Source organism: Dictyobacter halimunensis (genome assembly GCF_036245075.1).
In genome coordinates, this window is record NZ_BSRI01000001.1 from 749,322 (window position 1) to 864,664 (window position 115,343).

The window sequence follows — 115,343 nt, forward strand, 5'->3', positions numbered from 1 at the left end:
TACCTGCAGCATTCGAACGCGTATCTGCGTAGAATGGGAACAAACATCGTCTATATCATCGATCCCAATTCTACTTTGTCGCCTTCGGTAGCCCAGGCCTATAGTCAGATGAATTTGAATGGCGTGTTCCTTAACAACTACAATCAGAGCACTCTGACGATTGCCAATGGCAACCTGCCGGTATCAACCGAGTTGAACACCGGTACTGCGGCAGATATTGTGAACTCGATCAAGCAAGAAACGGCCAACTGGGATGGGAAATCGCCGCTGTTCATCAGCGTCCTGCTGATCGCCTGGAACAGCAACCCATCTGATGCCGTCTACATTTCCCAGCATCTCGATTCCAACTATTCCATAGTGCGTGGCGACCAATTCTTCCAGCTTGCCCGTGAAGCCAACAAGCTTCCCCCGCAGAATTAATGAACATGGGCAAGTAAACTTAAGGCCCCCTTCCAGCCGGATATCCGGCTGGAAGGGGGCCTTAAGTTTACTTCACCCGGCGCGATATATAGCAGTACATATAAAATCAATCAAATTGAAAAGCACATCCTCACACTTGCTTTTCGAGTGGTGGTAAATTATAATGAGACAATAATAGCAAAAAGGTATTTGCTCCATTATTACTGGCTTTATTATTGAAAACTAGAAAGGAGGTATACATATGGCACAGATGAATTTCAGATACACATGGAGAAGCCGATGCATCCCCTTTCAGATGGAGAATAAGGACAGAACGGTTTAAAGATTAATTCATGGTTGATGATTCTCTTTAAGAAACAAATTCTCCGTTCCTCTTCTCGACACTGGATGCATAACCTCTCCTCAATACGGATCTATCACTCATTTTTCGAAATATCCAGAAGGTAAAAACTTTTGGGCTGTCTTGAAACATCACAAGCGTTGGAGCAGAGGCGAGGGAAAGGCGACGAACTTCCATATCCAGACCTCCTTCAATGTATGACGGCCGAGGAGCTGACGAGTTGTTCGAGCTTTCTGGCCGTTTCCGCGCTGGCAGGCAAATAAACGACCATTTTGAGTCCTGGTGAGTCTTCGATCTGAAAGGTGTTGTGGTCGAAAATCAGAGAACCTACCTGAGGATGAAGAAATTCTTTGCGGCCCTCATGTCTCTCCTGCACTTCATGCCGTGACCACCAGCGCGCGAATTCTGGACTGCGCTGCCGCATATCTGCGATCAATGCGCTCAGTTGTGCGTCATTGCGATACAGGCTGCTGCTGACACGCAGTTGTGCCAGTACACGCTGTGCTACAGCTTCCCAATCGACGCAACGACGACGATATTCCTCGTTGGTAAAGATGAGGCGTACAATGTTGCGCTCTTCTTCCGGCATGGCATCAAAGTCCGTGAGCACCTGGCAAGCCACCCTATTCCAGGCCAGTACGTCCCATCTGCGCCCGGTGATGTACGCGGGGTTGCTTCTTCCTACCTGCTCCAGAAAGCGGTGGAGAAAGGGACTGACCTGCTCATTCTGAGGGACTGGATGAGCGGGAGATGCCTGGCCCGCCAGCAGATAGAGATGCGTCTTTTCAGCAGGCATGAGCCTGAAGGTCTGAGCCAGACTATCGAGTACCTGGGTAGAGACGTTGATGTCGCGTCCCTGTTCCAGCCAGGTATACCAGGTAACGCCAACGCCAGCCAGCTGAGCAACTTCCTCGCGTCGTAGTCCCGCCGTTTTACGGCGCGCTGTGCGTGGCAATCCTACATCAGCGGGGGACAGTTGACTCCTACGAGTACGCAAGAAGCTGGCCAGTTCGGAGCGCTGCTCAACAGATACCATGCTACTAGCTTCCTTTCCCTGGTAGTGCCAATACCAGTATTAATACGCTCTGGAATGGCTTCAGAGCTTATGGCAAGATAATACCATAAATGGAAAAGTATTGGAAAGGAAGCATAAACATGAAAGCCGCTATACTCAAAGAGAAAAAACTACCACTGACCATCGAACAACTTCCAGATCCAACACCAGGAGCTGGTGAAGTGGTCGTTCAAGTGCTCGCGGTTCCAATTCTGGCCTATACCCACGAGGTATTTTCTGGTGAAAGGGATTACCCTCTGTTACTTCCACTTGCTCCAGGGGTTAGCGCCATCGGACTGATAGAGAAAACGGGTCCCGATGCCACACGCCTGGCGCCCGGTCAACTCGTTTTCTGTGATCCAACCGTGCGCTCACGCGATGATGTCCTTTCACCTGACATCATGCTGCAAGGGTGGATCGCCCCCACTGAGGGTGCTCAAAAGCTGCAATCACACTTCCGCCATGGCTCGTTTGCCGAGCGCATGCTGCTACCGATGGAGAACGCCTATTCACTTGAACAACTCCGTTCTTTCAATCCTACCAAGCTGGTGTGGATAAATACAATGCTGGTTCCCTATGGTGGCCTGCTGGCTGCCGATTTACAGCCTGGACAGACCATACTGGTGAATGGAGCAACAGGCCACTTTGGTAGCGCGGGGATAGCCGTCGCTCTGGCGATGGGAGCCGCCCGCGTGATCGCACCGGGACGCAATGAACAGATGCTCAACACACTGGTGCGTACCTTTGGTCCACGCGTTCGCCCCGTTCTGATCTCAGAACAAGAGGAAGACCTCAACAAGCGCCTCCGAGAGGCGGCCGATGGCCCAATTGACTGCCTGCTCGATATCTTAGGACCCATGCGCAGCACGACTTTGACGCGCAGCGGTATCATGGCTTTACGTCCCGGAGGAACAGCGGTCCTGATGGGAGGAATCGATATGCCAGTCGAACTTCCTTATAAATACATGATGCGCAACAACCTGGTGGTTCGTGGACAATATGTGTGTCCCAGGCATGCCCCCTTGCTGCTGGCGGCACTGATAGGTAGTGGACAGATCAACCTTGAGCCGTTTGCAGTACAGACCTTTCCCCTTGAACAGGTCAACCAGGCCGTGGAATACGCACGCGACCATGGTGGTCCCTTCCAATTAACGGTGCTTACCCCTACTCAAAGGTAAGAAGGAAAAAGTATCCTAAGTTAAGTCACAAATTAGCATATAAATAGAACTTAAGCACTTAATCACCAGGATTGTGCACAATCCTGGTGATTAAGTGCTTAAGTTCTTCTCTTTCTCGGTTTAATTACGTATATTTATATAGCACTACAATTAGAACAGAAATTAAGATAATAAAAAACATTTCTATTTAATAGCAGGAAGGATCCTATGAAAAATTCACTATATACCAACGATAGAACACGTGTGACGCGCTGGCTCTATGCTGCCATGTTTATTTTTCTATTTACTCCCATGGTTGTTTCTGGGGTGGCAGCATTATTGCATAGGCCATCACCCTTCCCAGTCTGGCTAAATTACATAATCCAATCTATTGGCTGGTTCTGCTGGGGCATAGCTTCTTTAGTCGTAGTCATCGCACGCCATCATCATGAACCGCGCGCCACCATCCATACACAACCACGGTTCTGGCTTGGCCTGATTGGCTTTACATTCATTCCTAACGGGATTACGCTAGGCATGGAAGACAGCCATATGCTCTCTGAGGGATTTGTATCAACTATAATCCTATTAATTTCAGTCATTGCTACCCTGATTTGCCTTATAGCAGCGCTATATTTCTGGATACGAAGCCAAAGACAAGGAACCCGTAATATATAATTTGACTTTTTATTCGGCTTTATGTATATTGCATAGGTAAAATAGGATTCTTCAAGAAGGGGAGCTATATGCCTGACCATTGCTAACAATTTCCGGTAAATGTATATGACTGAAGAGCGACCTTGTTGCATGAAACCAATTATGGCAACAGATGGTTTGTTTTGTCTGGCAACACACGGAAAATGTTAGCAACACCACCATCCAGGTCAGCAATGCTTCAAATTAAGCGCTATTCCCTCCGTTTTTGACCTCGTGTCCGGTTTGCTTCGCATTATGGTACTTATGCAATAAGTGTGCGCTCTTCTCTATGCTTCCGGAATTTCATCTATGTTCTCATGTTGAATCTATAAATAGAATGATCTGAACACGAGAAAAAGTGAAGCAATGGAAAGAAACGATGCCAATTTGCCCCTTCTATGGCTGTGGATGTGGAACTTTTCTCGTGCAGATCTCAAAGAGGAAGGTTCTTTATGGTTGCGACACAAATCCAGACCAGTCCGCGCATCAATTCATTACAACGCGCGCTCGAAGCCGGCGATCCAATGGCACTAGAGGTATTCTGGCAAGAAATTATGGAGAGCGGTACCCCGCTTATAGAGACCATTGAGGGTGATGACAGGCATGCCCTGGTTACGTTTCTCTGGCGGGATAAAGAGGAGACACAAAATGTTGTAATCTGGGGCGGACCGGCTGGCCTGGAACATCCACAGGACCACCAGATGACCCACTTGCCAGATACAGATCTCTGGTACAAGACGTACTGGCTCCAGAGAGATCTACGTGGGGTCTACACCCTCTCCATCAATGATTCTCTGACAGATCAGGAAAGCGGAGGTTTCGGCACCCGTTTCATTCCTGATCCGCTCAATCCGAAGCGCTTTGTGGCTCATAAAGATGAGGAGAAGCCTGATTCACAGGAGGTAGTCTTCTCTATTCTTGAACTGCCAGATGCCCCCGTTCAGACCTGGATCGTGCCACATATGGACGGTGCGAAGGGCAAGCTCCATGCCCATCGCCTGCGCAGTCAGATCCTCAACAATGAACGACGCATCTGGGTCTATACGCCTGCCGACTATACAGAGAGAAATGAGCCGTACCGTCTCTTGCTCCTATTCGATGGCTGGGAGTACATCGATCTTATTCCAACGCCGACCATTCTGGATAATCTGGTAAGAGAAGGGAAGATTCCACCGCTGGTCACAGTCTTGATTGATAACCCGGATGGCGAGACACGCAATCGCGAGTTGACCTGTCATCAGCCGTTTGTCGATTTCCTCACACAGGAACTGATGCCGTGGATTCAGGAGCACTATCATGTCACTACTGATCCCGCACGGACGATCGTTGGTGGCTGTAGCTTTGGTGGCTTGGCGGCCGCCTTCGCCGGGTTACGCGCTCCCGACACCTTTGGCAACGTGCTTGCTCAATCAGGTTCGTCCTGGTGGGATAAAGACCCCGAGGAGGATATTCAGCAGGAGTGGATTATCCAGCAATTCATCGCCAGTCCGCCCTTACCCCTGCGCTTCTATCTGGAAGTCGGTCTGAAGGAGGATATGGGGTGGATCTACATGGTCGGCTGCAATCGGCATCTGCGCGATGTATTAAAGCTCAAAGGTTATGAGGTGCACTATGCCGAGTTCAATGGCTATCACCATTATGTTTCCCATCGCGGCTCCCTGGCAGATGGGCTGCTAGCATTGATAGGCAAGCAAGCAATAGGTTAGTCTGAACCGTCTATGCGAGGCGAAGAATTCTCGCTTCACATAGACGGGCTTGGATCGTTAATCGCCAGAACACATATTACAGCACTGGCCAGTGGTCCGCTACGGGAATCCATTCCTGCTCTCCCGGCCAGGGTGGCATTGTGACGATAACACAGTTCAGGGGCGTTGAGCCGGTGTTGCGCACCTGGAAGTGCGTGCCAACCGGGATGCTAAAGGAGAGAGCAGGCTGAATCTTTTCTTCGTACTGCACACCGTTTTGCTGTAGCCATACCTCACCCTGTCCCTGCAGAACATACCATATTTCTTCAACCGTTCGATGCACGCCCGCACGTGACACCTGGTTCGGTAAAAGGGTGCAATGGACCATACTTCCCCTGCCCGTATTCGCGAGCAAGCGAATCTCCGTCATATCAGGGGCCTGTACATCCATATCTATGGGCAGGCGCTTGATCTGGATCTGAATGTCACTCTCCATACCTTGTACCTTATTACAGTACTATATGAATTCACGAAGGCCCCGGGTTCTTTTTTGCGAAGTGCCTCATGAAAAACATACTTCTACTATCACCAAGACATCGGCTATTCTATATGTTTGCTCCAGAGGATTTTGCCATTGTTCAACTGCAGCACAGATATCGTGTGGTTGTCTTGAGACAATAGATCTAGCAGTCCTCCATTAATTGAAGTCAGATGGCTCTGTATAACTTGCGACCAGAGTACGGTTCCGTCTCTTTTGTTAATCGCCTGTATCAGGCCCATCTCAGCTGAAGAGGAATGTAGAGAGGAGATGTACAGGCCACCCTGTATGGTCCAGACAGCCTGATTTGCGGTAAGAGCCTTTTTCCACATTACGCCCGTATCAACATTGATAGATTGCAATTCATCTCCCTCGGTCTGAATATAGACCACATTATCCTGAATATTGATGAAATTTGCGATGCCTGTTTCAAGGAGCCGAGTGTGCTCTTTCTTCCCCGTTTGCAGGTCGAAGACCTCCAGGCTATCAACTCCCCGCGTATATGCATAGAGATGATGGACATCTGCATTCAGGTCAACGGTATCATTAAATTGATGGGACCACACAACATGACCCTGCGGTTGAATTGCTAACACCTTGTTATTGTCTGTTTGTAGATAGAACGTCTTATGTTCTACTGCAAATGGCAACACGGGGTTCGATGCAAATGGTTGTGTGGAGGATGATTCATTGTTGTATGCCCAGAGACGAGTACCACTCAGCTCATCTATCGCATAATAGTATCGTTGCCTACTATCACAGGCATAGATAATGCCATCATTAATTGCTAATGTCGTGCCAATATCGGCACTATGCCAGAACAGGCGACCATCTTTGACCGCATAAATGGTTTGATCGGCGTCGGGAAGCAGAAGCATCCCATCCTGCTCAACAGCTGTAGATTTAGTGGGAAGCGAGGGGAGCTTATAGCTCCAGAGAATCTTCCCAGAACGAGGGGCAAGCAGAGAAATCTGTCCATCAGCATGTATGGCATAGATATTGAACGCCTCGCCATAAAGATTAACTGTCACTCCATAGCTCATACTGGAGGTTGGAGATTGGGAGGTACGCCAGAGCAGGGTGCCGGTCCGCGTGTCATAAGCAGTGACATTGGTATTCTTCTGCGTCAGGCTCGATACCTGGTCGTCAGTTGGTGGCCGTTCCAGTACAAATGTCACGTTATCACTGCCAGTCATGGCAGTATATAAGGGTTGACCGGCTGGCGCGGTTGGCGTTGGAGCCACAGATGTCATCAGTAATGATGCTTCCGGGAAGAGGAGAACAGCGATCACCACACATGCCGCGATAATCGCCAGCGTAAACCAGAGACGAGCACGGCGCGCCAGAGCAGCAAACAGTGGCTCCAACTTCGATGGCCTGGCAGGATGATTACCTGCCTTGCCCGTCTCTTCAGCATCAATATCGGTAATCTCTAATTCGCTATACGTATAATCATCTTGATTTCCATCGGGTCTAGCATCCATTCCGTCTCTCCATAACGTTGCAAAACATCATTGCAGGTCATCAACCTTTGTCATCAATACATTGTCTATTCTATATGTTTGCTCCACAGGGTTTTGCCATCGCTTAAACGTAGCACGGAAAGAGTATAGTTATCCGAGGAATACAGGTCTAACACGCTGGCATTGATCGTCGTTATGTCGCCCTTCATAGCCCCTGACCAGAGTACAGCACCATCTCGTTCGCTAATTGCCTGCACAGAATTTGTATTGCTTAAGATGGGGACATAGATGACCCCATTATCGACCCGGGTTGCTGGACTTACAACGAGGGCCTTTTGCCAGACGACATTCCCTGTATCCGCATTAATAGCTTTCAGTCCTGCATCAGTCTGGATGTATAACAGGCTTCCCTGAATATCTTTGATACTTACGATGCCTGCCGCATGGATAGGTGTGCGCTCTTGTTTGCCCGTTTGTAGATTCAAAACCTCCAGTGTCTCAGTCGACTGATCGACGGCATAAAGGTGATGAGCATCTGCTTTGAGGCTAAAGGGGGTATGAAATTGACGGGACCACAAAACGTGGCCCTGTGGCTGAATAGCCACGACCCTGTTATCGCTTGCCTGCAAATAGAAAGTTTTGTTTTCTATTGCCAGCGATAGAGAATGAGAATCAGGAGCAGACGCTTGCGTCGGAGATGGCACTGTGTATGACCAGAGACGGGCGCCACTTTCTTCATCTACAGCCAGGAAATGTTGTCGCGTAGTATCACAGCCATATACAACGCCATCCTCAATCCCTAATATGATGCCCATCCCGCCAGTACGCCAGAGCATCCGACCATCTTTGACCGCGTAAACGTTCTGATCAGCATCTGAAAAATAAAGCACCCCATCTTGCTCAATAGCCATGGGCTCGGGCATAGCAGAGGGCAAATGATAACTCCAGAGGGTTTTACCACTACGAGGTTCGAGCAGAGAAATCAGGCCATCCGCACGGAGAGCATAGATATGCTCTCCCTGATCCTTGAGGTTGGTCGCCAATCCATACGTGATCCTGGATGATTGGTGCTGCGGCGTGTGCCAGAGAAGCACGCCACTATGCGTGTCATAAGCAGTTATGCCGATATTATCCAGCGGGCCCGATGACTGGTCCCCATGTTCGATCTGCCCCAGGACAAATGTGACAGTGTCATTGCCAGAAACCGTCACAAACGAATAAGGCGGGGCCATGGGCGTAATCGCCGGTGGCACAGAGGTCGCGGGATGGATAAAGGATGCGGCATCGGGAAAGAGCAAGATAGCAAATACGAGACAGCCTGCCACAATCGCTAGCATAAACAAGCCACGCGCATGGCGCACAGCAAAAGCGAACAATGGCTCAAGCCTTGATGATTTGCCAGATCGGCCATTCATCTCGCCAGAATCATCAGCATCTATATCAGTAATCTCTAATTTAAAGTCTGGTTGATCACGCTGATGTGGATCGGGTCCAGAGTCCATCCTATTTCTTCTCCCATAAACAGCACACAGTAGATCAGCTACTCTGGCTGATCTGAACCATAAAGCATACTCATTATACACTGTTAGCGCTGGTTTATGGTGATTCAACAGCGATACGACATCGTACAGCCGCTCCGTAGAAAAAAGTGCATCACACAGAGGGAATGCGGCAGGCGGCTTCGTTGTTTCGAAGCCGCCTGCCTCATTCCCTCTATTTAAAAACTGATAGATCCATGTCTGGCCGGATGTTAAGCGGTTGGTGAGATGCGGAAGACAAAGGCATGTTCACACGGCTTCTGCTCCGGCAGATTGATGACCAGGCCCGCGGCCTCGCGCCTCCACTGCAGCTCCTCGGGATAGCCCAGTAGCTCGACTTTCCCGATCTGATGTTGGAACAACGCGGCGTCGCTGGCCAGGGATTTAATGGTAACGGTGCCGTCAGTTGGCCACGCCAGGGCGGTCGCGTACAGCGTTTCGCCCTGGGTGGTAAAGCGAATGTCCTGGCTGGTAAAGGCCGCACGCTTCGTGTCGTTAAAGCTGCCGCCAACAACCTGCGTGGGACCCTCGCCAAAGGTCTTCCATGGCCGCGTCCCATAGATCGCTTCACCATTGACCTTGAGCCAGCGGCCGATATTTAACAGCAATTCCACCTCTGGCTCAGGAATGGTGCCATCGGGCCTGGGACCGATATTGAGCAGGAGCGCCCCGTTTTTGCTGACGATATCTACCAGGTCTCCGACCAGTTCGGTCGCGGTCTTGTACTCCTGGTTTGCCGTATAGCCCCAGGAATTCTTGGCGACCGCCGTATCCGTCTGCCAGAATGGATAGCGAATATCGGTGAGCTGGCCGCGCTCGATGTCGAAGACGGCGCTCCCGGCGGGGAAGGCGTCATGCTTGTAGTTGATGGCCACCCCGCGCGTCCACTGCGCGCCACGATTATAATAGTAGGCGGCGAAGCGCTGTAGGTAATTACGAAAGGCCGGCTCCTCAATCCACCAATCAAACCAGAGCAGCTGCGGCTGATATTTATCCACCAGTTCACAGGTACGCGCCAGCCAGTCGTCGAGAAACACCTCGTTGGGCTGCATCGTCTTGGGCTGAGCGGGTCCATAGAGACCAATATAGCGAGGATCCTGCACATCTGAATCAAACGCCATACCGCCTTCGTAAAACCACCAGTGCTCGGCCCGGTGACTGGAAAGGCCAAAGACCAGCCATTGCTTGCGCACGGCCTCCGCCAGCTCACCAATCAGATCACGTTTGGGACCCATTTTGGCGGCGGTCCAATCCGAAAAGGCACTATCGTACATTGCGAAGCCATCATGGTGCTCGGCGACAGGAACGACAAACTGGGCGCCCGCCTGGCGAAAAATATTGGCCCAGGCATCGGCATCAAACTTTTCAGCCTTGAACAGGGGGATAAAGTCCTTATAACCAAATTGCGCCTGCGAACCATAGGTCTCCACGTGGTGCTTGAACTCGCGACTATCCTGCAGATACATATTACGTGGATACCATTCATTACCGAAGCCAGGAACCGAATAGACTCCCCAGTGAATAAAGATGCCGAACTTGGCATCCTCGTACCAGGCGGGTACCGTGTATCCTTTGAGCGATTCCCAATCAGCCTCAAATGGTCCAGCGGCAATCGTCTGTCGAATGCGCTGCGTCTCTTCTATCATACTCATGTCTAAACCTCTCTATGAACAATCACTAAAAGTGTTTCCCGGCCATGGTAAAGGTGTCAGCTGAACGTAAATAGATTCAGGGTCCCGGCAGGTTGTCCTGGTTGTTCACAAAATCTGAGAAAACGCTTTCTCAGAATACAATTTTATTAGCATAAAAAGTGCGTATCTGTCAAGGAACGTACAAAGTCAACGGAAACGTCTCAAGGTGAGTTTGCCGACCACACGAAGACTACCCCTCAGACGATACGTTCTGGAGCTGCTCGTCTCGCGCTTCCTCTTTGCGGCTGTTTCTAGACTGGTGTACAGGGATCTGCTGGGAACTGTCAGGAGTAGAAATACGTGGACGGGAAGAGTCGCGCACCACGAGCTGATGCTGGAGGATAATTTCTTGCCGGGGGGCATCAGGTTTTTGTAAGCGTTGAATCAGCCTGCTGGCAGCGGTGCTCCCGATGTCATAAGCCGACTGAATCACGGTGGTGATCGAGACCAGTTCGGGCACCGACCAGTAAAGCTCATCAAATCCGACCAGCCCGATATCATCGGGAATGTGCTTTTGCCGGGCATGTATGGCGCGCAACGCGCCCATTGTCAGGCGGTTGTTGGCGGTAAAAATAGCATCGACCGGGGGGTCCAGGTCCAGCAACTTGTTTGTCAGGCGGATACCCGCATCGGGCGCGATCATCGATCCACGCTGCTCCAGGGCGGCTTCCCGTGGGATGCCCGCTTCCTGCAGAGCCTGGCGATAGCCCAGCACGCGTTCATTGGCATTCGTCACGGATTTGGGGCCACCAATCATGCCGATTCTACGATAGCCATTCGCGATCAGGTGGGCAACCGCCTCTCGCGCGGCGGCGGCGTTGTCGATTAACACACAATCAGTGGAGCGATCATCGAGCTGGCGATCCACGGCTACAACCGGGATATTGCGCTCTTTCAGGTCGTCTAAGACCGCGATGCGGCCCTGGGTAGGGGCAATAATCACACCAGCCACAGGTTCGGCCGCCAGCACTTCGAGGTATTGAGCCTCCTTCTGCGCATCTTCAAAGGTATTACAAACAACCAGTAAATAGCCTTGCTGCTGCAGCACCTCCTCCACACCCCGAATCAGATCGAGAAAAAAAGGATTCTGCATGTCCGTGACCAGCAAACCAACCAGCACAGAACTTCTCCCAGCCAGGATGCGCGCGGCCCGGCTCGGCTGGTACTTCAGGTGGATGGCCGCCGCATGAACACGTTCCGCCAATGCTGGATCGACGGTCGCGGCGCCATTCAAGACTCGAGAAACGGTGGCAATCGATACACCGGCTTTTTTCGCCACGTCATGAATGGTAATTGCCCTTGGCTCATGGGACTCTTCCGCCCTCCTACGATCTGTCATACTAGCCTCGTATATCTACTGAAAATACTGAAAATTTTTTTCTCGCCCGGCCGGCTTTCAACTAAAATGAAAAAGCCTACTTCTCAAAAAGAATCGATACCATCCGAGAAAAACAGTTTTCAACTTCTTGACAAGCATTATAAGCTGATTTTTGGGTGATAGCAAGAGCTTTTTCGCGTACTGCGTGGAGCATTCCTTCAAGCAAGCTCTCATATCTTTGATTGACAAAAAACTAATGGTAAGCGCTTTCTCAAAAGTGTTATTTATATCATAACATACTGATTCAGTAGCAGAAGTTGATCAACCAGTAGCCAGGGTTGACTGAAGATGGCGCATGCTATCCACTACACGCGAGACACAATCACATCTCAACAGGCCGGTCGCGGATGCCGGGGCAACCACGGCGCACTAGTGCTCAAAACAGAGATAGAGGCATGGCACAGAATATGATTATACCGTCCTGGGAATGGCACAGGACACGGGCAAAGTGGTACGCTGGCTCACCCCCTGCTCAGAGGTCCAGAAGGGGGAGGCCGTCGCATCGACGGGGCACGAGGTGCCCATTTCTCTCAACTCTTGCCGACCTGATCGAAGAACCATTCAGCCTTTTAAGCTGGGGCAAGCCCATCATCTACGAGTAAGCAAGCTCAGCACCTATGAGTAAGCAAAGATGATAAAATAAAGCAAAAACAAAGGAAAAGCAGGTGGTTTTATGGAAAATTTTGATGAACTAGACAACCAGGTGCTGGCTAAGCTAATGAAAATAAAGAAGAAGCGTGACGCCAATCTGCGTTTCCGGGCAGAACAAAAAGAGCGGCTCGAAAAGACGCTCAGTGATCCCCTGCTCTCACCGATTGCTAAAAATAATATTGAAAGGCAACTGCGCGAACTAATTACACCAAACGATTAGACAAACGCTCCACTTCATTATCATCCAGGTTATTCGGTGGCATTTTCTCTTTGGGATGGGCTGGTCAGAGAATCCTGAGACTCGAGCCAGCTCATTAATCGATATATACTATAATAGCTGCCTCGATTAGCAACACGGTATTTCAAAATCGCTTATATTTAAAGAATATATTAGTCCTGCAAAAAATAGTCTTTTAACAACTGTATCAGAATCTGCTATACATAAATGTATTGTAAAATAGGAAGGATATAGGTATAATACCCCTACCATATTTTGCAGCCTATCCTTCAGTCAACACAGCACAGGTACATAGATACTTTTGGTTAGCGCTCTGTTGTGCACTGAAAATCAGAACTCATTGACGAGTAGAGCGGTGTACTATGCCTCAACAGCGAGAAACAACAACCAACAATCTAGCAGATATAATTCAGCTCATTCAGATTGCACACCGAAGTGGTACACTAACGGTCGAACGCGGTGAAGGGGCAGCATTTGAAGAGGGCACAATTATATTTATAAATGGGCAAATTATGGGTGCACAGATCGGCCCCTACACAGGTACTCCAGCACTGAGCAGATTTGCCACCTGGACTGTTTGCCGTTTTGCTTTTCTGGTCTCAAGCAATCCATCTATGCCATCCTACCCATCATCTTCCAACGGTCATTCAAGCGGATCACTCCCACCAGTGCATCCTAACGGCATGAGCCAACCATCTTCTTCGATCACCAACCCGGGAATGCAGAGATTACCTCAGACCACTAGCCCACAGGCACCCATCGCTTTACAAAAACCCTATCGCATTCCCACAAGTGGAAATGTGCTGGGATATATGGAACAATTAGGGCTGACGCGTGAACATCGACGTTTGTATATGCTCATCGATGGTCAGCGTACCACGCATGAACTGTTCGCGCTGATGGGTAAAAATCCGGAAAAGATACTGGAGCTCTTGAGGGATCTGGAACGATCAGGGCTGATTATGATGCACGGTTAACACACACAGAGCCATTGGAGATGGCTCTGTGTGTGTTAACCGTGCATCAACGCCAGGTTTGCCGAAAAATACGCAGCCAGTTTTCGGAAGCGATCAGGCGCAGGGAGGGCTCATCGTAACCACGCGCTGCCAGCGCGGCATAGAATCTGGGTAAGCAGGAGATATCACGCAGGTCACCGGGCATGGTCGCGCCATCGTAATCGGTGCCGATCGCGACTCCTTCAATCCCGACATGCTCTACCAGGTAGTCGATATGGCGAATAAGATCCTCGATAGGTGTATCGACGTTGCCTTTTCCGTCCGTACGCACATCATAGACATTAAAATTAATGCCGACCAGGCCATGGGATGCCTTGATCGCATCCAGTTGCCTGTCGGTGAGGTTGCGCGCCGAGGGACAAAGGGCATAGGCATTGGAGTGCGTCGCGACCAGCGGTGCCTGTGAGAGACGAGCGACATCCCAGAAACCCTGCTCATTGAGATGAGAGAGATCCAGCATGATACCCAGCCGGTTGCAGGCTTTTACCAGGGCTTTACCGGCATCGGTCAGACCGGGACCCGTATCGGGAGACTGACCAACGACCAGCGGCACACCATAGCCAAAGATATTGGGACGGCTCCAGACCGGTCCCAGAGAGCGCAGACCAGCCCGATAGAGTACATCCAATGTGGCCAGTTGCGGATCAATCATCTCGGCGCCCTCAATGTGCATAATGGCTGCCATGATCCCTTGCTGCAGACAGGTCTCAAGGTCTGAGACGGTGCGCACAATCTTTAAGCGACCCTGCGAACCGGCCTCCAGGCGTGAGAGCAAGGAGATGATCTGCCAGCTTGCCTGCTGGGCATACTCATAGTTAATGGCCGGTCTGATATAGCTCTCATACCAGTGCTCCGGCGGCGCATTGGTCGCCGCCGCTGGTTGTTCACCATTGGCTGCTTTAGGAGTGGGCACATAGACAGCAAAAAAGGCTCCGGCCATGCCCCCCTCCTGCGCGCGCGGATAGTCGATATGGCCATCCTGGCCGCGCGAAAAAAAGGTCTGCACAAAGGGAAGCTCACTGGCTGGCATGGTCAACGCTGGCTGCTGCAGCGGTTCCAGCTCATAAAAACGTAGCAGCGTATCCATATGCCCGATCAGGGTTGGATGAATAGATGTATCATCTGCCATGCTAATTTCCTTCTACTTCAGGAGTTGAAGCGGAGTTAAGGCACACGAATCGTCTCTATCTCTTGCCACAGCTCATCAGGAATAGCGGTCTGGGCCAGCTTTACGGTCTCATCCAGGCGCTCGGGACGCGTCATGCCGATCACAGTTGAATGGATACGCTGATCGCGCAGGGAGAACTGCAACGCTACCGCAGCCAGTGGAATGTTGTAGCGCTGACAGGCATCTTCGAACTTTGCAGCCTTCTCTACGTACTCTTTGGGAGCCTCACCGTATTCATAGCGCGCATAGGCACGTGGTCCCTTCGCCAGCATACCGCTCCCATAAGGAGCCGCGTTCACCGCCCCGACACCGTGCTGCTGGCAGACGTCCCAGAACGGATCGGCCTCGGTATTGAGCAGGGTATAGCGATTATGTGAGATGGCCGCCTCAAAAATGTCAGTTTCAACGAAGCGCGTCATCAGATCAATCGGGCCACCGGCCACGCCCAGATGCTCAATCAACCCCTCTTCTTTACAGCGCTGCAGCACCTCGACGGGTCCGTTGGGCGCCATAGCGGCCTCGAACGTTGTATGCTCAGGATCGTGCAGATAGAGCAGCGGCAAGCGATCCAGACCCAGCAGGCGCAGACTACGCTCGACACTTCTGCGCATCTGATCACCACTAAACTCGCCCGTCTTAAGATCACGATCAGCCTTGGAGGCCAGCACGTATCCAGCTGGCACGCCGCCCAATTCTTTTAGCACCAATCCGATCCGGCGCTCGCTCTCGCCATCACCATAGGATGCCGCCGTATCCACAAACGTAATCGGGCTCTTAAAAATGGAGCGAATCGTCGCGAGAGCGCGCTCTTCCGGCACCGAATACGCGAACGTATCGGGCATATCGCCCAGGGGAGCGCACCCTACACACAATGCTGGCACCTGCAAACCTGTCTTCCCCAAAGTACGAACAGGCAGGATAGGGTTCGGCTGAGAATATGACATAAAGCACTCCTTCTTCACATGCAACGTTCTGTCTCAGAGATATTTAAGATATCATTATTCATAACAAAAACTTCTCTGTAACAGTATCGCACATATCCAATCAAGCATGCAGATCAACGTATGCCCGCCTATCACCGTGCCAGACACGAAACGCCTCCGGAATGCGCCCTCTATGACCAGGATCAATCTCTGCCGGCAATGCGTGCTCGGGGAACCATTGGATATCCAGCACCTCATGCGCGAACGTGGGCGGTGATACAGCGGGAACATCCAGTAGAGGGCGACACAAGATGTTCATTTGATAGAGTTGAAGCGGATAGACGGTGCCGCAGAAACGCGAGTCATGGATGCCAACCAATGCCACAGGTTCGCTACTAACGCCGGTCTCTTCCAGGGCTTCGCGCACCGCCGCCTGAGCCGGGGTCTCACCGATATCGATACCACCTCCCGGCATCGCCCATAAACCATTATCAGCCCGCCGAATCAGGAGTATGCGGCCATCATCGTCAATCACTGCGGCATCGGCGGAAGGGATAGGAGAGGCACGTGTAAAAAGAACACTTTTCAGAGGATCGATACCCTCCAGTGTCTGCCCGGTCGCACAGGCAAACATTTCTTGCGCCACATCCAGAATTTTTTGATAACGCTCTTTCTCATATATATTCGCGGCATAATGCAGGCCATGAACCGCCTGGCCGCGTAAGATGTCAGCCCATTGTGCCAGCTTCTGCTCTAGAGGAACTTCTTTTTCATGTGTATCCATACAATCAAATCACTTTCAATTGTGCTGTCTCTAAACAACGATATTTATATATTATGCCTTTATATGTAATATGGATAATATACCATTAAACGCATGAATAGATCGCTACAATGGTATGCTATTACGCATAGCGAGCGCTTTTTCAAACGTCTGTGGACCATTGTACATAAGGATGGAGCGGTCGATGGCAATAGAACATCCTCAACAAATGACGGTTCAGGAATATTTTCAACTGGAAGAGAATGATCTGACCACATGCTATGAATACCTGCTGCTCGACGGGAAATCGCCCAGAATAGAAATCTATCATAAAGAGCAGGGAAAAGGGATTTATGGTGCATTTGAAAAGCAGCAGGAAATACCGCTCTTTAGTCTAGGCGTGTATTTCCCGCTGCTTGATGCGTATCTAGATGTCGAAGTTGAACCTGGCGTGTAACTAGCGTAGCATCCTGGCAATCTGGCGCAGATTGGGCTTCTGACCATACATCAAGATGCCGATGCGGTAGATGCGCGAGGAGGCCCAGGCGCAGATCGCGATAGACACCAACAGAATAACAATGCTCAGCATAATCTCCCAGCCGCTGACAGCGTTGGTGGCGATGCGCATCATCATCATAGTCGGAGTCCAGAAGGGGACAAACGACATGATCTTGAACCAGGTCGCGCCCGCTCCAATTGAGCCGCCGATAAAGCTGGCCATGTAGCCAACCATAAAGATGGTCGTCAATGGTCCCACGGTATTCTGCACCTCGTCCTGGCGCTTCACCAGGGCGCCCAGCGCCGCAAACAGGGTGGAATACAGCAGGAAGCCCAGCACAAAGTAGACCAGCAACAGCAACAGGAGCGTCGTTGAAGCATGGATGTAGCTCAGGTTGAGCGGCAGACCATTGGTTTGCAGAGCCGCGCTCAGGGGCCCTTGCAACAACAGACCAATCAGGCCAGCAGCTACCAGACAGACCATCTGGGTTAAGCCAGCGGCACCAATCCCCAGAATCTTACCCCACAAGAGCTGGAAAGGGGTCGCGGCATTCACCAGGATCTCCATAATGCGACTCCCTTTCTCATCGGCCACGCCATTGGCTACCCACATACCATAAAGATAGACAGCCATAAAAATCAGCACGGTTCCAATGACGCCCAGGAAGTAGCCGCCCGCCAACGACATCAGCGAGTCATTGCCACCACCCCTCTGGGTGTAGACAACGTTAAAAGCAGGGGGAGCCAGCAAATGCTGGGTTTGCGCGGACGTCAGACCCAGGCGGGACGATTTGTCCTGTACGTTCAATTGTCCGGCTACAGCCTGTATCTGGGCGAGATCGGTATCACTGAGACTGGCGGTCGCAGTATAGTAGGTGAAGCTCACATCCTTATTAGCGTTGCGATTCAGTACCAGCAGCACATCCAGCTTGCCGTCCTTCACATCATTTTGTAATTGAGCGGCTGTGCCAGGCGCGCCGCTACTCAAGGCAAAGTGGGGCTTTCCTTTCTGCGAGGTCGATCCCTGATCTATACCCTGAACGTCGGCGTTCGCGGCTGTATTGAGACTGCGGTCAAAGTATTGCAGCAGACTATCACCGCTCAGTCCCGCCGTGGTCCCGGCATCATTGACGATGGTGACATGAGACTGCGAATTGGAGCGGTCCGCAAAAAACTGGATCACGGTTGGAACACAGGAACCAATCAGGGCGAATAAGACGAACAACGCCGTTGTAATGATATAGCTACGCTGGGTAACGCGATTTTTATATTCACGACGAGCGATCAAGCCAATGTTGCGCCATGTGTTGCTGCGCGAATCGCGGCCCGAGCGCACAACCTCAGTATTATGAGTCGCAGGAGCAGCCTCATCAACAGGAGGCATCACAGTCTTGTTTGACATATATCCTCTTCTATCTATTGCATGCAGTGATAATGAATAGTTAAGCCACCGTCGTGGGAGCATCAGGAAGGGCGATATTACCGACGCGTTCAATGAAGATATCGGTCAATGAAGGCTCGGCCAATTCAAAACGATTAATCTGACCAGAATGCTGCAGAGCCGCCTCAAGAATCACGTTGGGATTCAGGTCTGCGCGGATCTGCATCTCAATATAATCCTGACGTCGCTTGGTTATCTGCACCCCATCCATATCATCCAGCCACAGCGCCTGGGGATCATTTTCTAGTTTTAAGCGCACAATATTGCGTCCATGCTGACGGCGTACCTCCTGCACGCTTCCCTTCACCACCGCTTCCCCCTTGTTCATGATCACGATATCCTCGCACATCTCTTCCACCTGATCCAGCTGGTGCGTCGAAAAGATGATCGTCTTGCCGCGCCGATGCATCTCTAAAAAGGCATCCTTCAACACAATGGCATTCACCGGATCAAGGCCGCTAAATGGCTCATCCATGATGAGAATAGAGGGATTATGTAAGATCGTCGCCAGGAATTGTATCTTTTGTTGATTCCCTTTAGAGAGATCTTCAATCTTCTTTTTACGATTCGCGTTAATCTGGAAACGCTCCAGCCACTCATCCATGGCGCTCTTCGCGTCTCTTTTTGATAAGCCATTCAGTTGAGCCAGGAAAAGCAGCTGCTCCTCGACACTCATCTTTGAATACAGGCCGCGCTCTTCGGGCAAATACCCCAGTTCGCGACGTGGAATTTCGCGTACGTCTTTTCCATTCCAGGTAATCTGTCCACGATCAGGGCGGAAAATATCCAGTACCATGCGCATCGTGGTTGTCTTCCCCGCACCATTGGCACCCAGCAAGCCAAACAAAGCCCCCTCTTTAACCTCCATAGACAGATCCTTGACTGCCTGAAACTGTCCAAAGGACTTACTGATAGTATCTACAACGAGTCCCATTCATAACTCCTCATCGTATATCATTAGTGGTTGATATATTATCTAGACATAGCAATATGTTATAACTGTAGAAAAAAGGTCATCCAATAAGTATAGACGTTATCTATACAAAAAATAAAATCATAAGCTTATCGACCTGGAGCATTGAAGATAGTTCAGGTAGAGAGGATAAAGCCCGGCATGGCACAGTTTGCGCCATGCCGGGCTTTATCCTCTCTACCTGAACTATTTCTGTTAGACGCTACCGGCACCCTCTTTTTCTTGCAGGCGCCACTGGCGTGCGTAGTAAAAAAGCTCCTTGAAGGCGCGCAGGATAACGCGGGAGTGGGCGCCGGTGGCCTGTCCAGTACGCCTGGGCAGGTGGTGAACACCGATCTCTGTAAAGGTGTAGCCGGCGCGCTTTAACTTATACAGCATCTCGGCATTGATCATGGCGCCACGTGTCTCAAACTGGCTTTGATGAATAAAAGCGGTTCGATACAATTTAAAGGCACAATCAACGTCGCATACATGCACACCCAGGACCACGCCGATCAGTTGCTTCCATCCCCAGGCGTTTAATTTACGCATCCAGGTATCCTGGCGATCGATGCGATATCCCAGCACCGCGTCATACTGGTCGATGAAAGGAAAAAATAGGCTGATCTCCCGAATATCAAACTGCCCATCAGAATCCATAAAGAACGTCAGCTCTTTACCGGCCGCCTTAAATCCGCTAACCAACGCCGCCCCATAGCCCTGATTCACGGGATGGGTAATGACACGCACGCGCTGATCTTGTTCCGCCAGAGCCTGAAGAATCTCACCTGTGCGGTCCCTACTACCATCATCGACCACCACAACTTCAAATTCGTCAGCCCATGGACTCAACGTTTCCAGAATATAGGTTACAGTCGTTGCGATTACCTGCTCTTCATTATGAGCAGGTAGAATGATAGAGAGACTGTGCGCTAGTTTTGGCACTGAGCCGTCCCTGGCCGCCTTATCACTAAAGGATGGTGTCGAATGCATCACACTAAACCTTCCATTATAACTGCCTCTATTATAATTGCTTTATGGCTATTCGGGTATCCCTTCTTCAAGATCGCTTGCATTGAGAGCAGTATAAATGAAAGATATCTGGAAATATGCGCAAAAATGTAAATTTTTTGCTAACTTTTATCGGCAGATAGAATACATATGTTTAAGCGTTGGTGCAACACAACAGGTAGGGGCAGCTGCCCCTACCTGTTGTGTTGCACCAACGCTTAAACATATGCTAATATAAACCCATGAATCAGTCATCTATGTATATCCTGTCCCTGGATGGCATCCATACCCGGGGATGGCTTATACACCGCAACAGGAATCGCAACACAAGCACCCCGGCCACGTAAGCCCGGCACCGGTTTACGTGGCCTGTGAAGGTGCTGGTTGGCGTTTTAAATGACATGCGTGCATGCCATTTATATAAAGATGCCGTATTGGCCAGCGACACCTTCATCCTCCCACATGCTTTTTCTTGACATCATCATGCTGTTCTTCGCCGGGCATATGTCTGTGATCTTGCAATCCAGCTACACCTCCCGGCAAACAGGTCTGATATATGGCTTAGAGTTGTCATGACCGACGCTCTATGTAATGTTTTCAGAACTGCTTATCAGAACAGAAGTGCATGCTATCGAGCTGCAAGACCTTTCATACTGCCTACGCGCAAACGCATGAGTTGAACCAACACCGTTTTTCAGTGCTTTTTTTATAGCAGTACGAAAGGTCCCACCATGTCTACCGAAACACCACAAACAGAGGCACCAAAGGCTTCAAAGAAGCCGCGTTCGCTCTGGCGCAATCGCGATTATCTCCTACTCTGGGGTGGCCAGACCATTTCTGATATCGGCGGTGGAGTATCGCAATTCGCCTTTCCACTCCTTGTACTCTACATAACAAATTCGCCGCTGGCGGCGGCTACCGCGGGCACCATTCGCATGCTGCCAAATATGCTTTTCTTCTTGCTCGCAGGGGCATGGGTAGACCGCTACAATCGCAAACATGTCATGATACTATGCGATCTTGGTCGCGCCTGCAGCCTGCTCAGCATCCCCATCGCACTGGCATTCCACGGTCTGACGATCTGGCAGCTCTACATCACCGCCTTTATCGAAGGGACCTTGCTGGTCTTCTTTGGCGTCGCCCAGGCATCCGGACTCAGTCAGGTAGTAGCGCCCGAGCAGATCTCCAATGCCATGGCTCAGCAAGAGGTGGTGGAAGGCACCACCATTCTGCTAGGACCTGCCATCGCCGGTCCACTCTTTGCGCTAGGACCGCTCTTCCCCTTCCTGGCAGATGCCATATCATATCTGATTTCAATTGTGACGCTGGGAGCAATTCGCACGCCTTTCCAGACGCCACGCAACAAGCCACGGCGCCACCTGTTACACGAAATCAGGGAAGGCATTATCTGGGCCTGGAGGCAGCCCGTCATCAGAATCGTCAATAGCTTGAATACCCTGGCAGCCCTGGTGAACCCGAGTAGCGCGTTAATCGTTATTGTACTGGCCCGGCAACAACACGCCTCCAGCACCGTGATCAGCACCATCTTTGTCATTGGTGGGCTGGGCGCGATCACAGGCTCGCTGCTGGCGCCGCTGGCACGGAGATTTCTGACAATGGGGCAGACTATTATCGTGGTACGCTGGCTCTTCGTACTGCTCTGGCCCTGCTACATGCTGGCTGGCAATCCATTCATCCTGGGCGTTATCGAGGCCTGCTTCAACTTCATCGATCCATTTGAGGATGTCGTGTATTTCAGCTACCGCCTGGCAGTTATTCCTGATGATCTTCGAGGCAGGGTCATCAGTGCCTGCCGCATGTTTACCGCCATCAGCAATCCATTGGGACAATTCTTGATGGGCTGGCTGCTCGACAAATATGGACCACGACCAGCTATCATAGCAGGCTGGCTGGCCCTCATGCTGGTTGCCGCACTGTTTACCCTCTCACCACACATTAGAGCCGTCAGGCATCCGGAGACGTTATCGACGGATCAGTCGCCTACTTAAAAGTTCCCTGTGGGAGTGCCTGATATGGTAAAGGGTTCCCCAGGTGGACCGCCAGCAAAAAATTAATTATAGTTGATAGTAACGGACACAGTCTGCAAGCGTTTCGCGCATGGTTGCTCACCAAAATAGTCGAAAGGGCCAACAAAAGGATTAGAATTTCAAAAAAAACCGCCCAGGACATTTACAGCAGCCATGAATTGTACAATAATAGGGAGAAGGGTTCATTCTTCCCTAATTTGTTAATCTTGAAAGGATTATTCACTATGGCCTACGTAATCACCCAGCCTTGTATCGGCACCAAAGATGCCTCCTGTGTGGATGTTTGTCCGGTTGATTGCATCCATCCAGGACCCGGCGAAGACGGCTACGATGAGCATGAGCAGCTCTACATTAACCCGGACGAATGCATCGACTGCGGCGCATGTGAGCCTGCCTGTCCCGTCACCGCCATTTTCGAGGAATCTGCGGTACCAGCTGAGTGGAAGCAATGGATCAAAATCAACGCCGATTTTTTCCAGGAAGCTTAAGACTCTATTTGCAATCTCAACGAAAAGTTGAGGATTAACAAAAAATAGGGTAATAACATATAGTGATATCTTTTGCAAGGCCTCTCTCGGAAAACAAGATTGTCAGCCGGGATGCAAAGGATATCACTTTTTGTTCTGCCTTACAGGAAACGATGTGCATCGACGCCAGATACGATGCTCTCTGCTTTAAAGGTATTTACGCGACTTTATATTCGGGATAGCTCCCGTTGCGATCGCTTCTTTCTCCTCCCACTTACGTCCATTGAGCCAGTAGGCCTCGATCTGCTCCAGGCTTTTATTCCTGGTCTCAGGGACAAAGAGGACGCAGAAGATCAGCGCCAGGATACTCATACCGGCATAGACCCAGAAGGTAAAGCTCTTGCCAATCAGGTTGATCAGTGATAAGAACGTCAGGCTGACGAGCAGATTGGCACTCCAGTTGGCGAAGGTGGCAATACTGGCACCGGTAGCGCGCAGATGGGTGGGGAAGATCTCGGCACACATCAGCCAGAATACTGGACCCAGGCTGATAGCAAACGCAATCACATATCCCAGCAGTGCCATCAAGATGAGATAACCCGATTGGCGGGGTCCAATGGCGAAGATCACACCCAGGACAACTAACGTAATGGTCATGCTGATAGTGCCGCCGATGAGCAGCGCCCGCCTTCCCACACGATCGATTAGAACACCAGCAATAATAGTGATTAAGACGTTGACCACCCCAACAATACTGGTGGCAAGAATAGCACTGGTAGCAGAAGTAAAACCGGCATATTCAAAGATCGTCGGCGCATAATAGATCACGGTATTGATACCTACAACCTGCTGAAAAATGGCCAGGCCGATACCGGTCAGCAGAGCCACACGCAGCCCGGGCCGTAGCAGTTCACGCAGCGCACCACGAGTAGTTCTCCCGGCGAAAGATGAGCGGATTGTTTGCCATTCCTGCGTCGCCTCTTCAAAGGTGCAAAGCCGTTCCAGTACCAGCGCGGATTCAGACCAGCGTCCCTTGCTGGCCAGCCAGCGCGGCGACTCAAGGGTAAAAAGCATCCCAATCAGCAACGCCAGACCCGGAAAAGCAGTGACCGCGTACATGGGAGGCCAGCCCATATGCGCACCCGCGAACGCCAGATCGACCCAGTAGGCCAGGGCAATCCCGATCGTCAATGCCAGTTGATTAAACGTTACCAGCACGCCCCGCAAGCGGAAAGGCGCGATCTCTGAGATATAGACCGGCACGATACTGGCGGTCGCCCCAATGCTCAATCCAACAATGAAGCGTAACATAAGGAACATCGGCCAGTTAATTGAGAGTGCCGTACACAGCGTACCCAGCGTAAACACACCAGCGGTCAGCCGCAGCGTCGTGCGCCTTCCCAGCATATCACTCAGTTTGCCGCCACCCAGCGATCCAATGGCCGCCCCCAGTAGCGCGATGCTCACCGTAACTTCCTGCATCCATGCATTCAAAGCAAAGCTCACGCGCAAAAACAGCATCGCCCCTGAAATAACCGCCGTATCATAACCAAACAAGAGGCCACCCAGGGCCGCGATGATAACAACTACATACAACAACAGGCGCTGACGCCAACCACTTTGCTGACGTACCCTTAACGGGCTCTGCTCCAACAATGGTGGTCCCAGAAACAAACCATCATCCTCATCCCTACCACTACTGTTCCGGTTATTCATTACATCCCTCCTCCACTTCTCCGCAGTTGAAAACACAGTCCCTGTACTTTTGACAACATCAACGTATATCATTACTAAGGCACAAAAACTGTTTTCATACACATATTATATATATTGATCAAAAAAGTAATTGCTTTAAAGAGAATGTAAAAGAATAGTAAAAAAATCTATTACCAGCATCCGAGCGGCAGGAAGGCCAGCGAGCGCTGCAGCGCTCGCTGGCCTTCCTGCCGCCTGCAAATGGGTTTATGACTGTTATTGATATCAAAAAGGAAAGTACCGAAACCATAATTTGGGCCCTCCCGTACTACCCATATGTTAAATTGATTGGCTACTCAGCAATAAAGAGGAAGAGTATGGCTTCAATTCAATCTCCTAGAAAAGTTAGATTAACGACAGTAAACAATCTGGACCAAATAACAAGTTCATCTACAAATATAGGGAAAACCGAGCGCTGGATCTCTGCTATTAGTGGCGGAGCGCTTGCCAGTTATGGAATTGTGCGGCGTGACTGGCTGGGAGCCGGATTAGCGGTGATTGGTGGTGGACTGCTCTTGCGAGGAGCAAATGGGCGTAGCGTGCTCTATAAAGCCCTGAATATCAATACTGGAGGACAACAGCTATCGGCCAATGTCACGACTATCCCAGGCAATAAAGGCATTCGGGTCAGCCGCTCACGAACCATCAACAAAAGTGCGCAGGATCTCTATGCATTCTGGCATAATTTTGAGATGGCCCCCCTCTATATGCCTGGCATCAAAGTCGTCAATGCAACCGGTGAAAGAACCACGCACTGGGTCGCCAGTGGCGGCAATGAGTGGAATGCGGAACTTTTGGCAGATAAGTCGGGGCAATTGATTGCTTGGCACGCACATGGCAAGCCAACAACCGCCAACGCGGGCAAAGTGATCTTTCAACCCGCAGGCGAAGGACGAGGGACGGTTGTTACACTTGAACTCGATTTCTTCCAGGCCGATCCACTGCATAAGATAGTAAGTCACTTCACCAGTTTCGGCGCCGAATATGAGGTCGCCGAAATACTCAGGCGCTTCAAAGATTTAATGGAAGCAGGCGAGATTCCCACTATAAAAGGCCAACCAACAGGACAGGGTAGAAAGTAAGCGAGGAAAAAACATGAAAGCAGTATGCTGGTATGGTATCCATGATGTACGTGTTGAATCGGTGCCCGATCCAGAAATACTCAATCCACGCGACGCGATTATAAAGATTTCAACCTCGGCCATCTGCGGCTCCGATCTTCACCTCTACGATGGCTATATTCCAAGCATGGAAAAAGGGGACATCCTGGGGCATGAATTTATGGGCGAGGTTGTTGAGGTCGGTACAGGCGTGACCAATCTCCAAAAAGGTGATCGCGTGGTTGTCCCTTTCACCATCGCCTGTGGAAACTGCTTCTTCTGTGAGCGCCAGATGTGGTCTCTCTGCGATAATTCAAATCCCAATGCCGCGATGGCGGAAGCCTTCTATGGTCAATCAGGCTCCGGACTCTATGGGTATTCCCATCTCTATGGTGGTTACGCGGGAGGACAGGCACAGTACGTTCGCGTCCCATTTGCCGATGTAGGCCCAATTAAGGTTCCCGATAGCCTCAGCGATGAACAGGCCCTTTTCTTGTCCGACATCTTCCCCACCGGCTATATGGCCGCCGAAAACTGCCAGATCCAGTCGGGGGATACCGTGGCGGTATGGGGGTGTGGTCCCGTAGGCCAGTTCGCCATTCAGAGCGCCTATCTACTCGGCGCGGAACGCGTCATCGCCATCGATCGCTATCCCGATCGCTTGCAGATGGCAAAAGAACAAAGTAAGGCCGAAGTGATCAATTATGAAGGCCAGGATGTCGTGGAGCTACTCAAACAGGCCACCGGTGGACGAGGTCCCGATGCCTGTATCGATGCCGTAGGGCTGGAAGCACATGGCACCAGCGTTGGCGCGATCGTGGATAAGGTAAAACAGCAGGTGCGTCTTGCTACAGACCGGCCCCATGTGCTCCGCCAGGCCATCCAGGCCTGCCGCAAAGGCGGCACCCTCTCCTTGCCAGGCGTTTACGGAGGCTTCCTGGATAAGGTGCCCTTTGGAGCCGCATTTGCAAAAGGCCTGACCTTTAAGATGGGCCAGACGCATGTCCATAGGTACATGCGTCCGCTCCTCAATCGCATTCAAGAGGGCAAGATTGATCCATCGTTTGTCATCACCCATCGAATAGGGATTGATGATGTCCCTCACGCGTACGACATCTTCAAACATAAAGAGGATCACTGCATCAAAGTCATCCTCAAACCCAACGATTAATATACTGCTTGACGCGCCGATACAGGCTATGCACTTTTCGCATAACCTGCATCGACGCATCTACAATATCATTATTTTTAAGTATTTACATCTTTCAAAACAAAGGATACAGTATCTACAGCGAAACGGACGCGGGGCAACATGTAAATTTTCTGCTTGGCAAGTAAGTAAATTCAGTTAAAGCTCGTTCGAAACCCGCCCTTGTCCGTTTCCACTCTTTACTTATATCTGTGGCTTCCATATTCATCCCCCAGGCTCCATAGCAAAAAATTGTAATTCCCAACGCGCTGAGGTACACTACTAACAATTTGATATCCCTATCCCATCACCACAGAGAAGGCCATCTCAATGTTCGTCACGCAAGAAACCATGGGGGAATATGATCATTGATAATCTGCCATTCTTAAAGTTACTTCAGCTCGCCGATAGCGCTGTGCCTATCGGTTCGGCGGCCCATTCCTTCGGGCTGGAAACCCTCACCATCGAGAATGATCTGGATGTGAACCAATTAGAAAATTTTTTGCGCCACTACCTGGCGGAAACAGGTGTATTAGAGAGCGCCTTCTGTCGCCTCGGACATCGCCTGGCGCCAGAGCAAGGTGCAGCACTGTCCGCAGATACCTGGCCAACGCTCAACCAGCGCTTGAGCGCACTCAAAACCGCCCGTGAAAGCCGCATGGCGAGCGCGACGCTGGGACGGCGCTTTTTACAGCTAGTAATCGCCCTGGAAGAGGCTCCGTGTCTGCGCCAGGCATTCGCCATCTCTCGCCAGCAGCCATGTGATATTCACTTCAGCACCGCATTTGGTCTGGTTGGAGCCGTACTGGGCGTCGATGAGACCACGACGGTCCTGGCCTATCTTCAGCAATCATTGGCTACCCTTATTTCTGCCAGCCAGCGCTTGCTTCCATTGGGACAAAATCAGGCCAGCACCATACAATGGCGCCTAAAATCAACGCTACTAGAAATAGCTGAATGGAGCCGTGAACAGGCAGAGCAGCCGGCAGAACTACAGGTATTTACCCCTTTGGTAGACGTTGGCAGTATGCGGCATCCGCACCTTCAAACGCGGCTCTTTATCAGCTAAAATAGAAGTATGGCATCGCAAGACTCAACGAGTGAGCCCTGTTTGCTATCTGGAACGATCACACGCACCCGTTATTCATCCCGCCGGTCTTTGTACACGCACCGCCGCGTCAACAGTCTCCACAGAACGATCTGGACCACAACGAGAAAGTCGAGTGGATTATCATTCAAACACCATTGATACCGAAACGGACAGTAGAGGGAAAGTTACGTCTTGACTTCTCCTGTGATGAGGCTACACAGCGCACACAGCTTCAACGCAGCGAGCAGCGTGCGCCGCTCAAAGTCATTCGGTCCTTCCCCTTACCAGCAGGAGGGGCGCTCATCCACATGCATAATATCTCCGGCGGGGTACTGGGAGGAGACCAGCTGGCAATCGAGGTCAATGTTGGCCCCGGTGCCTATGCACAGCTAACATCAACCAGCGCGACCCGGCTCTATCGCAGCCTGCCAGAGGCTCCCCCCGCCCGTCAGATTACACAGATACAGGTAGCCGCCAACGGCCTGCTAGAGTATATCCCAGATGCTCTGATTCCGTTTGCCGGTGCTCGCTATCGGCAGCAGACGCGCATTCAGCTCGCGCCTGGGGCTGGTTTATTCTATTGGGAAACCGTTGCTCCCGGTCGTATAGCTCGTGGTGAACTCTTTGCATATGATTTACTGCAACTACAGACTGAAATTATAGCCATAGATAAACCCATAGCCATTGAGCACACCAAACTGGCACCACAGCGGCACAGGCTATCATCGCTGGCCCGGCTCGGTCCCTATCATTATTTCTGTAGCTTCTACATTTGCAAGGTCGGTCTGGACGCCGCGCGCTGGCTGCCGCTAGAAGAGGAGCTTGGTACATTAGCTAATCAGCTGACACAGCCAGGTGAGATATGCTGGGGCGTCAGTACCCTGACCGCCCATGGACTGGTAATCCGCGCGCTCAGCAAGCAACACACCTACCTGCCAGCGGGACTGCTACGCTTCTGGGACACTGCCACACAGAGGCTCTACAGTAGAGAGTCTCATCCACCCCGCAAAATCAATTAATCACGCATTTTAAACTATAAGAAATTCACTGGGCAATACAATAAAGAAGGAGGCTTGATACATGTTACTGACTCAACGCGAACAAGAGAAACTGCTTATTTTTGTTGCAGCCGAACTGGCCCGCAAGCGCCAGGCGCGCGGGCTCACGCTCAACTATCCCGAAGCAATCGCCATCATCACGGCTGAGATTATGGAGGCGGCCCGCGATGGCAAAACGGTCGAGGAGATTATGAACTTTGGGGCGACGATCCTTACCCGTGTTGACGTCATGGATGGGATTGCTGAAATGATCCATGAGGTTCAGGTTGAGGCAACATTTCCAGACGGCACCAAACTGGTCACCATTCACGATCCGATCAGATAGCTGTCCCGAATAGACAGGAGGATAACCATGCAACCAGGCGAATATCTACTCGCTGAGGCAGGTGGAGACATAGAGATCAATGCTGGCAGGAAAACAACACGACTGCTGGTAAAAAATCTAGGGGATCGGCCCGTACAGGTTGGGAGCCATTATCATTTCTACGAAATAAACAAGGTGCTGGAATTTGAACGCCAGCAAGCCTATGGCATGCGCCTGAATATCGCCTCAGGCACTGCTGTGCGCTTTGAACCTGGCGAAGAGAAGGAAGTGATCCTGGTAGAATTTGGAGGCGCACGCATCGTCTATGGGCATCAAGGGCAGGTCAATGGACCACTTGATCTTGGCAAGAAGAGCTAATCTGTATTATGGGTGAACGTACACGGTACGCGCATGTTCACCCATAATACAGATCGCCTTGCTAGTAAGACGACGCACATTATTAGCTAACTGTCAGGGCCACATCATCAACATAGAAGTTAGAGGTCAACGAGGAATCGGTGGTACCGGCGAAGTACACCTGCACCTGCTGGCCCTTATAACTTGAAAGCGTTGATGTCACATTGAATGTGTACTGCGTCCAACCTTTGGCATTGGCATTACACAGCTTCTGTGGCGTTGAGATGATCGTGCCGCTACTGGTTCGCAGCCTTGCGTAGAAGTAGTCGTAACATGTGCTACCACTCTCACTCGTGCTGATGTAGACCCAGTAACTCAACGTTATATTTGTCGCGGTCGACGGAACACTGACGGTTTGATAGATGGTGTCAGTACATGAGTTGTAGCCACAAAGATAGGCGCTATTGCTCCCACTATGAGGATTGCTAGAGTCAACAATCTCGTAGCCACCGGAGGAACTCTCGGTCCAGGAACTGGAACCGCTCTCAAAACCACCGTTCTTTACGACATTGCCACCTGGCGAAGGCGTTGGAGTCGGCGTTGGTGTGGTGGTGGGAGTCGGTGTCGGCGTCGTAGTTGGCGTCGGTGTCGGTGTGGGAGTACCACCACCGCTGCCTGCCGCCAGATCGCGTGCGATATTCCAGGCATCAGGTGAACCAATACCGGTGGCATTGTCATAGCCTGTGGTGGCCGAGTAGTATAGATTATTACCGCTCGTGACATCGTGATACGCGCTATAGGTCTGCGCGGTATTATACAACTTATACAGATCGGCACTAGCGCTCCCCAGTGTGGCTTTGCCCTGCGCTGTCAGATACTCGTTAGTGTCGCCAGCGATACCAGCCCACAGGGGTGCGGCGGCACTGGTGCCACCTACGCTGATCCAACCAGAGCTGGAACATCCAGCAGCCGTGACGGTACAATAAACAGAATAGCCAGTACTGGGATTGGCATCTGCCGATACATCAGGGACTTCGCGCTTGGAGTTGGTGAGATTGGGACCGCTCTGATAGCTGGGACGGTTAAAGTAGGTGCTGATGCCGCCGCCGCCACCCTCGCTGCCACTACCCCAGGCCGACTCACTGCTATAGGTACCACCACTGCCGACGTTGAGCGTTGTACCACCAACGCCGACCACATAGGGATCATCCGCCGGTGAATCAACGGCTAGTGTCGTGCTGCCGTTACCACAATCATATGCGCCCGAATCACCGGAGGCCGCGAAGAAGGCCTGACCCTGGGCCGCACCCTGAGCGAAGATAGCATCCAGCGCGGCCAGTTCAGAGTTACCGGAACTGGACTCGCATTCGCCCCAGCTGATACTGGTCACTTTCGCCTGGTTATCGGTCACAATCTTGTTGTAGGTATCGTTGACACCGGTTGTCGAGTTCGGTCCAATGTAAATTTTCTGCGTCGCGCCAGGAGAGATAGCGGAAACCACTTCCATATCCAGTTCAACCTCGATCGCGCCAGCGCCAGCGGTATTGGTCGCGCCATCGACCAGCACATTTGAATATTTGCCCGCGCCCAGGCCGTAATTGCTCAGATATGCGTTCACATCGGAGGCTTTATAGCCATCCAGCTCAAAGATAGCCGTGGTCTGACCCGTGCCATCACCGCCAGCGCTGATCAACGAATTCACATCGTACGCGGTACGCAGTTCGGATGGTGTATAGCCGCCTCCGGGTCCGGTCTGAGGCTTATTTGAGATCTGGGTCGCGGCATGCTTATACTGGGCAACATTATCCAGACCCGCGATATTCAATATGACATCACCCAGATTAGCGGGCACCGTCGGATCGGTACTGGGAGCATGCACCGTTCGACCATTGATATTGTAGTCATTCAATGTGACACCAAAGGCCTTCTCGATATTCGAGACGGAACCACTGGCATCCACCAGGGTACGGTTAGGAGATACAGAGGAGACCTGCATACCCTGACTACGTAAATAAGCGATGACGTCATCAACTGATTGCTGAGTTGGACTAAACTGATCAACGAACTCCTGAGGAGTCAAATAATGCTGATACGACTGAGAAAGTGGATTACGCTGATTCGCGATCAACGTATCCAGCGCATCCCGGTTGCGTAGATTCAGGTTGATCGAAAGTTGCAGCTGATTGTTTGCTCCAGTCGTATGCTGGGGCTTATATTTTTTCAGCACCGGAGCCAGGTGACCAGGTAGAGTATGACGTCCTCCTTGCGGCACCAGAGTCTTCGCAAACGTCAACTCACTTCCCTGAAACATTACAAATGATACGAGTGCTAGCAACATGGCACACACCATCGCTGACAGGCGTGTTAGCCACTTTTGAGGTAAAGTCCTTTTCACAAACCCTCCAAAGTGATAACCCACAGCTACAAGAACAAGCTGGAAGAGTCAATGATGGGCTACTGTTGTTGATGAAGATAAATAGTATCGTGCACCAGCAGCAATAACAATCACTCCAACTTATCTGGTAATAGATAATAAAATTATAAATATATATCCTTACTTTTCCCTTACCTAAAAAATCTTGCTTGTTGCGATTAAATAAAGATTCACAAGCATATTTTTTAGATCCTTTATGCATAGCTATGCCTATTTATATGAGAAAAATTACAGAAGACTTCATAAGACAGATAACAGTACAAACGAGAAAGTGTATGGGAAGCATAGCTGTGTGGTACGTTATTAGCCTTCAAAGGTCGCTACCCATCGCCAAACCATCCTTTGGGCCATGGGCAAAACACGTGAAAGTTGGGGCCAGGGCAACAAGAAATCGGCCGCCGTATTATCATGCAAGAAGAAATCCGCAACAGATTTAAGGGTTTTGCTCACTTTGGAAAGAACATGAATTTTAGTGGAGTCAACCTCAGCGGGGCCGACCTGCGTTTCGACGATTTGCACGAGGCAAACCTGTTTGTGTTTTCTAGCCCTCCCTCTTCATGTTCTTGCCAGTACTGATCGCCTGCAATTGCTCATCAGTCACTCTGGCGTTCCGCAGATCAGCATTATCGAGCAGTGCGTAGGTGAGGGTAGCGTCAGTGAGATCGGCACCCTGCAAATTTGCTCCGATGAAAGTCACCTCGGTGAGGGTAGCGTCAGTGAGATCGGCACCCTGCAAATTTGCTCCGCTGAAAGTCGCTTTCGTGAGATCAGCGCTCCGCAAGTTGGCGCCACTGAGATCAGCGCCTATGAGACTGGCTCCTCGTAACTTCGCATGAGTGAGTATGGCATGTGTCAGGTTTGCGTTATGAGGAGTTTCCTCCTGGTCTGCAAGCAGAGCAGATCCGCTGAGATCAGCTTCAGTGAGATTGGCGCCCTGTAAATCTATCCCTCTCATGTCAGAGGCTTTCATGCTCGCCCGGCGTAAATTAGCCCCGGAGAGGTTAGCACGATACAACGCCGCGCCACTGAGATTGGCATCGCTGAGATTGGCATCGCTGAGATTCACAGAACTCAGATCCGTATCGTTCAGTTGCACGCTCGGCAGTTCCATCTTCTGCAGATCCGCTCCTACAAGAGCTTTGCTCCCTTGCAACGCATCGCCTATAAATGTAACAGAGAGGCCATTGTGGCTGAAAAAACGCAACATACTTAGCTGCTGCTCGGCATCTAAAGATTTCAAGACCTGACCCAATCGTTGCTGTGCAATCTGCGATACCTCCGGCTTCTCGGTGAGAAGCGTGAGGAAGTAGGTTTGGAAGACCATCTCCTGAAGCATCGTCATCCATTGCTTATCGGTCTTTGCCTGCTCAGATGCCTGCCATGCTGTGAGCCCAAGACTGAACATAATAGCAAAAACGAGCGAGGTCCATATATTATTAGATGCGTTTCCTCCGCTCACAAGGTTGATAAGGAAGCCTATGACTGCACCGAACAAGCCTGCGACAATAGCCAGCGTCGAAGGGTGAAATACGACTTTGCTAAAGTTAAAAGAATGTTCCTTCATCGCAATTCCTTACCAATTATAAATGTGATGTGGAGTGCCTCATGTTGCTCTTGTTTGCGGACACTCACATAGCCAATTTTCATAAACGTATCCTTTTGCCTCAAGCATCCTATCGAATACTCAACCTTTTGAGATTTAGATTATGAGGTGAGTTATGCAATTCGTCAAGGGGACGTTCTGTGCTTGCAGGGCTGATGCGCCATGCGGCCAAAAAAGCAGAGCCATCTGTAGCGGAAAACGACTATTTTCTGACACTTCCAGACGTCATTCGACCTCCTTACATCTGGACTCTTTATTATGTATAAAACAGCCATACGATGTTACATATCATATGCCAGGTATTCCGTTTTCACGGTATACTACAATGGTACCAACAAAGGAGGCGGGCATGCCATCAGAGACATCCGCTATCACAGTTGTTTGTGATAACAGGAACATCCACCCTTGTAGATAGTGATGAGAGGGCAACACGTATGAGCCTACGCATCCCTCGCCAGATGTACGCTGATCTCTATGGTCCTACGACCGGCGATCGCGTGCGCCTGGCTGATACCGAGTTATTGATTGAGATTGAGAAAGATTATACCGTTTACGGCGATGAGATCACCTTCGGTGGGGGCAAAGTTATTCGCGATGGCATGGGCCAGAGCAGCCGCGCCACCCGTGAGGGAACACCTGGCACTCTGGATCTAGTGATCACCAACGCGATCATCATCGATCACTGGGGCATCGTCAAGGGAGATATTGGCATTCGCGATGGCCGCATCGTCCAAGTTGGCAAGGCTGGTAATCCCGATACAATGGATGGCGTTGATCCTGAACTGGTGGTCGGCTCGGGGACCGAGGTAATCGCTGGAGAGAATATGATCGTGACGGCCGGTGGCATCGACTCACACATCCACTTTATTTCACCTCAGCAAGTCTATGAGGCCATGTCCAACGGCATCACTACCATGATTGGCGGCGGCACAGGTCCCGCTACGGGTACTAACGCGACCACCTGCACTCCAGGCGCCTGGAATATAGCGAGGATGCTACAGGCGGTCGAACACTGGCCCGTCAACTTTGGTTTCCTGGGTAAGGGCAATACAGCGACCCCCGAGCCATTGGAAGAGCAGATACGCGCGGGCGCCTGTGGACTCAAACTCCATGAAGACTGGGGTACCACGCCTGCAGCCATTGATACCTGTCTCAAGGTCGCGGACCAGTATGATGTTCAGGTGGCAATCCATACAGATACCATCAATGAAGCTGGCTTTGTCGAGGATACGATCGCGGCCATTGGGCAGAGAACGATCCATACCTACCATACCGAAGGTGCCGGTGGGGGCCATGCTCCCGATATTATCCGTATCGCCTCATTTCCAAATATCCTGCCATCCTCGACCAATCCTACGATGCCTTTTACGAGAAATACGTTGGCCGAACACTTAGACATGTTGATGGTCTGCCACCATCTCAACCCACTGGTGCCTGAGGATGTGGCTTTTGCGGAGAGCCGCATTCGTCCTGAAACGATTGCCGCCGAGGATATTTTGCATGATCTGGGTGTATTCAGTATGCTCTCCAGTGACTCGCAGGCGATGGGGCGCATTGGGGAGGTCATTACACGCACCTGGCAAACTGCACATAAAATGAAGGTGCAGCGTGGTCCACTGGCGCCCGATAGCGAGCGCAACGATAACTTCCGCGTCAAGCGCTATGTGGCCAAATACACCATCAATCCAGCGATCACCCATGGAGTTTCACAGCATATCGGCTCGATTGAGCCAGGCAAACTGGCCGATATTGTACTCTGGCGCCCCGCTTTCTTTGGGGTCAAACCAGAAATGATCGTCAAGGGTGGCTTCATTTCATGGAGCGCGATGGGAGACGCGAACGCATCGATACCTACGCCACAACCGGTACTCTATCGTCCTATGTTTGGCTCCTTTGGAGGTGCGACGGCCGCAACCAGCCTGACTTTTGTTTCTCGGGTGGCGCTAGAGGCTGGTTTACCAGACAAAATTGGGCTGCGGAAACAGAGCGTGGCGGTGGAGAATTGCCGCCGTATTGGAAAAGCAGATATGATCCATAACGCGGCCACACCAAAGATTGAAGTGGATCCAGAAACGTATGAGGTGCGCGCGGACGGAGAATTGCTAACCTGCGATCCAGCAGAGGTTCTCCCACTGGCGCAGCGCTACTTCTTGTTTTGACCTGAACGGTAAAGTAGATATGCCAGCTTTTACTGGATAGAAACAGGGAAATCACATGACGGATATAGAAGAGTTTACGCGTGCGTTTCGAGTGGGGATTGCTGGTCCGGTTGGTAGTGGCAAGACCGCTCTGGTTGATCGTCTGAGCCGCAGGCTCTGGCCACGCTACAATCTGGCTGTTGTCACCAATGACATCTATACGCGAGAAGATGCTGAATTTCTCTTGCGCCAGGGAACATTACCGCAGGAGCGTGTGCGAGGAGTGGAGACAGGGGGCTGCCCTCATGCAGCTATTCGGGAAGATGCCTCAATGAATCTGGAGGCCATCGCCGATCTGGAGGAGAGTCTGCCTGGACTCGAGCTGATCTTTGTCGAAAGCGGCGGCGATAATCTGGCGGCTGCTTTTAGTCCCGAACTGGTTGATATCGCAATCTACGTTATCGATGTATCGGGAGGAGACAAGATACCGCGCAAAGGTGGACCTGGCATCATGCGTTCGGACCTTCTGATTATCAACAAAATTGACCTGGCTCCCTACGTGGGAGCCTCACTTGAAGTAATGGACAGAGACACACGCCTTAAACGTGGCGAGCGACCATTTGTGTTCACCAATCTCAAAGCTGAAACCGGGCTGGATACCGTTATTGATTGGCTTGAGCAGCAGATTCATGTCCCTCCACAGCAGCGGCGCAGCATCATCGATGCCCATATGCCCTACACGGGACAGCCACATAGCCACAACGCTAATGATGAGGCAGATCATTACCATCCACACAACCATACCCCTGTCCATTGATAGACCTGATAATTGCTGTGTGGTAGAAAGTAGTATCAGCAGCGGCTCAAATTGAGCCGCTGCTGAATGCAATAAAAAAAGACCTTACTTGCGAGAAGTAAGGTCTTCACAATCTTTGCAACTGCATACAATGTATCCTCAATTTTGCCGAGCCATCCGTCAGTCAGAGACTGAAGCAGAGAACACGCATTCCAGCGCCACGATGAAGATCCATGTTGGTGAAACAAGCCGTACGATCATTAGGGCGACTTCGCTGCGCCTGTTACCAGGTGTCCACGTGTCGTCTATCTACCAGGTCGTCTTCCTGGGATCTTGACTTTCCGAAGAAAGTGGGAGAACTCGTCTTGGGTGCGGCTTCGCGCTTAGATGCTTTCAGCGCTTATCCCTTCTCGACATAGCTATCCAGCTCTGGCCCGGGCAGGCCAACTGGCACACCAGCGGTCGAGCCATCTCGGTCCTCTCGTACTGGAGATGACGCCCCTCAATTCTCCTACGCCCACGACGGATAGAGACCGAACTGTCTCGCGACGTTCTGAACCCAGCTCGCGTGCCGCTTTCATGGGCGAACAGCCCAACCCTTGGGACCTACTCCAGCCCCAGGATGCGACGAGCCGACATCGAGGTGCCAAACCTTGCCGTCGATGTGAACTCTTGGGCAAGATAAGCCTGTTATCCCCGGGGTAGCTTTTATCCGTTGAGCCACACTCCTTCCACTCGGGAATGTGGGATCACTAAGCCCGACTTTCGTCCCTGCTCGACCTGTCCGTCTTGCAGTCAAGCTCCCTTGTGCCTTTACACTCTGATGGGTGATGTCCATCCACCCTGAGGGAACCTTTGGGCGCCTCCGTTACCCTTTAGGAGGCGACCGCCCCAGTCAAACTACCCGCCTGATCCTGTCCACGTCCCGGCTCACGGTGACGTGTGAGAAACAAAACACAACGAGAGTGGTATTTCATTGGTGTCTCCCCCACCCCCACAAGGGTAGGTTCTCCGACTCCCACCTATGCTACGCACGCTCTGCCTCGTTTCGAGGTCAAGGTGTAGTAAAGCTCCACGGGGTCTTTTTGTCCTGTCGTGGGTAACCCGTATCTTCACGGGTACTTCAATTTCGCCGAGTCCTCTGTCGAGACAGTGCTCAACTCGTTACTCCTTTCGTGCGGGTCGGAACTTACCCGACAAGGAATTTCGCTACCTTAGGACCGTTATAGTTACGGCCGCCGTTCACCGGGGCTTAGATTCGCAGCTACGATCACCGCTCCTCGTAACCTTCCGGCACTGGGCAGGAGTCAGCCCCTATACTTCCGCTTTCGCGTTCGCAGAGACCTGTGTTTTTGGTAAACAGTCGGTTGAGCCAATTTCTTGCAACCCCCTCACGCCACTCCGAAGAGCATCGCTACTAGGGCACCCCTTCTTCCGAAGGTACGGGGTCAATTTGCCGAGTTCCTTAACAGAGGGTCGCTCGATCACCTGGGGAGTGTTCCCCCTGCCTACCAGTGTCGGTTTGCGGTACGGGCGGAGATGGCTCTGGCGAGAGGCTTTTCTTGGCGGCCTAGGGGCCGATGACTTCCGCGGACGCAACGTCCGCTCGCTGCACGTGTCATGCACAGGAAACCGGGATTTGCCTCGGCTTCGCACTTCAGCGCACAGACCCATCCTGTCCAATCGATGGGCTCACCTTCCTTACCGCGTCCCCCCATTGCTCATAACGAGCATCTCCGGTGCAGGAATCTCTGACCTGCTTTCCATCGCCTACGACTATGACGTCCTCGGCTTAGGACCCGACTCACCCTGGGACGTTTGACGGTGCCCAGGAACCCTCAGGCATTCGGTGTGTCTGGTTATCACAGACATGACGCTACTCATTCCGGCATTCTCACTTCTCTTCGCTCCACCAGTCCTTGCGGTCTGGCTTCTCGGCTTGAGAACGCTCCCCTACCAACCTTCCTTCAAGAGAAAGGTTCCATGGCTTCGGTAATCCGCTTGAGCCTCGATACGTTGTCGGTGCCACGACACTCGACCAGTGAGCTATTACGCACTCTTTAAATGATGGCTGCTTCTAAGCCAACATCCTGGCTGTTTGGGCGTTGTGACCCCCTTTTACACTCAGCGGATACTTGGAGACCTTAGCCGATGGTCTGGGCTGTTTCCCTTTTGACGACGAAGCTTAGCCCCCGCCGTCTCACTTGCATGCATGCTGTCCTGGCATTCGCAGTTTGCTTGGGTTTGGTAACCTGCACGAGGCCCCTAGCCCATTCAGAGCTCTACCTCCAGGATAGTGTATCATACAGCTGTACCTCAATACATTTCGGGGAGAACCAGCTATCTCCGTGTTCGATTGGAATTTCTCCCCTATCCACAAGTCATCCCCCAGTTTTGCAACACTGGTGGGTGCGAGCCTCGACGGACTGTCACATCCGCTTCACTCTGCTCATGGATAGCTCACACGGTTTCGGGTCGCATCGCCGCAACATTCGCCCTGTTCAGACTCGGTTGCCCTGGGGCTCCCCAGCTTTAACGCTGGTTAACCAGGCTACGACGATGCACTCGCCGGATCATTCTACAAAAGGCACGCCATTAGCCCTTGGTTTCTCGTGAAACAGTGGCCTCTGACTGCTGGTGAGTACGTGGTTTCAGGGTCTCTTTCATCCCCCCTCTCGGGGTGCTTTTCACCTTTCCCTCACGGTACTTGTTCGCTATCGGTCGCTAAAGATGTGTAGCCTTGGAGGGTGGTCCCCCCAGCTTCCCACAAGATTGCACGTGTCTCGTGGTACTCAGGATACCGACCCACGTCAACAAACCGTCCTCTACGGGGCTCTCACCCGCTCTGGCCACGCTTTCCAACGTGTTCGAGTAGTTCGTCGTTGCTTGATGTCGGTCCTACAACCCCGATGGACCCGAGGGTTCATCGGTTTGGGCTCCTCCCGGTTCGCTCGCCACTACTACGGGAATCTCGGTTGATTTCTTTTCGTCGGGTTACTGAGATGTTTCAGTTCACCCACTGCCCCCCGTCACTGCCTATGTGTTCAGCAGGCGGTCTCCAGACATCACTCTGGAGGAGTTGCCTCATTCGGAATCTCGGGGTTCATCGCTTGTATGCAGCTCCCCCCGAACGTTTCGCCGGTCTCCGCGTCCTTCTTCGGTCTTTAGCGCCAAGGCATCCACCTCGTACTCTGTGTAGCTTGTTCTCTACGTCTCTTCATCATGTACTATGAATGCTTTGACTTCTGCTCTTCTTGCGAAGAGAGAAATCGATCCTCTGCTTCAACTCTGGCTGACCATATTGCTCAGCAAAATTGAAGATACATTGTATTCAGTTGTGAAAGTGCACTGTTGTGGTGCCTCTCGCCACACGCTTGCCGCCTGCGGCGGCGCGCGGAAGAGGGAGAAGATCCTGGGGGACACCCCCAGACCCCTGGCATGGGGACTGCCGTCCCCCTGCACCCCCTGGTGCGCATGGCTGCGTGTTGCGGTGGCTGTACCCCAACAGCTCAAGAGTGGAAACCAGCGTCGCTTCTGGCAACGCACATCGTACCAATGTCCTGGTCGACCTGGAAGTGGGATGAAACTGTACGTTCTTCTGTGAAGAACCTTCATCCAAGCTCCCTAGAAAGGAGGTGATCCAGCCGCACCTTCCGGTACGGCTACCTTGTTACGACTTCACCCCAATCACTGACCCCACCCTCGACGCTTGCCTCCCAGATGGGTTAGCCCAGCGGCTTCAAGTGTTGCCAACTTTCGTGGTGTGACGGGCGGTGTGTACAAGACCCGGGAACGTATTCACCGTAGTGTGCTGACCTACGGTTACTAGCAACTCCAACTTCATGGAGGCGGGTTGCAGCCTCCAATCTGAACTGAGGCCAGGTTTGACGAGATTAGCTCCCCCTCGCGGGTTGGCAACTCTTTGTCCTGACCATTGTAGCGTGTGTGTCGCCCAAAGCGTAAGGGCCGTGCTGACTTGACGTCATCCCCGCCTTCCTCCGTCTTATAACGGCAGTTTCGCTAGAGAGATCCAACTAACGACAGGGGTTGCGCTCGTTGCGGGACTTAACCCAACATCTCACGACACGAGCTGACGACAGCCATGCAGCACCTGTGAACCCGCCCCGAAGGGACAGCCCGTTACGGCTGGTGCAGGTCCATGTCAAGCCTTGGTAAGGTTCTTCGCGTTGCATCGAATTAAACCACACGCTCCGCTGCTTGTGCGGGTCCCCGTCAATTCCTTTGAGTTTTAATCTTGCGACCGTACTCCCCAGGCGGACCACTTATTGTGTTAACTGCGACACTGAAGGGGTCGATACCCCCAACGTCTAGTGGTCATCGTTTACGGCTAGGACTACCAGGGTATCTAATCCTGTTCGCTCCCCTAGCTTTCGCACCTGAGCGTCAGGTACTTCCCAGGACACTGCCTTCGCCTTTGGTGTTCCTCCGGATATCTACGCATTTCACCACTCCACCCGGAATTCCGTGTCCCTCTGAAGCCCTCAAGTCAGACAGTTTCCATAGTACTTCGTCAGTTGAGCCGACGACTGTCACTACAGACTAATCTGACCGCCTGCGTGCGCTTTACGCCCAGTAACTCCGGACAACGCTCGCCCCCTACGTATTACCGCGGCTGCTGGCACGTAGTTAGCCGGGGCTGATTCCTCTGGTACCGTCCGTTCTCGTCCCAGAGAAAAGCAGTTTACGATCCGAAAACCGTCATCCTGCACGCGGCGTTGCTCGTTCAGGGTTGCCCCCATTGACGAAAATTCCTCACTGCTGCCCCCCGTAGGAGTCTGGGCCGTTCTCAATCCCAGTGTGGCTGATCGTCCTCTCAGACCAGCTATCGATCGCGGTCTTGGTAGGCCATTACCCCACCAACCAACTAATCGAGCGCAGGCTCATCCTCGGGCGCCGTTTCCGGCTTTGCTCTCGCGAGCATATGCGGTATTGTCGGCGATTTCTCGCCGGTATTCCTCACCCCAGGGTAGATCACCCACGTGTTCCTCACCCGTCCGCCACTCCCTACTTGTGTAGGGCGTTCGACTTGCATGTGTTAGGCACGCCGCCAGCGTTTATCCTGAGCCAGGATCAAACTCGCCATCCAATGTTTTTGTATAAACACATATCTCTGCAAGACATGTGAAAAAGCATGGTAAGTTGCGATCATGGCCAAGTTACATTAACATTGGCTTGTTTCGCAGATTATTATGGATACTTGATGTTGCCATCAAGCCTCCGAATTGACAGGAACTGGTTCTTATGTGTGTTGTTGTTCCAGTTGCTGTTCTGCTTTCCACTCTTCAGTTGTCAAGGTACTGAAACGCAAAACCGAGATTTTGCGATCGGACAGGCGATGAATGTTTTTTCGTTCGCTTGTCTCGTGTGCTGTAGTATCGCATGTTCGTTGTGCTTTGTCAAGCGGTTTTAGGACCACTTTTTCAGCGGCTCCGAAATCTCGTTGCGCGCCCCGGTTCCGATCGGAACCGCCGCAAAAAACGGCCTGAAAGGCTCACGGACGCGGTCATCCCGCGTGGTGTGTTTTTCAGAGGGGAATGGTGATCCCGGAGGGGCTACTTTACCGTAGCGCAGCTGCGATGCGAGAACAGGAGCGCCCACACTCATTGAGGCGGGTGATTGTTTCTTTTTTGACAGCTCGATGATTATGCCATATCTGTCAGGACCTGTCAAGCACTTTGGGGACGTATTTTCCTCAGCTGAAAAAATCGGATATAATGGCTCGGTGCGTATTTCTACGAAAGGTGAGCTACCAGATATGGATGAAGCAAACAAAGGCGACGCGTCTAGCTCTAGCAAAACGACAACGGAGGAACAACTCCGGGCCTATACGGTCGGTGAACTGGTACCATTGACAGGGCAGGTCCAGATTGTCGATTACGATGCTGAGTGGCCACGGCTTTTTGAGCACGAGGCAGAATGTATTCGGACAGCACTCAGTGAGAGGGCACTGGCCATTGAACATGCTGGCTCGACATCGGTACCAGGACTGGTCGCCAAGCCGATCATTGATATCGTGTTGGGGGTGGAGGATACAACCGATGAACCTGCCTACGTTCCGGCGCTGGAGGCGGCCGGCTATATACTACGCATCCAAGAGCCTGACTGGTACGAGCATCGCATGTTCAAGAGACCTGATGCGAGTGTAAATCTACATGTCTTCTCGCAGGGTTGTCCCGAGATCGAACGCATGCTTTTGTTCCGAGACTGGCTACGCAGTCATCCAGATGACCGCCAGCTATACGAACAAACCAAACGAAGGCTGGCAGGCCAGACATGGAAATATGCCCAGAACTATGCTGATGCCAAAACCGCGGTAGTAGAGGAAATTTTCAGGCACATCCATAGTGCACCATAAAAAATTACAGAAGGGTATAATTCATCTTTTTGCAAAAAAGCAAGGCAACAAAAAACACATCTGGCTTTATTCTCCAGGCACAATTGGACCAGTCTTTTCGAGGAAACGAGCTGCCTGGAATGGCTGTAGAAGAGAGGGTAACCAACCTGTGACAATATATTCGGTGATACTCCAGCCGGTCAGCGAACTAAGCAGAATGCCAACGCCATTATGTCCACAGGCCAGCACCAGGTTTTCCGTACCAGGTAGTGGTCCAAAGATGGGATGGCTATCTGGTGTTGCTGGACGGATACCGGCCCAGCTACGCTCGACGCCTAGACTGGATAAAGAGGGAATAAGGCGCAAGGCTTTTTTATATAATTGATCAGTTGCTGCTGAAGTTATATCGACAGTAAAGCCTGTCTCCTCTTTGGTAGCTCCTATCAAAATCTCGTTGTTTCTAGGGATGAGGTAGATGGATTCACCAAAGACTATATGTCGCAAACCTGGCTGTAACATTGGTAGAGCAATGATCTGTCCTTTTAGTGGACGCACCGGGATGTCCATGCCAATTGATGAGCTTAACAGACCTGACCAGGCACCTGCCGTCAGTACCAGGTGTTTGCATGTGATGGTTTCACCCTCCGAGGTTTCGATCCCCACTACCTTTTTCCCCTCATGCAATATTCTGACCACAGGTGTCTGGGTGCGCAGTTGTGCTCCCAGTTTGCTGGCAGCCATCGCATATGCCTGTACCAACAGGGCGGCATTGATTTGAGCTTCTACCGGGACATAGATCGCGCCGCAGACATCAGGAGCAAGCCACGGCTCACGCTGTCGGGCTTCGTCTCCATCTAACCATTCAAAAGGCAGATCAAACGCTTGCCAGGTCTTAAACCGTTGCTTGAGACGGGCCAGTCTTTTAGGGTTACGGGCCACACGTATGGAACCGGTCTGTGTATAGCCCAGTTGCAGCCCGCTTATATTCTCTAGTTCCGGTACCAGCGTTGGAAACTGCTGGAAGCCTGCCAGCAGTAGATCAGCAAAAGCACCTTCTCCAGGAATGGGACCCAGGGGTGCGAGCAGCCCCGCCGCCGCACCAGAGGCCTGCTGCCCAATCTCGCCGCGCTCAAAGAGCATGACTTCTCGCCCGGCTTTACGTAGAAAATAGGCAATGGAACAACCAATTACTCCACCTCCAATAATAATTATGTCCGTTGCTTGCCGGGTCGTCATCGCTTTCTTTCCAATCGTGTGTCGTTAACTATCCAAAGCTGAATGATAGCAGCAGGATCGCTATCGATGCAACATCAGCGGAGAGGAAAAATGGATGAAAGGGGGATGAATTAGTTACTCATTTTCTAGTCAGACATATCCTTTTCCGGGCAAACAAGGCATTGATATACGTGTATTATTGATGTATAATACGTGTATGCCAAGAACCACAAAACAAGAACAAAAAGCGATCTATCTGCCACCAGAATTAGTAGAACGCTGGCGTGAGTCAGCAAAGAAGAATCATCGGTCCATGAATGCCGAGGCGATTGTCGCGCTGGAATTGTACCTGGATGCCCAGGACACACAACAGAGGAAAAGCCAGGATGCAGATGATACGCGGATATAAAACCGAGCTTGACTTGAATGATGCTCAGAAGACGCTTTGCCTCAAACATGCTGGTGTGGCTCGCTATAGTTACAATTGGGGATTGCGACGCTACGAAGAGGAGCATAAAGCTGGTCGGAAAGCTCCTAATGCTATCAGTCTGCATAAGGAGCTCAATGCCCTCAAACAAACCGAGTTCCCGTGGATGTATGAAGTAAGTAAGTGCGCTCCGCAGGAGGCATTGCGGAATCTCGAAAAAGCATTCAAGAGCTTTTTCGGAAAAGCGAAGCTCAAGGCTCAGGGCAAATATCGAGGCAAGGTAGGCTATCCTCAATACAAAAGCAAGAAGAAGGGCATTGGTTCATTTCGTTTGACCGGCGCAATTCATATCTTTGACGATCGGATTCAACTTCCACGTATCGGGACTGTACGGTTGCACGAGCAGGGATACCTTCCAACTACTGCTCGAGCATTATCCGCAACCGTTTCTGAGAAAGCAGGGCGATGGTTTGTCAGTGTTCAGGTTGAAGTGTCCATTCCTGAGTCAGTGGAGGCAACAGGATCAGCGATTGGAGTTGATCTCGGCATTAAGGCACTGGCAACCGTATCCAATGGGATGACGATTCCCAATCCCAAGGCGCTACGATCCAATCTCAAGAAACTCAGGCGGGCTTGCCGCCAGCATTCCCGGAAACAGAAAGGAAGCAGGAACCGAGCAAAAGCAGCACGCAAGCTGGCTCGTCTGCATGCACACATTGCCAATATTCGCAAAGACGTTCTCCACAAGGCGACCTCGCAGATCGTGATGAGAACCAAGTCACCTCAAACAAGGCCGTCAGTGATTGTGCTCGAGGATCTCAATGTGTCGGGCATGCTCAAGAATAAACATCTTTCCAGATCCATAGCTGATATTGGGTTTTATGAGTTTCGGCGCCAGGTGGAATACAAGGCCCGGCAGGTTGGTTGCATGGTAAAATATGTTTCGCGCTGGGAACCTTCCAGCAAGACCTGCTCAAGCTGTAAAACTGTTCGAGAAGAATTAGATTTGAGTGAACGCCTGTTTGTTTGCCATGCGTGTGGATTGGTGATTGATCGTGATGTGAACGCATCGTACAATCTGGCAGACTTGGCTTGAGCAGAGAGTACCGTGAGTTACACGGGATTGAAGCCTGTGGACAGGGAAGCGCTGGCGTGTTAGAAATAATACGTGAAACTTCCCTGGAGGAAGCAGGAACAAGACATCAAATATGGCATATCCATATTTGTCTAAGTTCTTGATAACGGAAATACTGCAGAGGTGGCAGAGAATTAGGTTTACAGAACAAGAGAAAATCAAGTACCAGTAAGGGGCAGTGAAGAAGCGATCCATACTGTACGGATGCCATACTCCCGCAGAGACAGAGTATCATACAGATGAAACCTGCAACACTGGCATTCATGCTTTACTGGTACTATCAAGTTCCTCTGCAGCAATGTCATTAGTATAAAGCGAAGTTATGTGAAATTTGTGATGAAAAGTTCAAATTTTTATAAAGTGTCTTCTTTATTTAAGGAAACTTCAGCTCGAATTCCATATTTTAGCCTGCATACAAAAATGAGAAAGAAAAAGTTATACTTAAGTATGCAGATTTGGAGGGATATAAAGAAAATGAGAAATAGGACATATGAGTATCTTTCACAATAAGTATCAACCTGCCTCGAAAGCAGCGGCTCAAAAACAAACGATTACGCCTGAGACTGTTTTTAGCGTTCGCGCGGCCTCTAATGCGGTGATCTCGCCCGATGGTACGAAGATTGCTTTCCTGCGGGGCGAGTGGTTACCGGGGGAGGAGAAATACCAGCAGCGATTATGGATAGTAGAGGCGGAGGATGGGGATCCCCACCCATTAACCAGGGGCAAACGAAAAGATAGTGCTCCCGCCTGGTCTCCCGATGGCAGCATGATCGCCTTCGCCTCAAAAGTTGAGGGCGAGAAAGGCAACAACCATGCTCAGCTCTATCTGAAAAATGTACAGACCGACGAGGAACGCCAGGTCTGTTTCCTGCCCAATGGGATTAGCAATGTCTCCTGGTCCCCCGATGGAAAACATATCGCATTTTGCTCGCTAGAAGGAGATCCCCAACCGCAGGATCCACTGGTCCTGCAAATGGATCAGGGGCGCCATACGCGCCTGTGGACGGTGCGGCCGGATTATGATGTCGCAGAGCCGGTCACACCCAACGGGCTATCAGTCTGGCACTACGCATGGTCACCCAATAGCCAGCATTTTGCCCTGTATTATGCTATGGGGCCCTATGAAACCGATTGGTATCGCGGGCAACTTGGTCTGGTATCCGCTTATGGCGGCGCGGTTCACCAGATAAGTCAATTGACACGCCAGGCCTTCGCGCTTACATGGTCCCCTGATGGAACGCGCCTGGCTTATGTCTCGGGAGAGTGGAGCGATCCAGATCGCGGTGGCGGCGAGATCTTTGTCCATTCCTTGAAAGATAATCAGGTCCGTAATCTCACCCCTGGTATCGATTGGAGCCCTACATGGTTGCAGTGGCATCCAGACGGTCAGCGCATCCTCTGTGCTGGTTGGGATGGGATGACGGGTCGGGCTGCACTCCTGGAAGAGACCAGCGGTACATTGACCACCGTTTCCGATAATTTTTTGCTGGGCGAACGCGGCTGGCCGCATCTTTCTGCTACTCCAGACCTGCATAAGGTGGTAGCCACCCATTCAGAAAATTATCCATATGATGTCTGGCTAGGCGATTTACCAATCGATGATCAGTCCGCGCCAAAGATCACCTGGCAGCGTCGTTCACGGTTAAATCCGCTCGCAGAAGAAACGCTGGCCCTGGCCACAACAGAAAAGATCCATTATGAAAGCGTCGATGGCTGGTCAATTGAGGCATTGGTAACCTGGCCTAAAAAGACCAGTAGCGATACTGATCTGCCACCGCTTGTGGTTAACGTCCATGGTGGACCCTCGGGCGTCTGGCAGGATGATTGGGACTCATATCGCTCCCAGGCATTAGCGGCCGCTGGCTTTGCGGTGCTGCGGCCCAACATTCGGGGCAGCATGGGTAGGGGCGTCGCATTCGCAGACGCGGTCATTGGTGATATGGGTGGAAAAGATCTACAGGATGTGCTGGCTGGAGTTGAGTACCTGGTCAACCGGAACCTGGTCGATAGCCAGCGTATTGGCATTATGGGCTGGAGCTACGGTGGTTTTATGACGGCATGGGCGGTTACACAGACACCGTTGTTTAAGGCAGCAGTTATGGGCGCCGGCATCAGCGATTTCCATAGCTTCCATGCCCAGACCAATATCCAGGATTGGGATATGCGCTTCCTGGGTCAGGTCGGCCAGCCCGCCAATCCCCTGAGTGACGCCGCCACGTATCGAGAACATTCGCCGATCACCTATGCCAGCCGCGTACAAACTCCGACGCTGATTGTTCATGGCGATAAAGATGCCTGCGTCCCCGTCAACCAGGCCTATGCTTTCTATCGTGCCCTTCAGGAACAAAAGGTGCCAACCGAACTGGTTACCTACCCACGCGAAGGTCATGGTCTGACCGAACGCAAACACATGTTAGACTATATGCAGCGCACCCTCGACTGGTTTAAACGCTACCTTTAGCCATAATTCGGCCCGCTAACATATGTTTCCCTGATGCCTCGATAAAAAGGCATCAGGGAAACATATGTTTAGTTCGACAGATATAAGTCAATCTGGAGAACGTTGTCTGGCCTCGTTTCTCTACTTTTGGCCTGGATTTAACGTGATAGATATGCTAGACTAAAGCAGTAGTGATATTTTGTAAGTAACTAATAAAATAATATGGTGTGCCGGGAAGTCTGGTCGGCATTTGTATAATGACAACCCCATAATTACTTGATGGGGGTATAATGCACGATCACCTGTTATGTAACCCATAACAGGACCAGGAGGACTTCTAACAGCATGGCAGAAACGGTTACACTAATCTTTTTCCTCTTTACAGCCATTGTTATTCTGGCAATGATCGCGATGCGGCTGCGCATTCCATATCCCATAATGCTGGTACTTGGTGGCCTGATCATAGCCTTTATCCCCGGCCTACCGGCTATTCATATCAATCCTGACCTGATTCTTTTCGTTTTTCTGCCACCGCTGATTTATTCTTCAGCCTGGCAAACCTCCTGGCGTGAATTTCACTCCAATCTGCGCCCGATCCTGCTACTTGCCATCGGCCTGGTGCTTGCCACTACGGTTCTGGTCGCAGTAGCATCCCATTTTCTGATTGGCCTGCCATGGTCGGTCGCATTCGTACTGGGAGCCATTATTTCACCCACAGATGCTGTCGCAGCCAGCGCTACAGCTCAGAGCCTAGGACTACCTCGCAGAATCGTGACCATTCTGGAGGGTGAAAGCATGGTCAATGATGCAACTGGATTGGTCATCTACAAATTCGCGGTAGCGGGCGTTGTTACAGCCAGTTTCTCGCTATGGCAGGCTGGTCTAGAATTTGCCCTGGTTGGCGTCGGTAGTGTGCTCCTCGGTCTGGCGCTTGCCTGGCTACTTACCAGGCTCCATCATCTGCTGGATGAGCCAACTATTGAAATTAGCATTACGCTGCTCACACCGTTCGCCGCCTATCTGCTAGCGGAGGAGCTCCATGGATCGGGTGTCCTGGCTACGCTAGCGGCTGGGCTCTATCTGAGCCGGCATTCCTCTCGCTTTTTTACCTCGGGTACGCGACTACCAGCCATAGCTGTCTGGAATACGCTGGCGTTTCAGTTGAATGGCTTTGTCTTTCTCTTGATCGGGCTGGCGCTGCGTGACATCCTGGAAAACTTGAGCCTGCGGCAGCTTCCCTCCTTGCTGGGAAGCGTCCTGCTGGTTAGTGGCACAGCTATAGTCATCCGCTTACTGCTGGTCTTTGCCTCTTCTTACCTCCCACCCGTACTCAATCCACGGGTCAATATTGGCGAGGTAAGATCCAGGTGGCGCTCAACTGCACTTATTGGTTGGACCGGCTTACGCGGAGCGGTCTCTCTGGCGGCGGCCCTGGCCCTTCCGTTCACATTACAAAACGGCTCCCTTTTTCCCCAGCGCAACCTGCTGATTTTTCTGTCATTTGGCGTCATCCTGGTCACGCTGGTGGGCCAGGGCATGACATTGACACCTTTGATCCGCTTGCTTGGCTTAAAAGGGGACGATAGCGTTGACAATGAACGGCTCCAGGCACACAAAGCCGCGACGAAGGCAGCTATCAAACGCCTGGATGACCTTAGGGATGCCGAGTGGGTATCAGAAGACTTCCTTTCCACATTGTACGATTACTATGGGCGCAAACTTGAGCAGTTCGATATGTTTAAGCTAGGTGAACAAGCAGATGCCCTGCATGACCATCTCAACACGAATGCGCGTCTACGACACGAAGTGCTTGACGCTGAGCGCGCGGCAATCATCAAGCTACGAGATAATAATAGTATTGATGACGAGGTACTGCGTACCATTGAGCGCGAATTGGATTTAGAAGAGCAACGCTTAAGCCAATCACCAACCAGTACATTGACATAACATAGCATCTTTTTTTTTTAAGCAGCCGTTGAGGCTACTTTTCGGTGAGTTGATTGATCAACTGACGCAACGTGCGTGGCGCAAAAGGTTTGCGTAACAATGGGACGTCATCTGGTAGAATACGCCGAAATTGTTCTAGAGTTGGTCCGCTCACCGCCGTCACAACAATGACTGGTAACTGCCAGAACTCAAATTCCTTACGAATGGCAAAAAAGACATCGACACCAGTCATTGTGCCCGGCAACAACAAATCCAGTATAATCAGGTCGTATGGAACTCCCTGCTGGGATGACGAGGAATCAGTAGGAAAAATCGCTTCCAACATGGAAGCTCCGCTGTTGTGGGCTGTGACAGTGTGCCCATCCATTTTTAGGGTTGTAGATAAAAAAGCCAGAATAGCTGGATTGTCATCCAGAACTCCAATATTCACTGTTTTTACTCCCCCCTGGTAAAAAATACAGTAAAAGAACATACAGGCAAAAAATTAGTTACCCATCGATCCTCTTCTCGCTACTATAGCGAAGTTCTTCACTCAAAACTGTGAAATACTTAACAATATGGATGTGAGATTTGTACTTTACTCACAGCTTCTATGCAAATTAGCCGTAACTAAGGCAGGAGGTCCTATCTACTTGACCGAGGTCACAGACTCAAGTAGAGTAAAGCGCGTATTTGATATTCTCAAACCGTTCAACCATCTTGCATGCAAGCGCTGTCCAGGTTTGCTGCCTGATGTGGAGAGTGTATGATCAGTAGCATTCTTACTGCTTATAAAGAACCAAGAACAGTTGGGGCGGCCATCAAGGCATTGCTAGAACAGGACTGGCCCGAGGCCTATGAGATTCTGGTGGTGTGCCCGGATGAGGAGACGGCCCGGGTCGTACAGATATTTACTGATTGCTATCCACAGGTTAAACGCCTGGTCGATCAGGGCCACGGCAAGCCGGCGGCCCTTAATCTGGCATTTTCCCAGGTTCGGGGGCGCATCTGTGTGTTTACCGATGGCGATGTTGTGATACAGGAAGGAGCGATTTCAGCACTGCTGGCACCATTTACTGATCCATGCTGTGGCGCGGTAACGGGCCGTCCTGTCTCCGCCAGCCCTCGCACTTCGATGCTTGGCTACTGGTCTCATCTGCTCACAGATGCTGGTGCGCATGATATGCGCAGCCACCGCGCGCGGCAGCAGCAGTACCTGGATTGCTCAGGCTATCTATACGCGGCCCGCAGCGAACTGCTCTCTCCCCTCCCACCAGAAACGCTGGCTGATGATGCCTTTATTTCTCAGCTAATCTGGCAGCAAGGTTATGGAATCGCCTACGCGCCCGAAGCTCGGGTAGCAGTACGCTATCCTACTACCTACAAGGACTGGCTGTTGCAGAAAGTACGCAGCAGTGCAGGTGCCGCACAGACACCCCAGCCACTGCGTACTGATCATAAAAAGTATGTACGACCACCTGAGTATATGCGTTCATTGAAGCGCGAGGCTCTGGCCGGCTTTCGTTCGTCACTTACCTATCCACAAACCAGCAGAGAGCGCTGGTGGACCTGGTGCCTTTTTCTCGCTCGCATACACCTCTGGCTCTGTGTCCGGGCTGAACTCCATCTTAAACGCCGGCCCTATCAGGATATCTGGCAACGTGTAGAAACAACCAAGTAGCTACACCGCTTCAATTTGCCATGTCACAGAAGCGGACCCTTAGCGATTGCCAGCCAGGTTGTATAGCTGAATCAACTCGTCAATGATGCCTTGCTCACTACCACTCTTAATGCCCTCGGGCACACAATGCTGCAGATGCTTCTCAAGAATCAAGGCCTCAAGCTTTTCAATCGCCTTACGAACTGCGTAGGTCTGCCGCAATACATCAACACAATATTTATCCTCTTCAATCATCTTCCGGATACCATTCAAATGACCATCGATATAGTTGAGCCTCTTCAGCACATCTGACTTGTCAGCCTGCATACTTTTCTCACTTTCTCACATTACCCCCTGGGGAGGGGTTATACACCCTGTCAGTATACACCGCTCATACTAGAATTGCAACGCACAAAAAACTGCAACAGTGTTGCCTACTATCCGCATCCCTATTATTTTATGAAGTGCTGCGCCGTGTGCGCGGATGCGTACACGGCGCAGCACTTCATAAATCTAGAGCGCGCGCAGCGCTCTCGCAAAGGCCTTCGGCCCCCTCAAACTATTGCTTTTTATATACATTCCGTGTATGTTTATTATATACAGTATTTTATGGCTTTCTAGGTGCCAGCATTTTTTGGGAGAAAATCCTTATCGGGTTACGTTCATTATGTTACAAGCATATTTCAAGCAGTTCTTGTGATTTTTCCAACACAATCTATTTCAAAAATGGGGCTTCAGGGCTCCTTTTATGGGCACACTCATCGCGTCGGATGGACATCCAAAAACGTCAGGGTGCCATCACAAAAACAGTGGAGGAATAACACAAAAAGCTGTGGCGAAAGAGCCTGTGAGTCAGTGTCATGCGTCATAGTAGCCTGACCTAGAAGCGCGTATTTGAGCCCTCTCTCAACCTATTTTATTGCGTTAGCCAGACAAGGAGCGCCACTATGCAAAGAGTTTCCCTGCGTAAGGTGAAGACACCCGTCAGTTACTTGCAGGAAAACAGTGAAGAGATCTTGCATTTTTCATTGCAAGGCTTACTACCAGCCGGCCATACCCTTGCCCTCAACACATCCCTGGGAACCCTTTCTCATCTGGCCTGTAAAGATGAGCGTCCGTATATGTTGATGGAACAGCAATTTACGACCAGCGAGAGCTGTGTTCTGCTTCCCTTACTCGAAGCCTATCCCTACTATTGTCCCTATGAACTGCTCCTGGCGAGCTTCAATAGCGGTCGCGTGACCGAGGCAGCCATCGCACGCAGCCGCAAACGTCTGATGGAAGCTCAAGAAGCTGGTGTATGGGACCAGGAGATGCGGCCGGTGCGCAATGTGCTTTCGCGCACACGTCTGAAGACACGCTCCTTTGGAATCGAGATTTCGTCAATCCTGGAAACGGGATATATATTGATGCAGATGCCCAGACATAAGCATCCTGAACTCTAATCAGCCGTCGACGCTCTCCTCGCCGCGCCATTGGTGCGCCCGCAGACGATAGATTTTGAGCGCCAGGAGCCAGGGAAGGCGGTCAGGCATATGCTCTAGATCAAGCGGGCACAATTTCTGTATGCGACAGAGGCGCTGCAATAATGTGTTGCGATGCACATCGAGTAGACAGGCGGTCCTGGCGATGTTGCCACCACATTCCAGATACGCCTCAAGGGTATCCAGCAGATTGGTCTTTTTGCGCTGGTCGTACTTGAGCACCACCATAACCGCGTCCTGATACTGGTCGCTGATGCTGTGTGCCTGCACAAATGGATAGAGATATCGGTATGCGCCTAGCTCGGAAAAGTGGGTGCAGCGTAGCTCTGCCTTGAAACAGGCACCGATCTGAACAGCCTCACAGGCCTCGGCATAGCTTCTGGGATAGTCGCTGATCACCTGACAACACGTTCCAATGCCAACAGACATATAGATGGCGCACTCTTGCCAGATCATCTGCATCAACGGCTCAAGCTGCCCATTCAGTTGCGCCGCCTCCGGTACGGTCTCAAAAGGTAAGAGACAGCATAGGCCCGCCTCTCGTTCATCGATCAAGATGCTTGGATAGGACGCCTGCAGGCTCTGCTTGATGTGGGTCAGGGCCGTATTGTAGCGTGCCAGTCGTTCCTGCCCCGCTCCCCTCTTGTCTTCCAGTGGTTCAGTGGCTTCCGATAGTTCAATCAGCAACAACACGTGTGGTTTCGTAACGTCAAACCCCAGTAGATATGCCCTTCTCTGCAACGCCGCTTCACTCACCGGTTTTGCAGACAATAAGTCTTCAAGCAAAGCTTTAACCACGCTTTGCTGCGCGATCATATCTTCTTCCATATAGCGACGATGCTTGATTGTCAACGCCGTTTGCTGGGCAATGGTATTTAACATCAACTGCTCATCACTATCGCAATGAATCGGTCGCTGAGCGAAGCAGTACAACAATCCCAGCTGCTCATTGCCCGCGCACAAAGGAATACAGATAAAATGATGATCGCTGCTTTTCGGTAGAGGATTAAGAAGGGTCGCTTCTTCCTCGGTAATCTCAGGTATTTTGCCCTGCAGGCTAAATGTACGTAAATGTTCCCACAATGCTGTATCAATGCGCAAACTCTGAATCCGCAGGCTACTCCCTCGTACATCAGGATGGCTGGAGCAAGGATGGAAGGTGTCTTTGGATTGGCTACGCAACATGATCAGGCAGAGATCGATATCCAGCGCCTGTGTGATCAGCTCTGCCAATAGCTGCAGCATCTCAGGTAGACGTAAGGGCAGGGTTATCGTATTCACCAGCTGCGCCAGCGCCGTGTGTAGATTCAATTGCTCTTTCTTCACAACCATAGCCTGGCCCGTTTCCGGCTCTAGGATCACTGGTGCTAAGGCGATTGTGGGAAAGATGGTCTCTGACATCAGGATTTGTGTTTCCACTGTCAAGCATCCATTCCTTATTCTCGGCTCATCTTCAGCTTATTTCATCGCATCATCGGTGAATACGCTGATTATTGTGGGGGCGCTTTTGCTTCTATTCTGAGCCTGTTCTGCTCGTCAGCTACAGGGTAAACTACGCATATGCGATACGGGAAGTAGAAATCTTTCTCAGCGTAGCATATAAAATATGCTTTGTCTATCCTAAAGTGTATAAAAATTGTATAAATATTGGCGAAACAATGTCTTGCAAAGTGATATATAAGACTGGTAGAAGACTTTTATCTGCCAGAGGAGAGTTTGAGGATATGTTAGCTGTGCTTCCGATGCGCAAGCATGTCGCGTAAAACCATGGCGCTTGAATGCTCGACGTCGTGGGTCGCGAAGACGAGCGTCACCGGACCCTTCTGTGCCAGCTCAGATAGCTTTTCCAGTCCTGCCTTCGCTTCATCAGCGTCTAATTCCTTCTCGTAACGATGGCAGAATTCGGTAAACCGTTCGGGATCATGCCCGAACCAGCGGCGCAGGTCGTTGCTGGGAGCCACCTCTTTCAACCACAAATCGATCTGCGCCTTTTCCTTGGAGATGCCACGCGGCCAGAGCCGCTCAACCAGCACACGCGTCCCATCATCTGGCCCCTTCTCTTCATACACCCGCTTCAGATTTACAGCCAGCGACTTAGAGCTCATAATAAACTTCCCCTCTACCTTATGATGTGTTTCAACACTTTCTAAAAGTCATCATCTATATCGCCACACGATGCATTATAGCATATAGATTCCGGGATAAATAAGGCATCAAGAACTATTATCTACTGTAATAAGCTTGTTTTTCTTATTATGACTGGAACGGAAATCGAACCTCTCCCTATACCACACGGGGGGAGGTGATGAGTTCTGAGGAAGGTGTAGGTGATTATGTCGCCGTCAGCGGCCAGGGACTCGCTGGTGGAGAGTATGAAACAAGCATACAAGATTTCGTCAATTCTCATCCTAGCCATGAATTTAGCTGGGGTTTGGGGGACATCGTTACGGCCGTGCTGGATAGTGCTCTAACCTTGACGAGCTTGCGTGAATATCTCTACATCAATGATTCTCCCCCCTTTGCGAACATGATCACATCTGAGGGGCGTTGGTCTCTACCTCCCGATCAACCCAACATGCCTCAGATGTTTTCGCTCACCGCCCGCAAGTAAATAAAGAGCAGTTTGCCCCTCGGTCCCATCCTCAGTGAGCGGTCTTTTCAAATTTTCCGATAAAATTTATCGGAAAATTTGAAAAGACCGCTCACTATACTCCGTTCGTTTATTTCCTCATAATTGTGGTTACATAACGCTCATATGAAAAATAATACAATGAGTGTGAGATATCTTTTGGTTACTCAACCTCTTGACAAACACGATTTTTACGGGAATACTTATTACTATTCCGATAAAAGTAGCAGGTGTTTTCCGATAATGAAGCAATCTTTCTCTAAGCGTAGCACTATGACAGAAATTGCTGCGAAAGCAGGCGTTTCTATCCCCACCGTTTCTCGTGTCTTACATCAACGACCAGATGTAGCACCTGAAACTCGTAAGCGTGTGGAGCAGCTGCTGGAGGAACATGGACTTCTTCAGCGTCACGCAAAGAAGCTTTCACGGAAAGAGCACAGCGGTATTGTGGACATGCTGTTTCCCGGATTTGATAGCATGTATTCTTTCGAGATCGCGCGCGGCGTAGAGGAGGTGCTCGCTCGCACAGACCGTCGTCTGGCTATCTCGTCCACACATCATTCTTTAGAACTTGAGCAGCACTGGATGAGCAAAATTCAAAATAGCCCATCCGATGGAGCTATTCTGGTGCTTGCGCATGGTGAACCCAGGCGCTTCGATCCATTGCATCGTCACAACATTCCCTTTGTCGTCGTCGACCATGCTGGGGAACTAGGACCCGATACACCGTCGGTCGGGGCTACCAACTGGCTTGGTGGGCGTACAGCTACAGAGTATCTTATTTCACTCGGGCATCGACAAATAGCGGTCATTACCGGTCCGACTACACTCCCATGTAGTCAGGATCGCGTCGCGGGCTATCGTTCGGCCCTGGAAACCGCCGGACTCCCGGTGCGGCCGGATTATATCTGTCTGGGAGATTTCTCTCCCGACAGCGGTTATACGCAGACGAACGTGTTGTTGGACCTGTCAGACCCCCCTACCGCTATTTTTGCTGGTAGCGATGAACAGGCAAATGGCGTCTACCGGGCACTGCGTGACCGTGGCCTGAGTATTCCCGATGATATGAGCGTGATTGGCTTTGATGATGTGCCCACAGCATCCATTGTTACTCCCGACCTGACCACCATACGCCAGCCATTGCGAGAGATGGGACGCGTCGCGACGACAATGCTGTTGCACTTGATCAATGAAGAGCCACTGGATAGCGTGCGCGTCGAACTGACGACAAACCTGATTGTGCGCAATTCATGCCAATCCCTGAATGATGCAAATAGAAAGGAGAGACCGTAACGTTTCCTCAGTTTCAAGAAAAAGCGCTTCTTGCTTTTTCATTGGAATAGTGCTTGACAACCATCGATCTTTTTTTATTTGGTATTATTTGATGATATGCCAGGGTTGATATATGTACCTGGTAGGCATAGATGCCGGAGAAGCAGAGCAATGCAAACAAAGATATCACGTCGCACTTTTCTAGAGGTTACAGGTGGAGCTGCGCTGGCCACATCGCTGGCAGGATGCTTCGGTGTTGGAAGCAGCCAATCCACAACTACATCGAGCGGCGGCAACGGCGGCTCGAATAGCGTCTCTATCTGGGATATCCGTACCGGTAGCGAGCAAAAAGTCGTTCAGACGATTACGAACGATTTTAATAGCAAACATTCCAACATTCACGCAACCCTCAATTTCTTCCAGAACGATCCCTATAAGCAGAAACTCCAGGTCGCCATGGGCGCGCACAATCCACCCGATATTTTCTTCGGCTGGGGCGGTGGTATCCTGAAAAGCTATATCGATGCCAATGATGTGTATGACCTGACCAATGACTTCAATTCAGATCCTGCCTGGAAGAATCGCATCATTCCTTCCGTTCTCTCTGGCGCAACCTTCAATGGGAAGCTCTATGGCGTCCCTACCAGCGGCGTACAGCCGGTCCTGTTTTTCTATAATAAGGACATCTTTAAACAGCATAATTTGAAAGCCCCTCAGAGCTGGAATGAACTATTGAGCGCCATCAATACATTGAAGAACGCCAACGTTATTCCACTCGCGCTGGCCGGGGGCAGCAAGTGGCCCTATCTGATGTACGCGGAATATCTTGCCGATCGCATCGGTGGTCCGGATGCGTTCAATTCGGTGCTGGCGGGGAAAGCCAACGCCTGGTCGCAGGATGCATTCATCAAAGCCAGTACCTCTATCCAGCAGTTGGTATCAATGGGGGCGTTCGGTTCGTCCTTCGCTTCCACTATTGCTGATACCAATCAGGATACAGCGCTGCTCTACACCGGTAAAGCTGCTATGATGCTGCAGGGCAGCTGGAACTTCCCGGTGGTGCAGACAAATAGCCCCGATTTCATCAAGAGTGGTAAGCTCGGCTGGTTCCCCTTCCCGGCCGTTGAGGGCGGTAAGGGCAATGTCGCCAACGTCTATGGTAATCCCTGCAACTTCTATTCTATCTCGAAGACCGCGAAATCAACGGCGAGCTGTGTCACCTATCTGAAGGACGCGGTCCTGGGCGATGAAGAGGTCAAGCAGTTTATCGCCGTCGGTGATGTGCCTCCGGTTCAGGGCATCGAGTCACAACTGGCCAGCGCCCCCAATGGCGATTGGCTGCAGTACAACTATAAGATGGTGCAGAATTCACCACACTTTCAGCTGTCCTGGGACCAGGCCTTGCTGCCACAGCCGGCACAGACCTTGCTGACCAACCTCGATCAGCTCTTTTTGAAACAGATTACACCCCAGCAGTTCTCGGACAACATGAATAAAACCTTGAGCGCTTCATAGGCCGGTAACCACTGAGCTTGCAAGCTCTTCATGGTTGCTATCACACTCTGCGTACATTTCTATCCCTTTGATGAAGGGATAGAAATGTACGCGTTAGTAGATAGGAGGGCGCATATGAGCGCATCAATCAAGGTTGCACAGACATCAGCGAATAAATCCAGGATCTCCCGGCGCTCCACGTGGATCTCGGTTCTGTGGACCCTACCGGCGCTGGCGTTCTATCTTCTCTTCGCCATTATCCCAATGTTTATCGCGGTCTATTTAAGCTTCACCAACTGGAATGGCCTGTCACCAGCTACCTGGGTTGGATTGAAGAACTGGATCGCGCTCCTGTCAGACTCGGTTACGGGCCATGCGTTGGTCCTAACCATCGAGGTGATGATTGTAAGCTGGATCGTCCAGACACCTTTGAGCCTGCTGCTGGGCGTTTTTATGGCGGGTCAACAAAAGTATCGCGCAGTCCTTAGCGTGGTCTACTTTCTCCCACTCCTCTTCTCGGCGGTGGCGATTGGCCTGACTTGGGTCTCGATTCTGGACCCGAACTTTGGCCTGCTGGATACGCTCTTGAAGACGATCGGTCTGCCGTGGATGGCGAAAGGCTGGTTGGGTGATCCCAGCCTGGCGTTTTTCGTCGTAATGGCGATCATTTGCTGGCAGTTTATTCCTTTCCATGCCCTGCTCTACCTGGGTGGCGCGCGTCAGATTCCAAAGGAATTGTACGAGGCGGCCAATATCGATGGTGCCGGCCGCTTACAGAACTTTTTCGCCATTACGCTGCCCCAGTTGAAGTATACGGTGATCACTTCTACCACGCTGATCTTCACCGGTTCCCTCACCTACTTTGATCTTTTCTGGGTGACAACCGGAGGCGGACCCGGCTATGCGACTCGCGTGCTGCCGCTGCAGATGTATATTACGGCCTTCCCCAATGAGTCGGTCGGCTATGGCAGCGTGCTGGCGGTACTGCTGGCGCTCTTCGGCATCGTCCTTTCGTTTATTCTGCTGCGCTTTACCGGTTTTACCAAAATGTCGAGCCAGTTGGAAGGATTGTAAACCGGCACAGTGTTACACTGGAAAGTAAGGTACTTCTATGGGTGTAGGTATACTTCCTGAAAAAGCTGCCACCGAGCGGCAGCCACAGCAGAGGCGTTCGCGCTCCGTGGGCCAGCTGTGGGAAATTGTCCCGATCGTGTTCGGGATCATCTGGCTTATTGTCGCGTTCTACCCGGTCCTCTATATGTTTATGACCAGCCTGCGACCGCTGGCGGATTTCTTTACGGATGTGCCATGGTTGCCACCGACCCATCCAACACTGAGCAATTATGGAGATATCCTGGCGAACGATTTTGGTCTCTATTTTGCGAATACGGCCTTTGTGACCGTGATCAGTGTGCTATTAATTGTGGTAGTCTCACTCTTTGCGTCCTATTCGATCTCGCGCATTCGCAATGGCTTTACGCAGGGAGTGTTCAGCCTATTCCTGGTTGGGTTAGCGATCCCACTACAAGCGACCATTATCCCGATCTATGCCATGATCACCAATCTGCATCTGTATGACACCCTGTTCGCATTGATTCTGCCGAGCGTGGCCTTTGGCATTCCGCTCTCGGTCCTGGTACTCGTGACATACATCCGCGATATCCCCAAGGAATTGCATGAATCGATGCTGCTGGATGGGGCTAGCCATTTCCGCATCCTGCGTAGCCTGGTGATGCCCCTGTCACGTCCCGCCATCATTACGGTGGTCATATATGAGACCATCCAGGTCTGGAATGGCTTCCTCTTTCCCTTGGTGCTCACACAAAGCGCGAGTGTACGCGTGCTGCCTCTGGCGTTGTGGAGCTTCCAGGGACAATATACGACCAACGTGCCGGCCATTCTGGCTGCGGTCTTCCTGTCGGCTACCCCGATCATCCTCCTCTATATCTTTGGGCGTCGTCAGTTGCTCGGCGGCCTGGTAGCGGGCTTTAGCAAGTAGGGATGTGGCAGGTCGCGAGTGCACGTGTGCTCACTATGATTAGAAAGTTAACAAACTATGGGAACGACTTCTTTGTACCGCGACCCGCAGGCTCCTGTCGAGCGGCGGGTTGAAGATTTACTGAACCAGATGACACTGGATGAGAAGCTGGCTCAACTTGGCTGCTATTGGAGTACCGCGTTTGTCGCGACAGGGACCTTCGATCCCAGGGTGGCAATCGAGAAGATGCCCTATGGCATCGGGCAAGTGACGCGCATCGGGGCCGCGACTGGCCTGCATCCACAGCAGAGCGCGGCCATGATGAACGCGCTGCAAAAGGTTGTGCTCGAACAGACACGGCTGGGCATCCCGATTATTGTGCACGAGGAGGCAACGGGCGGCTTCTGCCATCGTGATGCCACCGTTTTTCCACAGGGTCTCGCGCTGGCCGCGACCTGGAATCCAGATCTTGTTCAGCAGGTAGCTTCGGTGATCCGTTCCCAGATGCTGGCGGTGGGTGCCAGGCACGCTCTGGCGCCAGTGCTGGATGTGGCCCGCGATCCCCGCTGGGGGCGTGTTGAGGAAACCTATGGAGAAGACCCTGTTTTGATCGGGACGATCGGGGCGGCATATGTGCGGGGCCTGCAGAGTGATGATCTCGCGCATGGCGTGGCTGCGACCGGCAAACACTTCCTCGGCTATGCCATGTCTGAGGGAGGCCGGAACTGGAATCCGGTTCAACTGGGACCTCGTGAGTTGCGCGAGGTCTACGCCGAGCCATTCTCAGCAGTGATGAGAAACACGGGCATCGCGACCATCATGAACTCGTATGCGTCGGTGGATGGATTGCCCTGCGCCGGCAGTCCCGCTATCCTGACCGACCTGCTGCGTGGCGAACTCGGCTTTGATGGTCCTGTAGTGGCGGACTATGCCTCGGTTGAGATGCTGATGAACTACCACCGGGTGGCTGCGACGCCGGGTGAGGCGGCTCGCCTGGCGCTGCTGGCTGGCCTGGATATGGAACTGCCCACGACAAATTGCTATGGCGACCCCCTCAAGGCCGAGGTCGAGACGGGGCGCCTGGCGATCGAGGTGGTCGAGACGGCGGTGCGCCGTGTGCTCCAGCTCAAGTTCCAGTTAGGACTCTTTGAACACCCCTATGTGGACGCGGAAGCCGCCAGTTCGGTCTTTCAGACACCAGAGCAGCGGACCCTGGCCAGGCAGGCGGTGGCGCAATCCACTATTCTGCTCAAGAACAATGGCCTGCTCCCCCTGACACCTGCCGTGAAACGCATCGCGGTGATCGGTCCCGGCGCGGATGATCAGCGGCTCCTGCAGGGCGATTATCATTATCCGGCACACCTGGAGCTGATCTACGCCGCACCCCAGAAGACAGAGGCGACCGGCCTCACGGTGCCCGAGGCTGCCGGAGACTATGCTCCAGGTCCATTTTATACCCCCCATGTCACCCCTCTGGCCGGTTTAAAGGCCGCCCTCGGCGATGATGTTGAGATCCATTATGCCAAAGGTTGCGAGGTACTGGGTGACGATCGCTCGGGCTTTGAGGCTGCTGTTCAGACCGCCAGCGCGGCCGATGTGGCCGTCGTCGTGGTTGCCGGACGCAGTGGACTCTTGCGGCCAGTGACTTCTGGTGAAGCCAATGACGCGACCAATCTTGATCTGCCCGGTGTGCAGCAAGAGCTGATCACGGCCCTGGCGGCCAGCAAGACGCCGCTGGTGGTGGTGGTGCTCAGCGGGCGCATCCATACGCTGGCACCAATCGTCGATCAGGTTGGCGCCCTGCTCCAACTCTATCCAGCTGGTGAAGAAGGCGGCAACGGTCTGGCGGACGTGCTGACGGGGAACGTAAATCCCAGCGGACGCCTGCCGGTCAGCATGCCCCGCTCGGTCGGTCAGATTCCCGTGTATGCTGGACACCGCGCCGGCGGCGATCGGACGATGTTTTTCGACGATTATATCGATTCACCCACAACACCACTCTTCCCCTTTGGACATGGCCTGAGCTACACAACCTTCACCTACAGCGATCTACAGATCCAGTCTCAAGATACAACCGCACCCATTGAGGTCGCAGTAAAAGTGAGCAACGTGGGAGAGGTCGCGGGCGATGAGGTGGTTCAACTCTACGCCTGTGATAAGGTGGCCTCGGTCGCGCGACCCGACCGTCTCTTGCTCGGCTTTGCCCGCATCTCGCTTGAGCCTGGACAGATACGCCAACTCACCTTCACAGTTCACCCATCCCGGCTCGCCTTCTACGATCCCTCGATGCGCTTCGTGACCGAGCCAGGCGATTTCACCTTCAGCCTCGGCGCCTCAGCCACCGACATCCGCATTTCGGAGACGGTCACCCTGACAGGTGCAACCTCTGAATACATACAGCGCGAAATCGTGGCGACCACTGTCACCATCGCATAGCACAGATGCCAGTGCGACCTCCTTGATCAAGGAGGTCGCACTGGCATCTGTATAAATTCTATCGCTTCTATTATATCATAGGCGCACATCGTTCAAATGACCGGTGCATATGGTGCTTCTGCTCAGGTATGCTTCTTCAAACACGACAATTTATCGCGGGAGAAGGAATATATGAAAGAGCAGGCCATCACCAATCCTCGGATACCCGTTCTCGATCAGCAGACGGTCACCATGTTGATGCACCAGGTCTCCGGTCGTCAAGAGATCGAGCTCTCGCGGTGGCAGTTGCAGGAACTGCCTGGCCGGACCGGAGCGGCTACAGATGGCGTCTATCGTCTAACAGGAATCGGCATGGATCAGGATCGAGAGCTGGAATGGTCGCTGGTTCTGAAAGTGCTCTCCCTTACGCCTTCCGGCAAAGCCTCCACTGCTGATAAGCTGGAACACGTCCTCTATTGGAAGCGTGAAGCCCTCGTGTATCAGTCGCAGTTACTCTCCAATCTTCCCGGTGGAGTAAGGGGGCCTCGCTACTATGGCTGCGTTGAATCCTCTGATGAAACACTATGGCTCTGGCTCGAGGATGTGAAGGAGCCCTACGGACCACGCTGGCCGTTGGAGCAATATGCACACGCAGCTCGGAGCCTGGGCCAGATGAATGGGGCCTATCTGACCGTGCTCTCACTGCCCTCGTATCCCTGGCTGGTAAAAACTGGCTCTCCGCGTGGTCTGCTGGAACACGCTGGCTGGATGTGGAAGGTTGTTCGCGATCCCCTTACCTGGCAGCATCCCCTGCTGCGTGCAGCCTTCCCCTATCCCATTGCTTCCCGCCTGCTGCGATTATGGGAGGAGCGTAATGTGTTGCTTGATGCATTTGAACGGCTCCCACAAACCTTCTGTCACCTGGATGCCTGGCGCGGAAACCTCTTCGCGGGTACGCGAGAAAATGGACAGCATCAGTTGATCGCCATCGACTGGGCCTATGCGGGTCTGAGCCCCATCGGCACCGATATTGGCGACCTCTTTGCGCCCAGCTTCGGTCTGTTTAGAGTCGAACCATGTGATCCACGCACGCTCGATATAGTGATCTTTGAGAGCTATCTTGCAGGTCTCCAGATGATGGGATGGCACGGTGATCGCAGAATAGTGCGCTATGCCTTCGCCACCTTTGCGGCCCTCAAGTATGGCTGCTTCCTCCATTGGCTCTATCAGATCCTTGATGAGGAGCAGCATACAGATTGGGAACGTAGAACAGGACATTCACTCGCTGAGTGTCTGCAAAATCAAGCTACTCTGATCTATTACCTGCTCGACCTGGCCGACGAGGCTCGCAACCTGCTCCACTTGATATAAATGGGCGCAAACTGCCATGCTACAACCAACTTTCTCCGCCCTCCCTGGCGCGTTTAAGATCTATACAGCGATTAGAGCGATACTGGTAACGCCTCCAGGCCGCGCAGAATAAAACTACCACGCCAGCGTATCTGCTCCGGTGTTGTGTTGAGACGTAGACCGGGCATGCGCTGGACCAGCGTATTGATCGCGATCTGTCCCTCAAGCCGGCTCAAGGGGGCGCCCAAACAATAATGCGCCCCCTGCCCAAAGGCCAGATGCCGGTTATTCTTGCGGGTGATGTCTAGCTCATCAGGATTTTCAAAGTGGCTAGCGTCACGATTCGCTGATCCAATGACGGCCAACACCAGTTCTCCGCGAGGAATCGTTGTGCCGGCGATCGTGATATCTTCCCGAGCATAGCGCTCCGTGGCCATCTCCACTGGACACACAAAGCGCAGAAGCTCTTCTATCGCGGGCTTGATCAGCGTTGGGTCGCTGCGCAGTTTCTCCAACTGGTTGGGATGCTCTAACAACGCCAGGGTGCCGCTACCTATCAGGTTCACGGTCGTTTCATGGCCTGCAATCAGCAGCAGAAAGATCATCGCCAGCACCTCGTCTTCACTCAGTTGGTCGCTCCCATCTCTGGTCTGAACCAGGGCCGTAATCAGGTCGTCTTGAGGATGGACGCGCCGCTCCTTGATGAGTTTCTTCAGGTACCCCATAAACCTCATGATGGAAGGAATGAGCACAAAGTAATTCATGTTCGTGCCTGCTGATAGAATGGCCTTCGTCCAACGGTGAAATTTGGGATTGTCTTGTGCCGGGACCCCTAACATGCGTCCAATCACGGTGAGAGGAAGAGGCAGCGCGAAGTCAGCGATCAAGTCCACGCTGCCCTTGCGCTCGGCGGCATCCAGCAATTCATCCGTTAATGCCTGAATCTGGTCCCGCATCTGTTCAATCAGGCGTGGCGTAAACGCTTTATGAACCAGCGCCCGTAGCCTAGTGTGATCTGGACTATCCAGGTCAAGCATATTTCTCTCCAGCGGCTTGAATACCGGGGGAATCCAGGGCATCTTCTTTAATTGTTCGGGCGTCATCGCGTTGCGACGATCTTTGGCGAAGCGTTCATCTTTTAAGGCACTCAATACATCGTCATAGCGTGTAATCAACCAGGCGCGCTGCTTCGTCGGGAGCGTCACCATAAAGACAGGGGTCTCTGCGCGCAGCTGTGCATAAAATGGAAATGGATTCGCTTTGAACCGCGCATCGACAACGTTCGCCGACGCTATCGAGTCCGTGGATACGGTGGTGCTATCAGGGCTTTTCTTCATCATAATTCGGGACCCCTATGCCATCCAATATCATATCGGTTAAAAATTCGGGCAGCGCATCCCACTCAGCCTCTATGACTTTATCACCTATAATGTGCTCGATAATCAGGCCAAGCACTATAGCAGGTATGGCGCGCATTGCCAGTTTGAGGTTGATAGGTTTGATGATATGCTGATCTGCCCATTGCTGGAAGTACTGTTCTACCATGACAAACGTCGGATCAAAAATCTTCTGATAATACAGCTCTCTCAGCTCTTTGTTGACCAGAATTTCTGAGATGACGACTCTGAAGATCTCGAAGTTGTCCGCCTTGAGCAGTGCCAGGCGGTGTCGCAGATAGGCATTCATAAGGCTGCGCATGTCCACCTCGTCATTGAGGCGGGAAAAATCTTTGGCGCGCTGATCCGATTCATTCAAACGATCCAGAATGCCGAGTATCAATGCCATCTTGTTCTCAAAGTAGTTATAGATGGTGCCATCCGCGATGCCTGCCTTGCGCGCGATATCCTTGATGGTCGTTGGATGAAAGCCTTTCGTAGCAAACACTTTGGCGGCGGCATCCAAAATCTGGTTGCGCCGAGCGGCGATCAGCTGCTCCTGAATAGAATCTTTGATGGTTTTCCTCCAAGTGAATATATATTCATTTGAATGAATGATCATTCATAAATTACCACGACAATACTGCCCTGTCAAGGTATTAAGAATAATAAGTTCCAGGAGGCAAAGAACGCGACAATCACAGGATGCATCCTGTGATTGTCGCGTTCTTTGTCTCCTGGAACTTATCTATTTATCTATCACCTCTATAGCATCCAAACCGCCATAGATGGTGTACCAGGGCTGCGCGCAGGCGGCCAGAACTTCATCGAGGGCCTGGATGTTGCGCACGCCCTGATCGAGCAACCACGCTTCCAGGGCGGACTCACCATCCTGCACGAAGACGGAGATGCCCCCCTTCCAGGTGGCCCGCCCACAGAGGACTCCGCTGAAGGGGACACCCGCCTCAGCCGCCAGTTCCAGGGTCTCACGGAATACGGCATCGTCGACACCGCCGCTTAAGTAAATAAAAGGGATCTTCGCGGCGGCCGCGGCGGCCTGGAAGTGTTCAATGGCGGCGGCGCGCTCATACGCCACCTCTCCTCCTTTATATGCCAGACTGCCAGCCAGGTAGGTGCAGTTGATGGGCACCTCCACCTTGAGCATGTCGACGCCGTAACGGGGTTTCGAGAATTCCTCAATAGTAGAGCGGACATATGCTGGCTTCAAGCGCGCGAACTCAAAACTCTTCTCCGGGTGAGCGTTATCATACACTAGAGGCTCAAGAAAGAAAGGAACATCCAGGGCCTTGCATTCGTCTCCTACACGCTCGACGAAGGCCTGCTTGCTGTCATTGATCCAGCCTTCATCGGCTGGATTATAATAGAGCAAGATTTTGACTACGTTGGTGCCAGCCTCGACCAGGCGGCGCGCGCTCCACTGGGGAAGCAGGCGCGGCAGGCGGCCAACGGCATTCTCATCATAGCCGGTCACCTCATAGGAGAGCAGTGCCCCACAGCCCGGTGCGCGCTCACGCAGAGCCTCTAACCCATATTCGGGATCAAGTAAGACCGCGCTGGCATAGCGCGTCAGCACCTGCACCACCTTACCCTTAAAAGTTGAGATGGTCTGCGCCGTTCCATAACCTTCCTTCAGGGCATTGATACTCTTCTTAAGCGACCCACGCTGATCCATGGCCACTGCGGCAATAATGCCTTTATCATTGGCACAGGCTTTGATATTCTCAAATTTACCACGGCTGATCTGTACCACTGTTCTTTATTCTTTCTTTTTTCAATCCAACAATTTCTTTGCTCTATCTCATAAAACCGTAAGGTACCATTCCTTATAAAGCAAACCTCTGGACATGGGGCAGGATATCTACAACTTGCTGGTACGTAAAACGTCCAGCACCGAGTTGTAATGTATTGGCCGCTCCAGATGCAGCACCCAGCCGGGTAGCCTCTTCCAGATCCTGCCCACGGAAGTTCGCCGCGACGATGCCAGCCAGCAGGCTATCTCCACTGCCGGTACTACAGATAGCGGGAACGGAGGGACATGACCAGCCAAATGTGTGATTAGCACGTGAGCGACCCACCACACCGGCCTTTCCCAATGTGATGATGACCTCTTGCGCTCCGCGCCTCTGCAAAACGGCGGCCGCCTCCAGGGCATCCGTTGGCGTATCGATATGCATCCCGGTCGCCTGCGCGGCTTCAAATTGATTGATCTTCAATAGCGCTGGCTCCAGGGTAAGCGCGGCGGGAAGCTGGGCCCCATGCGTATCCAGGAAGACAGGGACATCGTGGCTTCTGGCTCGCTGGATGAGCGCGCTCAAACCATCCGCCGGCGTTCCGGGGGGAAGCTCCCGTTAACTACCAGCAACCTGGCCTCTACCAGGAGCCGGTCGACCAGTTGTACCAACCCCGACCATTCCTCAGAAGTTATCGCCACTCCATTCTCATAGATCTCCGTCAACTGATGACCAGCGATAGGATCAACAATAGTCAGGCAGGTGCGCAACTCGGCGTCCACTTCCTGCGCGCTCACACGCAATCCCTCTTGCGCGGCCAGATCAAGCAAGAGTTTCCCTGCGTGTCCTCCAATCGGACCAACGACTGTTGGTTGTCCACCAAGCGTACGCAGGGCCCGCGCGAAATTAAAGCCTTTTCCTCCGGCCAACGTCATCACCTCTTGAGGACGATGAATCTTCCCGAGTGTAAAGCCCGGCAGCACCACGGTTTTATCCAGGGCGGGATTGGGAACGACGGTAAGGATCATGAGCCTATCGCTCCCCATCCAGCACAACCACGGCGCTCAGATTATGCGGGGTGTCGGGCGTCTGCCCATTCGCCCGTGCGCGGTAGTACCCCAACAGTTGGAGCAGCGGCAGATAGAGCACACCCCGACTCGCCTCTGGCAGGCCAGAATTAAAACTGATGGAGAAATCGACCTCGGTCGGCGGGACAGGCTGCTCAGAAAGGGCCAGAGTCTGGCCGCCCAGCGCCCGCATCTCGCGTAGCACGGCGAGTTCATAGTCACGGGCCTGATCTGAGAGCAGACCCACCACCAGCGTGTGCTCATTTACCATCGACATGGGACCATGGCGAAACTCCATAAAGTGAAAGGCTTCCGAGACCGAGAGCGACATCTCCTTCATCTTTAAATTGATTTCGGAGGCCAGTCCGTATTGCAGACCCGAACCGAGAAAATAGAAGCGCTCGATATGTTTGTCCTCACCCAGGCGTTGCGCCAGGTCATGGTAGATATTCAGCAGTTGCTCGCCCAATGCGGGCAGCGTGCGCATACGCTCAAGTTGTGCTTCATACGCCAGGGCGACGGCAGCCTGCGCGGCCAGAAACATGGCGCTAAAAGAGCGTGTCTGCACAACACTCTGTTCCTGCCCTTCATCTATGATCAGCGCCAGGTCGCTCAGTCCAACCAGTTCCGCCTCGGGATAGCAACCAATCGTAATTACCGGTCCATTGTAATGCTGCTTGAAGGCCTGCGTGGCGCGAATCGTTTCAGTAGTATGCCCCGAGCGCGAGATAGCTAATAACAATGGCTGACTATCGGACGCGATCACGGTGGCGGGGAAAAAAAGGAGTTCAGAAGCGGGCACTGCGCGGGCACGCACACCCAGTTGTTGTTGCAGTAGAGGCGCCACCGCCTGCGAAAGATAGTAGGTTGATCCGCAACCGGTCACCACGATCTCTGAAAATCGCCTCGCCTGCCAGAGCGTCTGGATAGCATCTCTTTGTGCCGCCACAACCTCCAGCGCCGCGCTCCATGCGGTAGATTGAGTCAAAATCTCACGCAGGGTATGGGATTCATATTGGGTAGGGATACTATGCGTTAATTGGGTTTCATTGCTCATAATAAGCTCCTTATATCTCTTCCCCACATCACTTAGATCGCGACGCCACGATTTTCGCGGCGTGCCTGCTCGGCTGCGAACACGGTCAGGTGCGTCTCCAATGATTCCTGGGGGCCGGAGAGGATCTTAGCGGGATCGCGCTCTGTGACGGCCGCTATGAAGCTCTGCATCAGCTTGTAGTCTCCACCACCATGGCCACTCGCTTCCTCTACACGCTCGATGTCGTATTCACTGGTCTTTTCCGTCAGGAAATCATAGTGTACGATCTTGTGGCCATTGCCACGGATCTCACCCCGCGTACCAAAGATGATCGTCTCACGATCACGCGTCTCGCTGGTAGCGATCATGGTAAAAGACGCGGTCGCGCCATTTGCATATTCCAGATTGACCACCTGGTGATCGACTACATCGTTATCGCACTCGTAGACGCAGCGTCCATAGGGACCGGTGCGCAGCACATTCAGTACGCCCTGCTCCGAGAAGTCGGTGGTGATTACATCTAGCGGCCAGCCTGTACTTCCGCTGGCCAGACGTTTGAGGTAGAAGCGTTTGGCGGAATAGGGGCACTCGCTCTCGTACGCGCAATCGAGACAGCGCGTGGCATCGCCCGCGGCGGCCGGTTTCTGTTCCTTCCTGAAGTGTAGCAGCGAACCAAACGAGGTAACATTTACACAGCGCTGGCCGATCATGTAGCGCAGCCAGTCGATATCATGGCAGGACTTGGCCAGCAGCATAAATGAAGAACGTTCTTCATTGCCCCAGTTCCCACGCACAAATGAGTGCGCATAGTGCCAGTAGCCAACCGGTTCCAGGTGCTGTATGCTAACAATCTCACCGATCAATCCGGAATCGAGCAAGGATTTCAGCTTCTGGGTATAGTTTGTGTAGCGCATAACGTGGCCGACGGCAAAAATGTTCTTATTCGCCTGTACCGCCTCAACGATACGCCGGCAACTTTCCGCATCAGGTGCCAGCGGCTTCTCCAGTAAGATATCGTACCCCTTATTGGCGAAGGCGATGGCTGGATCTCGATGCAGTATATCCGGTGTAGCAATCACGACCGCATCCGCGAATTTCGGCCGATCCGCCAGCTCCTGCCAGTCGGAGACCACATTTTCGTTCGCCACCTCGTGTATGGTCGCCAGGTGCGTGCGATAATAATCGCGCGGGTCCGCCACACCGACAACCTCTACCTGGTCAGGATGTTTCTGGGCATAGCCAGCGTACGTCTTTCCTCTACTGCCTGCGCCAATAATCAGTAGTGTAACCGGTTTCATCAGGGTTTCCTTCCTATTAAATAGCAACATCTTAGAGAGCAATATCTCAATATGATAATTCTATCCTTTTGTGCCGGTAATGGCGATTCCCTCGATAAAGCTCTTTTGGAAGATTATAAGCATACCTGGCATGGGTCATAAGGCCGGGGCCTCCCTAGCCATTTGTCATCAGCTATGCCCATCACCTCCCTGGTCAATATTGCTCCATAGCAATAGCCAGAAAATCGGTCATATTCAATCAAATAAGACACTAAATTGATCATTTATTTTCGAAGTTACCATTAAACTTCCTATTTGTCAAGCTTTCACGCACATAATCAATCACACATTGATCGAATCCTTGACATCGTCTGGCATTTCCCCTATACTCCGATCAGTATACCGATCATCAATAAAACGGTGGCAGATGGCATTCCCTGGTATCTCTTCTCATAGAGGCGCGATGATGTGCTCAAATCCCCGGTGAAATCTTTGGGAGGAGAACGACAAACAGGTGGAAAGAAGCGTGTTGACATGGGTACAGAAACGCCATTAACAACCAGGCGGCTTCAACAGATTGAGCATATCCTCAAACAACGCCAGCATATTCGGGTGACCGAGTTAAGCGAACAGTTGGGAGTGAGCGAGCCCACCATTCGCCGCGATCTAAAAAAGCTGGAAGCGATCGGCCGCGTGCACCGCGAGCATGGAGGAGTAAGCGCGCCCACCTCTACGACAAGCGAGCCTCCGGTCCTGCAACGCGTGACGGAAAACATTGAAGAAAAACGTCGCATCGGGCTCCTGGCGGCAGCGCTAATCCAGGATGGTGAAACCCTCTTCCTTGGCTCGGGCACCACTACCCTCGAGGTGGCCCGTCACCTCAATGAAAAGAAGAATCTGACCGTCATCACCAATGCGCTCAATATCGCCCATCAACTTGCGGGCAATGAAAACATTACCCTGATCATCACCGGTGGCGTGATCCGCCATTCCGAACTATCCATGATCGGTCATATCGTTGAGCAGACACTCCGGGAGCTGCGCGCAGACAAAGCCATCATTTCTATGCGCGCCGTCAGCCTTCAGGATGGCCTGACCAATGTCGATCCCCTGGAGACCAATACCGATCGCGTCATCATCCAGTGCGCGCGCCAGGTCATCCTGGTGGCCGACCACAACAAATTCGATAAGATCGCCACCGGCGTCGTTGCCCCCATCACCGCCGTACACACCATCGTCACTGACGATCAAACCCCATCCACCACCATCCAGCGCCTGCGCGGCCTGGGCATTGAGGTCTATCAAGCCTGAAGACGATTGCACCCATCCTAAAACAGTTAATAGCAACACCGCTACCTCTTTTCGCTGCTTGACATAGGCATCTACAAACAACATCTAACCATAGGTAGAGCCAGAATCTAACTCGAGATGGATCATTTTGTGGCTATATCGCTTTATACTCATCCAGGAATCCTGAAATAGTGCTTCAGACAAAGGATATGCTCCATAAATTAAGCATCTGGGAGGATTACATTGATATGTCCGATACGCATACATCTCACAACCATCTTTTATCTACGTCACCATTGATACAGGTTGAACACCTTACCCACACCGTTACGGCACGAACACAACAAACAACACTCCTCAACGACATCACATTTCGCGTGCCTGCAAAAAGTCTCTTCGCTATCAACGGACCATCGGGAAGTGGTAAGTCTACATTGTTAAACATGCTCGCTGGCATTGATCAACCGATAAGAGGATGTGTTATCTTTGATGGCCGCGAGCTAAAAGCTCAAAGCGAAAATGCTCTGGCTCACTGGCGTGGACGCAATGTGGGCATCATCTTTCAGTTTTTTCAGTTAATTCCTACCCTTACCGCCTTGGAAAATGTTTTGCTGGCACTGGAACTGGGAGGTGGTGGAGGGCTTCGGAGCAAGGACTGGCGTGGGCGCGCCCATGTGTGTCTGGATACGGTGGAGATGGGTCCCTTCGCCCATCGCTTGCCTGCTGAATTATCCGGAGGCCAGCAGCAGCGCGTCGCCATTGCACGTGCCCTGGCCAATGATCCACCGGTCTTGATTGCCGATGAACCAACCGGAAACCTTGACTCGATAACCGCGCATTCAATCTTTAAAACGATGGCAAACCTCACGCGCCAGGAAAAAACAGTTATCTACGTTACCCATGATCCTCAACTCGCCTCGCTCGCTTCCGCGAGGATTGACCTATTGGATGGACAGATTGTCCACGCAGATGGCACAACTGCTATCGTCACACCTTTAAAGGAGGTACATTCATGACTGCAGGCATGCGTAAGCTTATAGCCGATATGACATTGAGAAAAGGGCGCACGCTGCTGATAATGATTGGCATCCTCGCCGGCGTCTTCGGTCTGACCAGCATCAATCTGACGAAAGATATGCTTTTTTCAGCTTACACTTATACCATTGAAAATCAGGCCACGCAGCCGGATATTACGATGCTGATCGATACACCAGATCCTAACCTCATCTACACACTGCAGTCTGTTTCCAACGTCAAGACGATACAATTTGAGACCCGTATCTCTACTCTGTGGCACATCAGTAGAGCGCCCGGCTATACTCCCCTCAAAATTGTGAATTACCCTAGCGTAAAAAAACAATCATCTACCACCTTGAATCCATTTGAGCTTGTAAGCGGTCGCTATCCACAGGTTGGTGAAATTGTGATGGAATATGGGAATACCGCTTTAGCAAACTTCAATATCGGTGATACGGTCAGCATTGATACGATTCATGGGGAAGCCCGCCTGCACGTAGTGGGAATAGTACGTACTGCAGGCGTCAATCCAGCAACTTCAGGCAAAGCACTGGCTTATATGAGTGATGCAGGGATACGTCAATTAGATGTGATTACAAATAGCGATGAACCCAACCGCCCCTCACGCCAGTTTTTGATTCATTATAAAATCGATAATATCACGCAGGTGACTACGACAGCCAGGGCTCTACAAGATGTGTTACAACATCAACATGTACGCGTCCTGGCTACCACTTTTCCAGGACCTTCTATGGTGCCGCTACAGCAAATAGCTGGCATTTTTACTTTGCTCATGATCCTGGTTATTCTGGCTGTATGGATAGATGCCATCCTCATTTTTAATACGGTTACAACGTTCATTGCCGAGCAGACGGCGATTATTGGTACAATGAAAACGCTGGGGGGAACGCAGTGGCGCATTATGAGACATTATCTGGGTTTTATAATTATCTGCAGTTCGTTGGCAACTATCCTGGGCCTGGTCCTGGGGATCGCCGGGGGCGATGCTCTGGCCTCTACCCTTGCACCATCTATTCCTCTGGCCCTGGGGCCTTTTACGCTACCATTCAATTTTATCCTGCTTGCGTTTCTTGTCGGTATGGGTGTACCAACGTTCACAGCCTTGCTCCCACTATGGAATGGAACGCGTATCACTATCCACGAAGCTCTTTCCGCTTATGGTATCAATAGAGGGAAAGGAAATGCTGTATTATCCCATTTTGGCTGGCGAGCCAGCTGGATCCCACAAACAGTGTGGCTGGGGCTGCGCGGCTTTTTCCGCAAGCGTTGGCGGGCATTCCTCACTATCTCCATGCTTAGCATTACTGGCGCAAGCTTCTTAGTGGTCCAGACCTTGACTGTTTCTATCGATCATACTGTCAGCTCGGTCTTTACCAACTTTCGTGCCCAGGTTGAAGTCGACCTGGGCTCTCAGATGACGCTTGGTCAGATTACCAAAGATCTCAGCGGCATTCAGAATATTCATACCATTGAACGTTACGGTCAAGGAGGAGCAAACACCCGATGGGGACGCCTTGCGCTCTGGGGAATTGAACCACAGACACACATGTATCATTACCACCTGACTGGCGGACGCTGGTTGCGACCAGATGATGATAATGTCGTCCTTATTAGTAGTCATTTTTCAGCATTAACAGGCCTGACCGTTGGCGACGAGATTGCGGTAAGCAATATGAATAATCAGCCCGCAACCTGGCATATTATTGGCATCATCGATGAAAACGTGAATGGGTTAGGACAGATGGGGGCCGCAATCGTTCCTGTAAATACTCTCTATCAGTTTCAGGGCATCCCTGCCAATACTGTCAAAGATGCCGCGTCACGAGTTTTGATACAGGCGGGTGATGCTTCGGCACCCGCAGTACAAAAAATCACACAGCAGATCGGCAATGTGGCCATCAACATGATGAGGAGTGGTTCTGTGGAGCGCGGCGGTGGGATCGTAAATGTCTACCTCGTACAGGATGAGGTTATTCGCCATCAGCGTAGCTGGTTTATCTCGTACATTTTGCTCTATGGGGTTGCGCTCATAGTCGGGATCACTGCTCTTATAGGCCTGGCTAATGAGTTAACCGCTTCGGTGCTGGAGCGCCGTCGTGAAATTGGCATGCTGCGAGCCATGGGTGCTAGCTCCTGGCAGGTCGCGCAGGTCTTCTGGATACAGGGCCTCTCACTCAGCGTTATAGCCTGGGTCATAAGCGCTATAGTGGGACTACCACTGGCCTACGCTTTTTTACAGCTCTTTAGTCAGTTTGTGATGCCCATTGACTTTGTCCGCGATCCCTTCGCCTTTCTGCTGATGTTGCTAGCACTGCTGGCTATGGCAACCCTGAGCAGCATCGTTCCAGCCCACAACGCATCTCGCCTGCACATTGCTGAGCTTCTACGTTATGAATAAAAACGGTATAGTAAAATAATAGCGCCTTAAACTAGTTTGGCTACAGCTATATAAGGAGTTGCTCTGTATGCGAGTGATGCATTGGTGCGTTGGAAACCTTTTCTGGCGCCTCACATTAACGTATCTGTTCGCAACATTTGTCGCGGCGCTGGTAACTGAGTGCTCGATCACATTGCCGCCAGTGTTGAGGGATCTCCAACAAGCCAATGTATCACCTCTGGAAGTATTGGAAAAACAGGGGGGCGCGCGCGTCTCTGCCACGCGAGATAGCATACCAGCCAACCCAGATGAAGAGGCGTTGCGAGACGCGCTCGTGCTACCACTCTTTGATGACATCCATCAGGATGAGCCTCGTCTTACATTTATAGCGCTTATCGATCATAACGGCCACATTTTAGCTTCAACCTCCTGCAGCCGCTCACAATTACTTTCTCTGGGTACAGGAAAATGTACGCAACAAGCACAACACAAACTCACTCAGCTTCAAACCTATCAGGCAACCCAACAGATTTTGCGTGACGTCAGCACTTCCTATCCATCTACAAACCCCATTATTCATCGTCTGCCAACGGGTGAGTCTCTTGTTAGCATACCCATACAGAACGCGAACAAGCAGGCCACAATCAATCTGCTCGCCGATATAGATGGTTCTCTCAGCACACAAAATACGCACACGATATCACCCGGCATGGTTATCTCTTCATTATGGAACTACTGGCAACCGGCAGGATTTTACTTTATTTTCTTAGCCAGCGCCTTAGGTACTGTCGCGGGAATGCTTATCTCACATAATCTTACGCACCGCTTGCACCATATAACCCTGGCAAGCCAGGAGTGGAGCAAGGGCGAATTCCAAAATATAATCCATGATAAAACTCATGATGAGTTGGGGCAACTGAGTAAAACCCTCAATACTATGGCAGGACAACTACGGCTATTGTTACTAACACGGAAGCAGCTGGCAATTATAGAGGAACGTACACGTCTGAAACGCGACTTACATGATGCGGTAAAGCAACATCTGTTCGCGGTACAGATGCAGCTATCTACGGTGCGTGTTCTCTTCCAGAAAGATGCGGCATCATCATATCGGCATCTTATTGAAGCGGAAAAAGGAGCGCTGCAGGCCCAGCAAGAACTGGCAACACTTATTGAAGCTCTTCACCCGGTCGCCCTTACTGAGAACAATCTGGTTGTGGCGCTGCAAGAGTTCTGCCACACCTGGTCTGAACGCACAAGGATTGCGGCATCCGTGCATATAGAACAGCTACCACCCTTAAGCACCGAAATTGAGCTGGCTATCTTTCGCGTCGCACAGGAGGCCCTCTCGAATATAGCACGCCACAGTGGAGCACGCAATGTAACACTCAAGCTACTCTCAGCATCAGGTGAAATCACACTCAATATAACAGATGATGGACATGGCTTTCATCTTGCTACGGCTCACACCAGAAAACACGGTATAGGACTCCAGAGTATGCGTGGACGCATCGAAGCTCTCGATGGACTGTTCACCATTGAGAGTGCAACGTGCCATGGCACATCTATCACTGCATGCATCCCACTGGCCAGAAAAAAGGAGGAAAAATGACAGAGATCATTCAGGTAGGTATTGCCGATGACCACGCGGTAGTTAGGCAGGGAATACAGGCTTTTTTAGCCACCCAACCCGATATACACGTTGTTGGCGAAGCCAGTTCAGGAGCAGAAGCTATTGAGCTGGTTAAAAAATGGCGGCCCGATGTGCTCCTCCTTGACCTGGTCATGCCAGGTGTAGACGGTGTGGAGACAACACAGTGCGTGAAGCACATAAGTCCCCAGACACACATTGTAATTCTGACGTCTTATGTACAGGATGAATATATTTTCCCCGCTATCCGCGCCGGTGCACTTTCCTATCTCCTCAAGGAGTCTGGCGGAGAAGAAATTATCAACGCGATCCATAAAGCTACCCGGGGCGAAGCTATACTCCATCCACGTATCGCATCGCGTGTCGTCCAGGAATTGCAGGGAAAACATCACCCAGAGATCAACCCATTTCGCGAACTTAGCGAACGCGAATTAGAGGTTCTGCGCTTAATCGCCAATGGACTCAGCAATGCCATGATTGCGGAACAACTGGTGATCAGTGAGGGCACGGTAAAAAGCCATGTCAACAATATTTTAAGCAAGCTGCATCTCACCGATCGTACGCAGGCAGCTATCTTTGCCTGGCGCGAGGGCATCGTTCGCAAATAGAGATATCCTCCACCAGCTCTTTATCGCCTTTTTGATGTCTGGATGCGCCTACCAGCCGGGATCACCGGGGAAGATACCATGTTGTGGCTGCCAACCAAGCTGTTCGCGCAAACGCTGGTTGCTACAGCGATACGATGGCTCTTCAGGCAAAGCCGTATTATATGCTGGTCGGGATACGTGTAGCCGGTCAGCCAGTGTGGTGATATAGTCCCGGTATCGCAACGGCTCGGCAACTACGTTATAGGTCGTGCCGCCTGGTGCCTGCTCAAGCGCGCGCACAAAGGCATCGGCCATATCGGCAACGTGGATAGGAGACAGAAAGTTCTGCCCCTGACCGGGAATCTGAACCTGCCCGTTGCGCAGGCGCTCCAGTAGTTTTTCCTGACCCGTTCCCGCTCCCACAAAGAGCCCACCCCGCAGAATGCTCCATTGCAGTTGATCGGGTGGCACGGCACGCACCATGTGTTCCATCTCAATCACCGGCGCACAAACCAGGGCGCGGGCCGGAGTCGTATCCAGGGGCTGGTCTTCGTCCAGCCAGGCATCACCACTATCGGGATAAGCCATCACAATGCTCTGCTGCAGATAGCGCTGAGCACCTGCTCGCAGTGCCGCATCAAGCAGGCTCCGCGTCCCTTCCGTACGCAGGTGCGTGTTCGCCTTCCAGGCATCGGGATCAGCCATATTGGCGGGGATAGCGGTGGCTATATGTACAACAGCGTCGCATCCTCGCATCAGTTCTGGCAGGCGCTGCTGCGTCTCTGCCTCCAACACTTCCCCCACCGTTGCTTCGATCCCTGCCTCCCGCAATACCTGCGCCTGCACGTCTGAACGCACCAGCGCATGAATCTCGTGTTCCACTTCCCTCAAACGTGGCAACAAAGCACGTCCAAGAACACCGGTTGCTCCAATAATAAAGATACGCATCCCAATCAATTCTCCTTACGCATTTATAACTATGCTCAAAAGCTATATAAGTTATATACTTACCGCACATAGGTTGGTATAAATGGAGACAAACATACTGGTTGCAATGTGACAGCCTAAGCTCTATAACATCCATCTCTCTTGCAACAGTCATGAAAGGATGCAGACACTCTGGTAGAAAAGATTTAGTGGGAAGGCATGATATCCACAAGAAGTGCACCTTGTGCAGGCACAGTAAGTGTCATCTGTCCATTTTTGACGAATGTTTGCCCCATGACCTGGTCCTTGTATTTTGCATCGAATTGCCTGATTGTGCCGCTACCCTGGCGCAGTAACGCTGATACGTCGGCCGTAAGCTGCTGATTGGCTTTGCTATTCGTATTGGTAATCAACAAGGAGAGGTGTCCAGTGGTGCTCCTGGTTGTAATAGCCTTGAGGGTGGAACCAGGTGTATTGACGGTGCTCTGATAGGTCGGACGACATCCTTGTAGCGCACGAATCGCCATGCGAAGCGCGTAATAATCAAGATGGCGCGTTCCAGTATTATTAATCAACCCAAAGGCAACAGTGCCATAATTATAGAGAGAGAAAATATTGCTGCCATAGACATAGTTATTGCCAGGTTCAGAGCCGCGCATAAGATTGTTGATAATTGAAACACCCATTGATGCGGTATCGTACTTGTTGTTTAGTGCATAACTGCCCCATTCGCTAAGCCAGACTGGATCGGCTCTGTGGCCTGTCTCATTGAGCCACAAGTGTGCCATTTGCACGCGAGGAAGGATATTTGAATCATAGTCGTGCAGATCAGCCGTATCGATGTCGTTGGGAATCTGTTGGAGGAGATCTCTAGTCCAGGCATTGCCAGTTGTGCCAGCTGCTCCATAGATATGATAAGAGCGTCCCGGCAAATACGTGTGATAGACATATTTGATGGCATCAGCCGTATAGTGGAATAAGGTGATATATTGGGCCTCATTGCCCTTCCATCCCTGTGAGGCCAGATTGGGCTCATTTAGTACTTCAAAGTCGTTGACATTGTAGTCATTGCGCACATTGAGCCAATAGACAGTGGCAAAGACATGTTCCCACCACTCATTCCAATCGGCCTGTGTTGTTGGTGGATTGGCGATCCAGGATGGGTTGTTGAGATTATCAACGTTGCGCAGCGTTAACAGCGTACGAATGTGATCAGCCTTCAGAGTGCTAAAGAATGTACGGGCGTTTCCGTGCCAACTAGGATTTTGATATGACCACCAGTAATCGCTGCCGTTGGGGGGATTCGTCATGACATTGTCCCACCAGGACCAGTTAATCACGTCGGGATTGGCCTTGATCTGATCTATGGTTGGCAAACCATAAGTCGAGCTGTCATCCTGGTACTCCCAGCGGGACATTCCGCCGTAGACATGATAAGAATTGATGCCAAGATCTGTGAAGTCAGCACTATTAAAGTCACTGCTACCCTCAGTCGCGCCGATATAGCACGTACTAACGCCCCATTGATTCCCCTTTACGCTAATCACTGTTCCTTTCTCCGTTACAGACGGAACAGTACTGGTCGGTTGAGAACTAGATGGCATTCCGGATGTTGTTTGAGAACAAGCGCTCAGTAGGAGTACCAGCAAAACGAAATACCATAGACGTGAGAAACGAAGTACTTTCATTGCGTTTTTTTTGCCTTTGTATGTATTCTGTTCATTGTCTCGTAAGTGTTGGCCCGCTTTATCTGCCAGGGATAAAGAATAAATTAAAGATATATATCGAATGGAGCTGCAGATCAATGATCGTCAATACAGTGGCGCAAGCGACTTGCCATAAAGATCCCTTGATAAAGAGTAGCACCTTCCACAGACCATACTTGCGATTGTCATACAGATGACCCAGGATGCAAACCCAGAGAATACAAGTATAGAATATGATGTTGGCTGTGGCAAACCAGTGATAGATGGCAGCTCCCCCACCTACAAAAAGTAACGAGTAGGCGAAGGTGAAAATCGTGATGAGTGTGTATGGTAGCAGAACACGGTTGGGCATGGGTTTGATGCTTGCTTGCCCCTTTGGTGTGACGCGAAATGGCAGTTCTTTCTTGAAGATGGCGCTGATCGTTGCCATGACAACACCCAAGAACATCCAGGGCCAGCTAACCATGGGGAAGACAACGGTTTCCCAGCTTAAGACTTTTGCGTTGCTCGGTCGTAACCATCCCTGTCGCTGAATCCACCATACTATTAATAGACATGCGAAGGTTGTCGCGGCGTAATGTAGCAGAAAATCTGGATACGTTACATTAGCGAAGGCGGTTTGTGTGATCAGAGCGATCAGGGGCAGCAAACTGATGGCAATCATATTGCCCGAAGATAATGGATACCATAACTGCGCGAAAAAGAATTGAAGCTTGAGCCGCAAGCGTAAATGTTTCCAATAGATCGGTGTCAGTGTCAAAAGTAGCTTGGTAAGACTGCGGCTCCATTGAAATTCCTGTGTGACGCTATCGGCGAGACATTCTGCGCCGTCTCCATGTGCGATAGCATTGAAAGCAAAGGCACCGCGCCAACCATAGGCGTTAAAGAGCAGCGTTGTCGAATGATCCTCGGCCAGCTCTGGTCCCAAGCCTCCGATCTCTTTTAAGGCGCTAGTACGTACGGCATAGTGGCTTCCAATGCAAAGAGGAGCAAAGCCATAGCTGTGTCCTGCTTGCATGGCCCCGTGTAGACCAGCTTCCGTATACAGGCGGGCACGTGATACCCACGAGGAGGAGGCGTTGGCGTCACAAATACTGGGTGCGGCCACATAGCCAACAGCAGTATTATAGAAAGGCGCTATCATATGGGTAAGGTAATCTGGCTCTGGCACATGATCGGCATCCAATTGGGACACGAAATCATACTGGCGATAAGCACAGGTATCATAAAAATACGCCAGATTGCCTTCCTTGCTTTTTTGCCTGCGCGGCCATGACACGTTTTGATAATCTGGCATGTTTTTGCGACAAGAGACCCAGATGCCATTCTTAATACACCACTGCATAACTTCTTCGGACGGATCTTCGTCTGCGAGCCAGACATCGAATGGGCGGGGAAAGTTTTGCGCCTTCATAGCCATAAGCGTCTTTTCGATAATGGCCCACGGCTCAGATGGCGCTTTGGTGACGACCATCGCCACACGTCCTTCAGGCAAAGGCAGTGATGGATCAGGCTCATGCATGCGGGCAACAAAAAAGAAATAGTATCCCGGTAGAACGGTCGACCAGAGTAACACCAGGCTGTTGATAATCATACCAGTACGCGTCACGACATGTTCTGGCTGGAGCCACCAGTTCCAGAAAAAAACGAGTGAGACTATCCAAAGTGCTAACAAAATAAAAAACATGACCTTCTGCTGCTGGCTCATCACGCTCTTCAGATAAGAGGAGTGGGTACCCTTGCGATGACGCTGGTTGACTTGCTCACTATCTATAGATAGTTGCTTATGCAATTTTCTCTGCGAGAGAGCCTCAATCCTCGGCATGAGTCGCGTATTGATGATTTCGATCGGGTGGGCTGGCATACGTGTGGTCTCCGTAGAATCCCTCATAGGATCCTGAGTGTATGCGCTCTCCCCATCACGAATTTGAAGCGCAGGAGGGTGTACAGTCTGCACGTCATAAATCGAAAGGGTCGGGAGATTCAGCGTTTCCAGCAGTTCAACAGCCGGAGGATCAGGAGCTTCCCCTGGTAGATGTTCTTCAATGTCTGCTGGAACATCAGACTGTTCAGGTTGTTCTTGCGCTTGCTTGAATAATTGAGATGTACGTATAAATTGAAACTGCGATTGGTGATCTTTGTTAGAAAATCTCTGCATATAAAGGCACCTTCTTCCCTCCAAAAAATCCTGCGTGACCATAAAAAAACATATTTATTTATATTCTCTTATTAGGAGTTGCAGGAGCGAAGGATTCTTCCATTACTTTGTAATTACGATATTATTCAATACTTATGAGACATGTACATGTGAAAAATACATCTTTTGATTAGAAAATCAAAAAAATGGTTAAATAAATTGTGTATGTGCCTCTTTAAATCGCGCAATATATGCGGTCTTACATACATTGCTATCGTTGAATACGTATTACTAGCTTAACAGTAACGAGTTTAACTTAAATGTACCTATTTGGGGATTGCTACATCATCTTGAGAGAATATATGCTAAAAAATCTAACCAGGAATAGAAAAACGTTATAGATTTGTAGACCAGAAATGCAACAAGCTCCGTCTGTGGAGACGGAGCTTGTTAAGAGGTGATGAAAGACACTCAAAAGAGGTATCAAGCCGTTACGGATAGCTCACGACGGTAACCGGGGTATCAGGGTTGGCTTTGGTCGACGAGCCGCCAGCATCGTTGACGACATGCAGGATACCACCGGAACCGCTCGTGGAGAGGAAGATCGTAAACAGATCGTGCAAGCTCCCTGTCGGTAAAGTGGTGGGCACTTCAAAGGCGTGCGCAGCGTAGATGTCTACCCCCTGGTTAAAGAAGCTGTAGCTACCCATGCCATAACCATTGAAGCTGGTCACCTGATTGCCTACTTTAAAGGCAGCCCAGCCATCGACACCTGGAGCCTCCATCCACGCAGCCTGGCTGGGTGGATCATAGGGCATCTCGTTCTGGAAGAAGATGTCGGTACCACCGTTGCCGTTCCAAATCACCTCGTACTTCTGATAGTGCTCAACGAAGAGGCCGTACGCGGTCACGTTGTCACCGTTGACGATGACACCGGTATCGGCGGTATTGTCGTTCCAACCTACGCCGTTACCATGATCGGCTCTCCATGCCCAGATGTCATCAAGGATGACATTGTCGCTGTTGACGACGAGACTGGTTGTTGCTTTGCCGGGTTGGGCGCCACCGATGCGGAAGAAGACATCTTGCAGAGCGGTTGGATCAGAGGCGTCATGGTCGCTACGGGCGTGTCCATCACCAACCTGTAACAAAACCGGAGAATTCTTTGCGCCTGCGTCAAAGATTATCCCTGAAATCGAGACGCCTTTGGCGCTGGCAACCGTCATCGCCGCAGTGCCGTTGTCAGGGATCAGCGTTGGGAAGCCGAGTCCCAATACGATAGTATCTGGACGCGTCACCTGGATGCTCTGCGTCAGATGATAGACACCTGGAGTCAGAATAAGGTTACGGCCAGACTTGACTGCATCATTGATCTTCTCAACGGAGTCAGTCGGTTTGGCGATAAAGAATTTGTTGATCGAGATGGATGATCCAGGGGTTGTGCCACTGGCCCAGCTCGTCCCCGAAGAGTTACGCTGCACCGAGGGCACAAAGACGTTATAGAGCTTATTCGCGTCCATATACAGGTATGGCGCCTCACGCGTCACCGGACTGGTCGCCAGCGTGGTGTAGGGGCCACCACATGAGGACTGCGCGGGAAAGCATTGGACAGGAGCGCCAATGACACCAGAGAATACTTGGTTCCAGACGCCGTTGCTCCAGCCACTGAGCTTGCTGTTCCTGACAAAAAACTGCTGCTGTGAACCGTTCACCACGTTGCCATCGAACTGTGAATCCGCGATGAAACCGCCACTGGCATATGAGGGGCCGCTACAGTAATCCATCAAGGTGGTGGACCCTTTGACATGGACGCGCCGCATCGGCGCGGCCTGCGACACAGCCCAGAATTCACCGCTGTAACAACCAGCGTTCGGAGTGGTCACATTGATACTCAGGTTCGACAGCGAGCGCCAGAAGTTATCGAGCGCGATACAGTTGTTGGCACCGAAGCACTGGTTGCGTACATCAACGGAGCCGTTGATAACTACATCGTTCGGCGAGAGTCCGAGCCCCGCTACCTCCGTGTAGTAGCCGACCTGAAAGTTGAGGGGATTGCTACTGGACCCATACGTGCCGGGTTCAAATAGTAAAGCGTAACGCTGGGTTCCAAATTGATTGGAGATCTGCTGGCTTGCCACCGCGTTGACCGTGGCCTGGATCTCGCTCTGTGGCATGCTCGGATTAAAAATATACACATTTGGCCCAAAGTCAGATTGACTGGGAGGCACCAACTGGGCTGCCAGCGCGGTTCCACTGGTGGTCAACAGCGCCCCGGCGATACCGCCGCTGACCATCACACACATCAAAGCTAGCAAAGCTCCAATAGTGTAGGTGCGCCGCTTCTTCCATGATGCTGGCTGTCGATGCCGTCGGGATAGGAAAGCACAAAAACTGCTCATCTCCGTATCTCCTCATCTGTAATTTGCCGCATCTATGCGGCTCTTTTAAAGAAAATCAAAACATAGTTATTTTTCAATAACAGAACACAATACCCGGATCACCTCGCACACAATATCACCTAGTATAACATGAGAAACCGGTTTCTGCAATATGAATACAATAGAGAAAGAGATACCTTTCCTGCACCATCATATCTGAAACAGACACTTCGAGCTCCCCATTCCTTGACTCTACGCGCCTGTGGCACTCACAAGATTTATGCAGATGGAGCACAATTGGCGCTGAAGCGCCAATTGTGCTCCATCTGCATAAAAAGATTGGAGGCGTCAGCGCCTCCATGCTGACAAGATACTATTAAATACCATAGAAATCCTGACAACATTTGGCAGGATTTCTATGGTATACTTGCTCTTGTCTTAAAAACAGGCTATCCCATACAACAATACACATTGGAGGGATTCCTTGCGAGCAGATCGACTTCTCTCACTTCTATTGCTCTTACAAACAAAGGGGCGCATGACCGCGCAGGCCCTGGCTGAGCAGTTGGAGGTTTCGGAGCGCACCATCTACCGCGATATCGAGTCGCTCAGTATGGCAGGTATACCGCTCTATACTGAGCGCGGACCGGGCGGTGGCTGCGAACTCCTGGATGGCTATCAGACAAAGCTGACCGGGCTGACTATCGCAGAGATACGTGCCCTTTTTCTGTCTGGCAACTTCAATTCCTTGACGGATCTTGGATTGAACCAGGTGCTAGAGGATGCCCTGCTTAAACTTTCGGCCGCTCTCCCGGCTACCTCTCGCATACAGGCAGAGCAAGTTCGCCAGCGTATCCATATAGATACAACGCAATCAACCTGCTCAAGCCAGATCCACTCACATCTGGAGCTAATCCAGGAAGCGCTCTGGCAGGACTGCACGCTGCAGCTAACCTATGGATATAGCCAGCGAAACATCGATCCGTACGGCCTTGTCTCAAAAGCCGGAACCTGGTATCTGATCGGAGCAAGCGCGGGTACGCTACAGGTGGTGCGCGTTCCCCATATCCAGAGCATCCAATTAACGCAACACCACTTCACACGTCCCAATAACTTCGATCTTGTAGCCTATTGGGATCAACATGTCGCGCTGACCAGCAATCGCTCCCCAATGACAGGCAGAGGCAGCCGAATTTTTAAAAAAACGATATTAAAAACCAATCAGGCAGCCGCTACGCCGCAAAAAGCTACCTATCCTACCAGTACTCCTTATAAAAAAAAGACTTCGCTCCATCTGCACGCCATGACAATCACTTTGGCCCCTATAAAAAAAACGCAAAATGATATGGCATGTCCTGTGTATAGCGCCGGCGCACCATGGAACCTCTCGCAATCACTGCTTAATCCTGACCAGGCTTGTCCAGGAAGGTAAGGACACGCTGGATGTTGGACTGCGCGATTCCCATCATGATTTCTCGTTCAGGAAAGTCGCCGTCCAACAAGCGCAGGGGCCCCGCCACCAGCGACAGGTACATGGCGAGTGCGTAAAACTGCATTCGCTGCTCATCCAGATCATTCACGCACAGGTATCGGTAATACTCACCGAAGCGCAGTTGCAGGAAAACATGCTCCCATTCGACATCGAAGAACATGGTTCCCTCGATATCGATCATAACCGGATCACCTCGCTCATCTACGAGCACGTGATCCGGCCCAAGCTCCCCATGAATAAGGCTATACTCATGGCGTGGGCACACAGCACTCGCCAGTGCATGAATCTTCTCGTCTAGCCGCGCGCGCACCTGCGCTATACGCTCAACTCTTGACGCAGACTCAGCAAGATCTCGCAGTGCGCGATTCAGCAGGATCTGCTCACACGATCGCTGCGGCTGGGGATCGCCAGGATGTTCCACCAACGCAACCTTACCGGGACACTTCCCCCGCTGTTGCCGCATAACCTGTAAAGCAGCACCGAGACGCTTGAGAGAGGGTTCCGCCCCCTGCGGATCGCGATGGAGCAGGGCCTCTAGCGTGCCTCCACGCACGTCTTCAACCACGGCGACATCGTCGGCGATATGGCGCCGGCTCCGGTCAAGAAAATAGACCCGCGGCGTACGTACACCAATAGCGTTCAACTGCGCATGGCTAGCCTCGAAAAGATCGCTGCCAGAGGCGCTTGAGAGCGGATCAAATTTATCCATCTCCTGATCGCCGTGCGCCGCTGGCCAGTAATTCTCCTCCTCATTCCAGACATAGAGGATCGCGGTAGATGCATCGTCAAAAGTCAGGCGGTACACACCCTTTTTGCTACCACCTCGTAGCCGCTCCACTGTATCCAGGCGACGCGCCGAACCAAAGGTCGCGCCAACAATGCCAGTTAACTGCTCCTTCTGAACAAACTTGCGTGTTACATCCATGTGCTGCCTCCGTAGAAAATGTTTCTCGCCTTGCATGATGATTTTGCGCTCAAGCAACGACGCTATTCACCATCACGACAATTCAAACTGATCCAATCATAAGGGACCCATTCTACTGCCCACCTCATGATGTGTCAATCCGCTAAGTGTAGCTCCATTATTGATGATTTTTCATCGCAGGCCCGCATGTATGCTGTGAGAGAAGCAAGATGCGAGAAGTTTTTTCACATCATTGATGGTATGCTAGAGCAAGTATCGGGATCATGAAAGACAAATTACTATCCTGGTGGAAATAGAAAACATATCTAGCCATGCTTTACATAAAGAGCGCAACATAAGGAGGAATCTTTCATGGGTAAAATCGTTGCCTTTGTAAATTTGACACTCGATGGGGTTATGCAGGGACCGGCAGGACTGGATGAGGATCGCCGCGACGGCTTCAAACACGGTGGCTGGGGGGCTCCCTACGATGCAATGGCACAGACCGGGGACAGTAAGTCCAACACCAACGCTCTGTTATTGGGCCGACGAACATATGAGCAATTCTACTCTGTCTGGCCTCACCGGACAAATAATCCCTATACCGAAGTGCTTAACAACACACAAAAGTACGTTGCCTCTACGACCTTACAGGAGCCACTTCCATGGGTCAATTCCACGCTGCTGAAAGGTGACGCGGCAGAGGCTATGTCCGCGCTCAAACAAGAAGCCGATAAAGACTTCTTGATCATGGGCAGTGGCGTGCTAATCCAATCGTTGATGCAACGCAACCTCATCGATGAATATGTGCTCTTGATCCATCCCCTGGTACTGGGATCGGGACGCCACCTCTTCCCCGACGGTGGCTCATTCGCCCAACTTCAACTCATCAAAACCAAAACCACCAGTAGCGGCGTCATCATCGCGACCTACCAACCTGCTTCTGATGTATAATAAAAGCCCTACATACACATTCAGCAATACAAAAAAGGGAGCGAGAAGATATACCATAGGATTTCTACGAGCCAGGTGAAGAGTGGCCGCATGAAACTCTGACTAACGTTGGGGAGCTACAATGAAACAGATCCTTTCAAAGGAACAGCCAATAATCTTACTGCTCGGGTGCAGCCATTGGGCCAATCATAATCGCGATGTCTTTAACGTTCAACACGACAATATGCTTACACCTGAAAGACAAAGCGAAATCCAGGTATGCATAGAAAAACTCAAACGCTTCCAACCCACAAAAGTCGCCATTGAGGTTGCAACTGAACAATCTCATGATATCAATGAACAGTATCATAGCTACCGCGCTGGAAACTTTCAGCTTTCGGCCGAAGAATATCATCAACTCGGCTTCCGTATCGCTGCCGCCTACCAGCATGAAGAAATGTATGCGATCAATTGGAATGAGTCGCTTGGGTTTGACTACGGCCTGGACGTCGTTTATGAGTTTGCCCAAAAACATCAACCTGAAATCTACAAGCAATTGACAGGAGATGGACGGAAAAACCTGGAACAGGCACAGGAACGTCTGAGCCAGGCTACTGTGTGTGAGCAACTACTAGAAATCAACGATCCGGCCAATTTAGCGCGCGATCACCAGGCATACCTGACAATGGCACGTATCGGCACTGGTAAACAGTATGTCGGCATCGGCTGGGTACAGGGCTGGTATGCACGCAACCTGCGCATCTTCGTCAATCTCACCCGCATCATCACATCACCCTATGACCGCGTCCTGGTAATTTATGGTTCAGGGCACATCCCCTTGCTCCACCAATTTATCCACGACTCGGGCCTCTATAAACTTGATGCAATCAGTACCTATCTATAAAACCTTCATCCTCATCGTTTTAAACATCACCATCTATATGGTCACATTCTTACGTTCTGCTCCGTCAGTGTGGTGGCAACGAAATTTGATGCCCGTTGATCGAAACAAATTGCTACTCATCAATTTGCGATGTTTCTTTAGAGATGTTGTGCATCTCTAAAGAACCCAATACTGAAGGAGATTTTTCATCATGCAAGCACGAATGAGCAACCCGGCAATGCTTCTCCCCGACGCTATGGATTCTATTCTTACCCTGCTCAAAGCCACCAGAAAGGGTGGCGTGCCATCGAAGACACTTGAACTTGTCCACCTGCGGACAAGCCAGATCAATGGTTGCAGCGCCTGCGTTGACTCAGGCGCCCGCAGCGCCAAGAAGGCTGGCGAGACGGATGAGCGCCTCTTCGCCGTAGCGGCCTGGCGCGAGACACCTTACTTCACCGACGCCGAACGAGCCGCCCTCGCGCTCGCCGAGTCCGCCACGCGCCTGGCCGATCGCCCGGACCCGGTGCCAGATGCCATCTGGGAAGAGGCAGCGCGCCATTATGACGAGAAAGGGCTGGCCGCCATCGTCCTCATGATCGCCACCACTAACCTGTTCAACCGCCTCAACGCCACTACCAGGCAGGTGGCGGGCCAGAACTGGTAGCGATCCTTTCTCAGATTAAAATAAACAGAGCGCAGACGCCGCAAGAACCATATGCAAAAGCATTAACCACACGGGTTGGACTGTGTGGTTAATGCTTTTGCATAGCATAAAATCTGTTGTCGTTTTTACAATTTTCACTTTTAAAACGCGAGTTTAATTGACGCATCTCTTTCTTTCCTGTTATACTATAGGTATATATTTTCTATGGAGGATCTAACATCTATGCCGGTACAGCGCTAACTCCATCCTGTTTCATTTGATAGAGATGAAACAGGCACTATTCTTCCTGATCACATACAATGTATCTTCTATGGAGGGGTTGCTCAACATACTCCTCGTTTTTATTGTGTGGGCTCTGTTTATTGCTTCTCTTACACAATACTACACCCCAAAGAGATACAGTGTATCGTGCATTCGGGCAGCGGCAGATGGTGCCTGGGGGTATGGAGAAGCGCCACAAATAGAGATGTTTGATCGGAAATCCGCAACGAATCTGTCGTTGACATTTCCTCTTTGCGTCGCCTCACATGCGCATTTGATTACGTTGAAGTTGATAGCCAGACCTCTTCATAATCTCTTTTCCCACCACTTGTCCCTGCTCAATGCTACTACAAGCAATATTGGTTGCCTGTGTGCCCTCTCGGCAGAGAGGAATGCATCAGCAATAAACCGTAAAGCAATGATCACACAGTTACAGGTAATAAACCAGCGTAACCGTTTTGAAGAGGAAAGCAAACATATGGTCAAAGTCCATATCATAGGCGGCCCAGGTAGCGGAAAAACGACGCTCGCACAATGTATAGCCGCCAGATTTCAGGTCCCCCACTACAACCTGGATAAGGTAGGTTGGAAGCAGGTCAATGAGGTGGATATCGCTGAACAGTCGGGCTGGGTCACCGAGGGCATCTATCTCATCTTTACAGAAGCTATGCTCTATCACGCCGACTACATTGTACTTCTTAACGCGCCCCTGCCCGTGCTGATGCAGCGGATGGTACGCCGCCATGTCTTGAACAGCCTGCGTGGCACCCAGGATTATCCTGGCCTCAATGGCATCAAGCTGCTCATCAAACTGATGAAGGATACGCGCCACTACTATCTCAATCAAAGCGATAAGGAGGTTCCCTCGGCAAAGAGCCTCCAAAACTATATTGAGCAGCACGCTGAGATTGCCAGTCCACCTACAAAAGAGTTCATGAGCGAGTATGTCTCCACATACAGAGAATTTATCATACCTCCTACGGCTCAATTCGTCACCGACTACCTTGAGAGGTATAAGGAAAAAGTCATCTTGATCAATGATCGCGCAGATAGAGATCGTCTGTTTGAGCTTCTCATGAAACTGTAATTCAGACTTTCACCACATTGCAACCCATAGTAAGTAGCGCATTCATTCTATGCATGAAAGGATCGACACAATGGCAGCAGAAAATAGACAATTCACCCGACAGGATCTCCTGACAGCGATTGAGCAGGGGTGGCAGCACTATCTATCACATTTACACGAGCTATCTGAAGAGAAACAGACCCTTTATGCCCGGCAACAGGGATTTGCTCGCATTCAGGATGTGTTAGCACATGTGCTAGCCTGGTGGGAACGATCTATGCAGAGATCACTCCAGATTATCAGTGGTCAGATCGTTCCACGCGCTAACGATATGGATGAATTCAATGCAGGGGTGGTGACGCAGTACCAGCAATGGACACGCGAAGCCATCGAGGCCAAATTTGTGGAAACCCTGACCACCTTTGAACGTTTCCTCAAAGAGCTACCCGAGAGCGCATTTGAGAACGAGCGCATTCAACTCTGGCTACGTATCGACGCCATTGACCATTATGAGGATCATCGCTTGCCTAACGCTCCCAGATTGCAGCTAGCATAAGCGCTCATCCAAACGCCTTCACGACCTTTATTGTTTCGTTAGCTCTTGAAGGAAAGGTGAAGAGAGGCAATAAGCACGTATTGCGCTTGCTGCCTCTCAAAAATAACGTTTGAGAATAGGCTCAGGATCGTGGTGGACCCTGATGAATGCGCTGGCGAACCTGTCCAAGCGTGTGCTGAGGATAGAAGCTCTCCAGCCACCAGGTGGCGCCAGCTTCGGCAAATGCCGCAACCTGCGCCACATCCTGAGCTTTGTCGGTACCACTGGTCAGTCCCCCGGCTACTACTTCGAACTGGGTCGTCTGCGTACGATGAGCATGGACGTAGCCAAGGATCTCGCGGAAATCATCTGGCGTGAGATCGCGGCCAGGCATCAGCGGGAAAACGCCATCCCACTGTGCAGCGCGGCGAAACGGCTTTTTGTTGGGCCAGTTGCCCGCGACCCAGATCGGGATGCGCGGCTGCTGGACAGCTTTGGGCAGAAATTGTACCTCTGAGAGCTGATAATGTTGTCCCTGATAGCTGACTTTCTCGCCGCTCCACAGTCGGGTCAGAACCTCCAGGCTTTCATCGAGCATTTCACCATGCACCCTGGCATCGGTGATCTCGCCGAAAGCGCTATACTCTCCGCTGCGGTCACTACCCAGACCAATACCAAGGATCAGGCGTCCTCCCGAAAGCTGATCGAGCGTCACCGTTTCGCGCGCCAGCTTCCAGGGACGACGACGCGGCAAAGGCGTGACCATCGGACCGATCTTGATACGTTTGGTGCGCAACGCAATCGCGGACATCAGGATCCAGGGATCGGCAACTACCAGCGTTTCTGACGATCCTGCCAGCTTATAGTTGATATGATCCCAGATAAAAAAACCATCCCAACCCGCTTCCTCAGCCTCATGTGCCAGTTCGGCTACGACAAGAGGATCACTAAAAGGGCCAAAGTGGGGAATGTCGAGAGCAAATCGCATTGGTGATATTCCTTTTTCGCTTCAATATAACATCTATAGATTCTGCTCCGATGTTGATACGCAGATGTGTGCAGCAAGCTGGCACATCTGGCAAATTTCGTTGTTCCTGCTTCATTGACCACTGCCATCGCACCGGGCCTTGAGATCAGCTACCGGCTTCGGTCTCACGCGGCCTCCACAGGCGTTTTTCCGTTGGGCCTGAGCCACTATCCACAACGGGAACGAGAAGCGCTTCTTGAAGAATGCGGCGGGCTTCCCGTTCCAGGTTCAGCGCCGCATTCAAATCGCGGTCCATCACCAGACCGCATTTCAGGCAGCAATAGGTGCGGTATTTCAAGGGCATGCGCTTCTTCACATGCCCACATCCAGAGCATCTTTTGGTTGAGGGGAAGAAGCGATCCACCACGATGGCTTGCCCCCCCACGGCCTGCATTTTTGTCTCAAAGAACTGCAACAACTGGCCAAGCCCGGCGTCCGCCATCGCTCTGGCGAGCTTGCGGTTCTCAACAGGCCTTTGACGTGCAGGTCTTCCAACCCCACGACGCTGCATGTCCGAGCCATCTCGGTGGTGAGCTTGTGCTGGCTATCTCGCCGGATGTTGGCAAGTTGGCCGTGCAAGCGAGCCAGTTTCACCCTGGCCTTCTCGCGGTTCTTACTGCCCTGTTTGCTCTCTTGATCATACTGTTTCCGACTCAACGAGCGCGAGAGACGTTTGAGCTTCTTGATCTGCCTGGACAACGGTTTTTGGTTTTCAAACCGCCTTCCATCGCTGACAATAGCTGCTTCTTTGATCCCGACATCGACACCGAGAATCGGATGGGGATTGACCGCAGGGATGATGGGGATGGCCACCTGAATGCTGACGTACCAATACCCGCTCGAGAGACCAATGGTCGCCCCCAGGATTTTGACGGAGGCACACGGCACCCTCTTGCGCTCATGGCGCCGTTTGCCCTGCATCTGGTTCGGCTGGGGAACCACAAAGCGCAGCGACTCCGCCATGTTGACCTTGCCCAGGCCACGCTTGTACCGGTGCTTGTTGCGGATCTTCTGGGGGAGGGTGCCATGGGCTTGTTGTTTGTCCAGAAGAAACTGACCTAAGACCGGGACCACGATCCAGTGGTCCCCAACCGAAAACTTATCATTGGCGACATAGAAGGATTCCCTCCTCTTGTTCTTCTTCTTGAAGGTGGGGTAGTCATTCTGTCCCTTGAAGAAGCGGGAGAAAGCGTCTCCCAAATCCTCAAAGGCCCCTTCAATCACACACTTGGTGACCTCAAAGGTCCAGGGGAAATCCTTTTCTCGGATTGCCTGGAAGTGTTTCTTGAGCGCGTTGGCCGTGGGCTTCTTCTCCCGCTTGCCTTCCTTGTACTCAGCGTACTGCTTGTTCCATTCTGCCAGGCCCCAGTTGTAGACAAAGCGGCGCGTGCCTGCCGCCCGTCGAAGATAGTCTTCCTGCTCAGGCGTTGGGTGCAGACGAATCTTGTGGGCTTTGATCATGGTCGCTGCCATGGTTGCCATGTGCCAACGCCTCCTTCACCGTTTTTCGATAGTTCCGCAAGCCGTATAACCGGCTCGAGAAGCACTGCAGAATGGTGAGCACATCTTGTGTGAGTTCTTGCTCTGGACTCAACGATTGGGTATTGAGGACAATGAGGTCGCACTGATGCATCACACACAGGTGCTCGATGAGCGGAAACCCAAACCGGACCAGACGATCCTTGTGGGCAATGACCAGGGAACCGATCTCACCAGCAACGATGTCGTCCAGCACGGTGAGAAACTTTTTTCGTTGGAAGTTCAGACCACCGCCGATTTCTTCGATCCACTCATCGACGACAAGACCACGCGCGATGCAGAACTGCTCAAGGTGGTGCCGTTGCTTGAGAAGATCGGGCTTTTGTGCAGGACTGGAAACACGACAATAGACCACACACCGCTTCTTTTTTGCGGTTTTTTCCAGCCCAAGTACCATGGAGAGATCTTCATCGGTATAATAGCGCTGATTGGTAACCGTGCGGTGTGCCTTCAGCCGGCCTTCTCGGTCCCATCGCTGCAAGGTCTTGGGAACAACCCCTATCCGTTTTGCAAACTCACCTGTCGTGTACATACGCGTAGTATAACACACATATACACACCATTTCAACTATCTAGTTCCATCTCCATATCAATGCTAATTATTATGCGCTAGACAAAAACGTTTACACAATTGTGTCCGTTGTGCTGATAAGTCGAAAGGTTCTGGCCTGGAAGCTACAGCTATGTATGCTCCCCTGCCAGTCCATACAGAAATGCTTAATCAGCAATTGCTTGATAAGTCATGGCCAGAAAATCTTCGCCGAGTTGGGTGTAGAATGGGTTTGCGCCCAGCATCTGGGGCAGAATAGTCGCCATCAATTGCTCCTGTGGATCGGCGATCCAGGTGGTGCCAAATGCACCCGGCCAGTAGAAAGAACCTACACTCGGTCCCAACCCGATGCGCCTGGTTCTGACAGCCACACCATAGCCAAATCCCCAGTTGTCCCACATGTTTGCCTCAGGGTCCATATCATAGCGATCGAAGTTGGAAAAAGGATGGGTATGCTGCTCGGGAGTGAGGTAGTCGGTCGTCATTGCCTCCACGGTCTTGCGCGAGAGGATGCGGACACCATCCAGTTCCCCTTTGTTTAGCAACATGAGCCCGAAGCGCTGGTAATCGTCAGCGGTAGAGATGAGGCCGCTGGCGCCAGCGGGAAAGATGGGCGACTCGGCCCAACCGGTGTTCCCTGGATGGTCTCGTACCCCGAAACCTCCTCCAGGCATAGCCGCGTAGAGCGTCGCCAGCCGATCCCGTTTCTCTGGCGCGATCGAGAAGCTGGTATCCACTATCCCCAGCGGCTCAAACAGGCTCTCGCGCAAGAACGTCTCCAGCGGCTTGCCCGTGATTCTGGAGATCAGCACTCCCATGATGTCAGAGGACACCTGGTACATCCAGCGCACCCCCGGCTCATAGATTAAAGGAAATTCACCAAGGCGAGCCATCCATGCGTCAGGAACGAGGTATACCCTGTTGGGAATCTGCAACGCATCAGAAGCGGGTCCGGCAGTCAGCTCGAAGATCTGAGGTCTCAGGCTGGATGCTCCCCATCCAATGCCGATACGATACGTCAACAGATCATGCAGGGTAATTGCACGCGGCGATGGATAGACGTCATCTGGTGAACCCAGCGGATCGCGCATTACCATCCGATTTGCCAGCTCCGGCAACCAGGTATCGATCCGATCGTAGAGGCGAATCCTCCCCTCTTCAACCAGTGTCAACATCGCAACAGTGATAATCGGTTTGGTCATTGAGGCTATGCGAAAAATCGTATCGCGCCTGATAGGGGTTCGCGCCTCTTTATCCTGCCAGCCAATGGTTTCGACATGCGCCTCCTCACCATGCCGATGGATAAGAGCAACGATACCCGCCGTCTCACCACGCTCGACATAGCCCTGCAAAACCCTGCTCAAACGCCCCAGCCGCTCCCGTGAAAGTCCACTCTTCTGCATATGCATACACCTCTTTATATTTTCTCAGTCCAGGGTCATAGAAGCACAACCGCGCCCGTTGCTGCCCCTACATAATACATACGTTTCTTTTTATAGAAGAGTATAGCAGAAGAATGGCGACATCCTTATGTCATAATTGGAGAAATTCCAATATATCCTTTATTCTCATCAATGTCATCCTATTAGTAAGCGTGCGTTCTCTCTAGAGAAATGAGGATTTGTATATTGCAACCACTCACATTCATTACAAGCAACAGAGGCAAAGCAGAGCAGGTAAGCTGGTTTTTATATGGCCCTATCACCCACAAAAAAATTGACCTCGCCGAGATTCAATCACTCGATTTAGCCACCATCATTGAGTGGAAAGCTAAAGAGGCGTATCAGCATGTTCAATCTCCAGTCCTAGTAGAAGACACCTCGCTACGCTTTGGCGCGCTAGGCAAATTGCCGGGTCCACTGATCAAATGGTTTCTGGCGGAATTGGGCACAAATGGACTATGCCGCTTACTCGATAGCTATCCAGATCGATCCGCCGAAGCCACGGTCATGTTTGGTCTGTATAATGGGCAAACGCTCCATACCTTTACCGGCTCCCAAAAAGGCTCGATCGCACTTGCGCCCCGTGGTCAAAACGGCTTTGGCTGGGACTCCATCTTCATTCCCAACGGATCAGAGAAAACCTGGGCCGAGATGACCATCGAAGAACAAAAAGAAGCATCTATGCGCAAGGCAGCGTTAGAAAAACTACGGGCCCATATCAAAAACCCTTAAATATTGGCACAAATCCAATATTAAACAGAGCAGCTTATGCTATAATGCATGAAGATGGGCTAAAGACGTCCACTACTGTAATTGCATATTGTGTAAGTTTACCTCAATTACTCATGTCGTAGGGATGCCACAACGCTTCTCAAGTTGGTATAGCATTAACCAGGAACAGATTCATGGATAGACAACAACCACTGCCTGCGACGCAAACGTCTACGCCCCCAACGAGCCTTATTCGTTTAGAGGAGGCACGGCAGCGCTTTGGAGATCAGAAAGTACAGCTTCTTATTGAGCTGATGTATACCGGTGACACACTTGCTGATGCTGTTATTAAGGAGCTTGAGGAGCTCGGATTCGAAGCGCGCGCAAAGCTCAATAGTGGCATCAAAGAGGGCCTTGAGGTGGTTGAACAGCCTTCGCCAGCAATCCAGGCATTTCTGCAGCAGGTAGAAAGCTATCCTGCATGGGTCGACAAGGAACGCTTGCAGCGTGGCTCTGAGGCATTCTTATCCGTCGGCAATGTCTGGCTCACGTTTTCACTGGGACCGGGATCGCTGACCCATACCTATAGTTCCCCATCCATCGCGCAGGTGCTGGTCAAAACTGGCAACCTGACCACGATGGCGCAGCGCCGCCTGCTGGAAACCGGCGCGTGGAACGTCTCCTCTATCCTTCCAGGTGGGCTATTGCGCGGTGCCGACGGTTATGCCACTAATCTACAGGTGCGATTGCTCCATGCCCGTGTGCGCCAGACGCTGCTCCGGCACAACTGGGATCAACAGGCGCTGGGCACCCCCATCAACCAGGTCGAAATGACGCGTACCTGGCTCGACTTTACCTATGTTCCCTTCAACGCGCTGCATAAATTTGGCATCACTTTTAGCGAACCAGAAATTTCAGACATGTATCACTTCTGGCAATATATCGCCTACCTGCTCGGTATAGATGAGCGACTCTACCGCGACATCGTCGATCAAGCAAGCGCGCAAGAGATACTGGAGCTCATCGATAACACTACGGAGGGGACCAATCAGGATTCCCAGGTGCTGGTGAGAGCCATGCTCGATGCCGTCACCGCCATCCTGCAACCGACCCTCAAGCTGCCCTCATCAATCATATTCGATCTTGTGAGTGCCATTACACACCATCTCCATGGAAACAGGCTCGCCGACCAGCTAGCCATCAAGAAAACCTGGATCAGCGCCCTGATGCCGGTCATCACCCTGATCAATCGCGTTCAACGCGCCTGGAACCGCCGCAGCCCTGTCGCCCGCCGGTGCTTCATCGACCGCACCGTAACGGCCTTCCTGCAGATCCCTCCCTTGCAGGGTTCCACAACCTACCAGCGTAACGTGACCGAGCCAACCCAACAAGAGCTTCCCAAAGCGCTCGTTCAGCAAGCTGAATAGCCCACGACATTTCTCGCCGAACATCTGACACAACAGGACGATATTTAGTTTGAGATCGTCCTGTTGGATTATGCTGGTTCGCTCTGGTGTAAAAATTGTTGGAGCACATCAATATAGCGTTCGGTTTCTTCGGCGTGAGCATAATGGGAGCTTTCCATAAAAACAAGACGCTGAGATGAAGCAATGTGCTCATGCAGAATACTATCTTGTCCAACGGCAATACCATCGTAGGAACCGGCAGTAATCAGGGTTGGCAAGGTAATTTTATGCAGCTGTGGTGTGATGTTCCAATCGCGCAGGACGGCATTCCACATCCATTGATTTAATTTTATATTTCTTTTCTCAGGAGCGCGCGCTTGCAGGAGGTAGTCGGGCCAGGGATCGCAACGGCAGTAGAAGTGCCTGTCGAAATAGGTCAATGCTCGTTGACGAGCAGCATCCCTTTCCTCTCCCTGTACTTTCAGCAGCGTCAGGATGTCGGCCGGTAATTGCTGCCAGATACGTTGCTGCCCGGCAAACATATGTTGAGCATCAGCTGGCGTACTGGCCAGGGTCAGACTGGCCAGCGTTTCCTGTTCGCGCAACGCATATTCAAGGGCGAGCATGCCACCCCAGGAATGTCCAAACAGGTGCACACAATCAAGTTGGAGAGCATCTCGTATCGCGGCAATCTCCTCAAGAAAGATGGAGATGTCCCATGAGATGTCGTCTGGCCTATCGGAGTTTCCACAGCCGAGCTGATCATAAAAAATAACCGGACGACCGGCCAGCGCCAATTGCTCAAGCGGCTGCAGGCTCTCATGCGGGATACCTGGTCCACCATGCAGGGCGAGCACCGGAACACTATCCATTGAGATTGAGTTCACATCCCCCACAATACGATACCAGGTACGATATCCTTTAAAGGGAATGAAGCCTTCGTGGGATAATAAGGTACTCATTCGTGGATGGATTCCAGAAGGATGGTCCAGCGCTCAACCCTGGCGATGCGCCTCACACCTTGTACCAGCCAGGGATCATCGGCGAGACGAGCCTCAAGGGCTTGCTCGCTTTCAGCATCAATGACGAGCAGAACTTTCTCTTCACCACCAAGTGAACCGCCGAGAATTATAAAGCCATCATCGACGAGCACATCCATCAATTGAGCATGCTCATCCCAATGCGCCTGCTCACGCATCGGATACCTGGCATCCCAGTTATCACCACACTCCAGGGTTACCGCGAAATACTGTTTTGGCATCGACATCTCCTTGTCCGTGCAGTACCAGATCTTCCTTAATAGTACCCTGAATACCGGTCAATCTCATTCCTATTTCATGCTTCCTACCACCAATGCAGCGTTTGACCGTTTTCATCCGCACAGTCGTAGCAGACCCTGGTCGGATCGGTGTTCTCTCGCAGCCAGAGTTTCAAATACTTATCCACTGGCTTGCCATCCCAGATCGTCAATGAATAACCATCGTGCTGCAACAACCGGGTCAGTTGTGTCCAGGAAAAAGGGAGCAATCTGGCGTTGACGGGAAACGTCACCTGCTCGAAGTCCTGGCAGAAATTGAGCATGGCGTCAATGTTCTTTTCGGTAAGCGGGGCATACTCGTTGGTCCAGTCTGGGGATAAGATACCCTGCGGATAGAGCTTTTTGCAGGCGGCGAAAAAGCCCATGGTATTAAACTTTGGCGGCATTCCATCGTTTCCTGGCACCACACCGGCGTTGAGCAGAACCGGTTGCCGTAAGCCGCTATCCCTCAGCTTCGTCAGGCAGGGAAGAAGCACCTCTGGGTCCTTCAGGTCCAGCTTAATCCCTTGCCGGGAGTTGGCAACGGTATCGATAAAAGCATCAAAATGAAGATCACTATCCAGAACCGGTGGATGGCCCAGGACAACCTCTCCGTTAGCAGAAAGGATTACATCAACTTCGAGCATCATTATCTGCGGATTATTCAATGTGTCCCGCAGCCGCTGCTGACTGTTGACTGCATGTGCCCAGGTTATATCACCCAGAACATCGATGTCATAATGTTCCTTTAAATAGGACATGACGTCTTTCATGAGCATTACCTTCTTTCCATTGATCAGAAAGCTTAGATAGTATATTCTTCCGGCTGTTGCTGCTTCCAGATACGGACCTGTCGGATACCCGCTTCACGAAGGATATTCTCAAACTTCTTATGAGCCTCGCCTACCTCCTCCGGATAATGAGCATCGGATCCACAGCTAATAGCGGTACCCTGAATGGCGCAGGCCTTCATCAAACGACGAACCACATCAGGATAAGTCAGCACATCAAAGCCATTAAGCTCTAAAGCGACATCACAGCGCTTCGCTTCGGCTGCCAGGGACTCAAGCTCTTGATCAAAGGTGGGTGGGAGATAAGGATTGGTCGTTCGCATGCGTACTGGATGGCTGACAACCTGGAAGAAACCGCTGCTCACCGCTTCGCGCAGTAACTCGAAGTAGCGCAGCCAGAGGACCTCGCCCTTCTCGCGGCCGAAATCTTCTTTCACGCGATCATAATGCAGTGCATCAACGTCATGGATAGAACCAATCAGAAAATCCCACTTATAGCCGCTCAAGGCCGCCTGGATCTCCTCGTTTTTGCCCGGATAGAAATCGACTTCAAGCCCCAGGCATACATCAAAATGGTCGGACTGACCCGCTTCCAATACCTGCTGGCGATACTCCTCCATCGGCAAGATAACCCCTTCCTGCGGCATATGCGCCAGCACGGGACGGCCTTCGAGCGTCTGAGAGATATGCTCGGAGATACCAAATATCTTCAGCCCTCTCTGCTGAGCGGACCGAACCATAGCTTGAGCAGAGGTATAAGAAGTGTGGTTGTGAAAATCAGAAATAATACGCATAGTAATGTGATCTTCCTTCCGTATAAAGCTAGCCACGTCCAACCTGCGTTTCCAAACGTTTTTACAGCATAGTATATAAATATAATAGTAGCATTATTTTACTGTAAAATTCCCAGGACCTGATGTAGGGATAGCGGTATTCGCTAAAGGCAGCTATATCATGAACGCCTCCATCGCTATAGAAATATTCTCTTGTGCATGAAGCAAAATCATGATACAGATAAACAGCCATGCCAAAAAGCAAGATAGAAGAAGAATGTGGGTCTCCAATGTGCTACACTTCCTGTTAAGGCCTTAATCTACCGCAATAGAATTTTTTATATATTGTACACGCGTGGAGGGATTTAGCGATGAGCACAGCAGGCTTGTCCAGGGCGCGACTCGGGCACATGCACGATTTCATGTCCGGCTATGTCGAGCGCGGTGAAATACCCGGTCTCATCACGCTCGTCAGCCGAAGAGGCGAGGTGCATGTTGATGTCATCGGCACGATGGAGTTAGGCTCCGCCGCTCCGATGAGGCGCGACACCATCTTCCGCATCTCATCTATGACCAAGCCCATCACGGCTGTGGCAACGATGATTCTGCTGGAGGAGTGCAAGCTGCGGCTGGACGAGCCCGTTGATCACTGGCTACCCGAGTTAGCCGAACGCCGCGTGCTGAAGCGGCCTGGTGGTCCACTCAATGAGACGGTACCGGCAAAACGATCGATCACTGTGCGCGATCTGCTCACCTTCTGTATGGGTCTGGGACAGATTATGGCATCGCCCGATACCTATCCAATCATGCAGGCCGCGAACGAGCTGCAGATCGGCATGGGGCCGCCCAGCCCTGCGGTGGTTCCCGAACCCAATGAGTGGATGCACCGCCTGGGTCAGCTTCCACTTATGCACCAACCGGGTGAACAGTGGGTGTATAATACGGGGTCCGACGTGCTGGGCGTGTTGATAGCGCGCGTCTCAGGAAAACCATTTGAGACATTCTTGCGCAAGCGCATCTTCGAGCCGCTGGGAATGAAGGACACCGGTTTTAGCGTACCGGAAACCTCTCTCGACCGGCTGGCGACCAGCTATTGGCCTGATAATGCGAGTGGGAAGCTCGCCGTATACGACAATGCCACCAATAGCCAGTGGAGTCATCCACCGGCTTTCCCATCAGGGGCTGGTGGACTGGTTTCGACCATCGATGACTATCTGGCCTTTGCCCGGATGCTGCTCTCTCATGGTAGATACAACAATGAACGCATCCTATCGAGGCTTTCAGTCGAGACCATGACCACTGACCAATTGACGTCAGAGCAGAAGGCCGTATCCAGCCTGGTCCCTGGCTTCTTCGAGAACAATAGCTGGGGATTTGGCGTCTCGGTGGCCACCAGGCGCCACGACATCTCATCGGTACCCGGCCGGTACGGATGGGATGGGGGTATGGGCACGTCCTGGTATTCTGATCCCAGGGAAGAGCTGATTATTATCCTCATGACCCAGTGTGCCCTAGCTTCCTCCAATCCGTCAAACGTTAATTTCGGGACCCTGGCCTACCAGGCAATCGACGATTAAAGACGCCGCTCAAGCCTTCCCGGGCGTGTCATAACACGATTTGCACCACCCTGGGAAGGCTATACAAATGCTCAGTTTATTAGAGGCTGGAAATTGCTGTATTCCCCCTAAATTCCTGTTCAGCTTGCATAGACACAACATTTTCGTGTATCTTCTATACAGCGACATTATCTACCTGCAAATACGTAGATAGGGCCGATTGGCACGACTTCCGATTGACGCGAAGAAATCGAGGAAAACGAGCAGGAGTAACCGTCTGTACCCGATGGAGACGAAAACATAGTCTTCTTTATCAGACGTCTCGCAGGGCACACTATCTCTATTAGCAGTTCCACATATTTAAGCAGCCACCGTACTAAGGAGAAATCACATATATGGCACCTCAGCCAATGCCTGGACCTTCTGCATCCATTGACTTTCTGGCAGGTGGAGGAGAGATGGGGGAACGCATACGCACCTTTGACTGGTCATCCACCCCCCTTGGACCCGTTGAACAGTGGCCCCAAAGTCTGAAAACGGTGGTTCGTATCATGCTCACTTCCCGCCAGCCGATCTGGATTGGCTGGGGACCGGAACTGATTAAGCTCTACAATGATCCCTACAAAGCTATCGTTGGTGGAAAACATCCAGAGGCGCTGGGTCAGCCGGCATCGGTTGTTTGGCGTGAAGTATGGGATGAGCTAGCACCCCGGCTTCGCACAGCGGTAGAACGAAATGAGGGCACCTATGATGAAGCATTGTTACTCATCATGGAACGCTATGGCTATCCCGAAGAAACCTATTATACCTTCTCTTACAGTCCAGTACCAGGAGACCAGGGGGGTGTCGGCGGCATTATTTGCGCCAATACCAGCGACACAGAGCGTATCATCGGTGATCGACAGGTAAAGCTATTGCGCACCCTTGCCGCCCAGACGGCCGATGCCCGCACCCTCACCGAGGCCTGTCACCTCAGTGCCGCCAGCATAGAACAGAACCTCCATGATATCCCCTTTGCCATGATTTATCTGTTCGATCAAGAAACACAATCAGTGGACCTGCACGGCACCTCTGGTATTTCACGCGATCACCAGGTTGTGCCAGAGACCGCCGGGCTCGACGCTCCCGGCCTCTGGCCTTTCGCCGAGGTGCTGAGAAAACAAAAAATCTGCGTGATCGATAATCTGGATCACCTGAGCGATACCCTGCCTACAGGGGCGTGGAAACGTCCGCCACGTCAGGCCGTGGCTATCCCCATTGCTCCATCGGGCCATACCGGAAAAGCTGGCGTCTTGATTGTCGGCCTCAATCCCTTCAGGCTGTTCGATGAAAACTATCAGGGTTTCCTCAACCTTGTTTCAGGCCAGATAGCAGCCAGTCTCGCCAATGCGCAGGCATATGAAGAGGAGCGCAAACGCGCGGAAGCCTTGGCCGAGATAGACACGGCCAAAACCCTGTTCTTCAGCAATGTCTCCCACGAGTTCCGCACTCCCCTCACACTTATGCTGGGACCCATTGAGGATATGCTGGCCGAAAGGCACACGCTTTCACCAGAACAGCGCGAACGCACCGCGATCTTACATCGTAACGCCCTGCGCCTGCTGAAGCTCGTTAACACCCTGTTGGATTTCTCGCGTATCGAAGCTGGACGCGTCCAGGCTGTATTTGAACCAACCGATCTTACAACCATGACTACCGATCTCGCCAGCAGCTTCCGTTCCGTCATAGAAAAAGCTGGTATGACGCTGACGGTGATGTGCCAACCCCTGGATTCGCCGGTATACGTAGATCACGAGATGTGGGAAAAAATCATCCTTAACCTGCTGTCCAATGCCTTTAAGTACACCATGGCGGGGGGAATCACCGTGACGCTTGAGCAACGCGGCACCAATGTTGAGGTCGCGGTCACAGATACCGGCGTGGGCATTCCTCCAGAGGAGCTGCCTCATATATTTGAGCGCTTCCATCGCATCAAGGAGAATACAGGACGCACAATTGAGGGAACTGGCATCGGGCTTTCCCTGGTGCAGGAGCTGGTCAAGTTGCACGAGGGAACCATCCGTGTTACCAGCGTACCCGGTCACGGAAGTACCTTCACCGTCTCGCTCCCTCTGGGGACGGCCCACCTGCCACAAGATCGCATCGCCGCCAGGCGCACACTCGCATCCACAGCAATAAACGCTGAACCTTACATCGCCGAGGCCTTCAGGTCACTGGCCGGGGAAAATACGTTCGCCGATGTGCAGCCAGAGGTAGCCCCGTCATATGAAAGTGGGCGCACAGAGCATGGTGTACCAACATCAACGGCACAGATACTCTTCGCCGATGATAATGCCGATATGCGTGACTATGTCAGCCGGTTGTTATGCCCTCACTATAGCACCCAGGTTGTATCAGATGGGCTGGCAGCACTGGCCGCGGTGAAACAGCACCGGCCGGACCTTGTGCTGTCGGATGTGATGATGCCAGGTATGGATGGGTTTGAACTACTACAGGCCCTGCGAGCAGACCACGAGACAAGAACCATTCCCGTTATTCTGCTTTCCGCCCGCGCAGGTGAAGAGGCGAAGATCGAAGGTATGGAGGCAGGTGCCGACGACTATCTGGTCAAGCCTTTTAGTGCGCGCGAACTGCTGGCCCGCATCCGGGCGCACCTGGAGATGGCGCGTATCCGCAAGGAGGCGGATGAGCTCGTGAAGGCTGAACGTAAACGCCTGCACGACCTCTTTATGCAGGCCCCCGCAATCATTATGATGTTGAGCGGCCCCGATCATATCCTCGAGCTTGCCAATCCGTTGTCGATGCAGTTACATAGGGCACATCAGCCAATCATGGGCAAACCGATCCGTGAAGCTATTCCCGAATTGGAGAAGCAGGGCTTCTTGAAATTACTCGACTCGGTCTATCAGACGGGCCAGCCATTCTCTGGCACTGAAATTCCAATCCAGCTTGACCGCACAGGCGATGGCACGTTGGAGCAGTTGTACTTCAATTTTGTCTATCAGCCTTCCTATGATGCACAGGGAACTATTGATGGAATTCTCATACATGGCGTTGATGTGACCGATCAGGTCCTGGCGAGACAGCATAGCGAAGAGCTGTCTCGCCAGAAAGATGAGTTTATTGGCGTTGCCAGCCACGAGTTGAAAACGCCCGTGACCAGTTTGAAGGGCTACGCGCAGCTGCTGGAGCGCCGCTTCCGCCAGGAAGGTGATGAGCGTTCAGCCACCCTGCTGCAAAAAATGGATGCACAGATCAACAGGCTAACAAACCTGGTGAGGGATCTGCTCGATGTGACACGTATTGAAGAGGGACAACTGATCTTCCACCCCTCTTCCTTTGAGATGAGCGCGCTCATCAGCGAGATCGTTGAGGATATGCAGCGAGCGGCACCTAAACACCATATCTTACAGGATCTGACCCCTGGCATCACCATCACCGCTGATCGTGAGCGCATCGGACAGGTGCTTATCAATCTATTGACCAACGCGGTAAAATACTCGCCGCAGGCCGATACCATCGTGATAAAAACACGATGCACGGACGATGCGGTCATCACTTCGGTACAAGATTTTGGCATCGGCATTCCCGCCGAGAAACAGCCGCATCTCTTTGAACGATTCTACCGGGTCGAAGGAGAAAGCCAGTTCACCTATCCGGGGCTGGGATTAGGTCTGTATATCTCATCAGCTTTCATCACGCGCCATCATGGCTCTATCTGGGTTGAGAGCGAGCTGGATGAGGGAACGATCGTGTCGTTTTCACTCCCTCTGCACCAGTCTCCAACAACGATCAGGGGCTAAAAGCCGAGATCTGGAGACTGGAGCCTTTTCAGTTCTAAGAGGCTACTCGTCCATATGCATGAGCTCGTGCAGGTGGGTAGCCGCTTGATCACGCGAGAGCCTATTAGCCAGCAAGGCATCCAGGATCGCTTCAATTGTTGCCTCCTGTGGTCCCTCATGGCCCATTTCCGGCGTCGAGTCCGCCGATTGTCCTGGTGCGACAATCGCGGCCTTCTCCTCCTGCGACAACTCGCTCCCCTGGAAAAGGTGATGGCGTCGCGCCGTTGGTAGATAGATGCTCACAAGAGCTGCGCCAACCAGAAAGGCGCTCAACCCTCCCTGAGCCACCGGTTGCCAATTCGGCACGGCCGAACCGAGCAGTACGGTCACACTGGTATACAGGACAACTGCCAGGCCAATTGCCCCCGTCAGGACGCCTGCTCCCATCAGGGTGAGCACATAGCCACGACGCGGCCCCGAGACCAGATCACCATCCCGTTTAGAGACGTTACGTATATACCAACCGATCAAGATGTAGCCGACCCCACAGAGCACCAGGGCCCAGGACTCAAACCACTCCTGATGATCTACTCCCACGCCGCCAGTTAGGAAGAAGCTCTTCAGCGCATTGTTCAGCAACCTCCCCAGCCCCCACCAGAAGGCGCCAGCCATGACAGTTCCCACGATGCCCAGAATCGTCAGGCGTAGCACCTCCAAACGCATCAATCCCTGGCGTACACTCCCGAGCAATGACCAGGCATAGATGCCAATGAGAAGCGTCCCCAGCAACAGAGGTGAAACGAAATCAGAGCTTCCTTGTGAGCCCAGGACCGCATCCAGCGGAAGAGGATCTCTGTATCCCAGGCGCAACAGGGCCACAATCGCCAGCGAGCAGCCTCGCAGCAGAAAGGCCATGCCAGAAGCCAGGCCCAGGCCATGAAAGATCAGGCGCGTCGCCAGCGATCGATCCCGGCTGGCCGTCCAACTATAAAAGATCCAGCTTCCCACGATCCAGAGCAGGGTGAGCAGTAACCAGAATGGATTGGCAGGTTGGCAGGAAGAACTTCCCTCACACTGGACAGTTCCATGGAAGAAAACAGTATCGATCACATATCTGATCGTGGGCTGCAGGATAAAGAAAATTATCACGATAAGCAGCAGAACAAGTTGCACGCCGAAAATGTGAATACGTTGAAAGACGCGCGCGGGCCCTGCTGGCTCACCGGTACGCCGACGCTCAAGATGCACCAGGCAAGCCAGAAGCAAGCATGAGAGAGCAGCCGCGCAGATGAAGGTCAAACCACTATAGGAGGTTGCGGCCAGCCCCGATAAGGTTATAGCCAGCAGGGGAACACCAAGGGCCACGCTTATCCCTTCGGTTGTATTCAAGAAAAAGGAACGTATCGCGCTATGTGCAGCTTGTGGCTCCTGTCGGAGATCACGGCGAAGAAGCCAGTAATGCAGGCCGCCCAGCAAACCTGCAATGAGAAAAGCCACACAGGCATAGCTCAAGGCCTGTACAAACTGCGCCTGCGTCGGAATATCCTGATAAGATCCGCGCAAACCTGTAAACGCGAGGCCAGTCGAGAGCAAGAAACCAAAGGCGCTCACCGCAAAGATCAATAATGCCGTTGTAACCGCGTAGAGGTAAAAACGATAAAGGCTGCGGGCCATAGTAAACCCTCCTGTCCACTAATTATGTATGGCAACCCAGGCCGCAACAGATTGATAGTGAGATAGATCAACCTGCGATCGCACCTGGTGAATGCGTACACTCTACGCTTCTTAGCATACAGTCTGGTGATACAGAAGGGATGAGTCAAATGCCCCATTTTTTTGCTCTAGTCCGACAGTTGTAGATGCTTAACGAGAGCACTTTGATGAAAGTCTTAGCAAAACTATCGCTGCACCCATGGTCATTTGGATAAGAAAGCCAACACTGCGCTGGTGAAAACCTCTGAGAGCATGATGGTGTAATGGTTGATGTCGGGGATTTCCACCACACGACTGCCTTTGATAATGGTTTGCACGCGTTCGGCCTCATCAGCCGTCAGGATAATGCCCCGGGTAGGTGACAGCGTCCCCAGGGCGGCACGCGTGATGAGCGTCGGGGCCTGGATGCGCGGTAAAAGGGCGTCCGCATTCATGCTCATGTTGACTGTGATCTCTTCCTCAATGGCCGCTTTGGGAACGCGCGAAGTCACCGTTCCATCGGCGTGGACTTCGGCATCATAGCGATAATAGTCCTCCCAGAAAGGGCTCCACTGATGAATAGGCGTTTGCTGCCGTTCCGCCAGATACGCATCGAGTGAGGGATATATCTGCCCCAATCGTTGCAGCGAGGCCCCGATGGCCTGGAGTGAGTCCGGCGGGACCCGTCCGCCCGCGTCCACCAGGACAAGCCGTCCCAGACGTTTGGGGTGGACCGCGGCAAAGAAATACCCGATCTGAGCGCCCAGCGAATGGCCTATAAAATGGACAACCGGGAGGTTCAGCGCGTCACAGAGTGAGAGCAGATCGTTGACATGATAGGGCATGCCATAACCATGTGGTGGTTTCTCGCTCAGACCACGTCCGCGCAGATCCGGGGCGATGGCGTACCATCCCTGGCTGGCGAGCACAGGTCCAAGCTGTGCCCATTCCTGGCTGCTGGCGGTTAGACCATGGACAAGCAAGACCGTTCGTTCAGGCCTGGTGAACTCCCCCCAGGTCTGATACTGTAAGGTAATTCCATTGATTTGCACCTGCTGAGTCGACATAGCCATATTCCCTTTCTGTATTTTTCTTGAGGAAAGAAATACGCGCACCAGGCATCCAGCCTTGATGCGAATGGAAGCTCGCTGCCAGCACATCCAACAACGAGCTTCTGTGTCCTATTGATCGCGATGCATTTTCGCGATCCGCGATGGCTTAATTGCTAAAGCGCATGAAGAAATTGTAGAGGGCCAGATTCGCACTGGGTCCTGCGGGATCGCCCCAGAGTCCAGTGCCGCCAGACCAGGCATGCCCCATGCCGTTGACCACCCAGTATTCCTCGATCTCTTGCCCGCTGTTATTCTTCCAGGTGTAGGTGGTATAGGAGTGTCCTCCTGACACTTGCCCGGATGTGATGGTCGCGGGACTGGAGAAGCTCGCATTATAGGTTCCCCCTGAGGCATCATGATCCGTTTCCATCCATTGCTGAATCACCTGATCTCCATTGACCGGCCACACGACAGTATCAGCGGTCCCCTGAATATCAATGGTGGGAACCACCCGCGCATAGCGCCCCATCGCCTGATAGGCCAGGTCACCCTGTAGAACAGGAGGAGGCCCACCTGTGACCGAAGCGCTCAGCGAGAAAGCGGTGACGGCCTGGTACTCCACGCCAGAATGCACTCCAATCGCGGTGTACAGATCTGGATAGGCGGCCCCCATATTCACCACCATTGCTCCGCCCGATGAAATCCCCGTGATATAGACACGATGCTTATTAATCGTCCAGAGCGAGGAAGTATTTTCCACTGTCTGCGTGATACCAGCGATCTCAGCAGTTTCATCCATGCCTCGATACTGATTGATTGAGAGGAAAAAGTTCCAGCATAAAGAAGGATTCGCGAAAACTTCCTGCTGAAGATAGGCAACAATAAACTGCTTCTGGTCAGCCAGGGCATTCATGCCCGTATCTGCCGCCATTGTCGATGCATTTACCGTGCAACCAGATAGGACGACGATCAGGGGGACCGATGTCCCTACTTGATAATTTGCTGGTGTATACACATCATAGGTATACAGTCCCGCAGGGCCCAGATAACTGAATTGCTGCAATTTTCCTGCGGTCGCAGCGTGCGCAGCCGGGGAGCGTTGAAAGAGCAACAGACAACCTACGAGAACAGCCAGAGTGCACCATCGGATAAAACGTGTGAACATCGGCGTTCGCTCCTTTTTCCTGTTTGGACAACATCATTTCCGACAAGGTTGCGCAGTTTTCTGACGAATATGATCAGTCTGACATGGAGAGGGTACAATGGCAGACACATCGTCCCTCCATGCAGGATTTATGTTTATTGTGCCCGGCGCAGCTCGCTTTTGAGAATTTTTCCCGTGGCGGTCATAGGGAGCGAGGTGCGGAACTCGATCAGGCGTGGGTACTTATAATCGGCCATATTTTGCTTGGACCAGGCAATCAGCTCGGCTTCCGAGATGGTTGTGTCAGGCTTGAGGATGATAAAGGCCTTGATCTCTTCGCCGTGACGCTCATGTGGGACGCCGACAACGGTCGCTATACTCACTGCCGGATGTGTCATCAGCACCTCTTCGATTTCACGCGGGTACACATTGAAGCCGCCGCGAATGATCATATCTTTCACTCTGTCGACAATATAGAAGTAGCCATCTTCATCGCGTCGTCCAATATCACCGGTATGGAACCAGCCATTGCCCATGGCCGCGGCGGTTGCCTCAGCGCGCTTATAATAGCCCTTCATAATATTGTGGCCTCTAATTACGACCTCACCCGGCTCGTCTACGTTGACATCCTGATCATGCTGATCCACCAGGCGTACTTCGACTCCCCAGACAGGGAGCCCGATTGAACCGGGTTTGATTGTCCGATCAAGCCGATTAAACGTAGCAATTGGACTGGTTTCGGAGAGACCATATCCTTCCAGAATGGTGACCCGGAATTTTTCGTTAAAGGCTCGCATGACTTCCACCGGCATAGCCGCCCCACCAGAGATCGATACTCGTAAGTTGCGCGCGATCTTCTGCAAATCATAGGTACCCGCTCCTGCATAGTTGAGCATCGCCCAGTACATCGTTGGTACGCCTGCAAAAATAGTGACATCCTCATCTTCCATCAAACGCAGCACGCCTTCGGGGCTAAAGCGGGATACGAGTACCAGGGTCGCCCGATTGTAGATACCCGCGTTCATTTGCACCGTCTGTCCAAAGGAGTGGAACAGGGGCAAGGCAATCAGGTGCACATCGTGGTTGGCTCTAGGATACATCGTATCGGACAGACGCGCATTGAGGAGCATATTCATATGCGTCAATTCAGCTCCTTTAGGCTTGCCCGTCGTACCACTGGTGTAGAGAATGACGGCCGTATCATCCGGATGCGTCTCCACCGTTTCAAAGGTCTCTGGCTGACCATCCATGAGCTCGCCAAAGGTTGTCGCGCCCGCAATGGGTGATGGCGCGGCTGGATCATTGGTCATCAGGAAGAAGTGTGTACAACTGTCCACCTCCTGGAACGCGGTAAATCCCATCTGCCCGATGGGGAGATCGGAACTTCCTTCCTGACAAAAATACGCCTTTGCCTCGCCGTCAGCGAGATGATAGGCGATTTCACGGGGCTTGAGCAGCACGTTCAGCGGCAGAACGACACCACCTGCTTTGAGGATGCCATAGTAGGCAATAACGAATGATGGGAGATTCTGGCAACTGAGGGCAACGGTATCCCCCGGACGAATGCCCACCTGAACCAGTCCATTGGCCACCTGGTTGGCAGCGGCCTGCAAGCCAGCATACGACAGCCTGGTTTTCTCGTAAATAATAGCTGTTCGCTCAGGCACTTCACGTGCGCTATCATCAAGCAAGACGGCAAGATTGAGCATGCATCCTCTCCTTTGAATGAAAGTAGTAGAGATAGTATAACAGCAGTAGCGTTGAGAAAAGCGTTTATTAAATCGATCGCACGGTCAGAAAATCGTTTGTTTTATACTCGAGTCGTTGTTGTTTTCTTTGCTCATCCTCTTGCCCTTATACCTCGCAATCACTATACTATCTCTACCACCACTATGTGTACTGTTCAGAAGAGCATTTTGAATATAGTCACCCTCCGCTCTTCGCTGGACAGGTAAACGTTGTTGCATGGATGTGCAAAGGAGCGCTTCATGAGCGAGCTGAAGATTGCGTTGCTCGGGACACCAATTGTAGAGCATTGCGGTCAGCGCCTGACCTTCTATGATCGCAAAACGCTGGCCCTGCTCATCTACCTTGCGACAGAAACCGGCGTACATTCCCGTCAGAAGCTCGCTCGTCTCTTATGGACCGAGAGCGATACGGCACATGGAAGAGCAGCACTGCGCATCGCCTTGCTGCACGTACGGCAGGCGCTCGAAGAGAAGACGCCAGCGCAACATACAGCGCATCTGCTCATCACCCATGATACGCTCGGACTCGATCTTAGCTCTGGCATCGAGCTTGATCTGCACGCGTTTGAGGCCGCATGGACCCTGCTCCAGCAACTTCCCACGCCAGAAATGATGCCCGGGGAGGCCCGCCGCACAGTGATTGCTCATCTCCAACAGGCGATAGCCTTCTATCGAGGTGGCTTTCTGGATAATTTTGCGCTACGGGATGCGATCGATTTTGATCACTGGGTTGGCACGCAGCGTCAAATCTGGTTCAAGCGGATGGAACAGATACTGGATTGGCTTTCCCAACTGCAAAAGGCAGAAGGGCAGATTGAGCAGGCGATTGAGACCGTTGAGCGCTGGCGTACCTACGATGCACTCAATGAAACTGTCTATTTACGCCTGATGCAATTGCACTTCTCGCTGGGCAACCGTGTCGCGGCATTAAAAACATACGAGACCTGCCAGGAAGTGTTGCGCGCGGAGCTCTCCGCCAGGCCCTCTTCTAAGTTGCAGGCCCTGGCAGATCTTATCCGTAATACATCATCGGCTCCTCGTATCAAGAGCTCATCCTTTTCGTCAATCTGGTCTCACTTGGATTGGCCTATCAGGCACTTTTACTGCCCCAAAAGCACTCCAGGCGCACCTGGAAGCCTGGAAACTAAGCGAAACGGTCCCTTCGTCGCGCTATACCGGATTGAGCATCTCACTGCTGTGCATTGATTATGCCCTGATCGATGATTGGGAAGCAGCCTCTATGTATGCCCAGCAGGCCCTGGTCACGAGAGATCCCAGGGCCGTGGTATGTCCAGAAGCTCCTCGCTGGCCCGAAACGGCCGCCCTGCTGTATGCAGGCGCCAGCACACAGGCGGCAGAAGATTTACAGACGTTTCATCAGCTCTTTGGCACCAATAAGCGCTGTTTTATCTCTTATGCACGCGCGCGCGCTGCTCTTGCTGAAGCACAGGGCGAAACAGAACAAGCGCTGGCTTGCTTGCAGCAAGCCAGCGCTTCAGCAAAAGACCTCGGTCTTCCCGGAGAACTCTGGCAGGCAGAGGCAGCTCTGGGCAGGCTCTACCAATCCAGTGAAGAACATGAACAGGCGGCACAGGCCTTCGCGCGTGCCGCAGCCGTTGTCGAAGAGCTTGCCAGCAAGATCACCAATGACGATTTGCGCTCGCAGTTCCTTGCATCACCTCAAGTACGCTCCCTCTTCTCTAGGGGTGAAACCTGGAGAGTTTGACAACTTCCTGTTCGAGCTCAGCGTTCAGCGGCTTGCGCTCTTTGATAATCCACGGCAGACCCGTACAAGCTTCCATGATCCCCTTACGCACATCGCGATTGGCAACGGCCTGTTGCAGGAGGGGTGAGGTTTCAGCGAAGACGCCGCTCAGGGAACGGCGCAGCCAGACTGACCAGAGATGATTGCGGACAACAAGCTGCTTTCTTCTGGCTTTATTACGCTGGGGTGCAGGGAAATGATGGGCAAGAATGTCTGGAAAATACGCCAGGCTCCATCCCCGCTCTGCCATATCAAGCGCTATCAGTTCCTCTTCCCCACCTACGCCAATATTGCGATGAAACCCTCCCGCATCCAGAAAGGCATCTTTCCGTACGATTGCACCACAGGCGATAAATCCCAGAATGTATTTCCCAGGAAAATTATCGGGTGTGGTGATCGGGCTTTTATCCATCAGTTGACAGGCAGGCTCGATCTGTCCTCCACGCAGGAGGATTTTCCCCTGAATCAGTCCCAGGGTGGGATAGTGCTCAAAATACGTCACCGCCGCTCTCAAAGCTCCATCTTCCCACCAGGAATCGTCATCGGCAAAGGCAATATAGGGAGTCTGGGCACGCTTTGCTCCTACGTTTCTTGCGGATGATCCATAATTCTCTGGGAGTTGAATAAGCGTAACATCCGGGTATTTAGTGCTCACCAGTTGGATTGTTCCATCTTCTGAATGGTTATCGATGACAATGATTGGAACAGGTTCATGGAGTGCGTGCAGCTTTTGAAGGGTAGCATCCAGTGCATCGGCTCTATTTCTGGAAATAATGACGATTGAGATTTTTGACGCCAGAGTGTTATCAAACTGCATGCTGTGCTCCATTTCTTCATAGCTCAAAGTACAGTCCTGTTGCTGGTACAGTCCTGTTCCGGGTTTCTATAGGGAATGTCTCCTCCGGCCGAGAAAAGATTAAAGGCTCAACAGACCTTGAGCTGCTGTAATAACTTCGTCGGTGGAGACGCTGCTGACAAGGGAAACGCTA

93 protein-coding genes, 2 rRNA genes and 1 pseudogene (2 of these 96 cut by a window edge) are annotated in these 115,343 nt (G+C 51.8%); 48 read left to right on the forward strand and 48 right to left on the reverse strand.

Going from position 1 to position 115,343, the window contains the following annotated elements; all coding sequences use genetic code 11:
• A protein-coding gene (locus tag AABA21_RS03165; RefSeq protein WP_338247517.1) for a GxGYxYP domain-containing protein crosses the window boundary here: on the forward strand, positions 1 to 420 show its 3' end. The gene continues 1,668 nt to the left of window position 1, outside the view; 420 of the gene's 2,088 nt are visible here — the last part of the coding sequence; its start codon lies beyond the left edge, outside the window; the stop codon is at positions 418 to 420.
• Positions 421 to 950: 530 nt separating this feature from the next.
• Here the strand turns inward: AABA21_RS03165 and AABA21_RS03170 are convergent.
• Positions 951 to 1,796, reverse strand: coding sequence for a helix-turn-helix transcriptional regulator (locus tag AABA21_RS03170; RefSeq protein WP_338247518.1), 846 nt, complete (start codon positions 1,794 to 1,796; stop codon positions 951 to 953).
• 119 nt (positions 1,797 to 1,915) lie between these two features.
• On the opposite strand from AABA21_RS03170, the gene AABA21_RS03175 reads away from it, so the two are divergent.
• From AABA21_RS03175 to fes, 3 genes are all read left to right on the forward strand, one after another.
• A complete protein-coding gene (locus AABA21_RS03175; RefSeq protein WP_338247519.1) occupies positions 1,916 to 2,992 on the forward strand; it encodes a zinc-binding dehydrogenase in 1,077 nt (358 codons plus the stop codon).
• A 207-nt stretch (positions 2,993 to 3,199) separates the two neighbouring features.
• Complete coding sequence (locus AABA21_RS03180) at positions 3,200 to 3,649, forward strand: hypothetical protein (protein WP_338247521.1); 450 nt, start codon at positions 3,200 to 3,202, stop codon at positions 3,647 to 3,649.
• 470 nt (positions 3,650 to 4,119) lie between these two features.
• Positions 4,120 to 5,373 (forward strand): enterochelin esterase, encoded by a 1,254-nt coding sequence (gene fes, locus AABA21_RS03185; protein ID WP_338247522.1) that lies wholly within the window; start codon positions 4,120 to 4,122, stop codon positions 5,371 to 5,373.
• 76 nt (positions 5,374 to 5,449) lie between these two features.
• On the opposite strand, the gene AABA21_RS03190 is transcribed toward fes, so the two are convergent.
• From AABA21_RS03190 to AABA21_RS03210, 5 genes are all read right to left on the reverse strand, one after another.
• On the reverse strand, positions 5,450 to 5,848 hold the full coding sequence (locus AABA21_RS03190; protein ID WP_338247523.1) for a cupin domain-containing protein: 399 nt from the start codon (positions 5,846 to 5,848) through the stop codon (positions 5,450 to 5,452).
• Positions 5,849 to 5,952: 104 nt separating this feature from the next.
• Entirely contained in the window at positions 5,953 to 7,374 is a 1,422-nt protein-coding gene (locus AABA21_RS03195) for an outer membrane protein assembly factor BamB family protein (RefSeq protein WP_338247524.1), read from the reverse strand.
• Positions 7,375 to 7,439: 65 nt separating this feature from the next.
• Positions 7,440 to 8,855 carry a PQQ-binding-like beta-propeller repeat protein gene (locus AABA21_RS03200; RefSeq protein ID WP_338247525.1) on the reverse strand — a complete coding sequence of 472 codons (1,416 nt, stop codon included), beginning with the start codon at positions 8,853 to 8,855 and terminating at the stop codon, positions 7,440 to 7,442.
• A 248-nt stretch (positions 8,856 to 9,103) separates the two neighbouring features.
• Positions 9,104 to 10,543 (reverse strand): alpha-L-fucosidase, encoded by a 1,440-nt coding sequence (locus tag AABA21_RS03205; protein ID WP_338247526.1) that lies wholly within the window; start codon positions 10,541 to 10,543, stop codon positions 9,104 to 9,106.
• 229 nt (positions 10,544 to 10,772) lie between these two features.
• Positions 10,773 to 11,921, reverse strand: coding sequence for a LacI family DNA-binding transcriptional regulator (locus AABA21_RS03210; RefSeq protein ID WP_338247528.1), 1,149 nt, complete (start codon positions 11,919 to 11,921; stop codon positions 10,773 to 10,775).
• Between the two features lie 712 nt (positions 11,922 to 12,633).
• Here AABA21_RS03210 and AABA21_RS03215 point away from each other — a divergent pair.
• Positions 12,634 to 12,831 carry a hypothetical protein gene (locus AABA21_RS03215; RefSeq protein WP_338247529.1) on the forward strand — a complete coding sequence of 66 codons (198 nt, stop codon included), beginning with the start codon at positions 12,634 to 12,636 and terminating at the stop codon, positions 12,829 to 12,831.
• A 380-nt stretch (positions 12,832 to 13,211) separates the two neighbouring features.
• Positions 13,212 to 13,826 (forward strand): DUF4388 domain-containing protein, encoded by a 615-nt coding sequence (locus AABA21_RS03220; RefSeq protein WP_338247530.1) that lies wholly within the window; start codon positions 13,212 to 13,214, stop codon positions 13,824 to 13,826.
• 46 nt (positions 13,827 to 13,872) lie between these two features.
• On the opposite strand, the gene AABA21_RS03225 is transcribed toward AABA21_RS03220, so the two are convergent.
• The 3 genes from AABA21_RS03225 to AABA21_RS03235 all read right to left on the reverse strand — a co-directional run bounded on the left by AABA21_RS03225 (position 13,873) and on the right by AABA21_RS03235 (position 16,740).
• Complete coding sequence (locus AABA21_RS03225) at positions 13,873 to 14,994, reverse strand: dipeptidase (protein WP_338247531.1); 1,122 nt, start codon at positions 14,992 to 14,994, stop codon at positions 13,873 to 13,875.
• Positions 14,995 to 15,029: 35 nt separating this feature from the next.
• The gene (locus AABA21_RS03230; RefSeq protein WP_338247532.1) at positions 15,030 to 15,977 is read right to left on the reverse strand and encodes an aldo/keto reductase; all 948 of its coding nucleotides are present in this window, start codon (positions 15,975 to 15,977) and stop codon (positions 15,030 to 15,032) included.
• A gap of 100 nt (positions 15,978 to 16,077) precedes the next feature.
• On the reverse strand, positions 16,078 to 16,740 hold the full coding sequence (locus AABA21_RS03235) for an NUDIX hydrolase N-terminal domain-containing protein (RefSeq protein WP_338247533.1): 663 nt from the start codon (positions 16,738 to 16,740) through the stop codon (positions 16,078 to 16,080).
• 184 nt (positions 16,741 to 16,924) lie between these two features.
• On the opposite strand from AABA21_RS03235, the gene AABA21_RS03240 reads away from it, so the two are divergent.
• Positions 16,925 to 17,176 (forward strand): hypothetical protein, encoded by a 252-nt coding sequence (locus AABA21_RS03240; RefSeq protein WP_338247534.1) that lies wholly within the window; start codon positions 16,925 to 16,927, stop codon positions 17,174 to 17,176.
• Here the strand turns inward: AABA21_RS03240 and AABA21_RS03245 are convergent, their stop codons facing one another.
• The 3 genes from AABA21_RS03245 to AABA21_RS03255 form a co-directional block, all read right to left on the reverse strand.
• A complete protein-coding gene (locus AABA21_RS03245) occupies positions 17,177 to 18,619 on the reverse strand; it encodes an ABC transporter permease (protein WP_338247535.1) in 1,443 nt (480 codons plus the stop codon). It abuts the gene before it with no gap.
• Positions 18,620 to 18,659: 40 nt separating this feature from the next.
• The gene (locus AABA21_RS03250) at positions 18,660 to 19,592 is read right to left on the reverse strand and encodes an ABC transporter ATP-binding protein (RefSeq protein WP_338247536.1); all 933 of its coding nucleotides are present in this window, start codon (positions 19,590 to 19,592) and stop codon (positions 18,660 to 18,662) included.
• 234 nt (positions 19,593 to 19,826) lie between these two features.
• Positions 19,827 to 20,603 (reverse strand): glycosyltransferase family 2 protein, encoded by a 777-nt coding sequence (locus tag AABA21_RS03255; protein WP_338247538.1) that lies wholly within the window; start codon positions 20,601 to 20,603, stop codon positions 19,827 to 19,829.
• 749 nt (positions 20,604 to 21,352) lie between these two features.
• On the opposite strand from AABA21_RS03255, the gene AABA21_RS03260 reads away from it, so the two are divergent.
• On the forward strand, positions 21,353 to 22,630 hold the full coding sequence (locus tag AABA21_RS03260) for an MFS transporter (RefSeq protein WP_338247539.1): 1,278 nt from the start codon (positions 21,353 to 21,355) through the stop codon (positions 22,628 to 22,630).
• A gap of 263 nt (positions 22,631 to 22,893) precedes the next feature.
• A complete protein-coding gene (locus tag AABA21_RS03265) occupies positions 22,894 to 23,157 on the forward strand; it encodes a 4Fe-4S dicluster domain-containing protein (protein ID WP_338247540.1) in 264 nt (87 codons plus the stop codon).
• Positions 23,158 to 23,343: 186 nt separating this feature from the next.
• Here the strand turns inward: AABA21_RS03265 and AABA21_RS03270 are convergent, their stop codons facing one another.
• Positions 23,344 to 24,852 (reverse strand): sugar porter family MFS transporter, encoded by a 1,509-nt coding sequence (locus AABA21_RS03270; protein ID WP_338247541.1) that lies wholly within the window; start codon positions 24,850 to 24,852, stop codon positions 23,344 to 23,346.
• A 356-nt stretch (positions 24,853 to 25,208) separates the two neighbouring features.
• Here AABA21_RS03270 and AABA21_RS03275 point away from each other — a divergent pair, with 356 nt between their 5' ends.
• From AABA21_RS03275 to AABA21_RS03300, 6 genes are all read left to right on the forward strand, one after another.
• The gene (locus AABA21_RS03275) at positions 25,209 to 25,973 is read left to right on the forward strand and encodes a YgaP-like transmembrane domain (RefSeq protein ID WP_338247542.1); all 765 of its coding nucleotides are present in this window, start codon (positions 25,209 to 25,211) and stop codon (positions 25,971 to 25,973) included.
• Between the two features lie 13 nt (positions 25,974 to 25,986).
• Positions 25,987 to 27,162, forward strand: a complete 1,176-nt coding sequence (locus tag AABA21_RS03280) for a zinc-dependent alcohol dehydrogenase (protein ID WP_338247543.1) — start codon at positions 25,987 to 25,989, stop codon at positions 27,160 to 27,162.
• A 379-nt stretch (positions 27,163 to 27,541) separates the two neighbouring features.
• On the forward strand, positions 27,542 to 28,249 hold the full coding sequence (locus tag AABA21_RS03285) for an urease accessory protein UreF (RefSeq protein WP_338247544.1): 708 nt from the start codon (positions 27,542 to 27,544) through the stop codon (positions 28,247 to 28,249).
• Between the two features lie 329 nt (positions 28,250 to 28,578).
• A complete protein-coding gene (locus tag AABA21_RS03290; protein WP_338247545.1) occupies positions 28,579 to 29,289 on the forward strand; it encodes an urease accessory protein UreD in 711 nt (236 codons plus the stop codon).
• 61 nt (positions 29,290 to 29,350) lie between these two features.
• Positions 29,351 to 29,653, forward strand: a complete 303-nt coding sequence (locus AABA21_RS03295) for an urease subunit gamma (protein WP_338247547.1) — start codon at positions 29,351 to 29,353, stop codon at positions 29,651 to 29,653.
• Between the two features lie 27 nt (positions 29,654 to 29,680).
• Entirely contained in the window at positions 29,681 to 30,010 is a 330-nt protein-coding gene (locus tag AABA21_RS03300) for an urease subunit beta (RefSeq protein ID WP_338247548.1), read from the forward strand.
• Between the two features lie 82 nt (positions 30,011 to 30,092).
• Here AABA21_RS03300 and AABA21_RS03305 read toward each other — a convergent pair whose 3' ends face one another.
• Complete coding sequence (locus AABA21_RS03305) at positions 30,093 to 32,327, reverse strand: protease pro-enzyme activation domain-containing protein (RefSeq protein ID WP_338247549.1); 2,235 nt, start codon at positions 32,325 to 32,327, stop codon at positions 30,093 to 30,095.
• Positions 32,328 to 32,964: 637 nt separating this feature from the next.
• Positions 32,965 to 33,987, reverse strand: coding sequence for a pentapeptide repeat-containing protein (locus tag AABA21_RS03310; protein WP_338247550.1), 1,023 nt, complete (start codon positions 33,985 to 33,987; stop codon positions 32,965 to 32,967).
• A gap of 473 nt (positions 33,988 to 34,460) precedes the next feature.
• Between AABA21_RS03310 and ureC the strand changes: the two genes are divergently transcribed.
• Together ureC and ureG are read left to right on the forward strand one after the other, a co-directional pair.
• Entirely contained in the window at positions 34,461 to 36,185 is a 1,725-nt protein-coding gene (gene ureC, locus AABA21_RS03315) for an urease subunit alpha (protein WP_338247551.1), read from the forward strand.
• 55 nt (positions 36,186 to 36,240) lie between these two features.
• A complete protein-coding gene (gene ureG / locus AABA21_RS03320; RefSeq protein ID WP_338247552.1) occupies positions 36,241 to 36,981 on the forward strand; it encodes an urease accessory protein UreG in 741 nt (246 codons plus the stop codon).
• Between the two features lie 219 nt (positions 36,982 to 37,200).
• Here ureG and AABA21_RS03325 read toward each other — a convergent pair.
• A 23S ribosomal RNA gene (locus AABA21_RS03325) occupies positions 37,201 to 40,166 on the reverse strand.
• A gap of 422 nt (positions 40,167 to 40,588) precedes the next feature.
• Positions 40,589 to 42,067 (reverse strand): 16S ribosomal RNA (locus tag AABA21_RS03330).
• Together the 16S and 23S rRNA genes form the textbook arrangement of a ribosomal RNA operon.
• A 669-nt stretch (positions 42,068 to 42,736) precedes the next feature.
• On the opposite strand from AABA21_RS03330, the gene AABA21_RS03335 reads away from it, so the two are divergent.
• Complete coding sequence (locus tag AABA21_RS03335; protein ID WP_338247553.1) at positions 42,737 to 43,336, forward strand: GrpB family protein; 600 nt, start codon at positions 42,737 to 42,739, stop codon at positions 43,334 to 43,336.
• Between the two features lie 66 nt (positions 43,337 to 43,402).
• On the opposite strand, the gene thiO is transcribed toward AABA21_RS03335, so the two are convergent.
• Entirely contained in the window at positions 43,403 to 44,551 is a 1,149-nt protein-coding gene (gene thiO, locus AABA21_RS03340) for a glycine oxidase ThiO (protein WP_338247554.1), read from the reverse strand.
• 196 nt (positions 44,552 to 44,747) lie between these two features.
• On the opposite strand from thiO, the gene AABA21_RS03345 reads away from it, so the two are divergent.
• From AABA21_RS03345 to AABA21_RS03360, 4 genes are all read left to right on the forward strand, one after another.
• A complete protein-coding gene (locus AABA21_RS03345; protein ID WP_338247555.1) occupies positions 44,748 to 44,939 on the forward strand; it encodes a FitA-like ribbon-helix-helix domain-containing protein in 192 nt (63 codons plus the stop codon).
• Positions 44,917 to 46,053, forward strand: coding sequence for an RNA-guided endonuclease InsQ/TnpB family protein (locus AABA21_RS03350; RefSeq protein ID WP_338247556.1), 1,137 nt, complete (start codon positions 44,917 to 44,919; stop codon positions 46,051 to 46,053). Before AABA21_RS03345 ends, AABA21_RS03350 begins: the two co-directional genes overlap by 23 nt.
• Positions 46,054 to 46,582: 529 nt before the next feature.
• Positions 46,583 to 48,553, forward strand: a complete 1,971-nt coding sequence (locus tag AABA21_RS03355; protein WP_338247558.1) for a prolyl oligopeptidase family serine peptidase — start codon at positions 46,583 to 46,585, stop codon at positions 48,551 to 48,553.
• Between the two features lie 324 nt (positions 48,554 to 48,877).
• Complete coding sequence (locus AABA21_RS03360; protein WP_338247559.1) at positions 48,878 to 50,479, forward strand: Na+/H+ antiporter; 1,602 nt, start codon at positions 48,878 to 48,880, stop codon at positions 50,477 to 50,479.
• A 34-nt stretch (positions 50,480 to 50,513) separates the two neighbouring features.
• Here AABA21_RS03360 and AABA21_RS03365 read toward each other — a convergent pair whose 3' ends face one another.
• A complete protein-coding gene (locus AABA21_RS03365; protein WP_338247560.1) occupies positions 50,514 to 50,951 on the reverse strand; it encodes a response regulator in 438 nt (145 codons plus the stop codon).
• Positions 50,952 to 51,224: 273 nt separating this feature from the next.
• Between AABA21_RS03365 and AABA21_RS03370 the strand changes: the two genes are divergently transcribed.
• Positions 51,225 to 52,139 (forward strand): glycosyltransferase, encoded by a 915-nt coding sequence (locus AABA21_RS03370; RefSeq protein ID WP_338247561.1) that lies wholly within the window; start codon positions 51,225 to 51,227, stop codon positions 52,137 to 52,139.
• A 39-nt stretch (positions 52,140 to 52,178) separates the two neighbouring features.
• Here AABA21_RS03370 and AABA21_RS03375 read toward each other — a convergent pair whose 3' ends face one another.
• Positions 52,179 to 52,445: a metal-sensitive transcriptional regulator gene (locus AABA21_RS03375; RefSeq protein ID WP_126601935.1), complete on the reverse strand. Its 267-nt coding sequence runs from the start codon at positions 52,443 to 52,445 to the stop codon at positions 52,179 to 52,181.
• A gap of 620 nt (positions 52,446 to 53,065) precedes the next feature.
• Here AABA21_RS03375 and AABA21_RS03380 point away from each other — a divergent pair.
• A complete protein-coding gene (locus AABA21_RS03380) occupies positions 53,066 to 53,563 on the forward strand; it encodes a hypothetical protein (protein WP_338247562.1) in 498 nt (165 codons plus the stop codon).
• Here the strand turns inward: AABA21_RS03380 and AABA21_RS03385 are convergent, their stop codons facing one another.
• A complete protein-coding gene (locus tag AABA21_RS03385; protein WP_338247564.1) occupies positions 53,564 to 55,021 on the reverse strand; it encodes a helix-turn-helix domain-containing protein in 1,458 nt (485 codons plus the stop codon). It abuts the gene before it with no gap.
• 308 nt (positions 55,022 to 55,329) lie between these two features.
• The gene (locus AABA21_RS03390) at positions 55,330 to 55,707 is read right to left on the reverse strand and encodes a DUF488 domain-containing protein (protein WP_338247565.1); all 378 of its coding nucleotides are present in this window, start codon (positions 55,705 to 55,707) and stop codon (positions 55,330 to 55,332) included.
• A 200-nt stretch (positions 55,708 to 55,907) separates the two neighbouring features.
• On the opposite strand from AABA21_RS03390, the gene AABA21_RS03395 reads away from it, so the two are divergent.
• The 7 genes from AABA21_RS03395 (at position 55,908) to AABA21_RS03425 (ending at position 64,761) form a co-directional block, all read left to right on the forward strand.
• On the forward strand, positions 55,908 to 56,213 hold the full coding sequence (locus AABA21_RS03395; RefSeq protein ID WP_338247566.1) for a hypothetical protein: 306 nt from the start codon (positions 55,908 to 55,910) through the stop codon (positions 56,211 to 56,213).
• 291 nt (positions 56,214 to 56,504) lie between these two features.
• Complete coding sequence (locus AABA21_RS03400) at positions 56,505 to 57,524, forward strand: LacI family DNA-binding transcriptional regulator (RefSeq protein ID WP_338247567.1); 1,020 nt, start codon at positions 56,505 to 56,507, stop codon at positions 57,522 to 57,524.
• 150 nt (positions 57,525 to 57,674) lie between these two features.
• A complete protein-coding gene (locus AABA21_RS03405) occupies positions 57,675 to 59,018 on the forward strand; it encodes a substrate-binding domain-containing protein (RefSeq protein WP_338247568.1) in 1,344 nt (447 codons plus the stop codon).
• Between the two features lie 114 nt (positions 59,019 to 59,132).
• On the forward strand, positions 59,133 to 60,071 hold the full coding sequence (locus AABA21_RS03410; RefSeq protein ID WP_338247569.1) for a carbohydrate ABC transporter permease: 939 nt from the start codon (positions 59,133 to 59,135) through the stop codon (positions 60,069 to 60,071).
• 37 nt (positions 60,072 to 60,108) lie between these two features.
• Complete coding sequence (locus AABA21_RS03415) at positions 60,109 to 60,996, forward strand: carbohydrate ABC transporter permease (protein WP_338247570.1); 888 nt, start codon at positions 60,109 to 60,111, stop codon at positions 60,994 to 60,996.
• A gap of 57 nt (positions 60,997 to 61,053) precedes the next feature.
• Complete coding sequence (locus tag AABA21_RS03420; protein WP_338247572.1) at positions 61,054 to 63,411, forward strand: glycoside hydrolase family 3 N-terminal domain-containing protein; 2,358 nt, start codon at positions 61,054 to 61,056, stop codon at positions 63,409 to 63,411.
• Between the two features lie 171 nt (positions 63,412 to 63,582).
• Positions 63,583 to 64,761 carry a phosphotransferase gene (locus AABA21_RS03425; protein WP_338247574.1) on the forward strand — a complete coding sequence of 393 codons (1,179 nt, stop codon included), beginning with the start codon at positions 63,583 to 63,585 and terminating at the stop codon, positions 64,759 to 64,761.
• Positions 64,762 to 64,832: 71 nt separating this feature from the next.
• Here AABA21_RS03425 and AABA21_RS03430 read toward each other — a convergent pair whose 3' ends face one another.
• The 6 genes and pseudogenes from AABA21_RS03430 to AABA21_RS03460 form a co-directional block, all read right to left on the reverse strand.
• On the reverse strand, positions 64,833 to 66,080 hold the full coding sequence (locus AABA21_RS03430; RefSeq protein WP_338247576.1) for a cytochrome P450 family protein: 1,248 nt from the start codon (positions 66,078 to 66,080) through the stop codon (positions 64,833 to 64,835).
• Positions 66,061 to 66,738 carry a TetR/AcrR family transcriptional regulator gene (locus AABA21_RS03435; protein WP_338247577.1) on the reverse strand — a complete coding sequence of 226 codons (678 nt, stop codon included), beginning with the start codon at positions 66,736 to 66,738 and terminating at the stop codon, positions 66,061 to 66,063. The genes AABA21_RS03430 and AABA21_RS03435 overlap by 20 nt, the downstream gene beginning before the upstream one ends.
• A gap of 126 nt (positions 66,739 to 66,864) precedes the next feature.
• Positions 66,865 to 67,878 (reverse strand): tagatose 1,6-diphosphate aldolase, encoded by a 1,014-nt coding sequence (locus AABA21_RS03440; protein ID WP_420917127.1) that lies wholly within the window; start codon positions 67,876 to 67,878, stop codon positions 66,865 to 66,867.
• Positions 67,879 to 67,960: 82 nt separating this feature from the next.
• Positions 67,961 to 68,913 (reverse strand): annotated as a pseudogene (locus AABA21_RS39225) (1-phosphofructokinase family hexose kinase).
• Positions 68,900 to 69,991: an SIS domain-containing protein gene (locus AABA21_RS03455; RefSeq protein ID WP_338247582.1), complete on the reverse strand. Its 1,092-nt coding sequence runs from the start codon at positions 69,989 to 69,991 to the stop codon at positions 68,900 to 68,902. Before AABA21_RS03455 ends, AABA21_RS39225 begins: the two are co-directional and overlap by 14 nt.
• 32 nt (positions 69,992 to 70,023) lie before the next feature.
• On the reverse strand, positions 70,024 to 71,268 hold the full coding sequence (locus AABA21_RS03460) for a Gfo/Idh/MocA family protein (protein WP_338247583.1): 1,245 nt from the start codon (positions 71,266 to 71,268) through the stop codon (positions 70,024 to 70,026).
• Positions 71,269 to 71,781: 513 nt separating this feature from the next.
• Between AABA21_RS03460 and AABA21_RS03465 the strand changes: the two genes are divergently transcribed.
• From AABA21_RS03465 to AABA21_RS03485, 5 genes are all read left to right on the forward strand, one after another.
• A complete protein-coding gene (locus tag AABA21_RS03465) occupies positions 71,782 to 72,558 on the forward strand; it encodes a DeoR/GlpR family DNA-binding transcription regulator (RefSeq protein ID WP_338247585.1) in 777 nt (258 codons plus the stop codon).
• A 227-nt stretch (positions 72,559 to 72,785) separates the two neighbouring features.
• On the forward strand, positions 72,786 to 73,553 hold the full coding sequence (locus AABA21_RS03470) for an ABC transporter ATP-binding protein (RefSeq protein ID WP_338247586.1): 768 nt from the start codon (positions 72,786 to 72,788) through the stop codon (positions 73,551 to 73,553).
• A complete protein-coding gene (locus AABA21_RS03475; protein WP_338247588.1) occupies positions 73,550 to 75,973 on the forward strand; it encodes an FtsX-like permease family protein in 2,424 nt (807 codons plus the stop codon). The genes AABA21_RS03470 and AABA21_RS03475 overlap by 4 nt, the downstream gene beginning before the upstream one ends.
• Positions 75,974 to 76,040: 67 nt before the next feature.
• The gene (locus AABA21_RS03480; RefSeq protein ID WP_338247589.1) at positions 76,041 to 77,564 is read left to right on the forward strand and encodes a sensor histidine kinase; all 1,524 of its coding nucleotides are present in this window, start codon (positions 76,041 to 76,043) and stop codon (positions 77,562 to 77,564) included.
• Positions 77,561 to 78,211 carry a response regulator gene (locus AABA21_RS03485; protein WP_338247591.1) on the forward strand — a complete coding sequence of 217 codons (651 nt, stop codon included), beginning with the start codon at positions 77,561 to 77,563 and terminating at the stop codon, positions 78,209 to 78,211. The genes AABA21_RS03480 and AABA21_RS03485 overlap by 4 nt, the downstream gene beginning before the upstream one ends.
• 48 nt (positions 78,212 to 78,259) lie before the next feature.
• On the opposite strand, the gene AABA21_RS03490 is transcribed toward AABA21_RS03485, so the two are convergent.
• From AABA21_RS03490 to AABA21_RS03505, 4 genes are all read right to left on the reverse strand, one after another.
• Positions 78,260 to 79,138 carry an NAD-dependent epimerase/dehydratase family protein gene (locus AABA21_RS03490; protein ID WP_338247592.1) on the reverse strand — a complete coding sequence of 293 codons (879 nt, stop codon included), beginning with the start codon at positions 79,136 to 79,138 and terminating at the stop codon, positions 78,260 to 78,262.
• A gap of 185 nt (positions 79,139 to 79,323) precedes the next feature.
• Positions 79,324 to 80,721 carry a hypothetical protein gene (locus AABA21_RS03495; RefSeq protein WP_338247594.1) on the reverse strand — a complete coding sequence of 466 codons (1,398 nt, stop codon included), beginning with the start codon at positions 80,719 to 80,721 and terminating at the stop codon, positions 79,324 to 79,326.
• A gap of 142 nt (positions 80,722 to 80,863) precedes the next feature.
• On the reverse strand, positions 80,864 to 82,981 hold the full coding sequence (locus AABA21_RS03500) for a glycosyltransferase (protein ID WP_338247595.1): 2,118 nt from the start codon (positions 82,979 to 82,981) through the stop codon (positions 80,864 to 80,866).
• 470 nt (positions 82,982 to 83,451) lie between these two features.
• Positions 83,452 to 85,359 carry an adenylyl cyclase gene (locus AABA21_RS03505; protein ID WP_338247597.1) on the reverse strand — a complete coding sequence of 636 codons (1,908 nt, stop codon included), beginning with the start codon at positions 85,357 to 85,359 and terminating at the stop codon, positions 83,452 to 83,454.
• 463 nt (positions 85,360 to 85,822) lie between these two features.
• On the opposite strand from AABA21_RS03505, the gene AABA21_RS03510 reads away from it, so the two are divergent.
• Positions 85,823 to 86,770, forward strand: a complete 948-nt coding sequence (locus AABA21_RS03510; protein WP_338247598.1) for a helix-turn-helix transcriptional regulator — start codon at positions 85,823 to 85,825, stop codon at positions 86,768 to 86,770.
• On the opposite strand, the gene AABA21_RS03515 is transcribed toward AABA21_RS03510, so the two are convergent.
• The gene (locus AABA21_RS03515; RefSeq protein ID WP_338247600.1) at positions 86,739 to 87,755 is read right to left on the reverse strand and encodes a phosphotransferase; all 1,017 of its coding nucleotides are present in this window, start codon (positions 87,753 to 87,755) and stop codon (positions 86,739 to 86,741) included. The genes AABA21_RS03510 and AABA21_RS03515 overlap by 32 nt on opposite strands.
• A gap of 351 nt (positions 87,756 to 88,106) precedes the next feature.
• Between AABA21_RS03515 and AABA21_RS03520 the strand changes: the two genes are divergently transcribed.
• The 5 genes from AABA21_RS03520 to AABA21_RS03540 all read left to right on the forward strand — a co-directional run bounded on the left by AABA21_RS03520 (position 88,107) and on the right by AABA21_RS03540 (position 92,100).
• Complete coding sequence (locus tag AABA21_RS03520) at positions 88,107 to 88,688, forward strand: dihydrofolate reductase family protein (RefSeq protein WP_338247601.1); 582 nt, start codon at positions 88,107 to 88,109, stop codon at positions 88,686 to 88,688.
• A gap of 121 nt (positions 88,689 to 88,809) precedes the next feature.
• A complete protein-coding gene (locus AABA21_RS03525) occupies positions 88,810 to 89,571 on the forward strand; it encodes a DUF5694 domain-containing protein (protein WP_338247602.1) in 762 nt (253 codons plus the stop codon).
• Positions 89,572 to 89,761: 190 nt separating this feature from the next.
• Entirely contained in the window at positions 89,762 to 90,217 is a 456-nt protein-coding gene (locus tag AABA21_RS03530; RefSeq protein WP_338247603.1) for a carboxymuconolactone decarboxylase family protein, read from the forward strand.
• Between the two features lie 739 nt (positions 90,218 to 90,956).
• Positions 90,957 to 91,565: a P-loop NTPase family protein gene (locus tag AABA21_RS03535; protein ID WP_338247604.1), complete on the forward strand. Its 609-nt coding sequence runs from the start codon at positions 90,957 to 90,959 to the stop codon at positions 91,563 to 91,565.
• A 70-nt stretch (positions 91,566 to 91,635) separates the two neighbouring features.
• Entirely contained in the window at positions 91,636 to 92,100 is a 465-nt protein-coding gene (locus tag AABA21_RS03540; RefSeq protein WP_338247605.1) for a ClbS/DfsB family four-helix bundle protein, read from the forward strand.
• A 121-nt stretch (positions 92,101 to 92,221) separates the two neighbouring features.
• On the opposite strand, the gene AABA21_RS03545 is transcribed toward AABA21_RS03540, so the two are convergent.
• The 5 genes from AABA21_RS03545 to AABA21_RS03565 all read right to left on the reverse strand — a co-directional run bounded on the left by AABA21_RS03545 (position 92,222) and on the right by AABA21_RS03565 (position 96,598).
• Positions 92,222 to 93,067 carry an LLM class flavin-dependent oxidoreductase gene (locus AABA21_RS03545; protein ID WP_338247606.1) on the reverse strand — a complete coding sequence of 282 codons (846 nt, stop codon included), beginning with the start codon at positions 93,065 to 93,067 and terminating at the stop codon, positions 92,222 to 92,224.
• 145 nt (positions 93,068 to 93,212) lie between these two features.
• A complete protein-coding gene (locus tag AABA21_RS03550; RefSeq protein WP_338247607.1) occupies positions 93,213 to 93,500 on the reverse strand; it encodes a zinc ribbon domain-containing protein in 288 nt (95 codons plus the stop codon).
• The gene (locus tag AABA21_RS03555; protein WP_338247608.1) at positions 93,419 to 94,588 is read right to left on the reverse strand and encodes an RNA-guided endonuclease InsQ/TnpB family protein; all 1,170 of its coding nucleotides are present in this window, start codon (positions 94,586 to 94,588) and stop codon (positions 93,419 to 93,421) included. Before AABA21_RS03555 ends, AABA21_RS03550 begins: the two co-directional genes overlap by 82 nt.
• On the reverse strand, positions 94,527 to 95,177 hold the full coding sequence (locus AABA21_RS03560) for an IS607 family transposase (RefSeq protein ID WP_338250992.1): 651 nt from the start codon (positions 95,175 to 95,177) through the stop codon (positions 94,527 to 94,529). Before AABA21_RS03560 ends, AABA21_RS03555 begins: the two co-directional genes overlap by 62 nt.
• Before the next feature lie 185 nt (positions 95,178 to 95,362).
• Positions 95,363 to 96,598, reverse strand: a complete 1,236-nt coding sequence (locus AABA21_RS03565) for a serine hydrolase domain-containing protein (RefSeq protein ID WP_338247609.1) — start codon at positions 96,596 to 96,598, stop codon at positions 95,363 to 95,365.
• A gap of 225 nt (positions 96,599 to 96,823) precedes the next feature.
• Here AABA21_RS03565 and AABA21_RS03570 point away from each other — a divergent pair, with 225 nt between their 5' ends.
• Both AABA21_RS03570 and AABA21_RS03575 read left to right on the forward strand, forming a co-directional pair.
• Positions 96,824 to 97,369, forward strand: a complete 546-nt coding sequence (locus AABA21_RS03570; protein ID WP_338247610.1) for a non-canonical purine NTP pyrophosphatase — start codon at positions 96,824 to 96,826, stop codon at positions 97,367 to 97,369.
• A gap of 173 nt (positions 97,370 to 97,542) precedes the next feature.
• Positions 97,543 to 98,775 (forward strand): oxygenase MpaB family protein, encoded by a 1,233-nt coding sequence (locus AABA21_RS03575; RefSeq protein WP_338247611.1) that lies wholly within the window; start codon positions 97,543 to 97,545, stop codon positions 98,773 to 98,775.
• Positions 98,776 to 98,843: 68 nt separating this feature from the next.
• On the opposite strand, the gene AABA21_RS03580 is transcribed toward AABA21_RS03575, so the two are convergent.
• The 4 genes from AABA21_RS03580 to AABA21_RS03595 all read right to left on the reverse strand — a co-directional run bounded on the left by AABA21_RS03580 (position 98,844) and on the right by AABA21_RS03595 (position 101,636).
• Entirely contained in the window at positions 98,844 to 99,716 is an 873-nt protein-coding gene (locus AABA21_RS03580) for a proline iminopeptidase-family hydrolase (RefSeq protein ID WP_338247612.1), read from the reverse strand.
• Complete coding sequence (locus tag AABA21_RS03585) at positions 99,713 to 100,015, reverse strand: YciI family protein (RefSeq protein WP_338247613.1); 303 nt, start codon at positions 100,013 to 100,015, stop codon at positions 99,713 to 99,715. Before AABA21_RS03585 ends, AABA21_RS03580 begins: the two co-directional genes overlap by 4 nt.
• 83 nt (positions 100,016 to 100,098) lie before the next feature.
• Complete coding sequence (locus tag AABA21_RS03590) at positions 100,099 to 100,824, reverse strand: FAM151A/B family protein (RefSeq protein WP_338247614.1); 726 nt, start codon at positions 100,822 to 100,824, stop codon at positions 100,099 to 100,101.
• A gap of 32 nt (positions 100,825 to 100,856) precedes the next feature.
• A complete protein-coding gene (locus AABA21_RS03595) occupies positions 100,857 to 101,636 on the reverse strand; it encodes a PHP domain-containing protein (protein ID WP_338247615.1) in 780 nt (259 codons plus the stop codon).
• Positions 101,637 to 101,986: 350 nt separating this feature from the next.
• On the opposite strand from AABA21_RS03595, the gene AABA21_RS03600 reads away from it, so the two are divergent.
• Positions 101,987 to 103,192 carry a serine hydrolase domain-containing protein gene (locus AABA21_RS03600; protein WP_338247616.1) on the forward strand — a complete coding sequence of 402 codons (1,206 nt, stop codon included), beginning with the start codon at positions 101,987 to 101,989 and terminating at the stop codon, positions 103,190 to 103,192.
• 374 nt (positions 103,193 to 103,566) lie between these two features.
• Positions 103,567 to 106,974: an ATP-binding protein gene (locus AABA21_RS03605; protein WP_338247617.1), complete on the forward strand. Its 3,408-nt coding sequence runs from the start codon at positions 103,567 to 103,569 to the stop codon at positions 106,972 to 106,974.
• Between the two features lie 42 nt (positions 106,975 to 107,016).
• Here AABA21_RS03605 and AABA21_RS03610 read toward each other — a convergent pair whose 3' ends face one another.
• From AABA21_RS03610 to AABA21_RS03625, 4 genes are all read right to left on the reverse strand, one after another.
• A complete protein-coding gene (locus AABA21_RS03610) occupies positions 107,017 to 108,627 on the reverse strand; it encodes a hypothetical protein (RefSeq protein WP_338247618.1) in 1,611 nt (536 codons plus the stop codon).
• A 242-nt stretch (positions 108,628 to 108,869) separates the two neighbouring features.
• Positions 108,870 to 109,712 (reverse strand): alpha/beta fold hydrolase, encoded by an 843-nt coding sequence (locus AABA21_RS03615; protein ID WP_338247619.1) that lies wholly within the window; start codon positions 109,710 to 109,712, stop codon positions 108,870 to 108,872.
• A 151-nt stretch (positions 109,713 to 109,863) separates the two neighbouring features.
• On the reverse strand, positions 109,864 to 110,862 hold the full coding sequence (locus AABA21_RS03620; protein WP_338247620.1) for an extracellular catalytic domain type 1 short-chain-length polyhydroxyalkanoate depolymerase: 999 nt from the start codon (positions 110,860 to 110,862) through the stop codon (positions 109,864 to 109,866).
• Between the two features lie 134 nt (positions 110,863 to 110,996).
• Positions 110,997 to 112,550 (reverse strand): long-chain-fatty-acid--CoA ligase, encoded by a 1,554-nt coding sequence (locus AABA21_RS03625; protein WP_338247621.1) that lies wholly within the window; start codon positions 112,548 to 112,550, stop codon positions 110,997 to 110,999.
• Positions 112,551 to 112,829: 279 nt separating this feature from the next.
• Between AABA21_RS03625 and AABA21_RS03630 the strand changes: the two genes are divergently transcribed.
• The gene (locus AABA21_RS03630) at positions 112,830 to 113,795 is read left to right on the forward strand and encodes an AfsR/SARP family transcriptional regulator (RefSeq protein WP_338247622.1); all 966 of its coding nucleotides are present in this window, start codon (positions 112,830 to 112,832) and stop codon (positions 113,793 to 113,795) included.
• A gap of 34 nt (positions 113,796 to 113,829) precedes the next feature.
• Positions 113,830 to 114,315, forward strand: coding sequence for a hypothetical protein (locus AABA21_RS03635; RefSeq protein WP_338247623.1), 486 nt, complete (start codon positions 113,830 to 113,832; stop codon positions 114,313 to 114,315).
• Here the strand turns inward: AABA21_RS03635 and AABA21_RS03640 are convergent.
• The gene (locus tag AABA21_RS03640; RefSeq protein WP_338247624.1) at positions 114,290 to 115,171 is read right to left on the reverse strand and encodes a glycosyltransferase family 2 protein; all 882 of its coding nucleotides are present in this window, start codon (positions 115,169 to 115,171) and stop codon (positions 114,290 to 114,292) included. The genes AABA21_RS03635 and AABA21_RS03640 overlap by 26 nt on opposite strands.
• Positions 115,172 to 115,270: 99 nt before the next feature.
• Positions 115,271 to 115,343 carry the end of a glycosyltransferase family 9 protein gene (locus tag AABA21_RS03645; RefSeq protein WP_338247625.1) on the reverse strand. Its footprint extends 1,097 nt past the window's final position, so 73 of the gene's 1,170 nt are visible here — the last part of the coding sequence; its start codon lies beyond the right edge, outside the window; the stop codon is at positions 115,271 to 115,273.

Coding starts and splice junctions, on each gene's coding strand:
- AABA21_RS03170 (WP_338247518.1), bottom strand. CDS start 1,796: ATGGTATCTGTTGAGCAGCGCTCCGAACTGGCCAGCTTCTTGCGTACT.
- AABA21_RS03175 (WP_338247519.1), top strand. CDS start 1,916: ATGAAAGCCGCTATACTCAAAGAGAAAAAACTACCACTGACCATCGAA.
- AABA21_RS03180 (WP_338247521.1), top strand. CDS start 3,200: ATGAAAAATTCACTATATACCAACGATAGAACACGTGTGACGCGCTGG.
- fes (WP_338247522.1), top strand. CDS start 4,120: ATGGTTGCGACACAAATCCAGACCAGTCCGCGCATCAATTCATTACAA.
- AABA21_RS03190 (WP_338247523.1), bottom strand. CDS start 5,848: ATGGAGAGTGACATTCAGATCCAGATCAAGCGCCTGCCCATAGATATG.
- AABA21_RS03195 (WP_338247524.1), bottom strand. CDS start 7,374: ATGGATGCTAGACCCGATGGAAATCAAGATGATTATACGTATAGCGAA.
- AABA21_RS03200 (WP_338247525.1), bottom strand. CDS start 8,855: ATGGACTCTGGACCCGATCCACATCAGCGTGATCAACCAGACTTTAAA.
- AABA21_RS03205 (WP_338247526.1), bottom strand. CDS start 10,543: ATGAGTATGATAGAAGAGACGCAGCGCATTCGACAGACGATTGCCGCT.
- AABA21_RS03210 (WP_338247528.1), bottom strand. CDS start 11,921: ATGACAGATCGTAGGAGGGCGGAAGAGTCCCATGAGCCAAGGGCAATT.
- AABA21_RS03215 (WP_338247529.1), top strand. CDS start 12,634: ATGGAAAATTTTGATGAACTAGACAACCAGGTGCTGGCTAAGCTAATG.
- AABA21_RS03220 (WP_338247530.1), top strand. CDS start 13,212: ATGCCTCAACAGCGAGAAACAACAACCAACAATCTAGCAGATATAATT.
- AABA21_RS03225 (WP_338247531.1), bottom strand. CDS start 14,994: ATGGCAGATGATACATCTATTCATCCAACCCTGATCGGGCATATGGAT.
- AABA21_RS03230 (WP_338247532.1), bottom strand. CDS start 15,977: ATGTCATATTCTCAGCCGAACCCTATCCTGCCTGTTCGTACTTTGGGG.
- AABA21_RS03235 (WP_338247533.1), bottom strand. CDS start 16,740: ATGGATACACATGAAAAAGAAGTTCCTCTAGAGCAGAAGCTGGCACAA.
- AABA21_RS03240 (WP_338247534.1), top strand. CDS start 16,925: ATGGCAATAGAACATCCTCAACAAATGACGGTTCAGGAATATTTTCAA.
- AABA21_RS03245 (WP_338247535.1), bottom strand. CDS start 18,619: ATGTCAAACAAGACTGTGATGCCTCCTGTTGATGAGGCTGCTCCTGCG.
- AABA21_RS03250 (WP_338247536.1), bottom strand. CDS start 19,592: ATGGGACTCGTTGTAGATACTATCAGTAAGTCCTTTGGACAGTTTCAG.
- AABA21_RS03255 (WP_338247538.1), bottom strand. CDS start 20,603: ATGCATTCGACACCATCCTTTAGTGATAAGGCGGCCAGGGACGGCTCA.
- AABA21_RS03260 (WP_338247539.1), top strand. CDS start 21,353: ATGTCTACCGAAACACCACAAACAGAGGCACCAAAGGCTTCAAAGAAG.
- AABA21_RS03265 (WP_338247540.1), top strand. CDS start 22,894: ATGGCCTACGTAATCACCCAGCCTTGTATCGGCACCAAAGATGCCTCC.
- AABA21_RS03270 (WP_338247541.1), bottom strand. CDS start 24,852: ATGAATAACCGGAACAGTAGTGGTAGGGATGAGGATGATGGTTTGTTT.
- AABA21_RS03275 (WP_338247542.1), top strand. CDS start 25,209: ATGGCTTCAATTCAATCTCCTAGAAAAGTTAGATTAACGACAGTAAAC.
- AABA21_RS03280 (WP_338247543.1), top strand. CDS start 25,987: ATGAAAGCAGTATGCTGGTATGGTATCCATGATGTACGTGTTGAATCG.
- AABA21_RS03285 (WP_338247544.1), top strand. CDS start 27,542: ATGATCATTGATAATCTGCCATTCTTAAAGTTACTTCAGCTCGCCGAT.
- AABA21_RS03290 (WP_338247545.1), top strand. CDS start 28,579: ATGCATAATATCTCCGGCGGGGTACTGGGAGGAGACCAGCTGGCAATC.
- AABA21_RS03295 (WP_338247547.1), top strand. CDS start 29,351: ATGTTACTGACTCAACGCGAACAAGAGAAACTGCTTATTTTTGTTGCA.
- AABA21_RS03300 (WP_338247548.1), top strand. CDS start 29,681: ATGCAACCAGGCGAATATCTACTCGCTGAGGCAGGTGGAGACATAGAG.
- AABA21_RS03305 (WP_338247549.1), bottom strand. CDS start 32,327: ATGTTGCTAGCACTCGTATCATTTGTAATGTTTCAGGGAAGTGAGTTG.
- AABA21_RS03310 (WP_338247550.1), bottom strand. CDS start 33,987: ATGAAGGAACATTCTTTTAACTTTAGCAAAGTCGTATTTCACCCTTCG.
- ureC (WP_338247551.1), top strand. CDS start 34,461: ATGAGCCTACGCATCCCTCGCCAGATGTACGCTGATCTCTATGGTCCT.
- ureG (WP_338247552.1), top strand. CDS start 36,241: ATGACGGATATAGAAGAGTTTACGCGTGCGTTTCGAGTGGGGATTGCT.
- AABA21_RS03335 (WP_338247553.1), top strand. CDS start 42,737: ATGGATGAAGCAAACAAAGGCGACGCGTCTAGCTCTAGCAAAACGACA.
- thiO (WP_338247554.1), bottom strand. CDS start 44,551: ATGACGACCCGGCAAGCAACGGACATAATTATTATTGGAGGTGGAGTA.
- AABA21_RS03345 (WP_338247555.1), top strand. CDS start 44,748: ATGCCAAGAACCACAAAACAAGAACAAAAAGCGATCTATCTGCCACCA.
- AABA21_RS03350 (WP_338247556.1), top strand. CDS start 44,917: ATGCAGATGATACGCGGATATAAAACCGAGCTTGACTTGAATGATGCT.
- AABA21_RS03355 (WP_338247558.1), top strand. CDS start 46,583: ATGAGTATCTTTCACAATAAGTATCAACCTGCCTCGAAAGCAGCGGCT.
- AABA21_RS03360 (WP_338247559.1), top strand. CDS start 48,878: ATGGCAGAAACGGTTACACTAATCTTTTTCCTCTTTACAGCCATTGTT.
- AABA21_RS03365 (WP_338247560.1), bottom strand. CDS start 50,951: ATGTTCTTTTACTGTATTTTTTACCAGGGGGGAGTAAAAACAGTGAAT.
- AABA21_RS03370 (WP_338247561.1), top strand. CDS start 51,225: ATGATCAGTAGCATTCTTACTGCTTATAAAGAACCAAGAACAGTTGGG.
- AABA21_RS03375 (WP_126601935.1), bottom strand. CDS start 52,445: ATGCAGGCTGACAAGTCAGATGTGCTGAAGAGGCTCAACTATATCGAT.
- AABA21_RS03380 (WP_338247562.1), top strand. CDS start 53,066: ATGCAAAGAGTTTCCCTGCGTAAGGTGAAGACACCCGTCAGTTACTTG.
- AABA21_RS03390 (WP_338247565.1), bottom strand. CDS start 55,707: ATGAGCTCTAAGTCGCTGGCTGTAAATCTGAAGCGGGTGTATGAAGAG.
- AABA21_RS03395 (WP_338247566.1), top strand. CDS start 55,908: ATGAGTTCTGAGGAAGGTGTAGGTGATTATGTCGCCGTCAGCGGCCAG.
- AABA21_RS03400 (WP_338247567.1), top strand. CDS start 56,505: ATGACAGAAATTGCTGCGAAAGCAGGCGTTTCTATCCCCACCGTTTCT.
- AABA21_RS03405 (WP_338247568.1), top strand. CDS start 57,675: ATGCAAACAAAGATATCACGTCGCACTTTTCTAGAGGTTACAGGTGGA.
- AABA21_RS03410 (WP_338247569.1), top strand. CDS start 59,133: ATGAGCGCATCAATCAAGGTTGCACAGACATCAGCGAATAAATCCAGG.
- AABA21_RS03415 (WP_338247570.1), top strand. CDS start 60,109: ATGGGTGTAGGTATACTTCCTGAAAAAGCTGCCACCGAGCGGCAGCCA.
- AABA21_RS03420 (WP_338247572.1), top strand. CDS start 61,054: ATGGGAACGACTTCTTTGTACCGCGACCCGCAGGCTCCTGTCGAGCGG.
- AABA21_RS03425 (WP_338247574.1), top strand. CDS start 63,583: ATGAAAGAGCAGGCCATCACCAATCCTCGGATACCCGTTCTCGATCAG.
- AABA21_RS03430 (WP_338247576.1), bottom strand. CDS start 66,080: ATGATGAAGAAAAGCCCTGATAGCACCACCGTATCCACGGACTCGATA.
- AABA21_RS03435 (WP_338247577.1), bottom strand. CDS start 66,738: ATGATCATTCATTCAAATGAATATATATTCACTTGGAGGAAAACCATC.
- AABA21_RS03455 (WP_338247582.1), bottom strand. CDS start 69,991: ATGAGCAATGAAACCCAATTAACGCATAGTATCCCTACCCAATATGAA.
- AABA21_RS03460 (WP_338247583.1), bottom strand. CDS start 71,268: ATGAAACCGGTTACACTACTGATTATTGGCGCAGGCAGTAGAGGAAAG.
- AABA21_RS03465 (WP_338247585.1), top strand. CDS start 71,782: ATGGGTACAGAAACGCCATTAACAACCAGGCGGCTTCAACAGATTGAG.
- AABA21_RS03470 (WP_338247586.1), top strand. CDS start 72,786: ATGTCCGATACGCATACATCTCACAACCATCTTTTATCTACGTCACCA.
- AABA21_RS03475 (WP_338247588.1), top strand. CDS start 73,550: ATGACTGCAGGCATGCGTAAGCTTATAGCCGATATGACATTGAGAAAA.
- AABA21_RS03480 (WP_338247589.1), top strand. CDS start 76,041: ATGCGAGTGATGCATTGGTGCGTTGGAAACCTTTTCTGGCGCCTCACA.
- AABA21_RS03485 (WP_338247591.1), top strand. CDS start 77,561: ATGACAGAGATCATTCAGGTAGGTATTGCCGATGACCACGCGGTAGTT.
- AABA21_RS03490 (WP_338247592.1), bottom strand. CDS start 79,138: ATGCGTATCTTTATTATTGGAGCAACCGGTGTTCTTGGACGTGCTTTG.
- AABA21_RS03495 (WP_338247594.1), bottom strand. CDS start 80,721: ATGCCATCTAGTTCTCAACCGACCAGTACTGTTCCGTCTGTAACGGAG.
- AABA21_RS03500 (WP_338247595.1), bottom strand. CDS start 82,981: ATGCAGAGATTTTCTAACAAAGATCACCAATCGCAGTTTCAATTTATA.
- AABA21_RS03505 (WP_338247597.1), bottom strand. CDS start 85,359: ATGAGCAGTTTTTGTGCTTTCCTATCCCGACGGCATCGACAGCCAGCA.
- AABA21_RS03515 (WP_338247600.1), bottom strand. CDS start 87,755: ATGGATGTAACACGCAAGTTTGTTCAGAAGGAGCAGTTAACTGGCATT.
- AABA21_RS03520 (WP_338247601.1), top strand. CDS start 88,107: ATGGGTAAAATCGTTGCCTTTGTAAATTTGACACTCGATGGGGTTATG.
- AABA21_RS03525 (WP_338247602.1), top strand. CDS start 88,810: ATGAAACAGATCCTTTCAAAGGAACAGCCAATAATCTTACTGCTCGGG.
- AABA21_RS03530 (WP_338247603.1), top strand. CDS start 89,762: ATGCAAGCACGAATGAGCAACCCGGCAATGCTTCTCCCCGACGCTATG.
- AABA21_RS03535 (WP_338247604.1), top strand. CDS start 90,957: ATGGTCAAAGTCCATATCATAGGCGGCCCAGGTAGCGGAAAAACGACG.
- AABA21_RS03540 (WP_338247605.1), top strand. CDS start 91,636: ATGGCAGCAGAAAATAGACAATTCACCCGACAGGATCTCCTGACAGCG.
- AABA21_RS03545 (WP_338247606.1), bottom strand. CDS start 93,067: ATGCGATTTGCTCTCGACATTCCCCACTTTGGCCCTTTTAGTGATCCT.
- AABA21_RS03550 (WP_338247607.1), bottom strand. CDS start 93,500: ATGCAGGCCGTGGGGGGGCAAGCCATCGTGGTGGATCGCTTCTTCCCC.
- AABA21_RS03555 (WP_338247608.1), bottom strand. CDS start 94,588: ATGGCAACCATGGCAGCGACCATGATCAAAGCCCACAAGATTCGTCTG.
- AABA21_RS03560 (WP_338250992.1), bottom strand. CDS start 95,177: ATGTACACGACAGGTGAGTTTGCAAAACGGATAGGGGTTGTTCCCAAG.
- AABA21_RS03565 (WP_338247609.1), bottom strand. CDS start 96,598: ATGCAGAAGAGTGGACTTTCACGGGAGCGGCTGGGGCGTTTGAGCAGG.
- AABA21_RS03575 (WP_338247611.1), top strand. CDS start 97,543: ATGGATAGACAACAACCACTGCCTGCGACGCAAACGTCTACGCCCCCA.
- AABA21_RS03580 (WP_338247612.1), bottom strand. CDS start 99,716: ATGAGTACCTTATTATCCCACGAAGGCTTCATTCCCTTTAAAGGATAT.
- AABA21_RS03585 (WP_338247613.1), bottom strand. CDS start 100,015: ATGCCAAAACAGTATTTCGCGGTAACCCTGGAGTGTGGTGATAACTGG.
- AABA21_RS03590 (WP_338247614.1), bottom strand. CDS start 100,824: ATGAAAGACGTCATGTCCTATTTAAAGGAACATTATGACATCGATGTT.
- AABA21_RS03595 (WP_338247615.1), bottom strand. CDS start 101,636: ATGCGTATTATTTCTGATTTTCACAACCACACTTCTTATACCTCTGCT.
- AABA21_RS03600 (WP_338247616.1), top strand. CDS start 101,987: ATGAGCACAGCAGGCTTGTCCAGGGCGCGACTCGGGCACATGCACGAT.
- AABA21_RS03605 (WP_338247617.1), top strand. CDS start 103,567: ATGGCACCTCAGCCAATGCCTGGACCTTCTGCATCCATTGACTTTCTG.
- AABA21_RS03610 (WP_338247618.1), bottom strand. CDS start 108,627: ATGGCCCGCAGCCTTTATCGTTTTTACCTCTACGCGGTTACAACGGCA.
- AABA21_RS03615 (WP_338247619.1), bottom strand. CDS start 109,712: ATGTCGACTCAGCAGGTGCAAATCAATGGAATTACCTTACAGTATCAG.
- AABA21_RS03620 (WP_338247620.1), bottom strand. CDS start 110,862: ATGTTCACACGTTTTATCCGATGGTGCACTCTGGCTGTTCTCGTAGGT.
- AABA21_RS03625 (WP_338247621.1), bottom strand. CDS start 112,550: ATGCTCAATCTTGCCGTCTTGCTTGATGATAGCGCACGTGAAGTGCCT.
- AABA21_RS03630 (WP_338247622.1), top strand. CDS start 112,830: ATGAGCGAGCTGAAGATTGCGTTGCTCGGGACACCAATTGTAGAGCAT.
- AABA21_RS03635 (WP_338247623.1), top strand. CDS start 113,830: ATGTATGCCCAGCAGGCCCTGGTCACGAGAGATCCCAGGGCCGTGGTA.
- AABA21_RS03640 (WP_338247624.1), bottom strand. CDS start 115,171: ATGCAGTTTGATAACACTCTGGCGTCAAAAATCTCAATCGTCATTATT.